The 115343-nt window shown below is 74.2% G+C and carries 92 protein-coding genes and 2 riboswitches (1 of these 94 running past the window's edge); of the genes, 47 read left to right on the forward strand and 45 right to left on the reverse strand.

Annotated elements, in window-relative coordinates; genetic code table 11:
• Nucleotides 1-472: 472 nt before the first annotated feature.
• The 6 genes from ACIQ87_RS19970 to ACIQ87_RS19995 all read left to right on the forward strand — a co-directional run bounded on the left by ACIQ87_RS19970 (nucleotide 473) and on the right by ACIQ87_RS19995 (nucleotide 7069).
• Nucleotides 473-1252, forward strand: a complete 780-nt coding sequence (locus ACIQ87_RS19970) for an IclR family transcriptional regulator (protein WP_402408290.1) — start codon at nucleotides 473-475, stop codon at nucleotides 1250-1252.
• A 208-nt stretch (nucleotides 1253-1460) separates the two neighbouring features.
• Nucleotides 1461-2378, forward strand: coding sequence for a metal-dependent hydrolase (locus tag ACIQ87_RS19975; RefSeq protein WP_402408292.1), 918 nt, complete (start codon nucleotides 1461-1463; stop codon nucleotides 2376-2378).
• Nucleotides 2379-2530: 152 nt separating this feature from the next.
• Complete coding sequence (locus ACIQ87_RS19980) at nucleotides 2531-3619, forward strand: PDR/VanB family oxidoreductase (RefSeq protein WP_402408295.1); 1089 nt, start codon at nucleotides 2531-2533, stop codon at nucleotides 3617-3619.
• Nucleotides 3620-3634: 15 nt separating this feature from the next.
• Nucleotides 3635-4603, forward strand: a complete 969-nt coding sequence (locus ACIQ87_RS19985) for a M24 family metallopeptidase (RefSeq protein ID WP_402408298.1) — start codon at nucleotides 3635-3637, stop codon at nucleotides 4601-4603.
• Complete coding sequence (locus tag ACIQ87_RS19990) at nucleotides 4600-6375, forward strand: SDR family oxidoreductase (RefSeq protein ID WP_402408301.1); 1776 nt, start codon at nucleotides 4600-4602, stop codon at nucleotides 6373-6375. The genes ACIQ87_RS19985 and ACIQ87_RS19990 overlap by 4 nt, the downstream gene beginning before the upstream one ends.
• A gap of 73 nt (nucleotides 6376-6448) precedes the next feature.
• Nucleotides 6449-7069, forward strand: coding sequence for a LysE family translocator (locus ACIQ87_RS19995; protein ID WP_392922023.1), 621 nt, complete (start codon nucleotides 6449-6451; stop codon nucleotides 7067-7069).
• 52 nt (nucleotides 7070-7121) lie between these two features.
• Here ACIQ87_RS19995 and ACIQ87_RS20000 read toward each other — a convergent pair whose 3' ends face one another.
• The 4 genes from ACIQ87_RS20000 to ACIQ87_RS20015 all read right to left on the reverse strand — a co-directional run bounded on the left by ACIQ87_RS20000 (nucleotide 7122) and on the right by ACIQ87_RS20015 (nucleotide 12497).
• Nucleotides 7122-8354, reverse strand: a complete 1233-nt coding sequence (locus ACIQ87_RS20000; RefSeq protein ID WP_402408303.1) for an XdhC family protein — start codon at nucleotides 8352-8354, stop codon at nucleotides 7122-7124.
• A 317-nt stretch (nucleotides 8355-8671) separates the two neighbouring features.
• A complete protein-coding gene (gene pucD / locus ACIQ87_RS20005; protein WP_402408306.1) occupies nucleotides 8672-11125 on the reverse strand; it encodes a xanthine dehydrogenase subunit D in 2454 nt (817 codons plus the stop codon).
• The gene (locus ACIQ87_RS20010) at nucleotides 11122-11613 is read right to left on the reverse strand and encodes a (2Fe-2S)-binding protein (RefSeq protein ID WP_402408308.1); all 492 of its coding nucleotides are present in this window, start codon (nucleotides 11611-11613) and stop codon (nucleotides 11122-11124) included. Before ACIQ87_RS20010 ends, pucD begins: the two co-directional genes overlap by 4 nt.
• Nucleotides 11610-12497, reverse strand: coding sequence for an FAD binding domain-containing protein (locus tag ACIQ87_RS20015; protein WP_402408310.1), 888 nt, complete (start codon nucleotides 12495-12497; stop codon nucleotides 11610-11612). The genes ACIQ87_RS20010 and ACIQ87_RS20015 overlap by 4 nt, the downstream gene beginning before the upstream one ends.
• 298 nt (nucleotides 12498-12795) lie before the next feature.
• Between ACIQ87_RS20015 and ACIQ87_RS20020 the strand changes: the two genes are divergently transcribed.
• On the forward strand, nucleotides 12796-14475 hold the full coding sequence (locus tag ACIQ87_RS20020) for a PucR family transcriptional regulator (RefSeq protein WP_402408313.1): 1680 nt from the start codon (nucleotides 12796-12798) through the stop codon (nucleotides 14473-14475).
• Nucleotides 14476-14562: 87 nt separating this feature from the next.
• On the opposite strand, the gene ACIQ87_RS20025 is transcribed toward ACIQ87_RS20020, so the two are convergent.
• Nucleotides 14563-15699, reverse strand: a complete 1137-nt coding sequence (locus tag ACIQ87_RS20025; RefSeq protein WP_402408316.1) for an alpha/beta hydrolase — start codon at nucleotides 15697-15699, stop codon at nucleotides 14563-14565.
• A 312-nt stretch (nucleotides 15700-16011) separates the two neighbouring features.
• On the opposite strand from ACIQ87_RS20025, the gene ACIQ87_RS20030 reads away from it, so the two are divergent.
• From ACIQ87_RS20030 to ACIQ87_RS20060, 7 genes are all read left to right on the forward strand, one after another.
• Nucleotides 16012-17031, forward strand: a complete 1020-nt coding sequence (locus ACIQ87_RS20030; RefSeq protein WP_402408318.1) for a substrate-binding domain-containing protein — start codon at nucleotides 16012-16014, stop codon at nucleotides 17029-17031.
• Entirely contained in the window at nucleotides 17028-18074 is a 1047-nt protein-coding gene (locus tag ACIQ87_RS20035) for an ABC transporter permease (protein WP_402408321.1), read from the forward strand. Before ACIQ87_RS20030 ends, ACIQ87_RS20035 begins: the two co-directional genes overlap by 4 nt.
• The gene (locus ACIQ87_RS20040; RefSeq protein WP_402408324.1) at nucleotides 18071-18997 is read left to right on the forward strand and encodes an ATP-binding cassette domain-containing protein; all 927 of its coding nucleotides are present in this window, start codon (nucleotides 18071-18073) and stop codon (nucleotides 18995-18997) included. Before ACIQ87_RS20035 ends, ACIQ87_RS20040 begins: the two co-directional genes overlap by 4 nt.
• Nucleotides 18994-20100 carry an ROK family glucokinase gene (locus ACIQ87_RS20045; protein ID WP_402408327.1) on the forward strand — a complete coding sequence of 369 codons (1107 nt, stop codon included), beginning with the start codon at nucleotides 18994-18996 and terminating at the stop codon, nucleotides 20098-20100. Before ACIQ87_RS20040 ends, ACIQ87_RS20045 begins: the two co-directional genes overlap by 4 nt.
• Nucleotides 20101-20374: 274 nt before the next feature.
• Nucleotides 20375-22165, forward strand: a complete 1791-nt coding sequence (gene ggt / locus ACIQ87_RS20050; protein ID WP_402408330.1) for a gamma-glutamyltransferase — start codon at nucleotides 20375-20377, stop codon at nucleotides 22163-22165.
• Nucleotides 22166-22314: 149 nt separating this feature from the next.
• Entirely contained in the window at nucleotides 22315-23118 is an 804-nt protein-coding gene (locus ACIQ87_RS20055) for an exodeoxyribonuclease III (RefSeq protein ID WP_402408332.1), read from the forward strand.
• 214 nt (nucleotides 23119-23332) lie between these two features.
• Nucleotides 23333-23920, forward strand: coding sequence for a hypothetical protein (locus tag ACIQ87_RS20060; RefSeq protein ID WP_402408335.1), 588 nt, complete (start codon nucleotides 23333-23335; stop codon nucleotides 23918-23920).
• Nucleotides 23921-24068: 148 nt separating this feature from the next.
• Here ACIQ87_RS20060 and ACIQ87_RS20065 read toward each other — a convergent pair whose 3' ends face one another.
• Nucleotides 24069-24806 (reverse strand): lysoplasmalogenase, encoded by a 738-nt coding sequence (locus ACIQ87_RS20065; RefSeq protein WP_402408338.1) that lies wholly within the window; start codon nucleotides 24804-24806, stop codon nucleotides 24069-24071.
• A gap of 225 nt (nucleotides 24807-25031) precedes the next feature.
• On the opposite strand from ACIQ87_RS20065, the gene ACIQ87_RS20070 reads away from it, so the two are divergent.
• Complete coding sequence (locus ACIQ87_RS20070; protein ID WP_402408339.1) at nucleotides 25032-26699, forward strand: DUF2398 family protein; 1668 nt, start codon at nucleotides 25032-25034, stop codon at nucleotides 26697-26699.
• A gap of 347 nt (nucleotides 26700-27046) precedes the next feature.
• Here the strand turns inward: ACIQ87_RS20070 and ACIQ87_RS20075 are convergent, their stop codons facing one another.
• The 3 genes from ACIQ87_RS20075 to ACIQ87_RS20085 form a co-directional block, all read right to left on the reverse strand.
• Complete coding sequence (locus ACIQ87_RS20075; RefSeq protein ID WP_392875385.1) at nucleotides 27047-27226, reverse strand: hypothetical protein; 180 nt, start codon at nucleotides 27224-27226, stop codon at nucleotides 27047-27049.
• 120 nt (nucleotides 27227-27346) lie between these two features.
• Nucleotides 27347-28978: a BCCT family transporter gene (locus tag ACIQ87_RS20080; protein WP_402408343.1), complete on the reverse strand. Its 1632-nt coding sequence runs from the start codon at nucleotides 28976-28978 to the stop codon at nucleotides 27347-27349.
• 133 nt (nucleotides 28979-29111) lie between these two features.
• Nucleotides 29112-29519: a MerR family transcriptional regulator gene (locus ACIQ87_RS20085; RefSeq protein ID WP_402408346.1), complete on the reverse strand. Its 408-nt coding sequence runs from the start codon at nucleotides 29517-29519 to the stop codon at nucleotides 29112-29114.
• 508 nt (nucleotides 29520-30027) lie between these two features.
• On the opposite strand from ACIQ87_RS20085, the gene ACIQ87_RS20090 reads away from it, so the two are divergent.
• Nucleotides 30028-31269, forward strand: coding sequence for a sulfite oxidase (locus ACIQ87_RS20090; protein WP_402408619.1), 1242 nt, complete (start codon nucleotides 30028-30030; stop codon nucleotides 31267-31269).
• A gap of 156 nt (nucleotides 31270-31425) precedes the next feature.
• Here the strand turns inward: ACIQ87_RS20090 and ACIQ87_RS20095 are convergent, their stop codons facing one another.
• Together ACIQ87_RS20095 and ACIQ87_RS20100 are read right to left on the reverse strand one after the other, a co-directional pair.
• Nucleotides 31426-32076, reverse strand: a complete 651-nt coding sequence (locus ACIQ87_RS20095) for a TetR/AcrR family transcriptional regulator (protein WP_402408349.1) — start codon at nucleotides 32074-32076, stop codon at nucleotides 31426-31428.
• 91 nt (nucleotides 32077-32167) lie between these two features.
• Nucleotides 32168-33076, reverse strand: a complete 909-nt coding sequence (locus tag ACIQ87_RS20100; protein ID WP_402408351.1) for an acyl-CoA thioesterase — start codon at nucleotides 33074-33076, stop codon at nucleotides 32168-32170.
• Between the two features lie 252 nt (nucleotides 33077-33328).
• Here ACIQ87_RS20100 and ACIQ87_RS20105 point away from each other — a divergent pair, with 252 nt between their 5' ends.
• From ACIQ87_RS20105 to ACIQ87_RS20115, 3 genes are all read left to right on the forward strand, one after another.
• Complete coding sequence (locus ACIQ87_RS20105; RefSeq protein WP_402408352.1) at nucleotides 33329-34795, forward strand: SWIM zinc finger family protein; 1467 nt, start codon at nucleotides 33329-33331, stop codon at nucleotides 34793-34795.
• Entirely contained in the window at nucleotides 34792-37551 is a 2760-nt protein-coding gene (locus tag ACIQ87_RS20110; RefSeq protein ID WP_402408355.1) for a DUF6493 family protein, read from the forward strand. Before ACIQ87_RS20105 ends, ACIQ87_RS20110 begins: the two co-directional genes overlap by 4 nt.
• A gap of 185 nt (nucleotides 37552-37736) precedes the next feature.
• The gene (locus ACIQ87_RS20115; RefSeq protein WP_402408357.1) at nucleotides 37737-38681 is read left to right on the forward strand and encodes a DUF389 domain-containing protein; all 945 of its coding nucleotides are present in this window, start codon (nucleotides 37737-37739) and stop codon (nucleotides 38679-38681) included.
• A 20-nt stretch (nucleotides 38682-38701) separates the two neighbouring features.
• Here ACIQ87_RS20115 and ACIQ87_RS20120 read toward each other — a convergent pair whose 3' ends face one another.
• From ACIQ87_RS20120 to ACIQ87_RS20130, 3 genes are all read right to left on the reverse strand, one after another.
• Nucleotides 38702-39907, reverse strand: a complete 1206-nt coding sequence (locus ACIQ87_RS20120; protein ID WP_402408622.1) for an MBL fold metallo-hydrolase — start codon at nucleotides 39905-39907, stop codon at nucleotides 38702-38704.
• Nucleotides 39908-40304: 397 nt separating this feature from the next.
• Nucleotides 40305-40757, reverse strand: coding sequence for a MaoC family dehydratase (locus ACIQ87_RS20125; RefSeq protein WP_402408360.1), 453 nt, complete (start codon nucleotides 40755-40757; stop codon nucleotides 40305-40307).
• Nucleotides 40758-40831: 74 nt separating this feature from the next.
• Nucleotides 40832-41407, reverse strand: coding sequence for a pyridoxamine 5'-phosphate oxidase family protein (locus ACIQ87_RS20130; protein ID WP_402408362.1), 576 nt, complete (start codon nucleotides 41405-41407; stop codon nucleotides 40832-40834).
• Nucleotides 41408-41527: 120 nt separating this feature from the next.
• On the opposite strand from ACIQ87_RS20130, the gene ACIQ87_RS20135 reads away from it, so the two are divergent.
• From ACIQ87_RS20135 to ACIQ87_RS20195, 13 genes are all read left to right on the forward strand, one after another.
• Nucleotides 41528-42415: a hypothetical protein gene (locus ACIQ87_RS20135; protein WP_402408365.1), complete on the forward strand. Its 888-nt coding sequence runs from the start codon at nucleotides 41528-41530 to the stop codon at nucleotides 42413-42415.
• 137 nt (nucleotides 42416-42552) lie between these two features.
• Nucleotides 42553-43176, forward strand: a complete 624-nt coding sequence (locus ACIQ87_RS20140) for a hypothetical protein (RefSeq protein ID WP_402408368.1) — start codon at nucleotides 42553-42555, stop codon at nucleotides 43174-43176.
• Entirely contained in the window at nucleotides 43170-44111 is a 942-nt protein-coding gene (locus ACIQ87_RS20145) for a hypothetical protein (protein ID WP_402408371.1), read from the forward strand. Before ACIQ87_RS20140 ends, ACIQ87_RS20145 begins: the two co-directional genes overlap by 7 nt.
• 161 nt (nucleotides 44112-44272) lie before the next feature.
• The gene (locus tag ACIQ87_RS20150) at nucleotides 44273-45166 is read left to right on the forward strand and encodes an SAF domain-containing protein (RefSeq protein WP_402408373.1); all 894 of its coding nucleotides are present in this window, start codon (nucleotides 44273-44275) and stop codon (nucleotides 45164-45166) included.
• Nucleotides 45166-46662: a hypothetical protein gene (locus tag ACIQ87_RS20155; RefSeq protein WP_402408376.1), complete on the forward strand. Its 1497-nt coding sequence runs from the start codon at nucleotides 45166-45168 to the stop codon at nucleotides 46660-46662. The genes ACIQ87_RS20150 and ACIQ87_RS20155 overlap by 1 nt, the downstream gene beginning before the upstream one ends.
• Complete coding sequence (locus ACIQ87_RS20160; protein WP_402408378.1) at nucleotides 46652-48289, forward strand: CpaF family protein; 1638 nt, start codon at nucleotides 46652-46654, stop codon at nucleotides 48287-48289. The genes ACIQ87_RS20155 and ACIQ87_RS20160 overlap by 11 nt, the downstream gene beginning before the upstream one ends.
• A complete protein-coding gene (locus ACIQ87_RS20165) occupies nucleotides 48289-49254 on the forward strand; it encodes a type II secretion system F family protein (protein WP_402408380.1) in 966 nt (321 codons plus the stop codon). The genes ACIQ87_RS20160 and ACIQ87_RS20165 overlap by 1 nt, the downstream gene beginning before the upstream one ends.
• On the forward strand, nucleotides 49251-50129 hold the full coding sequence (locus ACIQ87_RS20170; RefSeq protein WP_402408383.1) for a hypothetical protein: 879 nt from the start codon (nucleotides 49251-49253) through the stop codon (nucleotides 50127-50129). The genes ACIQ87_RS20165 and ACIQ87_RS20170 overlap by 4 nt, the downstream gene beginning before the upstream one ends.
• 107 nt (nucleotides 50130-50236) lie before the next feature.
• Nucleotides 50237-50536, forward strand: a complete 300-nt coding sequence (locus ACIQ87_RS20175; RefSeq protein WP_402408384.1) for a hypothetical protein — start codon at nucleotides 50237-50239, stop codon at nucleotides 50534-50536.
• 38 nt (nucleotides 50537-50574) lie between these two features.
• Nucleotides 50575-50949, forward strand: coding sequence for a TadE/TadG family type IV pilus assembly protein (locus ACIQ87_RS20180; RefSeq protein WP_402408387.1), 375 nt, complete (start codon nucleotides 50575-50577; stop codon nucleotides 50947-50949).
• 206 nt (nucleotides 50950-51155) lie between these two features.
• Nucleotides 51156-51524, forward strand: a complete 369-nt coding sequence (locus ACIQ87_RS20185) for a pilus assembly protein (protein ID WP_392875439.1) — start codon at nucleotides 51156-51158, stop codon at nucleotides 51522-51524.
• Nucleotides 51525-51687: 163 nt separating this feature from the next.
• Nucleotides 51688-52134, forward strand: coding sequence for a hypothetical protein (locus ACIQ87_RS20190; protein WP_392875442.1), 447 nt, complete (start codon nucleotides 51688-51690; stop codon nucleotides 52132-52134).
• Nucleotides 52134-56210: a LysM peptidoglycan-binding domain-containing protein gene (locus tag ACIQ87_RS20195; RefSeq protein ID WP_402408391.1), complete on the forward strand. Its 4077-nt coding sequence runs from the start codon at nucleotides 52134-52136 to the stop codon at nucleotides 56208-56210. The genes ACIQ87_RS20190 and ACIQ87_RS20195 overlap by 1 nt, the downstream gene beginning before the upstream one ends.
• A gap of 136 nt (nucleotides 56211-56346) precedes the next feature.
• On the opposite strand, the gene ACIQ87_RS20200 is transcribed toward ACIQ87_RS20195, so the two are convergent.
• Entirely contained in the window at nucleotides 56347-56877 is a 531-nt protein-coding gene (locus ACIQ87_RS20200) for an HAD domain-containing protein (RefSeq protein ID WP_402408394.1), read from the reverse strand.
• A 172-nt stretch (nucleotides 56878-57049) separates the two neighbouring features.
• Between ACIQ87_RS20200 and ACIQ87_RS20205 the strand changes: the two genes are divergently transcribed.
• Complete coding sequence (locus ACIQ87_RS20205) at nucleotides 57050-59536, forward strand: hypothetical protein (protein WP_402408397.1); 2487 nt, start codon at nucleotides 57050-57052, stop codon at nucleotides 59534-59536.
• 168 nt (nucleotides 59537-59704) lie between these two features.
• Here the strand turns inward: ACIQ87_RS20205 and ACIQ87_RS20210 are convergent, their stop codons facing one another.
• Both ACIQ87_RS20210 and ACIQ87_RS20215 read right to left on the reverse strand, forming a co-directional pair.
• Nucleotides 59705-61075, reverse strand: a complete 1371-nt coding sequence (locus ACIQ87_RS20210) for a S8 family serine peptidase (RefSeq protein WP_402408400.1) — start codon at nucleotides 61073-61075, stop codon at nucleotides 59705-59707.
• A 245-nt stretch (nucleotides 61076-61320) separates the two neighbouring features.
• Nucleotides 61321-62310 (reverse strand): helix-turn-helix transcriptional regulator, encoded by a 990-nt coding sequence (locus ACIQ87_RS20215; RefSeq protein WP_402408403.1) that lies wholly within the window; start codon nucleotides 62308-62310, stop codon nucleotides 61321-61323.
• Nucleotides 62311-62403: 93 nt separating this feature from the next.
• Between ACIQ87_RS20215 and ACIQ87_RS20220 the strand changes: the two genes are divergently transcribed.
• On the forward strand, nucleotides 62404-62802 hold the full coding sequence (locus tag ACIQ87_RS20220; RefSeq protein WP_402408406.1) for a VOC family protein: 399 nt from the start codon (nucleotides 62404-62406) through the stop codon (nucleotides 62800-62802).
• Nucleotides 62803-63000: 198 nt separating this feature from the next.
• Here ACIQ87_RS20220 and fabG read toward each other — a convergent pair whose 3' ends face one another.
• The 3 genes from fabG to ACIQ87_RS20235 form a co-directional block, all read right to left on the reverse strand.
• Nucleotides 63001-63759 (reverse strand): 3-oxoacyl-ACP reductase FabG, encoded by a 759-nt coding sequence (gene fabG, locus ACIQ87_RS20225; protein WP_402408409.1) that lies wholly within the window; start codon nucleotides 63757-63759, stop codon nucleotides 63001-63003.
• 194 nt (nucleotides 63760-63953) lie between these two features.
• Nucleotides 63954-65153 (reverse strand): thiolase family protein, encoded by a 1200-nt coding sequence (locus ACIQ87_RS20230; protein WP_402408411.1) that lies wholly within the window; start codon nucleotides 65151-65153, stop codon nucleotides 63954-63956.
• A gap of 59 nt (nucleotides 65154-65212) precedes the next feature.
• Nucleotides 65213-66376 carry an acyl-CoA dehydrogenase family protein gene (locus ACIQ87_RS20235; protein ID WP_402408412.1) on the reverse strand — a complete coding sequence of 388 codons (1164 nt, stop codon included), beginning with the start codon at nucleotides 66374-66376 and terminating at the stop codon, nucleotides 65213-65215.
• 172 nt (nucleotides 66377-66548) lie between these two features.
• On the opposite strand from ACIQ87_RS20235, the gene ACIQ87_RS20240 reads away from it, so the two are divergent.
• Nucleotides 66549-67292, forward strand: coding sequence for a TetR/AcrR family transcriptional regulator (locus tag ACIQ87_RS20240; RefSeq protein ID WP_402408415.1), 744 nt, complete (start codon nucleotides 66549-66551; stop codon nucleotides 67290-67292).
• A gap of 180 nt (nucleotides 67293-67472) precedes the next feature.
• Here the strand turns inward: ACIQ87_RS20240 and ACIQ87_RS20245 are convergent, their stop codons facing one another.
• The 7 genes from ACIQ87_RS20245 to ACIQ87_RS20275 form a co-directional block, all read right to left on the reverse strand.
• Nucleotides 67473-68900, reverse strand: a complete 1428-nt coding sequence (locus ACIQ87_RS20245) for a sugar porter family MFS transporter (protein WP_402408624.1) — start codon at nucleotides 68898-68900, stop codon at nucleotides 67473-67475.
• A gap of 151 nt (nucleotides 68901-69051) precedes the next feature.
• Nucleotides 69052-70023, reverse strand: coding sequence for an L-histidine N(alpha)-methyltransferase (gene egtD / locus ACIQ87_RS20250; RefSeq protein WP_402408418.1), 972 nt, complete (start codon nucleotides 70021-70023; stop codon nucleotides 69052-69054).
• A 51-nt stretch (nucleotides 70024-70074) separates the two neighbouring features.
• Nucleotides 70075-70824: an ergothioneine biosynthesis protein EgtC gene (gene egtC / locus ACIQ87_RS20255; RefSeq protein ID WP_402408420.1), complete on the reverse strand. Its 750-nt coding sequence runs from the start codon at nucleotides 70822-70824 to the stop codon at nucleotides 70075-70077.
• Nucleotides 70824-72194, reverse strand: coding sequence for an ergothioneine biosynthesis protein EgtB (gene egtB, locus ACIQ87_RS20260; protein WP_402408422.1), 1371 nt, complete (start codon nucleotides 72192-72194; stop codon nucleotides 70824-70826). Before egtB ends, egtC begins: the two co-directional genes overlap by 1 nt.
• Complete coding sequence (egtA, locus tag ACIQ87_RS20265; RefSeq protein WP_402408627.1) at nucleotides 72191-73489, reverse strand: ergothioneine biosynthesis glutamate--cysteine ligase EgtA; 1299 nt, start codon at nucleotides 73487-73489, stop codon at nucleotides 72191-72193. The genes egtB and egtA overlap by 4 nt, the downstream gene beginning before the upstream one ends.
• A gap of 264 nt (nucleotides 73490-73753) precedes the next feature.
• Complete coding sequence (locus ACIQ87_RS20270) at nucleotides 73754-74839, reverse strand: aminotransferase class I/II-fold pyridoxal phosphate-dependent enzyme (protein WP_402408425.1); 1086 nt, start codon at nucleotides 74837-74839, stop codon at nucleotides 73754-73756.
• 175 nt (nucleotides 74840-75014) lie between these two features.
• Nucleotides 75015-75533: an SRPBCC family protein gene (locus tag ACIQ87_RS20275; RefSeq protein ID WP_402408427.1), complete on the reverse strand. Its 519-nt coding sequence runs from the start codon at nucleotides 75531-75533 to the stop codon at nucleotides 75015-75017.
• A gap of 247 nt (nucleotides 75534-75780) precedes the next feature.
• Here ACIQ87_RS20275 and ACIQ87_RS20280 point away from each other — a divergent pair, with 247 nt between their 5' ends.
• Together ACIQ87_RS20280 and ACIQ87_RS20285 are read left to right on the forward strand one after the other, a co-directional pair.
• Nucleotides 75781-76587, forward strand: a complete 807-nt coding sequence (locus tag ACIQ87_RS20280; RefSeq protein WP_402408430.1) for an SAM-dependent methyltransferase — start codon at nucleotides 75781-75783, stop codon at nucleotides 76585-76587.
• A 136-nt stretch (nucleotides 76588-76723) separates the two neighbouring features.
• Nucleotides 76724-78841, forward strand: a complete 2118-nt coding sequence (locus tag ACIQ87_RS20285; RefSeq protein WP_402408433.1) for a putative bifunctional diguanylate cyclase/phosphodiesterase — start codon at nucleotides 76724-76726, stop codon at nucleotides 78839-78841.
• A 149-nt stretch (nucleotides 78842-78990) separates the two neighbouring features.
• Here the strand turns inward: ACIQ87_RS20285 and ribA are convergent, their stop codons facing one another.
• Nucleotides 78991-79629 carry a GTP cyclohydrolase II gene (gene ribA, locus ACIQ87_RS20290; protein ID WP_402408436.1) on the reverse strand — a complete coding sequence of 213 codons (639 nt, stop codon included), beginning with the start codon at nucleotides 79627-79629 and terminating at the stop codon, nucleotides 78991-78993.
• Between the two features lie 293 nt (nucleotides 79630-79922).
• Between ribA and gdhA the strand changes: the two genes are divergently transcribed.
• The 3 genes from gdhA to ACIQ87_RS20305 all read left to right on the forward strand — a co-directional run bounded on the left by gdhA (nucleotide 79923) and on the right by ACIQ87_RS20305 (nucleotide 83411).
• Nucleotides 79923-81317: an NADP-specific glutamate dehydrogenase gene (gene gdhA / locus ACIQ87_RS20295; protein WP_402408438.1), complete on the forward strand. Its 1395-nt coding sequence runs from the start codon at nucleotides 79923-79925 to the stop codon at nucleotides 81315-81317.
• Nucleotides 81318-81476: 159 nt separating this feature from the next.
• Nucleotides 81477-82352, forward strand: a complete 876-nt coding sequence (locus ACIQ87_RS20300) for a GyrI-like domain-containing protein (RefSeq protein ID WP_402408440.1) — start codon at nucleotides 81477-81479, stop codon at nucleotides 82350-82352.
• Between the two features lie 294 nt (nucleotides 82353-82646).
• Nucleotides 82647-83411 (forward strand): VOC family protein, encoded by a 765-nt coding sequence (locus ACIQ87_RS20305; protein ID WP_402408443.1) that lies wholly within the window; start codon nucleotides 82647-82649, stop codon nucleotides 83409-83411.
• Here the strand turns inward: ACIQ87_RS20305 and lnt are convergent.
• The 3 genes from lnt to ACIQ87_RS20320 form a co-directional block, all read right to left on the reverse strand.
• The gene (gene lnt / locus ACIQ87_RS20310) at nucleotides 83387-84985 is read right to left on the reverse strand and encodes an apolipoprotein N-acyltransferase (protein WP_402408445.1); all 1599 of its coding nucleotides are present in this window, start codon (nucleotides 84983-84985) and stop codon (nucleotides 83387-83389) included. The genes ACIQ87_RS20305 and lnt overlap by 25 nt on opposite strands.
• 339 nt (nucleotides 84986-85324) lie before the next feature.
• Entirely contained in the window at nucleotides 85325-88936 is a 3612-nt protein-coding gene (gene cobN, locus ACIQ87_RS20315; protein WP_402408447.1) for a cobaltochelatase subunit CobN, read from the reverse strand.
• Nucleotides 88933-89109, reverse strand: a complete 177-nt coding sequence (locus tag ACIQ87_RS20320; RefSeq protein ID WP_402408450.1) for a hypothetical protein — start codon at nucleotides 89107-89109, stop codon at nucleotides 88933-88935. The genes cobN and ACIQ87_RS20320 overlap by 4 nt, the downstream gene beginning before the upstream one ends.
• A 47-nt stretch (nucleotides 89110-89156) precedes the next feature.
• Nucleotides 89157-89241, reverse strand: a riboswitch (cobalamin riboswitch).
• 326 nt (nucleotides 89242-89567) lie between these two features.
• Here ACIQ87_RS20320 and ACIQ87_RS20325 point away from each other — a divergent pair.
• From ACIQ87_RS20325 to ACIQ87_RS20335, 3 genes are read left to right on the forward strand one after another with little or no spacing between them, the layout of a single operon-like run.
• Nucleotides 89568-90929, forward strand: a complete 1362-nt coding sequence (locus tag ACIQ87_RS20325; RefSeq protein WP_402408452.1) for a hypothetical protein — start codon at nucleotides 89568-89570, stop codon at nucleotides 90927-90929.
• Nucleotides 90926-91552: a precorrin-8X methylmutase gene (locus ACIQ87_RS20330; protein WP_380692893.1), complete on the forward strand. Its 627-nt coding sequence runs from the start codon at nucleotides 90926-90928 to the stop codon at nucleotides 91550-91552. The genes ACIQ87_RS20325 and ACIQ87_RS20330 overlap by 4 nt, the downstream gene beginning before the upstream one ends.
• The gene (locus tag ACIQ87_RS20335; protein WP_402408456.1) at nucleotides 91549-93066 is read left to right on the forward strand and encodes a precorrin-2 C(20)-methyltransferase; all 1518 of its coding nucleotides are present in this window, start codon (nucleotides 91549-91551) and stop codon (nucleotides 93064-93066) included. The genes ACIQ87_RS20330 and ACIQ87_RS20335 overlap by 4 nt, the downstream gene beginning before the upstream one ends.
• A gap of 177 nt (nucleotides 93067-93243) precedes the next feature.
• Here ACIQ87_RS20335 and ACIQ87_RS20340 read toward each other — a convergent pair whose 3' ends face one another.
• Nucleotides 93244-94983: a TIGR03767 family metallophosphoesterase gene (locus ACIQ87_RS20340; protein WP_402408459.1), complete on the reverse strand. Its 1740-nt coding sequence runs from the start codon at nucleotides 94981-94983 to the stop codon at nucleotides 93244-93246.
• Nucleotides 94984-95340: 357 nt separating this feature from the next.
• Here ACIQ87_RS20340 and ACIQ87_RS20345 point away from each other — a divergent pair, with 357 nt between their 5' ends.
• Both ACIQ87_RS20345 and ACIQ87_RS20350 read left to right on the forward strand, forming a co-directional pair.
• On the forward strand, nucleotides 95341-96633 hold the full coding sequence (locus ACIQ87_RS20345) for a cobalt-precorrin-5B (C(1))-methyltransferase (protein WP_402408462.1): 1293 nt from the start codon (nucleotides 95341-95343) through the stop codon (nucleotides 96631-96633).
• 249 nt (nucleotides 96634-96882) lie between these two features.
• On the forward strand, nucleotides 96883-98412 hold the full coding sequence (locus ACIQ87_RS20350; protein ID WP_402408465.1) for a UDP-N-acetylglucosamine 1-carboxyvinyltransferase: 1530 nt from the start codon (nucleotides 96883-96885) through the stop codon (nucleotides 98410-98412).
• A gap of 25 nt (nucleotides 98413-98437) precedes the next feature.
• Here the strand turns inward: ACIQ87_RS20350 and ACIQ87_RS20355 are convergent, their stop codons facing one another.
• From ACIQ87_RS20355 to ACIQ87_RS20380, 6 genes are all read right to left on the reverse strand, one after another.
• Nucleotides 98438-98944: a protein phosphatase gene (locus ACIQ87_RS20355; RefSeq protein WP_402408468.1), complete on the reverse strand. Its 507-nt coding sequence runs from the start codon at nucleotides 98942-98944 to the stop codon at nucleotides 98438-98440.
• A gap of 77 nt (nucleotides 98945-99021) precedes the next feature.
• Complete coding sequence (locus ACIQ87_RS20360) at nucleotides 99022-99525, reverse strand: DinB family protein (protein WP_402408471.1); 504 nt, start codon at nucleotides 99523-99525, stop codon at nucleotides 99022-99024.
• Between the two features lie 216 nt (nucleotides 99526-99741).
• On the reverse strand, nucleotides 99742-100488 hold the full coding sequence (locus tag ACIQ87_RS20365) for a cobalt-precorrin-6A reductase (RefSeq protein WP_402408473.1): 747 nt from the start codon (nucleotides 100486-100488) through the stop codon (nucleotides 99742-99744).
• Between the two features lie 8 nt (nucleotides 100489-100496).
• A complete protein-coding gene (cobM, locus tag ACIQ87_RS20370; RefSeq protein WP_402408476.1) occupies nucleotides 100497-101258 on the reverse strand; it encodes a precorrin-4 C(11)-methyltransferase in 762 nt (253 codons plus the stop codon).
• Nucleotides 101255-102568, reverse strand: a complete 1314-nt coding sequence (gene cbiE / locus ACIQ87_RS20375) for a precorrin-6y C5,15-methyltransferase (decarboxylating) subunit CbiE (protein WP_402408479.1) — start codon at nucleotides 102566-102568, stop codon at nucleotides 101255-101257. Before cbiE ends, cobM begins: the two co-directional genes overlap by 4 nt.
• Before the next feature lie 218 nt (nucleotides 102569-102786).
• A complete protein-coding gene (locus ACIQ87_RS20380) occupies nucleotides 102787-103218 on the reverse strand; it encodes a gamma-glutamylcyclotransferase family protein (protein WP_402408481.1) in 432 nt (143 codons plus the stop codon).
• Nucleotides 103219-103350: 132 nt separating this feature from the next.
• Here ACIQ87_RS20380 and ACIQ87_RS20385 point away from each other — a divergent pair, with 132 nt between their 5' ends.
• Nucleotides 103351-104490: an EamA family transporter gene (locus tag ACIQ87_RS20385; protein WP_402408484.1), complete on the forward strand. Its 1140-nt coding sequence runs from the start codon at nucleotides 103351-103353 to the stop codon at nucleotides 104488-104490.
• 105 nt (nucleotides 104491-104595) lie between these two features.
• On the opposite strand, the gene ACIQ87_RS20390 is transcribed toward ACIQ87_RS20385, so the two are convergent.
• The 6 genes from ACIQ87_RS20390 to ACIQ87_RS20415 all read right to left on the reverse strand — a co-directional run bounded on the left by ACIQ87_RS20390 (nucleotide 104596) and on the right by ACIQ87_RS20415 (nucleotide 111663).
• Nucleotides 104596-105159 carry an EF-hand domain-containing protein gene (locus tag ACIQ87_RS20390; protein WP_402408487.1) on the reverse strand — a complete coding sequence of 188 codons (564 nt, stop codon included), beginning with the start codon at nucleotides 105157-105159 and terminating at the stop codon, nucleotides 104596-104598.
• Nucleotides 105160-105272: 113 nt separating this feature from the next.
• Nucleotides 105273-105686 carry a cytidine deaminase family protein gene (locus tag ACIQ87_RS20395; protein WP_402408488.1) on the reverse strand — a complete coding sequence of 138 codons (414 nt, stop codon included), beginning with the start codon at nucleotides 105684-105686 and terminating at the stop codon, nucleotides 105273-105275.
• A 63-nt stretch (nucleotides 105687-105749) separates the two neighbouring features.
• Nucleotides 105750-107540 carry a dipeptide ABC transporter ATP-binding protein gene (locus ACIQ87_RS20400; protein WP_402408491.1) on the reverse strand — a complete coding sequence of 597 codons (1791 nt, stop codon included), beginning with the start codon at nucleotides 107538-107540 and terminating at the stop codon, nucleotides 105750-105752.
• A 14-nt stretch (nucleotides 107541-107554) separates the two neighbouring features.
• Nucleotides 107555-108547, reverse strand: a complete 993-nt coding sequence (locus ACIQ87_RS20405; RefSeq protein ID WP_402408493.1) for an ABC transporter permease — start codon at nucleotides 108545-108547, stop codon at nucleotides 107555-107557.
• Between the two features lie 189 nt (nucleotides 108548-108736).
• The gene (locus ACIQ87_RS20410; protein ID WP_402408496.1) at nucleotides 108737-110497 is read right to left on the reverse strand and encodes an ABC transporter substrate-binding protein; all 1761 of its coding nucleotides are present in this window, start codon (nucleotides 110495-110497) and stop codon (nucleotides 108737-108739) included.
• A 140-nt stretch (nucleotides 110498-110637) separates the two neighbouring features.
• Entirely contained in the window at nucleotides 110638-111663 is a 1026-nt protein-coding gene (locus ACIQ87_RS20415; protein ID WP_402408498.1) for an ABC transporter permease, read from the reverse strand.
• A 304-nt stretch (nucleotides 111664-111967) separates the two neighbouring features.
• A riboswitch (ZMP/ZTP riboswitch) is annotated at nucleotides 111968-112064 on the forward strand.
• A gap of 20 nt (nucleotides 112065-112084) precedes the next feature.
• Between ACIQ87_RS20415 and ACIQ87_RS20420 the strand changes: the two genes are divergently transcribed.
• The gene (locus ACIQ87_RS20420) at nucleotides 112085-113542 is read left to right on the forward strand and encodes a glycine hydroxymethyltransferase (protein WP_402408500.1); all 1458 of its coding nucleotides are present in this window, start codon (nucleotides 112085-112087) and stop codon (nucleotides 113540-113542) included.
• A gap of 116 nt (nucleotides 113543-113658) precedes the next feature.
• On the opposite strand, the gene ACIQ87_RS20425 is transcribed toward ACIQ87_RS20420, so the two are convergent.
• Nucleotides 113659-115343 carry the 3' portion of a hypothetical protein gene (locus ACIQ87_RS20425; protein ID WP_402408503.1) on the reverse strand. Its footprint extends 433 nt past the window's final position, so only the last 1685 of its 2118 coding nucleotides appear in the window; its start codon lies off the right edge, out of view — the gene reads right to left on this strand; its stop codon occupies nucleotides 113659-113661.

A 115343-nucleotide genomic window follows, 5' to 3' on the forward strand; every position in this document is an offset into this window, starting at 1 on the left:
ACCCGCACCAGCGGCGCCGGGGCGGACAGCCGGTTGGCGACCAGCACCTCGATCACCTGGCCGTGCGTGAGGTGCGCGACCTCGCGGATCGGGCACAGCTCGTCGACGATCCCGGCCACGTCCAGCCGGCGCAGAAACTCGGCAGAGGCGGGCAGAGCGCCCAGACGCCTCTCCACCACGGGCGTCAACTCCACAGCGAAGCGTGGACGGTGCACCCGGGAACGACGTGAACGAGATATCGGCACGCCAGGCTCAACGACCGGCACCCCACCGAGGTACCGGTCGCATCACCACATCATCCGAACTCGTTATGTGCGAAGGACGGGGCTAGCCTCGCGTCCGCCCAGGTCGGCAGGCGGGGCTACACGGATTGTTCACGGATATGTACGGACGGCAGCCGTCGGAGCCGCCGGGTCGATAGGCTGGTGCGTGCCCGCGGTCGCTCCGTGGGGGGACATCGGAAGGGGACGACATGTCGACACCAGCCCCGGGTCGTCACGCCGCGCTTGACCAGGGTCCGACGGGCCCGTTCACCTCCCTCCAGCACGCCCTCAGACTGCTGGAGGCGGTCGACCGCCTCCCCGACGGCGCCACCCTGGTGGCCCTCGCCCGGGAGACCTCGCTCGGGCTTCCCACCGTGCGGCGGCTCGCCGAGATCCTGGAGGTCGAGGGCTATCTCCAGTGCCAGGACGGGGGTTGGCTGCTGGGCGGCACCTTCGCCCTGCTCGGTCAGCACAACCGGGAGCAGCTGGTGAAGGCCAGGCTCAACCGCAAACTCGCGGAACTCCGGGACGAGTTGGGTGCCGCGGTGTACTTCAGCCGGTACCACGACGGCGAGTTGTCGGTGGAGGCGGTCTCGGCCGCCGACTACGCCCCGGCCGTGCAGGAGTGGGTGGACTTCAAGGCGACCGCGCACGCCAGCGCGATCGGCAAGTGCCTGCTCAGCCAGCTGGACGTGGACGCCCGGCGCGACCACCTCTCCCGGCACCCGGTCGCCCGGCTCACCTCCCGCACCGTCACCGACGCCGACCAGTTGATGCACCGACTGGAGCGGCAGCCGGCCACGGTGCCGGTGCTCGACATCCAGGAGTACGCGCTGGGCACGGTGTGCGCGGCGGTGCCGATCACGGCGGGCAGCACGGTCGGCTGCCTGGCCACCTCGATGCCGGCGGACAACATCCACAAGCTGAAGGCCGCCGCCGAGCTGCTGGCGGCCCGGGCGGCGCCGTTGATGCTGGCGATGGCGGTCTGACGGCGGGTCGGCGGTCGCGCACGCGGGCCAGGGGAAGCCCTGCCGGGAAACCGGTGGGGCTTCCCGCGTTTCCCGTGACGTCGGCCGGTGCACATCACTTATTAGACTCGATGTCGATAAGGGTCGGCGAAACCCTTGTCCCCACGGCTACCCGCGAGTACGTTTCCCTGGAGCCGAGCCGCCCGCCCCCAGGTCAGGAGGGCCTGCCATGCCCCGTTCCACCCCCGTCCCCGCCCTCGCCGCCCCCGCCGCGCGCGTGCACGACAGCCTCGTCCTGGAGCCCCGGGACGTCCGATTCGACTGGGCCCAGCTGCCGCTGCACTGGATCCCGGACGAGCCGATGGCCACCCACGTCATCAACGTGCTGCACCTGCTGCTGCCCGAGGGCGAGCGCTGGTTCGTCAAGGTGTTCAAGGAGGCGCTGCCGCTCATCCGGGACGAGCAACTGCGCGAGGAGGTCCTCGGATTCATCGGGCAGGAGGCCATCCACGCCGAGGCGCACCAGGAGGTCCTGGACCACCTGCTCGGCCAGGGGCTCGACCCGCGGCCGTACGTCCGGCAGATCTCCTGGCTGTTCCAGCGCGTCCTCGGCGACAAGCCGGGGCTGACGGCGGCCCAGCAGCGGGAGAACGTCATCGAGCGGGTCGCCTTCATCGCGGCGATCGAGCACTTCACCGCCTTCCTCGGCAACTGGGCCCTCAACTCCCCGGGCCTGGACCGGGCCAAGGCCGACCCGACGATGCTGGACCTGCTGCGCTGGCACGGCGCGGAGGAGGTCGAGCACCGCAGCGTCGCCTACGACCTGATGGTCCACCTGGACCCGGGCTACCTGCGCCGGGTGCGCGGAATGGTGATCTCGGGGCCGCTGCTGGTCCACCTCTGGGTGCGCGGCGCCCGCTTCCTGCTCGCCGCCGACCCCACCCTGGAGGGGCGACTCAAGCCCACCTGGCGGGAGGCGGGCCGGATCGCCAAGCGCGGACTGCTGCCGGACCCGTTCGGGTCGATCCGCTCCGGGCTGCGCTACCTGCGGCCGGGCTACCACCCGACCCAGGAGGGCTCGTCCAGCCAGGCGCTGGGCTACCTCGCCACCTCCCCGGCCGCCCGCGCGGCCGCCGGGCGCGGCTGACGGCCGACGGGTTTCAGCGAACAGATGACGTCATCTGTTCGCTGAAATCTGAACGCTGAACGCTGAACGCTGACATCTGAACCCTGTCAGTTGTCAGTTGTCAGTTGCCGCCCGCCGCCCGCCGCCCCGCTCCCACCCAAGGACCCCGCCGGATGGACCTGCTCACCCCGCCCCCCGACCTCTACGGCCGCCCCCGCGCCGACGGCTTCATGCGTTGGCTCACCGCCTTCGGCGACCGCTACTCCCCGGCCCTCGGCGGTCCGCTGCTGCGCCGCAACCCCCGCCGCCCGCACAGCCGCCCCACCCCGGCGCTCGGCCTGGTCGTCGCCGAGCGCCGCCAACTGGCCGCCGACGTCGTCGAGCTGACCCTCGCCGACCCCTCCGGAGGCCCGCTGCCCGGCTGGCAGCCCGGCGCCCACCTGCGCCTCGTCCTGCCCTCCGGCCGCGAGCGCCACTACTCCCTCAGCGGCGACCCGGCCGACCGCACCGCCTACCGCATCGCCGTCCGACGGCTGCCCGACGGCGGTGGCGGGTCCGTCGAGGTCCACGACGCCCTGCACCCCGGCACCCGGCTCACCGCCCGCCGCCCCCGCAACGGCTTCGCCTTCTGCGCCGAGCCCGCCGTCCTCCTGCTGGCCGGCGGCATCGGCATCACCCCGCTGCTCCCGATGGCCCGCGAGGCGCAGCGCCACGGCCTGGACTGGCGCCTGGTGCACGTCGGCCGCAGCGCCGACACCCTCCCGTACACGGACGAGCTGCGCGCCCTCGATCCGCGCCGGGTGGTGCTGCGCACCGACGACGAGCACGGCGGCGTCCCCAGCGGCGCCGAACTGCTCGCCCACGCCCCGCGCGGTGCCGCCGTCTACTGCTGCGGCCCGGCCCCGATGCTCACCGCCGTGCAGCGCGCCCTGGACGGCTCCCCGGCCGCCTCGCTGCACTTCGAGCGCTTCGGCGCCGCCCCGATCACCGACGGCGAGCCCTTCACCGTTCGCCTCGGCGCCGACGGCCCCGCCCTCGACGTCCCCGCCGACCGCTCTGCCCTGGACGTGTTGCGCGAGGCCCGCCCGGACCTCCCGTACTCCTGCCACCAGGGCTTCTGCGGCACCTGCGAGGTCCGCGTGCTGGCCGGCTCGCCCGACCACCGGGACCGCCGCCTCACCCCCGAGCAGCGTGCCGCCGGCGCCCTGCTGCCCTGCGTCTCCCGGGCCGCCGAGGGCGAGACCCTCGTGCTGGACCTCTAGAAGGAGCCCCTCACCATGGCGAAAGCGACCCCCGCCTTCCGCTACACCGAGCGCGACCTCACCCGCTTCCGCGAGACCCAGCAGCTCGCCTACCACTGCGCCGAACAGGTCGCCGCCTGGATCGAACCCGGCGTCACCGAGCGGCAGGCCACCGCCGAGCTGCGCCGCCGCCTGGTCGCGGCCGGGGTGCAGGACTTCTTCCACGTCCCCTTCGCCTGGTTCGGCGACCGGACGGCGTTCCGGCACTTCCACACCCCGCTGCAGTTCTTCGCCGGCAACCGCCGGCTGGAGGAGGGCATGCCGTACGTGCTGGACTGCGCGCCCGTGGTGGACGGCTACACCGCCGACATCGGCTACGGCGGCAAGGTCGGCGAGAACCGGGTCTGGGACCGCCTGGCCGCCGACCTCGAGGTCTACCGCGAGCTGATCCTCGAGGAGGTGCGGGCCCGCAAGCCGCTCTCCGAGGTGTACGCCGCGGTCGACGCCCAGATCGCCGCGCACGGCTACGACAACCGCCACCAGGTGTACCCGGGCCGGGTGATCGGCCACCAGGTCACCCGCAACACCGCGCGCGGCCCCGCGGGGGTGAACGTCTTCGGCTTCGGCGTGCGCACCCTCCAGACCCTCGGCCGTGAGCTGATCTCCGAGCGGCTGCACGGGCGTTCACCGCTCTGGGCGGACGGGCGCTCGTCCCGGCACGCGCCCACCCCGGGCCTGTGGGCGGTCGAACCGCACATCGGCTTCCGGGGCGTGGGCATCAAGTTCGAGGAACTGCTGGTGGTCACCGAGGACGACGCCTACTGGCTCGACGACGACCTGCCGCACGTCCGCCGCTGGACCACGACCACCAGGCAGACTGCCACCCAGAACACCGCCGCCCCCGAGAACGCCGCCGCCCCCGAGAACACCGCTGCCGCCGAGCAGGCCGCCGCCCCCGAGAGCACCGCCGCCACCGAGCCGACCACCCTGGAGGCCACCCGATGACGAGCCCGTCGCAGCGCCGCCCGTCGCAGCGCCCGTCGCAGACCCCGGCGGCGCCCCCCGTGCGCCGCCGGACCGTCCACTCCGGTGGCCTCCCCCTCGCCGTCTTCGAGCAGGGCGACCCGGACGCCCCCACCGTCCTCCTCGTGCACGGCTACCCCGACACCCACGCCGTCTGGGACGACGTCGCCGCCGACCTCGCCCGCGACCACCACGTGGTCCGCTACGACGTGCGCGGCGCCGGCGAGTCCGCCGCCCCCGCCGACCGGTCCGGCTACCGCCTGGAGCACCTCGCCGAGGACCTGTTCGCCGTCGCCGACGCCGTCAGCCCGGACCGCCCGGTGCACCTGGTCGCCCACGACTGGGGCTCGATCCAGTCCTGGGAGGCCGTCACCGCACCCGGCGCCGAGCGCCGGATCGCCTCGTACACCACCCTGTCCGGCCCCAGCCTGGACCACATGGGCTACTGGCTGCGCCACCGGCTGCGCCGCCCCACCCCCCGCCACCTCAAGCAGCTGCTGCACCAGGGCCTGCACTCCTGGTACATCACCGCCTTCCACCTGCCCTACCTCGCCCCCGGCGTCTGGCGCCTCGGCCTGGCCCGGGCCTGGCCGCGGGTGCTGCGCGACCTGGAGCACGTCACCCCGCGCGCCGACCACCCGCAGCCCAGCCTGCGCCGCGACGCGGTCCGCGGCATCGAGCTGTACCGCGCCAACTTCCGTCCCACCCTGGGCAGTCCGCGCGAGCGGCCGACCGAGGTGCCGGTCCAGCTGATCACCCTCACCCGGGACCGGTACGTCGGCACCTACCTCTCCGAGGGGCTGGAGCGCTGGGCACCCGAACTGACCCGCAGCACGCTGCACGCCGGCCACTGGTCGGCGCTGCTGGAGAAGGGAGCCACCGTGGCCGGGATGGTCCGCGAGTTCACCGCCCGCATCGACGCGGGGCAGGCCCGAGGGGCCGAGGGCGACGGCCGGCTGGTCGTGGTCACCGGCGGCGGCAGCGGCATCGGCCGGGCCACCGCGCTCGCCTTCGCCGAGGACGGTGCCCGGGTGGTGGTCTGCGACCTCGACCTCGCGGCCGCCGAGCGCACCGCCGAACTCGCCTCGCTGATCGGTGCGAAGGCGCACGCCTACCGGGTGGACGTCTCCGACGGCGCCGCGATGGACGCCTTCGCGCAGACCGTCGCCGCCGAGCACGGCGTGCCCGACGTCATGGTCAACAATGCGGGCATCGGGCACTCCGGGACGTTCCTGCAGACCACCGAGAAGGAGTGGCAGCGGGTCCTGGACGTCAACCTCTGGGGCGTGATCCACGGCTGCCGCGCCTTCGGAACCCTGATGGCCGACCGCGGCCAGGGCGGCCACATCGTCAACGTCTCCTCCGCCGCCGCCTACCTGCCCTCCAAGGCGCTCACCGCCTACGCCACCAGCAAGGCCGCGGTGTTCATGCTCTCCGACTGCCTGCGCGCCGAGTTCGTCGCCCACGGCATCGGCGTCTCCACCATCTGCCCCGGCATCGTCAACACCAACATCACCCGCACCTCCACCTTCTCGGCCACCACCTCCACCGAGCAGGCCGCCAAGCAGGCCCGCGCCGCCAAGCTCTACGCCCGCCGCGGCTTCCCCCCGGAGAAGGTCGCCACCGCCATCCTCACCGCCGTCCGCACCGGCCGCCCCGTCGTCCCCGTCACCCCCGAGGCCAAGGCCGCCCGCTTCCTCTCCCGCCTCAGCCCCGGCCTCCTGCGCCTCGCCGCCCGCCTCAACGTCACCTGACCCGGCTTCGCGGGTGGACCCCGCCCCGGGTGGGCCGCGGTGGCCGCCCGGGGCTGTGAGAGCATCGAGGCCCATGGAGATGACAACGGCCCTGTGGTCCTTCGCCCTCGTCGTGGGGCTGCTGACACTCACCCCCGGTCTCGACACCGCGCTGATCCTGCGGACCTCGGCGCTGGGGCGGCGCCGGCAGGCGTGGGGGGTCGTGCTGGGGATCCAGACCGGGACGCTGCTCTGGGGGACGCTGACCTCGGCCGGGGTGACGGCGCTGCTGACCGCCTCGCAGGTGGGGTACGAGATCCTGCGCTGGGCCGGTGCGGCGTACCTGGTGTGGATGGGCATCGGGATGCTGCGCAACCGGGGCGGCGAGGCGGCGGCCGAGGAGGAGCCGGAGGACGGCGGGTTCGCGCACGGCTGGCGGCGGGGCACGCTGACCAACCTGCTGAACCCCAAGGTCGGGGTCTTCTACGTGGCCGTGCTGCCGCAGTTCATCCCGGCCGGGGCCCCGCACTTCGCCGCCGGCGTGGCGCTGACCTGCGTGCACGTCGTGGAGGGCCTGCTCTGGTCGACGGTCCTGGTGGGCTTTGCCCAGGCGCTGCGCGGCTGGTTGCGCCGGCCGGCCGCCCGACGGCTGATGGACCGGGTGACCGGCGCGGTCGTGGTGGGCTTCGGTGTGAAGCTGGCACTGAGCGACTGACCCCGCTCGCCCCGCTCGGCCCCGCCCCCGCTCCGCCCCCGTTCGGCCCCGTTCAGGCCGCGTGAGTACGGCGCTCCGGGCCGCCCGCGGTGGCGCCCCCGAGGTCCCCGAGGTCCCCGAAGCCCCCGTCACTGTCCGCTTCCGGGCGGGGCAGGTCGTGGTGGATCGGCCCGTCCGAGGCGCTCAGCGGCAGGCAGCTGCCGCCGCGCCGGTGGGCGACGATCTCGGCGGCGACCGAGACCGCCGTCTCCTCCGGGGTGCGGGAGCCGAGGTCCAGGCCGATCGGGGAGCGCAGCCGGGCCAGCTCGGCCTCGGTGAGCCCCGCCTCGCGCAGCCGGGCCGTGCGTTCGCGGTCGGTGCGCCGCGAGCCCATCGCGCCGACGTAGCCGACCGGCAGCCGCAGGGCGCGCTCCAGCAGCGGGATGTCGAACTTGGCGTCGTGGGTGAGCACGCACAGCACGGTGCGCCCGTCGATCCGGTCGAGCTGGGAGTCCAGGTAGCGGTGCGGCCAGTCGACCACCACCTCGTCGGCCTCGGGGAAGCGACGGGTGGTGGCGAAGACCGGCCGGGCGTCGCAGACGGTCACGTGGTAGCCGAGGAACTTGCCGATCCGCACCACCGCGGCCGCGAAGTCGATCGCCCCGAAGACCAGCATCCGCGGCGCGGGCACGTACGACTCGACGAAGCAGGTGACGGTGTCCTGCCGGTGGTCGTCGCAGGGGCGTCCGTCCAGGCCGAGCACGAGCCGGCCGGTGCGTCCGGCCTCCAGCATCGCCCGGGCCTGCGCGACGACCGCCCGCTGCAGGCCGCCGACCGTCGACGGGGCCGGTGAGAGCGCGCCCGCGACGCCGTCGGCGGTGACCGCCAGGGTGGCCCCGACCAGCCCGTCCGGCCCGGCGATCACCCGCACCAGCGCCACCGGCGTGCCCGCCGCGACGTGGGCGATCCCGGCGTCCAGGCCCGCGTCGGCCCCCGGCGCCACCGGCTGGACGAAGATGTCCAGGACGCCGCCGCAGGTCAGTCCCACCGCGAAGGCGTCCTCGTCGCTGTACCCGAAGCGCTCCAGGGCCGGCCGGCCGCTCGCGATGGCGGCCTGGCACAGCTCGTACACGGCGCCCTCGACGCACCCGCCGGAGACGCTGCCCACCGCCTCGCCGTCGGCGTCCACGGCCAGCGCGGCTCCGGGGTCGCGCGGAGCGCTGCCGGAGACGCCGACCACGGTGGCCACGGCGAAGGAGCGCCCGGTCGCGTGCCAGGCCAGCAGCTGCTCGGCGATGTCCTGCATGGGGTGAGGCTCCTTACACGGTTTCGACAGTAGCGGGCGGCGCCGCCGTACGGGAAACGATCCCGTACGGCAGCGGTGCTGCCCAGAGCCGCTGCTCAGGGCGGTGCCGCCCTGGGTGCTACCGCCCGGGGCCGTGTCGCCCGGGACCGTGTTGCTCGCGGTGCTACGGCCAAGCCGTGTTGCTCGCGGTGCTACGGCCAGGCCGTGTTGCTCGCGGCGCTACGGCCAGGCCGTGTTGCTCGCGGCGCTACGGCCAGGCCGCGTTGCCCGAGGCGCTACCGCCAGGCCGTGCCGCCCGTGGCGCCCCGGCCCGGGGCTCAGCCCGGCCGCTCGGTGGTCAGGTGCTCCGGTCGCACCGGGATCCGGTTGAGGGCCAGCCCGGTGGCGTTTCGGATGGCGGCCACGATGGACGGCGTCGCCGAGACGGTCGGCGCCTCGCCGACCCCGCGCAGCCCGTACGGCGCGTTGGGGTCGGGCAGTTCGAGCAGTTCCACGGGGATCGGCGGGGTGTCCAGGATGGTGGGGATCAGGTAGTCGGTGAAGGAGGCGTTGCGCACCTTGCCGTCCCGCAGGACGATCTCCTCCATCACCGCGAGGCCCAGTGCCTGGGTGCAGCCGCCCTGGATCTGGCCGACCACGGAGAGCGGGTTGAGCGCCTTGCCGACGTCCTGGACGGCGGTGAGTTCGACCACCTTGACCAGGCCCAGCTCCACGTCCACGTCCACCACCGCGCGGTTGGCGCAGAAGGAGTACTGGACGTGGCCGAAGCCCTGGCCGGTCTCCTTGTCGAAGGGCTGCGTGGGCCGGTGGCGGTGCACGCGGGTCTCCTCGACGGCCTCGTCACCGAGCAGGTCGACGACGGGGACCAGCACGCCGGCGCTCCTCGACACCACCTTGCCGCCGGCCAGCACCAGGTCGTCGTGGGTCCAGCCGTAGCGCCGGCGGCCCCGGTCCAGCAGTTCCCGGCGCACCGCCTCGGCGGCGAGCTTCACCGCGCCGCCGGTCATGTACGTCTGGCGCGAGGCGGAGGTCGAGCCGGCCGACCCCACCGAGGTGTCGGCCGGGTGGATGGTGACGTGCTCGACGCCCAGCTCGGTGCGGGCGATCTGGGCGTGCACGGTGACGCCGCCCTGGCCGACCTCGGCCGCCGCGGTGTGCACCAGGGCGACCGGCTCGCCGCCGATCACCTCCAGCCGCACCCGGGCGGTGGAGTAGTCGTCGAACCCCTCGGAGAAGCCGACGTTCTTGATGCCGACCGAGTAGCCGATGCCGCGTACGATCCCCTCGCCGTGCGAGGTGTTGGACAGCCCGCCGGGCAGCCGGCGCAGGTCGGGGCGCTCGGTGTCCAGCGGCGGCGGAAGCGGCATCTCCTTGGCCCGGCGCAGCAGTTCGGCGACCGGGGCGGGCGCGTCGATCCGCTGCCCGGTGGGCATGGAGTCGCCCTGCGAGACGGCGTTGATCTGCCGCAACTCCACCGGGTCCATGCCCAGTTCGGCGGCCAGCCTGTCCATCTGCGACTCGTAGCCGAACGCCGCCTGCACCGCGCCGAAGCCGCGCATCGCCCCGCAGGACGGGTTGTTGCTGTACAGCGCGAGGGCGTGCATCCGTACGTTCGGGATCACGTACGGGCCGTGCCCGAGCGAGGCCGCGTTGCCGACCACGGCGGGGGAGGTGGACGCGTAGGCGCCGCCGTCCAGCACGATCCGGCAGTCGGCGAAGACCAACTTGCCGTCCCGGGTGGCGCCGTGTTCGTAGTGCATCCGCGCGGGGTGGCGGTGCACGTGGCCGAAGAAGGACTCGTCCCGGGAGTAGACGATCTTGACCGGCTTGCCGGTGCGCTGGGCCAGCAGGCAGGCGTGGATCTGCATCGACAGGTCCTCGCGGCCGCCGAACGCGCCGCCGACGCCGGCCAGGGTGAGCCGGACCTTCTCCTCCGGCAGGCCGAGCACCGGAGCCATCTGCCGGCGGTCCGCGTGCAGCCACTGGGTGGCGACGTAGAGGTCGATGCCGCCGTCCTCGGCGGGCACCGCGAGGCCGGACTCCGGGCCGAGGAAGGCCTGGTCCTGCATGCCGACCTCGTAGTCGCCGCTGACGATCACGTCCGCGAGTGCCCGCACCTCGTCGGTCACGCCGCGGCCGGAGACCAGCCGCTGCTCGTGGCAGATGTTGCCGTGCGCATGGGACTTGTACGCGTGCGGCTCGTGCACGTACCCGTACGTCTCCGGGTCGAGGCACTGCTCCTCGGTGACGATCGGGGTGAGCACCTCGTACTCGACCGCGATCTTCCGCACCGCGCGCCGGGCCGTCTCCGGGTGGTCGGCCGCGACCAGCGCGACGGGCTCGCCGTGGTAGCGGATCCGGTCGATCGCCAGGGCCGGCTGGTCCTGGACGTCCAGACCGTAGTACTTGGTGCCGGGGATGTCCTCGTGGGTCAGCACCGCGTACACCCCGGGCACCTTGAGCGCCTCGGAGAGGTCCACCGAGAGGATGTTCGCCCGGGGGTGCGGCGAGCGCAGCGCCGTGCCCCACAGCATGTCCTCGTGCCAGAGGTCGGAGGAGTAGGCGAACTCGCCCCGGACCTTCAGGTTGCCATCCGGGCGCAGCGGCGAGCCGCCGATGCCGTCCTTGGACGCCTGGTCGATGCCCCGGAGGTTCTTCTGCCCCTGGATCGTCCGCCCGCTTGTCACACCGCTCGTGGTGACACCGCCCGCCGTACCGCCCGAGCCACCGCTCGCCGCACCGCCCGAGCCACCGCTCGCCGCACCGCTCATCGCGCACCGGCCTTCCCCGCGCCGCCCATGCGGGCCGAGGCCAGCCGCACCGCGTCCATGATCTTCTCGTAGCCCGTGCAGCGGCACAGGTTGCCGGACAGCGCTTCGCGGATGTCGTCGTCGCTCGGCCGCGGGTCGTCCGCCAGCAGCGCGTCGGTCTGCACCAGCAGCCCGGGGGTGCAGAAGCCGCACTGGACGGCGCCGGCGTCGACGAACGCCTGCTGCACCAGGCCCAGTTCGCCGTCCTGCCCGCTCAGGCCCTCGACCGTGCGCACGTCGCGGTCCTGCACCTGTCCGGCCGCCACCAGGCAGGAGCAGACCGGGACGCCGTCGAGGTAGACGGTGCAGGAGCCGCACTCGCCCTGCTCGCAGGCGTTCTTCGAGCCCGGCAGGCCGACCCGCTCGCGCAGCACGTACAGCAGGCTCTCGCCCTCCCACACGTCGTCGGCCTCGACCGGCTTGCCGTTGGCGGTGAACGTGACCCTCATGCCGCGCTCCTGATCTGCTTGCCGTAGTCGTTCCAGGTCCAGGTGAGGGTGCGGCGGGCCATCACGGCGAGCGCGTGCCGGCGGTAGTCGGCGGTGCCCCGGACGTCGTCGATCGGCGAGGCCGCGGCCTTCACCAGCTCGCCGAAGCGCCGGACCACCTCGGCGCCCAGCGGCTCCCCCGACTCCCACAGGCCCCGCTCGGCCAGCACGCCCCGGAGGTACTCCTCGGCCTCGACGGCGCGGCGCGGCGTGGGGGCGGCCGAACCGATGCCGGTGCCGACGGTGCCGTCGCGCGGGTGCAGGGCCAAGCCGAACGCGCAGACCGCGATCACCATGGCGTTGCGGGTGCCGATCTTCGAGAACTGCTGCGGCCCGTCCGCCACCGGGACGTGCACGGCCCGGATCAGCTCGTCGGCCGCCAGGCAGTTGCGCTTCACCCCGGTGTAGAAGTCGTCGATCGGGATCATCCGGGTGCCGCGCACCGACGCCGCCTCGACGAACACGTCCCGCCCGGCCGCCAGCAGCGCCGGGTGCGAGTCGCCGGCCGGGGAGGCCGCGCCGAGGTTGCCGCCGACGCTGCCGCGGTTGCGGATCTGCGGCGAGCCGACGGTGCGGGCCGCCAGCGCCAGCCCGGGCAGCGGGCCGGACAGCTCCGCGATGACCCGGGCGTACGGGACGGCGGCGCCCAGCCGGACGACGCCGCCGTCCTCGGACCACGAGGTGAGTTCGGCGATGCGGTTCAGGTCGAGGATCGCGGACGGCCGGTGCATGTCGAAGTTCAGCTCGACCATGACGTCCGTGCCGCCCGACAGGGGCAGCGCGGTCGGCTGCTCGGCCTTCGCCGCGAGTGCCTCGTCCCAGGTGGCGGGCCGAAGGAACTCCATGCGGGTGTCTCCTCACGTCGTCGCCCGCCGGGTGTCCGGCGGCCTGTCGCCCAGTGAACCGCTGTGACGCGGCCCACTGGCAGTCACCGATGGCATGAAGCCCCGGCTGTGAGCCCGCCCGGCATCCTGTACGTTCCTCTAAGCAGGGGAATCCCGCAGCCCAGGTGTTCGCCGGGTGCTACCTACGACCGTAATCCCGGCCGTGACGCGAGGGCTACGGACCCGCACACGCCCGTACGGCCAGGCCCTATCGTTACCCCTTCGTTCCTCCCCCCAAGCCCCGTTAAGGAGTCCGCGGATGCGCGTCCGTGACCTGCTCGCCCCCGGCGCCCCGGGACTGCGCCTGCTCGCGGCCGAGGAAGAGCTGGACCGGCAGGTCAGCGGTGTGATGACGACGGACCTCCAGGACCCGGGCCGCTACCTGCACGGCGGCGAACTGGTGCTCACCGGCATGCTCTGGCGCACCGTCCCGGCCGACTCCGAGCGCTTCGTCCGCACCCTCGCGGCCGGCGGCGCGGTCGCCCTCGCGGCCGGCCAGGCCGAGGTCGGGCCGGTGCCCGAGGACCTGGTCGAGGCCTGCCGCCGGCACCGGATGCCGCTGCTCGTCGTCGCCGACGACGTCGCCTTCGGCACCGTCACCGAGTTCGTCGGCCGCCAGCTCTCCGCCGACCGCGCGGCCGACCTCGCCGCCCTGGTCGACCGGCACCGCCTGCTGGTCTCGGCGGCCGGCGGCGGCGGACTGGACGCGGTGCTGGACCTGCTCGGCGGCGACCTCGACCTGGACTGCTGGGTGCTCACCCCGACCGGCACGGTGATCGCCGGCCCCGCCGACCGGCTCCCCGCCCAGGACCGCGACCAGCTGGTCCGCACCCACCTCGCCGCCCAGCGCCAGCGCCGCCGCCCCCCGCACCGGGCCCGGCTGGCGGCCGGCTCCTACTCGCTGCTGCCCGCCCCGGCCCCGGTCCCCGGCTCGGAGCCCACCCCCGCTCCCACCCCCGCTCCCGCCCCGGCTACCGCCTCCGTTCCCGCCTCCGCCGAGCCCGACGCGCCGCCGGCCGACTGCCCGCTGGCCGACTGGGTGCTCGTGGTCGCCGGCGACGTCACCGAGTGGGCCACCAAGCGCCAGCAACTCGCCGAGAACCTCGCCCGCCTGGTCGCCGCCGAGCGCCACCGCCGCGACGAGGGCCGCCGGCTGCGCCGCCGCCTCGCCGACGAGGTGCTCGCCCTGCTGCGCCGCGACGCCGACCCGGCCGAGATCAGCCGCAGCCTGTACGCCTCCTCGGCGATGGCCGCCCGCTACGAGGCCCCCGGGCGCAAGTCCCCGGCGCGGGACGACTCCTGGCTGGTGCTCAGCGCCGAGGGCACCGGCCTGCCGGAGGGCACCGTACGGGCGGTGCTGGAGGAGGCCCTCGGCGGCACCGACGACCGCGCCCTGATCGCCGGAACGGGCACCGGCGCCGTGGTGGTGCTCCCCGCCCTGGACGGCCCGGTGCCCGCCGACACGCTGCGCGAACTGCTCGCCCCGCTGGAGGCCGGGCTCGGCCCGGACGACCGGATCACCCTCGGCGTCTCCGCCCCCGCCTCCGGGGCCGGCGGCCTGCGCGGCGCCCTGGAGGAGGCCCGGCACGCCCGCCGGATCGCCGCCTCCCGGACCGGCCGGGTCTGCGTCGCGGGCCCCGAGGAGCTCGCCTCGCACGTCCTGCTGCTGGCCGCCGTCCCGGACGAGGTGCGCCGCGCCTTCCGCGGCCGGCTGCTGGACAAGGTGATCGCGTACGACACGGAGCACCAGGCGGACCTGGTCCGCACCCTGGAGGCCTTCCTGCGCTCGGACGGCTCCTGGACCCGCTGCGCCGCGCAGCTGCACGTCCACGTGAACACCCTGCGGTACCGGATCGGCCGGATCGAGGAGCTGACCGGGCGTGATCTCTCCCGGCTGGAGGACCGGGTGGACTTCTACCTGGCCCTGGAGCTGGCCTGACGCCGCACCCGCCCGGACGTGCGACAGGGCCCGCCGCGACCACGGTCGCGGCGGGCCCTGCCCGTACGGTTCGCTACTGCCGGTCCGTCACTGCACCGGGATGACGGACGTCAGCCACTGGAAGGCGGACGGGACCATCTTCTTCCACTGCTCGGTGGTGTGCGGGCCGGAGCCCTCCTCGACCTGGACGGTGGTCGGGGCCTTGGCCGCGGCGCGGATCGCCTCGCCGTCCTCGAAGCCGTCCCCCTTGGAACCGCTGACCAGCAGGGCGACCTTCGGCGGCTGCGCGGCGGTCTTCAGGATGTTGACCGGGTTGTTGGCCTCGCGCAGCTTGGCGTCCTTGCCGACGAGGGAGTCCGGCTCCTGGGCCGGGTCGTTGTAGCCGGACATCGCGATGGCGGCCCGGTACCGGTTGGGGTGGGCCAGCGACAGCTTGGCCGCGCAGTGGGCGCCGGCCGAGTAGCCGGCGATCGCCCAGCGGTCCGCGGACGGGTCGGCGCGGAAGTTGTCCAGCACCATCTGCGGGACGTCGCGGGTGATCCAGGCGTCGGCGTTGATCTTGCCGGGGATGTCGGTGCAGCCCGCGTCCTGGTTGTTCAGCAGCTTCGTGCGGGGCGAGACCAGGATGAACGGGGCGACCTTGCCCTGCTGCATCAGCGGCTTGAGCTGGTCGGAGACCTTGAGGGTGCCGTACCAGGTGGAGGAGGAGCCGGGGTAGCCCGGGATCAGCTCGACCACGGGGAACTTCTTGTCCTTGAACGCCGGGTCGTTGTACTGCGGCGGCAGCCAGACCAGCACCTCGCCGTCGACGCCGGACACCTGCCCCTTGAGCTCGGTCTTCTGCACGTCATTGGGGACGAGCGGGTCGTTCACGCCGCCGAAGCTCTGCTTGACCTTCGGCGGCTCCTTGGCGGCGTCGGCGGCGCTCTGGCCGGGCGCGGCCGCGGCGGCCGGGTCGACCGGCGCCACCACGGGCACCGCGCGGACGTGGTCACCGGTGCCGAGCAGGTCGTCCCAGTTGCCGTAGATCAGGTTGGCGTTGTTGACCATCACGAAGACCATCAGGACGGCCGTGACCTGGCAGAACATGATCATGACGATCCGGGTCAGGTACCGCATCGGCTTGGGGCCGCCGACCTTCCCCCAGAACAGCAGCGCCACCGCGATGGAGACCGGCACCAGGATGACGGTGAGGAGGAAGAATGGCGTACCTGTCAGTTCCATCGATTCTCGTATCCGGGTCGCACGCCGCCCGGGCCCCACTCGCCCGGACGCACGTCAATGGCATCAGACGGCGATGGACCGATGATCGGTTGCCGTCCGAATCTGTGCGGAACCTGAGAGGAACATCACGTTCTCGTGATGAACCCCCTTCGGATCGGCGCCTAAGTCTGCCACCCGAACGGACGCCGTCCGGACCACGTGCTCAGCGAACTACCAGGAAAGGTCCCCCGGGGGCACCTTACCTCCCAGGCCGTTCGAGCTGCCGGGCGAGGCGGTGCGATCGCGCGTGGCCGGGGCAGGGAGACTATGGGGATGAGCATCACCCGCTTTCGCCCGTCCCGCCGCTTCTGGCCCGTGTGCGCCGTTCTGGCACTCGCGGTCACCGCGGCCGGTTGCAGCAGTACCGGAGGCAGACGCGCCGAGGAGGCCCGCGCCAAGGCCGCGGCCACCGGCGGCAGCGCCGTCACCACCCCGCGTTGGAAGGTCGCCATGGTGACCCACGCCGGAGCCGGCGACGCCTTCTGGGACACTGTGCGCAAGGGCGCCGAGCAGGCCGCCGCCAAGGACAACATCACCTTCCTGTACTCCAACGACGCGCAGACCCAGAACCAGGTCCAGCTCGTCCAGGCCGCCATCGACCAGAAGGTCGACGGCCTGCTGGTCACCCTCGCCAAGGGCGACGCCATGGCCGGCGTCCTCGGCAAGGCCAAGGCCGCCGGCATCCCCGTGATCACGATCAACTCCGGTCAGGAGTTCTCGCAGAAGTTCGGCGCGCTGACCCACGTCGGCCAGGACGAGTCCACCGCCGGCCAGGCGGCCGGCGCCGAGCTGGCCTCGCGCGGCCGCAAGAACACCCTCTGCGTGATCCACGAGCAGGGCAACGTCGGCCAGGAGCAGCGCTGCTCCGGCGCCCAGTCCAAGGCCGGCGGATCGTTCCAGGTGCTCTACGTCAACGGCGTCGACATGCCCGACGCCCGGGCCGCGATCTCCGCCAAGCTCCAGGCCGACCCGTCCATCGACACCGTGCTCACCCTCTCCGGCCCGATGGCCGCCACCGGCCTCCAGGCCATCCAGGACGCCCACCGCGGCGTCGAGCTGGACACCTTCGACCTGGGCACCCAGGTGGTGTCCGGGCTGAAGTCCGGCAGCGTCGGCTTCGCCGTCGACCAGCAGCCCTACCTCCAGGGCTACACGGGCGTCGACCTGATCTGGCTGTACAAGTACAACCTGAACATGCTCGGCGGCGGCAAGCCCGTCGAGACCGGCCCGCAGATCCTGACCAAGGACAACGCCGACGCGCTCGCCGAGTACGTCGCGAGGGGGACCAGGTGAGCACCCCCGACCTCCTCGCCCGGGACGGCCTGCTCGACGACCGCCCGGCGGCCCTGCGGCGGCTCCTCGCCCGCCCCGAGCTCGGCTCGCTGATCGCCGCCGTCGCGGTCTTCGCGGTCTTCGCCGCCGTCGCCGAACCCTTCCTGCGGGTCTCCTCGATGGGCACCGTGCTGTACGCGGCCTCCACCATCGGGATCATGGCCGTGCCGGTCTCGCTGCTGATGATCGGGGGCGAGTTCGACCTCTCGGCCGGCGTGCTGGTCACCACCGCCGCGCTGACCTCCTCGATGGTCTCGTACCAGCTCACCGCCGTGACCTGGGTCGGTGTGCTGGTCTCGCTGGCGACCACGCTCGCCATCGGCTGGTTCAACGGCTGGATGCTCGGCCGCACCAGGCTGCCCAGCTTCATCGTCACGCTCGGCACCTTCCTGATGCTGACCGGCGCCAACCTGGGCGTCACCAAGGCGATCTCCGGCACCGTCTCCACCAAGTCGATCGCCGACATGGAGGGCTTCGCCTCCTGCCGGTGGCTGTTCGCCTCCGAGGTCACCATCGGCGGACTGGCGATCAAGGCCACCGTCTGGTGGTGGCTCGGCCTGCTCGTGGTCGGCAGCTGGGTGCTGCTGCGCACCCGCTTCGGCAACTGGATCTTCGCGGTCGGCGGCGACGCGGACGCGGCCCGCGCGGTCGGCGTGCCGGTCGCCCGGACGAAGACCCTGCTCTACCTGGGCGTCGGCTTCGGCGCCTGGGTGCTCGGCCAGCACCTGCTGTTCTCCTTCGACACCGTGCAGTCCGGCGAGGGCGTCGGCAACGAGCTGATCTACATCGTCGCGGCCGTCATCGGCGGCTGCCTGATCACCGGCGGCTACGGCTCGGTGGTCGGCTCCGCGCTCGGCGCGCTGATCTTCGGCATGGCCAGCAAGGGGATCATCTACGCCCAGTGGAACCCGGACTGGTTCAAGTTCTTCCTCGGTGCGATGCTGCTGCTGGCCGCGCTGCTGAACGCCTACGTCAAGCGCCGGGCCGAGCGGGGGCCGCGATGAGCAAGGACGTTTCGGCGGCCTCCACGGCCTCCACGGCCTCCATCGGGGACGAGCTGCTCTCCCTGGCCGGCGTGGGCAAGAGCTACGGCACCGTCCGGGCGCTGCAGGACGTCTCGCTGACCCTGCGGTCCGGCGAGATCAGCTGCGTGCTCGGCGACAACGGGGCCGGCAAGTCCACCCTGATCAAGATCATCTCGGGGCTGCACCAGCACGACGAGGGCACCCTGACCGTCGGTGGCGAGGAGGTCCGCTTCGACTCCCCGCGCCAGGCCCTGGACCGCGGCATCGCCACGGTCTACCAGGACCTCGCGGTCGTCCCGCTGATGCCGGTCTGGCGCAACTTCTTCCTCGGCTCCGAGCAGGGCATGCGCCGCTGGGGCGGCCTGCGGCTGGACGCCGACGGGATGCGCGCCACCACCCGCGAGGCGCTCGCCAGGATGGGCATCGACCTCCACGACGTCGACCGGCCGATCGGCACCCTCTCCGGCGGACAGCGCCAGTGCGTGGCGATCGCCCGCGCGGTGCACTTCGGCGCCAGGGTGCTGATCCTGGACGAGCCCACCGCCGCGCTCGGCGTCAAGCAGTCCGGGGTGGTGCTCAAGTACGTCACCGCCGCCCGCGACGCCGGACTCGGGGTCGTGCTGATCACCCACAACCCGCACCACGCGTACCTGGTCGGCGACCACTTCACGCTGCTCAAGCGGGGCCGGATGGCGGGCAGCCACCCGCGGGCCGAGATCAGCCTCGAACAGCTCACCACCGAGATGGCCGGCGGCTCCGACCTCGCCGAGCTCTCGCACGAGCTGGCCAGGCCTTCCGTCGCCGGGCCTTCCGTCGCCGGGCCCTCCGACTCCGATCCTTCCGACTCCGGAGACTCCGACTCCGATCCGTCCGACCCCCGTGAGGAGCGTCCGCAGCTGTGACCAGCGCCCAAGGCAGCACCCGGCCGCCCGTCCTGCCCACCCTGCTCGGCCTCGGCCCGCGCGCCGAGCGCCGCCGCCGAGCCCTGCCCGCCGGGATACTGCGACTGCCCACCATCGGCGTCGACATCGGCGGCACCAAGGTGGTCGCCGGGGTGGTGGACGGCGAGGGCAAGGTGCTGGAGAAGCTGCGCACGGACACGCCGCACAAGAGCAAGAGTCCCAAGGTCGTCGAGGACGTCATCGTCGAGCTGGTGCTCCAGCTCGCCGACCGGCACGACGTCCACGCCGTCGGCATCGGCGCGGCCGGCTGGGTCGACGCCGACCGCTCCAAGGTGCTGTTCGCCCCGCACCTCAACTGGCGCAACGAGCCGCTCCAGGAGGCGCTCAGCGAGCGGCTGCGGTTCCCGGTGATCGTGGAGAACGACGCCAACGCGGCCGCCTGGGCCGAGTGGCGCTTCGGCGCCGGCCGCGGCGAGGACCACATGGTGATGCTGACCCTGGGCACCGGCATCGGCGGTGCGGTGGTCCGGGACGGCTACGTGGACCGCGGCAAGTACGGCCTGGCGGGCGAGTTCGGGCACATGCAGGTGCTGCCCGGCGGCCACCGCTGCCCGTGCGGCAACCGGGGCTGCTGGGAGCAGTACTCCTCCGGCAACGCGCTGGTGCGCGACGCGCGCGAACTGGTCGCCGAGGAGTCGCCGGTGGTGCAGCCGCTGCTGGCCCGGGCCGGCGGCACGGTCGAGGGCATCACCGGGCCGCTGGTCACCGAGGCCGCCCAGGACGGCGACCCGACCGCGACCGAGCTGCTCTACGAGGTCGGCACCTGGCTCGGCGTCGGCATCGCCAACCTGGCCGCCGCGTTGGACCCGGGCCGCTTCGTGATCGGCGGCGGGGTCTCCGAGGCGGGCGACCTGCTGCTCGGCCCGGCCCGGGACACCTTCCGCCGCACCCTCACCGGACGGGGCTTCCGCCCGGAGGCCGCCATCGTGCACGCCGCCCTCGGCAACGAGGCCGGCCTGGTCGGCGCGGCCGACCTGGCCCGGCAGGTGGCGCGGCGCTTCCGCACGATCAAGCGGCGGCGGGTGGAGCGCAGCGCGCTGTAGCGGGGGAGCCGCTGACGGCGGCCAGCTGACGGCGAACGGCTGACGACGGACAGCTGACGACGAACGGCCGACAGCCGACAACAGGCAGCCGACAGATTTCAGATGACAGATTTCGTTTTCCGTCATCTGAAACCTGTCGGCTGTTGCCGTTCCGCCTCCGCCGGACCCGCCCCGCCGATCCGTCAACTACCCATTGGTATCGGCGCGGTGTGGTTGTCGGATCATGCCTCCTGTGGAACAACTGATGAGTTGACGTCGACTCAGGAGGACTCGCATGAGAGCTCTGGCCCGTCTCGCGCCGTCTCTGTTACTCACCACCGCGCTGGTCTGGTCCGGCGTCGGACCGGCCGGCGCCGCGGCCCCGCCGTCGAAGGCACCGGAGGCGGTGGGCTGGGGCGGGGCGGTGGCCACCGTCGACGCCGACGCCACCGCCGCCGGCATCGAGGTGCTGCGCAACGGCGGCAACGCGGTGGACGCGGCCGTCGCCGCCGCCGCGGCCCTCGGGGTCACCGAGCCGTACTCCTCCGGCATCGGCGGCGGCGGGTACTTCGTCTACTACGACCACGCCACCGGCCGGGTGCACACCATCGACGGCCGCGAGACCGCCGGCCGCACCGCCGACAGCGGCCTCTTCCTGGAGGACGGCAAACCCCTGGCCTTCGCCGACGCCGTCACCAGCGGTCTGTCCGTCGGGGTCCCCGGCACCCCCGCCACCTGGGACGCCGCGCTGCGGCACTGGGGCACCCGCTCGCTCGCCCGGAACCTCGAACCGGCCGAGCGGATCGCCGACAACGGCTTCGTCGTGGACGACACCTTCCGCAACCAGACCGCCGACAACTACGCCCGGTTCAAGGACTTCCCGGCCACCGCCAAGCTCTACCTGCCGAACGGCAAGCCCCCCGAGACCGGCAGCGTGCTGCGCAACCCCGACCTCGCCGCCACCTACCGGCTGCTCGCCAAGGATGGCGTCAAGGCCTTCTACCAGGGCGAGTTGGCCCGGGACATCGCCGACACCGTGCAGCACCCGCCGGTCGACCCGGCCGCCGGCCGCAACGCCCGCCCCGGCAAGGTCGACACCACCGACCTCGCCGACTACCGGGTCCGCGACCAGGCGCCCACCCACGTCTCCCACGGCGCCTACGACGTCTACGCGATGGCCCCGTCCAGCTCCGGCGGCACCACCGTCGGCGAGGCGCTCAACATCCTCGAGGACGGCGGCGACGTCTCGGCGTACAGCAGCACCCAGTACTACCACCACTTCCTGGAGGCCTCCCGTATCTCCTTCGCCGACCGCAACCGCTGGGTCGGCGACCCGGCCTTCACCGACGTCCCCACCAGGCAGCTGCTCTCCGAGCGCCACGCCGCCGCCCGGGCCTGCCTGATCAGCCCGGACCACGCGCTCACCAGCCCGCTCGCCCCCGGCGACCCGCGCCACCCCGCGCCCTGCGCCGACACCGGCCAGGCCCTCCCCGAGCCGTACGAGGGCCCCAACACCACCCACCTGACGGTCGCCGACCGCTGGGGCAACATCGTCTCCTACACGCTCACCATCGAGCAGACCGGCGGCAGCGGCATCACCGTCCCCGGCCGGGGCTTCCTGCTCAACAACGAGCTGACCGACTTCGACTTCACCCCGCTCGCCCCGGGCGTCCCCGACCCCAACCTGCCGGGCCCGGGCAAGCGGCCGCGCTCCTCGATGTCCCCGACGATCGTGCTGCGCGACGGCGAGCCGCTGCTCGCCACCGGCAGCCCGGGCGGCGCGACCATCATCACCACCACCCTCCAGGTGCTGCTCGGGCGGCTCGACCGGGGCCTGAGCCTGGAACAGGCCATCGCCGCGCCGCGCGCCAGCCAGCGCAACAGCGCCGCGACCCAGGCCGAGCCCGGCTTCCTGGCCCTGCCCGAACGGGCTGCGCTGGAGGGCCTCGGGCACCGCTTCGTCAACGGCGGTGAGATCGGCGCCGCCACCGGTGTGGAACGGTTGCCGGACGGCCGCTGGGTGGCCGCCGCGGAACCGGTGCGGCGCGGCGGCGGCTCGGCCGCGGTGGTCCGGCCCGCACGCTGATCGGACCGGCCTGTCGGTGCCGGGCGGTATGTTCGGGGTGGGCCTCCCGTGAGGGGAGGCCCACCCCGTCCGTCATGCCCGTTCGTCATGCCCGTCCGCACACCCGTCGCACACCCGTCCGCACCGAACCACCGGGAAGGCCGCCCGCCGTGACCGTCCGCATCGCCACCTGGAACATCAACTCCGTCACCGCGCGGCTGCCCAAGCTCCTGGAGTGGCTGGAGAGCGCCAAGCCCGACGTGCTCTGCCTCCAGGAGCTCAAGTGCGCGGCCGACGCCTTCCCGTACGAGGCGGTCCGCGAGCTCGGCTACGAGACGGCCGCGCACGGCACCGGCCGCTGGAACGGCGTCGCGATCGTCTCCCGGCTCGGCCTGGAGGACGTCGTGCGCGGCCTGCCCGACCAGCCGGGCTACCTCGCCGACGGCGCCCTGCTGCCCGAGGTCGAGCCGCGCGCCATCGCCGCCACCTGCGGCCCGGTCCGGGTCTGGTCGGTCTACGTGCCCAACGGCCGCGAGGTCGGCCACGCGCACTACCGGTACAAGCTGGAGTGGCTGGAGGCGCTGCGCAAGGCCGCCGCTGAGGACGCCGCCGGCTCCCGCCCGTTCGCCGTCCTCGGGGACTTCAACATCGCCCCGGCCGACGAGGACGTCTTCGACATCGCCGCCTTCGAGGGCCTCACCCACGTCACCCCGGTCGAGCGCGCCGCGCTCGCGGCCCTCGGCGAGATCGGCCTCCAGGACGTGCTGCCCCGCCCGCTCAAGTACGACCGCCCCTACACCTACTGGGACTACCGCCAGCTGGCCTTCCCCAAGAACCGGGGCATGCGGATCGACCTCACCTACGCCAACAAGCCCTTCGCCGACGCCGTCACCGACAGCTACGTGGACCGCGAGGCCCGCAAGGGCAAGGGAACCTCGGACCACGCGCCGGTCGTGGTGGACCTCGACCTCTGATCCGGCCGGCGGCCGGCACGGCGGTGAGCACGACAGTGGGCACGGCGGTGCCATGACCGACGTCACAGTGGGTAACGGGCCGTAACCCGAACGGGTGTGAGCGCTGGCCGGGCGTGAGGCGGGTCCCTACCGTCGGTGAATGACCGGGTGCGGTTGTTCGACCACGTGGACATGGGAGTCCCCGGCCGCGCCCGAGAATCCCGGAGGTTCCGGCATGCGCCCCATGCGTACGGCCGCCGCCGCCCTGATCGGCGCGACGGCGCTGGCCGGTCTGACGGCCCCCCTCGCATCCGCCAGGGACGGCTCCGCCTCGGTCAGCCCGTCCCAGGCCGCACCGGGCCAGACCGTGACGGTCACGGTCTCCTGCGAGAAGTCGGACAAGCCCGACGCCAAGACCATCACCGCCCGCTCCGCCGCCTTCGAAGGCGGCCCGGCGACCCTCACCCTGGGCCCCGACGGCAAGCACAGCGGCTCCGCCCGGCTGGCCGGCCAGCACGCCGGGGACAGCAGGGTCGACGGCACCTGCCCGGACGGCGGGGCCTTCGCCACCACCGTCAAGGTCGCCACCGTGACCTCCACCACCCCCGACAGGAGCCTCGGCGAGTGGGGCGAGGCCGCGGGGGAGTGGGCCGGCTCGCTCGGGCAGTCCGGCGCCGACAGCCGGCAGGTCGCCCCGCACGGCTCCGTGCAGACCGGCCTCGGCGGCTCGGTCACGGCGAACCCGGCGGAACTGGCCGGCGGCCTCGCGCTGGTCGCGGGCGGCGTCGGCGGCTTCTGGCTGCTGCGGAGGCGCGGTGCCTGAGGCCTCGCCCCGCGCCCGAGGGCGCGTCCCCGTGTCGCGCCGCCGGAACCCCTGAGGACCGGCGGCGCGGCGGCATGTCGGGGCCGGGCGGTCAGGTGATCCGACGACCCGGCGGTCAGGCGATCCGGCAGTCAGGGGGGTCCGGCGGTCAGACGGTCTGCGGCCCGGCGCCTTCGCCGGCCTCACCGGCCTCGCGGTGGAGCCGCTCCTGGTGCCGGAGGGTGCCGTCCGCCAGCAGGTACTGGGCCAGCACATAGGTCGCCATGATCCAGAACTGATGGCCCGGCAGCTCCCGCCACTTCGCCAGCTGGGTGGCGATCAGCGTGTCGGAGAGCAGGAACAGCGCCCCGCCCAGCCCGGTCCGCCAGCCCAGCCCGGCCGAGGTGACGGCCGTCGAGGCGAGCAGCAGGCTGTAGCCGGCCACCGGCACGCGCAGGTCTCCGAGGTCCGGCCAGAGCTGCCCGACCAGGGTCACCCAGGCCGTCGCGTACGCGGCCGCGACCACCAGGGCCCGGCGGCGGTCACCGAGCGCGCCGCGCTGGACGAACATCGTCACGTAGCAGACGTGCGCCGCCGCGAACGAGCCCATGCCCGCGAGGAACGCGGGGTCGTTCTTCAGCTGGAGCAGCACGTCCCCGCCCGCGCTCAGCAGCAGCGCCGGCGCCAGCAGCTTCGGTGCCTCCCGGCCGGCCTTCGCGGCCGCCGTCACGCTGTGCGCGGCCAGCAGCGGCATCAGGGCCGGCTTGGTGGCGTTCTGGAGCACCGAGGCACCGGAGACGATCGCGCCCAGGTGCGCCGCCGAGGTGGCCGCGAAGCCGCCCAGCAGGCCGGTGGCCGAGCGCAGGCGTGCCCCGAGGCCGGCGCGGTCGGTGGTACGGACAGTCATGCGTGCGCCTCTCGGTGATCCGCTGCTTCGGACCGACCCTAGAGGAGCCGGACCGGCGGCGGAAGAGCCGGTTACCCGTGCGTAACCCCCGCCGGGCGCGGCGGATGACGGGGCGGTCGGATAGCGGAGCGCGGGCGCCCGCTTCGAGGGCTCTTGCGGAGAGTTCCTCAGGAGGGCGGTTGCTGCCCTCGGGTGACCCGGGCACCGTCTAGTCTGGACCCCGACATGGATCAGCAGGAGTACGCGGTCGGCGCCACCCGGGTGGCCGCCGGCAGGCCGGACGGGCGCACGGGCGGGGCAGGACGGGGAACCGCCGACGCCGTCCTCGCCGTACGCGAAGCCGGGCCCGCCGCCGACGTCACGCTCTCGCCCGACCCCGGACTGCTGCGCCTGGCCCACTGGTTCGCCGCCGCCACCCCCGGCACCGCCGACGACCTGTGCGCCGCCTCCTTCGGCCTCTACCCGGCGCGCCACCTCGGCGGCGCCGCCGAACCCGCCGCCGAGCCCGGCGTCAGCTGGTGGCACGGCCCCACCGCGCACGTCGCCATGCCCGTCCGCCCCCGCGAGGACCGCACCGACGGCGGCCTGCGCCGCGCCCGGCGCGACGACGCCGCGCTGCCCGTCGTCCGGTCAGGTGCCAAGCCGGGCAGGCCGGGTCGGCACCGCAGGCCCGAGGGCACGCCGGTGGCGCCGCCCACCGTGACGGCGCAGGATCGTTCCGGCGAGGAGCTCCCGGCGGCCGAACGCCGGATCGCCGCCCGGCTGTTGCTCGCCCATCCGCTGGTCACCGCCTCCGGCCCGCACGCCGACGGCTTCCCGCTGATCCGCCGTCACCGCGACTGGCTCACCGAGCGCTTCGACACCCTGCTCGGCTACCGTCTCGTGGTCGGCCCCTGGCATGCCCGGCTCTGCAAGGCCGGCCTCGGCGCCGACGCCGCCCGCCGCCTCGAACACCCCGTCACCGGCGCGCCGTTCACCCCGGCCGGGTACGCCCAACTCGCCCTCGCGCTGTCCCTGTTGGTCGACGCTCCGGAGGATCTGGGCTACCGGCGGCTGCTCGACGCGATGGGCGCCGCCGCACCCGAACTCGCCACCGAACCGGCCGACCTCGACATGGCGCTGGCCGCGCTGGCCGGCTGGCAGGTGCTCGGCGAGCTGCCGGCCGACCCGGCCGGCGACTCCTTCGTGCTGACCGTGGACCGCGAACTCGCCCGTGCCGTCCCGGCCGGCCCGCCCGCCCTCGCCGACGACGCCGACGACCTGATCCGCCGCGCCGCCGAGGCCGAACCCGCCACCGCCGTCCGCCGCCTGCTCGCCGAGACGCCCGCCGTCCTGGCCGCCGACCTCCCCGAGGACCACCGCGCCTGGCTGGCCGAGCACCGGCTCAGCGGCCCGGCGGCGCTCGCCGAGTTCCTCGGCCTCGAGGCCGAACTCCGGGCCGAGGGCGTCGCCCTGCTCGACCCGGCCGCCGAACTCACCGACCTCGCCCTCCCCGGCGCCGGAACCCTCTCCCAGGCCGCCCTGCTGCTGGTCGAGCGCCTGGTGGAGGAGGTCCGCCCGCTGCCCGGCGAGACGGTGGCCGGCGACGTCCCGATCCCGGACGCGCTGATAGACGGGGTCCTTGGCGACATCGCGGACGAGTACGGCCTCCCCGCCCGCTACCTCGCCGACCGCACCGCCCTGCGGCGCGACGCCCTCGACCTGCTCCGCCGCCTCGCCCTGATCGCCCCCACCCCCCACCCCACCCGGCCCCCGGCCTGGCGCCTGCGCCCCCCGGCCGCCCGCTACGCCCCGGCCCCCGATCTCCACCCCACTCCCGGCACCGGCCGCCACTCCCGCCCCGGCCCGTTCGTCCCACCCCCGGCCGGCCCCCGCACCGAACAGCGGGCGTAGCGGGGCATACGCCCCCCGGCCGCCCGCTACGCCCGGGCCCCGGCCCCCGGCCTCCACCCGGCCCCCGGCCTCCACCCGGTCCCCGGCCGCTGACCTCCACCCCACTGCCGGCACCGGCCGCCACTCCTGCCCGGTCCCCGGCCTCCACCCTGTCCCCGGTCCCCGGCCGTCACTGCCGCCCCGTCCCCGGCCACTGACCTCCACCCCACTCGCGGCACCGGCCACTTCCGCCCCGGCCCGTTCGTCGTGCCCCTCGGCGGCCGGCCGGGGGTAGCGCGCTCGGCGGGGGCGGAAAGCAAGAAGCACCGCGTCCGGTGTGGGACTGCGGTGCCGGGTGGGGCGGGCTGCTACTTGCTGGCGGAGGCGCTGGTGACGGGGCCGTGCTCGACGGTTTCCACGGTGGCGCCGACGCCCAGGGTGCCGAGGGCGATCGAGGCGAGGACGGCGGTGACGGCGAGCAGCCGGCGGTGCCGTTGGGGCAGGGGGAAGCGCGGTTCCTGGAAGGGCGCCTGAGGGCTGGCGTTCATGACAGGGAGGTTTCCAGGGCGGCGTGAACGGTCGGTACGCGCGGGTGAAGTCCGGACGGGGGTTGGGCGTCGGTTGGCCGCATATGCCCCACCCGTCGCCGGGCGGGGCATATGTGCTGGTCAGCGGCGTGTGCTCGACTCGCCGACGACCTCGCGGACGGCGTCCCGCAGGCCGTGCGGCGGGTGGAAGCGGGAGGGGCCGGCGGCCGGGTCCTCGCGGAGCTCCTTCACCAGCGAGACGCACAGCAGCAGCATCACCACCACGAACGGCAGCGCGACCAGGATCGTCGCGTTCTGGAGCGCGGTGAGCCCGCCGGCCAGCAGCAGGGCCGCCGCGACCCCGCCCATCAGCACGCCCCAGACCACCACCAGCCAGGTGCGCGGGTGCAGCGAGCCCCGGCTGGAGAGCGAGCCGAGCACCAGCGAGGCGGAGTCGGCGCTGGTGATGAAGAAGGTCATCACCAGCAGCACCGCGATCACGCTGGTCACCGAGCCGAGCGGCAGCGAGCGCAGCATCTCGAACAGCGAGGCCTCCGGGCCCTGCGGGATGGTCGCGACGAGGTCGGCCGCACCGGTGGTGACCAGCCGGATCGCGGTGCCGCCCATCACGCAGAACCAGATGACCGTCGCCCCGCTGGGTACCAGCAGCACACCGAGCAGGAACTGCCGGACGGTGCGGCCGCGCGAGATCCGCGCGATGAAGGTGCCGACGAAGGGCGCCCAGGAGAGCCACCAGGCCCAGTAGAAGATCGTCCAGGAGCCGAGCCAGCCCTCGTCGGTGAAGGCGCCGGTCTGGGTGGACATCACGAGCAGGTCGGAGAGGTAGCCGCCGACCGAGGAGGGGATCGTGTCGAGGGCGAACACCGTCGGGCCGAACACGAAGACGAAGAGCATGATCAGCGAGGCCATGACGACGTTCGCGGTGGAGAGCCACTTCACGCCCTTGTGCACCCCGGAGAACGCGGAGACCACGAACGCGGCGGTCAGCGAGCCGATGATGACCAACTGGGCGTTCTGGGTGTTGCGGACGGAGGAGATGTAGCCGAGCCCGTCGGCGACCTGGAGCGCGCCGAGTCCGAGGCTGGTCGCGGAGCCGAAGACGGTCGCGAACACGGCCAGCAGGTCGATCGTCCGCCCGGCCCAGCCGTCCGCGCCACGCTGTCCGATCAGCGGGACGAAGGCGGCGGAGATCCGGTTGCCCCGGCCCTTGCGGAAGGTGGTGTAGGCGAGGGCCAGGCCGCCGACCGCGTAGATCGCCCACGGGTGCAGGGTCCAGTGGAAGAGCGAGAACTCCAGGGCCTGCTGGGCGGCGGCCGCGCTCTGCGGTTCCAGGCCGGAGCCGGGCTGCGGGGTGGCGAAGAGCTGGAGCGGCTCGCCGACGCCGTAGAACATCAGGCCGATGCCCATCCCGGCGCTGAACATCATGGCGATCCAGGCGAGCGTGGAGAACTCGGGCTCGTCGTCGTCGCGGCCGAGCCGGATCCGGCCGAACCGACTGAACGCGAGCAGCACGCTGAGCACCAGGAAGACGTCGGCGGCCACCACGAACAGCCAGCCGAAGTTGTGCAGCACCCAGCCGAGCGCCGTGTCGGAGGTGCGGCCGAGCGAGTCCTCGGCGAAGATGCCCCAGGCGACCACCGCCAGGACCAGAACCGCGCCGATGCCGAACACCGCCCGGTCGGCCGGAAGGGTGGCGGCGGGTTCGTCGGGCTCCTTCACGGGCTGGTCGGGCGGGGGCGGCTGGCTGCTCATCGGATGGACCTCTCGACATACTCGGCGGGCTCGGCGCGCTCGGAATCAAGCTGTATGTCGCACTATGTCCAGTTCACTCCGCCGGTGGCGACCCGGCGCGCCGGGGACGCGCCGGGTCGGGACCCACGTCCCGTCAGGCCGCCCGGTCCTCGCCGTAGCCGTGCGCGGAGTCGTGCCCGTAGTCGCGTCCGGAGCCGTGTGCGGTGGCGATGTAGTGGGAGAGCACGCGGCGGTTGCGGGTGAGGTCGTCGATCCGGGAGTCCAGGTCGGCGAGTTCGTCGCGCAGGATGGCGAGCAGCTGCGGGCAGGCCTCCAGGACGGGGACGGGGCCGGTGGCGCACGGCAGCAGCTCGGCGATGACCCGGGTGCTCAGGCCGGCCGCGAGCAGGCTGCGGATCTGCCACACCCGGACGGTGTCCTCCTCGCCGTACTCGCGGTGGCCGGCCGTCGTCCGGCCGGGCCGGAGCAGGCCCTGCTCCTCGTAGTAGCGGAGCAGACGGGTGGACACCCCGGTCAGGCGGGCGAGTTCTCCGATGCGCATGACCGGGCGAACATCGCCGCCCGTCGGGGTGTTCCCGGACGGCCTCGGCTCACGGTGAACTCCGCTGCCACGCCCGGTGGTTAGGGAGCGGAATCGGCCATCGACGGGTGTTCGCAGGTGAGTTCGGGCGCGGGCCGGGGTTTCTCCGAGGGCCGGAACGGTAGGAGTCCTGACGGTGAGAAGGTCGGGCCGGGGAACGGGGGCCGGTCCAGGACGGCCTTCGCGCCCCGGACGTGGTCGCGCGTACAGCCGAACCTCCAACGCTGACACGGAAGGAACACCGTTCATGGACAACGAGGTCCGCATTCCGAACGACGCAACCCCGGCACAGGACACCCCGGCACAGGACACCCCGGCACAGGACACCCCGGCACAGGACACCCCGGCACGGGACACCCCGGCACGGGACGCCAGGGCACGGGACGCCCGGACACCCGATGCCCCGGCGCGTGCGGCCGGGGACGGTGCGCCGCCCGCCGACGGAGTGGAGCGCCGGACGCTGCTGCGGATGGCCACCGCCGCCGGGGTGCTCGCCGCGCCGGTTCCGGCCGTCCCGGCGCTCGCCGCGGGCCGGGCGGCGGCCGCCGAGGAGGGGGCCACGCCCGCCCCCGGCCCCGCTCCCGCCGCGTCCTCGTCCGTGCCCGGGATCGTCAAACCGTTGCCCGCCGAGTGGTTCGTGCCGCGCGGCACCAACGCCGAGACGCGCTGGGACGCCTTCCGCGACGCCGACGGCGACGCCCTCGTCGGCCGCCACGTCCCGGTGGAACGGTTCTTCGTCCGCAACCACACCAGCACCCCGCTGATCGACCCCGACACCTGGCGCCTCCGGCTCTTCGGCAGCGGCCTGCGCGGCGCCCCGACGGCCGAGCACCCGGTCGAGTTCGGCCTAGAGGAGCTGCGGGAGCTGCCCTCCACCCGGATCAGCGCGCTGATCGAGTGCGCCGGCAACGGCCGCAGCTACTACGCCGGCCAGCAGGGCCAGTCCGTCCCGGGCACGCCGTGGACGCTGGGCGGCGTCGGCTCGGCGAGCTGGCGGGGCGTCCGGCTGGCCGAGGTGCTGCGGGCCGCCGGGCTGACCGGCGCGGCGGTGGACGTGCTGCCCGTCGGACTGGACCCGGACTACGTCGTCGGTGGCACCAACTACGGCCCGGTGCGCCGCCCGCTGCCGATCGCCAAGGCGCTGGACGACGTGCTGCTCGCGTACGAGATGAACGGCGAGCCGCTGACCCCGGACCACGGCGCGCCGGCCCGGCTGGTGGTGCCCGGCTGGGTGGGCATCGCCTCGATCAAGTGGGTGGGCGGCATGGAGGTCGCCGACCGTCCGCTGTACTCGCCGTGGAACACCGACTTCTACCGGATGTTCGGCCCGGACTACCCGCCCGGCGGTGGCGAGCCGCTCACCACCCAGGTGGTCAAGAGCGCCTTCGAGCTGGCGGCGGGGGCGCGGCTGGCGGCGGGCCGCCGGCACCGGCTGCACGGGCGTTCGTGGTCCGGAGCGGCGGCGGTGCGCCGGGTCGAGGTGAGCGCCGACGGCGGCCGGACGTGGCGGCGCGCCGACCTGCGCGACGAGCCGCGGGCCGGCGGCTGGACGCGCTGGAGCATCGACTGGCGCCCCGAGCGGCCCGGCCGGTACGAGCTGCGCGCCCGCGCGACGGACCGCCGGGGCGACACCCAGCCCGAGCGGGCGGTGTTCAACCGGGAGGGCTACCTGTTCGGAGCGGTGGTGGCCCACCCGGTGACGGCGGTCTGAGCGCTGTCGGCGCCCTGACCCGCGTTCCCTGACCCGCCTTGCCTGAACCGCGTTCCCTGAACCGTGTGCCCTGGGCGGCGCCGGTGCCTTGGGCCGCGTCGGCGTGAGCCGCGCCGGCGCCCTGAGCCGCGCCGGCCGTCCGGGGCCGGTGGGCGCTCAGCCGGTGGACTGGACCTCGTACGGGGCCGGGTAGCGCGTCTCGTACGGGTTCAGCACCAGCCGCACCACGTCCTCCAGGCGCCGCCGGGCGTCCCCGAGGGTCGTGCGGCCGGTCACCCAGGCGGTCAGCTCGCCCTGCCAGGCGTGGGCGACGATGTGCCGCACCAGGTCGCTCGCGGCGGCCGGCACCTCGGCCGTCACGGCCTGCAGGGCGTTGCTGTCGGCCCGGGCCATGCCCTGCAGCGCCTCACTGGCGAACGGGTCGGTGGAGGCGGCCACGGCCACCCGTAGCCGGGCGAGTTCGGGCTGCCGCTGGTAGGCCCGCATCCCGCCCCGGACGAACCGCACCGCCCGGTCGGTGGCCCCCAGTCCGGCCCTCGGCCCGCGCAGCTCCGCCACCAGGTCGGCCAGCAGCAGGCGATGCCACTCGGCGATCGCCGCTGCCAGGAGGTGGTCCTTGGAGGAGAAGTAGCGGTACGCCGTCCCCAGAGCGACTCCGGACCGCTCGCAGACCTGCTTCATCTGCATCCGCTCGACGCCGATCTCGTTCACCAGGGCGAGCGCGGCCGCGATCAGGTTTTCGCGGCGTTCGAGCTGACGCGGAGACATCGCCTCCACCGGCCGTGGTGACAGGTCAACCTTGGTCACCCGCACCATGATACGGGCCGGGGCCGCTCAGGAGTATGACGCCGTCCGGCCCCCTTCCGTTCGCGGGGTGGTCACCGGGCCGCGAGGGGCGTCAGGAAGGGTCGCGGATCAGCGCCTCCTGGACGGCGGAGGCGACCAGCCGGCCGTCCAGGTCGTAGAACTCGCCGAGCGCCAGGCCCCGGCCGTCCGAGGAGGACGGGCTGCGCTGGGCGAACAGCAGCCACTCGTCGGCCCGGAACGGGCGGTGGAACCACATGGCGTGGTCCAGCGAGGCCATCACCAGCCGGGGCGGTTCGGTGCGCTGGAAGAAGTTGGGCTGGACGTTCAGCCCGGCGGTGGAGGCGAGGGTGAGGTCGGACAGGTAGGTGAGGGCGCCGGCGTGCAGCAGCGGGTCGCCGTCCGGCAGCGGGGAGGCGGTGCGCATCCAGACGAAGTGCTGGAGCAGCCCGGGAACGGCCGGCGGCAGGCCCGGGGCGTCCGCCGGGACGAACCGCACGTCGAGGTCGCGGAAGCCGCCGCTCGCGGCGAGCGCCCGGCGCACCTCCTCGGGCAGCCGGGCGACGGCGTTCGGCAGCGACTCGGGGTGGGGCAGCGGAGGGACCTCGCGCTGGCGGTCGGGGGCCGGTTCGGGGTGCTTGAAGGACGCGGAGAGGGTGAAGATCTCGTTGCGCCCCTGGAGCGCCGTCACCCGGCGGGTGGTGTACGACACGCCGTCGCGGACCCGCTCGACCAGGTAGTCGATGGGGTGCTCGGGGGAGCCCGGCAGCAGGAAGTAGCCGTGCAGCGAGTGCACCGGGCGCTGCTTGCGGGAGGTGCGCCCGGCGGCGACGAGCGCCTGCGCGGCCACATGGCCGCCGAAGGCCCGCATCGGGGCGCCGGCGTGGCAGTAGCCCCGGAACGTGTTCTCGTCCAGCTGCTCGATCTCCAGCAGCTCGGCGAACGGGGCGTCCGGCCGGGCGTGCCGTTCGGCCCGGACGTGGGGTTCGGTCAGGTCGGTCACGAGGCCATAGTGGCAGAAGCCAACCGTGCCGCGGTGTGACCTGGGTAACGTCGCCGCGATGGTCGGCGGATGACATAGAACACGTTCCAGTTCGATTCTCGGGTCGAGGGCGCGGGATGCCCGTCCGGGGTCGGGTCGAGGCCCACCCGAGGTCGGGGCCGAGGTCGGGGCCGAGGCCGGGTCCAGGCCGGGGCCAGGCCGGGTCGGTGCCGCCCCGACGGATTGTCAGTGCCCTCACCTAGCGTGCTCGGCATGACGCAATCCGCACACGCGTACGCCTATCTGCGCCCGTCGGCCGTCCTGGACGGCGCCGACGGCCGGTGCCTCGACCTGGCCACCTCCGGCGGCGCCACCCCGCTCGGCGCCGCCGCCAACCCGCGCTTCTTCGCGGGCTTCCTGGCCGATCCGGGGCCGGCCGCCGCGGCCCTGCTCGCGGTCGCGGACGTCGCCGCCGCGCGCTACTACCAGCCGCAGCTGCGCGCCTCGCTCGACCCGGTGGTCACCGCCAACGGGGACAGGCTGCGCTTCGAGTCCTTCTCGGGCTGCTGCGGCGTCTACGCCAGGCTCGACGTGCTCCAGGCCGGGCTCGACGGGGACGAGATCGGCCACGGCACCACCAACGTGGACGTCAACAACCCGCTGCGCGAGGCGCTGACCAGGATCGGCCCCGCCGACCCGCTGCACCTCGCGGTCGGGCCGGACGCGCTGGAGGTCACCACCTTCGACGGCCCGCTGGTCGAGAAGAAGGTCCCGCTGCCGGAGCGCTGGCTGCGCGGCTTCGCCGAGACCCAGGTGGTGGCCGCGGGCTTCGAGCTGCGCGCCGAGCTGCCCGCCGCCGAGGCGGTCCGCTTCCTGCGCTCGCTGCCGCGGGCCGGGCGCGGCGGACGGGCCGGCGTCGGCTGGGTCGTCCCGGCGGGGAAGTCACTGCGGCCGACCACCCGTCCGGTCCCCGGCGCGGTCTGCCTGCCCGGGCCCGAGCGCCTGGTCGCGCTCCAGCGGGTGCTGCGGCACGCGCTCGCCCTGCGGGTGTACGGGCCGGTGGCGGCCGGGGAGCCGACCGCCTCCGCCTGGGAGGCGGTGCTGCCCGGCATGCGGCTGACCCTGACGCTGTCGCCGGACGCGTCCCGGGGCTTCTCCGGGGAGGGCGGGGTGCTCGACTCGCTCGCCACCGCGGCGGCTGAGCGGGACGCCGAGCTGATCGCGGTGCTGCTCGCCTGGGAGCCCCGGATCGAGGTCGGGGACCTCGCCGCCCAGTCCGGGCTGAGCCCCGAGCGGGTCCGCGCCGCGCTCACCCGGCTGGGCACCGCCGGGCAGATCGGCTACGACGCCGCCGAGGCCGCGTACTTCCACCGGCAGCTCCCGTACGACGCCGGGCGGGCCGAGACGGCCAACCCCCGGCTGCGGGCCGCCCGGGCACTGGTCGCGGCGGGCGCGGTGCGGCTCGAGGAGGGCGGGGCTACGGCCGTCGTCACCGTGGACGACCACATCCAGCGGGTGCGCACGGACGCGTCGGGGCGGCTGAGCTGCACCTGCCTGTGGTGGGGCAAGTACCGGGGCGGGCGCGGGCCGTGCAAGCACGCGCTGGCGGTCGGGATGGTGCGGGACGCGGCCGCCGGGGCTGCGTCGGCCGTCGGGGCCGGGGAAACGGTCGGGGCTGGGGAGACGGTCGGGACCGTGGTGGCCACCGGGGCTGCGGAGACGAAGGGGGCCGGAGCGTGAGCACGACCTCGGGCACCGACCGGCGGGGGCCGGTCGACGAACTGCTCGCCGCCGTCCGGTCCGGTCGGCTGGCGCGGATACCGGAGCTGCTGGCCGCCCTGGACGCGGCCCAGCGGCGGGCCTGTCTGCCCGCCCTCAAGGAGCTGCGCAAGGAACTGCGCCAGGACTGGTCGCGGGAGTCGGCCGAGGTCAAGGGCAGGCTGCTGGTGGCCGGGGTCGGCTGCCACGCGGGCCCGGCCGGCGCCGCCACCTGGCTGGCCGGCAGCGACTTCGGCGTCCGGGACTGGGCCCGCAACTCCGTGCTGCACCAGGTCATCGAGGCGCAGCCGGTGGAGTGGCAGGTCGAGGTGGTCACCCGGCTCGCCGCCCGGCCGGTGCGGACCTGGGGCTGGTCGATGTACCCGGTGATCGAGGCCGTGATCCGGCGCACCGGCTGCGAGGTGCCGCGCGGCGAGTCCTTCGTCCGGAGCTGGATGGACCACATCGACGAAACGGGCGGCCCGCGCCCGACGCTGGCCGACGCGCTGCGCGGGGACACCTTCACCCCGGTGCTGCTGCCCGAGCTGTTCGAACTCGCCGATGTCGGCTACACGTTGACCTTCCGGCTCAGCCCGCGCCCCGGCGACATCTGGACGGAGGCGATCGGCGAACTGGCCGCGGCCGGAGTGGTGGACCGCGTCCAGCTGCTCGACCGCTGCCTGGCCCGGCTGCTGCGCGGCGGCAAGGCGACCGACCAGCGGGCCTTCCTGGAGGTGCTGCGGGCGCTCGCCCCGACGCCCGAGGAGTACGCGGCCAGGGTGCGCGACGTGGTGGCGCTGCTGGACGGCCTGTCGGTGATCGCCGGGCACGCCCAGGACGTCCTCGCCGGGCTGGACGAGGCCGGCCTGATCGAGCCCGAGGTGCTCACCGAGGCCTCGGCGGTGGTGCTGTTCCGGAGCGAGAAGAAACTGGTCCGTGCCCAGCTGGCCTGGCTGGAGAAGGCCGCCCGGCGCGCGCCCGAGCGGTCGGGACCGGTGGTGCTGGCCGCGGCCGAGGCCTTCGGACATCCGGACACGGCCCTCCAGGAGCGGGCGCTGAACGTGGTGGCCCGTCACCTGAAGGCTGCCGGGGAGGCGGTGCTGGCGGACCTGCGCTCCGCCGCCGAGACGCTCAACCCGGCCCACCACCGGCGCGCGGGCGAGCTGTTCGGGGCGCCGGTAGGCGGCGACGGGGACGACCCGGACACCGGGTGGAACGAACTCCTGCCGCCTGCCCCCGAGCCGCGCCCGCTCGGCGCGCCGATCGGCTCGGCGGCCGAACTCGCGGAGGAACTGTCCGCCCTGCTCGCGGCGCGCGAGCCCGGCATGGCGGCCTTCGAACGGGTGCTGGACGGGCTGGTCCGGCTGGCCCACCGGGACCGGGCGGCGTTGGTCGAGGCGCTGGAGCCGGTCCGCCGGGTGCACCCGTGGCGCGGCACCGGCAGCTGGGGGGACTGCACGCCCCGGGAGATCCTCTTCGTGGTGGCCGCGGTGGCCGGTGAGCTCCCGCCACGCCGGTTCTGGGACTCCCTCCGCGGAAAGGACGGCTCAGCGCTGCGCGGCCCGGGCACCACCGTGCCCGGGGCCGTTCTCGCCGCCCGGCTGGAGGAGGCGGCCTGGCAGGTGACGGCCACCCGGCCGCCGTACCTGCTCGCCACCCCGACCGACGCCACCGGCGCGCTGGACCCGGCCGTGCTGGTCGAGCGGATCGCCGGGTACGAGGCGGCGGGTGTCACACCGGGGAAGGCCGACCTGTCCCAGGCCCTGCTGCGGGTCGGACCGGTGGCGGTCGGGTCGGTGGCGGCCGGGCCGGTGGCGGACGGGGCGGCGCTGAAGGCCGCCGAGGCGCTCACCTCCCCGGCCGGGCGCCGGCTGGCGCACTGGCTGCGCACCGGCGGACTGCACGGCCAGCCGTCCCAGCGGGTGCTGTTCGCGCCCGGCAAGGGGCTGCGGCGGACCAACGTGTACGGGAACCGCTGGTGGGAGGAGATCGAGCGGATCGCCGTCGCCCAGCCGGGCATCGGCGCCGGGCCGGTGGGGCCGGGCCGCGAGCACCTCCCCAGCGAGTTCCTGGCCCTGCTGGACGGCACCGAGCCCAGCGTGGCCCGCGCCCGCAAGGTGTACGACTGGAGCCGGCGGCCCGTCGCGCACTGGTTCGCGATGCTCCCCTGGCACCGGGAGGAGCTGGCCGCGCGCTGGCTCGACCCCTTCGCCGAGGGCGCCGACCGGGACGAGCGCGGGGCCGCCGGCCACCTCCCGCTGCTCGCCGAGGCCGGCGGCCCGGCCGGGCTCGCGCTGCACCTGGCGCTGGCGTACGGCCTGGGCGCCCGGCACGCCGAGGACCGGACGGCGGCGGTGGACGCCCTGCTGGTGCTCGCCGCGCGCGGCGACCTGGACGGCGCGCTGCTCGGCCGCGAACTCGGGGCCTTGGTGGCCTGCGGCACGGTGACGGCCGGCCGGCTGGGAGCGGCGCTCACCCTGGCGGCGGAGAGCGGTGCCCGGGCGACGGTCTGGTCGGTGCTCGGGGCGGCCCTGCCGGCGCTGCTGGGGGAGGCCGACCCGTCGACGCGCGGGCTGGGCGACCTGATCGCGCTGGCCACCGACTGCGCCCTGCGCACCGGCGCCCGCGGGCCGGTCGCCGAGGTGACGGCGGCGGCCGGGCGCGGCGGCTCGGGCCGGGTGGTCAAGGAGGCCCGGGCGCTGCGGGACGTCCTCGGGGCTGAGGGCCTGAAGGCCTGAGGGGGTGAGGGCCTGAAGGGCTGAGGGAGCGCGGGGCCGACGGGCCGCGGTGCAGGGGCGGGGCGGTGTGCGGCCGGTGTGGCACGGGCCCGGAGAGGTGCGGGATCCGGTGTGGTGCCGGATCCGGTGTGGCGCGGGCCTAGGGTGGGCGGGACCTTCCGCCTACCCTGCCCACCGGAGCGCCCGTGCTGCACCTTCGCCTGATCGTCCCGCCCGACCTCCGGAACCGCGTGCTGGACTGCCTGGACGAGGTCGTCGGGGTGACACACGTCGTCCTGCTCCCGGACGCGGCCGTCCGGCCCGCCGGGGACGTGGTGCTCTGCGACGTGGCCCGCGAGGCGGCGGACGAGGCCCTGGGTGCGCTGCGCGCCACGGGGCTGGCCGAGCGCGGCGCGATCGACGTCTCGGCGATCGAGCTGACCCTCTCGGCGGCGGCCGAGGAGGCCGAGCGGCTGGCCCCCGGGGAGGGGGCGGACGCCCTGGTATGGGAGTCGGTCTCCGAGGTCACCCACGAGGAGTCCACTCTCACGTGGGTGTTCCTGGCCTTCCTCACCACCGCCACCATGCTCGCGGCCTGTGGTGCGGTGCTGGACAGTGCGATCCTGATCGTCGGCGCGATGGCCGTCGGACCGGAGTTCGGGCCGTTGGCCGGGCTCTGCGTGGCGGTCGTCCAGCGACGGCTGCGCCCGGCACTGCGATCGTTGAACGCGCTGGTGACGGGTTTCGTGGTGGCGATGGGGCTGACCGTCTGCTTCGGGATGCTGATGGAAGGCCTCGGGCTGTTCAGCGAGGCGAAGTTCGACGCCCTGCGGCCGAACACCTCGTTCATCTGGCAGCCGGACGCGACGTCCTTCGTGGTCGCCTTCCTGGCGGGCGTCGCGGGGCTGCTCTCGCTCACCTCCTCGAAGGCCGGGGCCCTGGTCGGCGTGGCGATCTCGGTCACGACCGTGCCCGCCGCGGCCAATGCGGCCGTCGCGCTCGGCTACGGCGACGTCAAGCAGTTCTGGGGCTCCAGCGTGCAGCTGTTGCTGAACCTGTCGGGGATCGTGCTGGCCGGGGTGCTGACCCTGTTGGTCCAGCAGGCGGCTTGGGCTTTGATCCGGCGTCGGCGGGTGACGGCGAAGAAGTGACGGGTTTCAGCTGACGACTTTCAGCGAACAGATTTTGAAATCTGTTCGCTGAAAGTCGTCGCCTGTTCGTGCGCCCCGCCCCCGCCTCCGCCCGCCGCCACCCCTGCGCCCGGCCGCCGCTCGTCGACCAGCGGCGGGACGTCGCGCGGGGCGGCGGCGACGGCGCGCCACCACAGGCGCAGGGCGGGCGCGCGCGCGGGTTCGAAGGGCTTGCCGGGGCGGGGCACCGCGAGCCGGGCACCGAGTGCCTGGGCCGCGGTGACCACCCGCTCCGCGGGCTCCTCCCAGGGGTGCAGCGCGAGGTTGAAGGTGCACCAGTGGATCGGCAGCAGCAGCTCGCCGCCCAGGTCCAGGTGCGCCCGGACACCCTCCTCGGGGGTCATGTGCACCTCGGGCCAGAAGTCGCTGTACGCGCCGACCTGCATCATCGTCGCGTCGAACGGGCCGAGCCGGCGGCCGATCTCGGCGAAGCCGGGGAAGTAGCCGGTGTCCCCGCTGTGGAAGATCCGCCGTCCGCCGCCGGCCACCACCCAGGACGCCCACAGGAACAGCGAGCTGGTGCGCGGCCCGCGGCTGCAGTAGTGCCGGGCCGGTGTGGCGGTCAGGGTCAGCCCGGCGACCTCGGCCGACTCCCACCAGTCCAGTTCGACGATCCGCTCGGCCGGTACGCCCCAGTGCTCCAGGTGCGCCCCGACCCCGAGCGGCACGGCGAACACCGCGTCCGTCCCGACCAGCGCCCGGACGGTGTCCATGTCGAGGTGGTCGTAGTGGTCGTGGGAGATCACGACCACGTCCACCGGACCGAGTTCGGACAGCGGCAGTGGCACCGGGTGCAGTCGCTTGGGCCCGGTCCAGGAGAAGGGGGAGCAGCGCTCGCCCCAGACCGGGTCGAGCAGCACCCGCCGCCCGCCGATCTCGGCCAGCACGGAGGCGTGCCCCAGCCAGGTCAGCCGCAGCCCGGACTCCGGCGGCGCGGCCAGGTCGACCGGGAGCAGCCGGTGCACCGGAATGGCGGCGGTCGGCCTCCTGCGGGCCTTGTCCCCGGTCAGCTGGGCGTGGGTGATCTCCAGCGGGCTGCGCTCGTACACCAGGCGGCGGGTGGGCACCGGGTTGCGGAAGGCACCGTCGGCGAACTGCGGGGAGCGGCGGATGCGGGCCAGCCGCTCGCCCCTGGGCTCGGCGCCGAAGGCGTCGGTCCGGACCCGGTGCCAGGCAGCCCGGGGCATTCCGGCCAGACCGGGGACGGCGCGCTCGGCGGCGGGGCCGGTGGCCGGCGGGGCGAACTGCGAGGACAGACCGGCGAGGCGGGAGAACCACGGGGCGGGGCGGGGCACGGTTCCTCCAGGGACGGTCACGGCTACCGGGCGGGCCGGGGCGCGCAGCGCAGCGGCAGATGGGGCTGCTGCGATACGACAACCATCTCGTCGGAGGTTACTCGTCGTGGGCCGTCCGGACCTGGTGGAGAGCCCGGCGCGGTCCAATCGGGGGACCCGGGAGGGCCGGGCCGCACACCGTCGGCCCGGCCCCGCCCGCTCCGCTCGGCCCGGCCCCGTCCGCCCGTCGGCCCGGGCCCGTACGCCCTGCCCCGCACGCCGTCGCCCGGGCCCGCGTGGGCGCTGCCCGTCAGGCGTAGAAGCGGGTGATCGTCTCCGCGACGCAGTGCGGCTTGGCGCTGCCTTCGCTGACCACGGTGAACCGCACCACCGCCTGGACCCCGCCCGGCACCTCGGTGGCGGAGAGCAGCTCGGCGGTGGCCCGGATCGCGGTGCCCACTGGCACCGGGGCCGGGAAGCGCACCTTGTCGGAGCCGTAGTTCAGCGCCATCCGCACGCCCTCGACGGCGTAGCACTCCTTCGCCAGCACCGGGATCATCGACTGGGTCAGGTAGCCGTGCGCGATGGTCGAGCCGAACTGGCTCTCCTTGGCCCGCTCCGGGTCCACGTGGATCCACTGGTGGTCGCCGGTCGCCTCGGCGAACAGGTCGATCTGCCGCTGCTCGATGGTGTGCCACTGGCTGGTGCCCAGCTCGGTGCCGACGGCGGCGGTCAGCTCGGCGAGGGAGGCGAAGGTCGTCACGGTGCGCTCCTGGTGGGGACGGGCCCGGGGAGGGATCAGGACGCCGGAAGCGTATGCCTACCCACCGGTATCTGTCAGGAGCCGAACGGAAAACCGGTGTTCACGGGCCCCGCGTCCATGCTCCCCAGGCCCACCTGTCCGGCACCCGTTCGCCCGGCGTCCATCCGCCCGGCACCCACCTGCCCGGCGTCCATCCGCCCGGCGTCCGAAGGCCGCCGCGTCTGGTGGCCCAGGGCGCCCGGCCCGGTCGGGAACAGCCTGCGGCCGCTCACCAGCTCCGGCACCAGCCCGACGAACAGCGGCTCCGGATCGCCCACCCAGGGCCGCAGTCCGGAGCGCAGCACCCGCCGGATCTGCTCGGGGTCGGTCAGCATGTCGGCCCGTCCGTGCACCAGGACACTCCACCCGGTGCGGGTGACCGGGTCCAGCAGATCCGCCTGGAAGGCCACCACCGTGCCGTCAAGCCCGCGCGCGGTGGCACTTCCACGGCGCACGGCGAGCACCAGCCGCCCGTCCAGGACCTCGAAGGAGACCGGCAGGACGGCCGGCAGCGCGTGCTCGGTGTACACCACGCGCCCGACGGGCACGGTGCTGAGCAGCCGCAGGCACTCGGCCTCGCTCAGGGTCTCCACACGGTCCTCACGCTCCATGCGTCCGATCGTCCTCGGTCGGCACGCGTACCGATAGGGCCCATGGTCCCTGAGCGGACGGGTCGGGAGCCCCGCCGGAGGCCGTCGGGGGCGGTAGCCTGCCCGGCGGGTGGAGAAACGGTGCAGGAGGGGGACGGCCGGATGGCGGGCGGGGTCGATCTGGTGGTGATCGGGGCGGACGGCGGCCCCGACCGGGCCTTCGGGGGTGCGGCGCTCGCACCGGACGGCGCCCGGCTGCTCGCCGAGGTGCTGCCCGGGATGTGCTTCGACACCGGAGCGGCCGGCTGCAGGGTCACCACGGTGCCGCCCGACGCGGACGCCAACGCCATGCTCACCGCCGTCCGGGACGCCGCCCAGCACCCCGGCCGCTGGCTGCTGGTCTGCCTGGTCGGCCAGTTGGTGGCCGACCCGCGCGGGCGCCGGCTCGCCCTGGTCACCGCCGGCAGCACCGCCGACAACGCCTACCGCCGGGGCCTGGCCTGGGACTGGGTGGTCAGCGCGATGGTGCACGGCGACCAGGAGGAGGCCCTGCTGCTGGTCGACGCGGTGGCCGACCGGGACACCTGGGCGGCGGTGGAGAACGGCGAGGACGGCGCCGGCGAACTGCTGAGCTACTCCAGGGTCCCGCTGTGGGGCCGGATCGGCCGCTACGCCCCGGGGAACCGTTACGCCCCGGGCAGACGCGGCCGGGACGCCGTACTGCCGGGCGGGGAGGGCTCGTTCAGCCGGGCTCTGACCACCGTCCTGCGCCGGGGCGTCCCGGGTGCCCCCGCGGCCGTCGCCCCACTCGATCTCCAGCCGGCCGTGGCCGCGCTGACGGGTGGTGGAGAACCGGTCGGTAGTTCGGGTGCGCCTGGCGCGCGCCTGCTCGTTCCGCCGCACGCCGGGCGGCTTCTGATGCGCAATCGGGCCGCCGTTCGGGGCGCATTGGCCGGATTGTCGCTTTCCGAGGAACTGTTGGCCGTTCTGTGGCGGGAAAGTGCCCCGACGGAACCGCCTTCCGCGTAAGGTCAGGGGGCCTGAGGTGTTGCCGTGATGGGGTGGGTTGGCGAAGAATCGATCCCCAGCGGAAACACCGGCGGGACGGCGGAATTCTCCTGGCGGCCGTGGATCACGGATCAGGTCGGTCGCAATGAGGTGGGGCCATGCGGCAGCGCGGAAATGTGTTGCGCCCTGGGGCGGTTGGGGTCGGTGGGGCGGTTCTGGTGTTGCTGCTCGGCGCCTGTGCGAGCGGTGGTGCCGGTGGTTCCGTCGATCGCCTCGGGTCGGCTGCGCCCACCGTCGCGGGAGTGGATCCGCTGACTCCTTCGAGTGGTTCGGTAAACGGCTCGATCGCGCCGACCAGCGGTCCGGAAGGGGCCATGGGGCGGCTGGCCCTGAAGGCGTATCAGGATTGGTGGCAGGCCCAGTCGGACGTCTTCGGGCGTGCGGATTCGGACGGCTACGGACTGGAGCAGTACTCCTCCGGTCGGGCGCTGTCCGACAGTCTGGTAAGCCTCCGTCAACTGCGTGACGCCAAAGCGGTGATGACCGGAACGCCGCGCAATTCCGCGGTGGTCAAGGTCATCGACCTGAAAGCCGATCCGCAGACCGCCGTGATCGAGGACTGCGTCGACCTGTCGGACTGGCACCGCGTCGATGCCGTGACCGGGGCCGGCAAGGATCCCGGATCCCGCCTGAACCGGTACGTCGCGACCGCGTCCCTGCGCTGGTTCCAAGCACATTGGTTGGTCAACGACTTCAAGCGGGAGGTGGACCGGACATGCTGAACGCGCGGAAACCGGCCCGGCGGATCGCGATCGCCGTGTCGATGTCGGCCGGACTGCTGCTGTCCTCGGCGGTGAACGCGTCCGCGGACGAACCACCGGGCGGCGGGGCCGAACAGTGCTACCCGACCGTGATCTGCGTGGACGTCCACTCCGGTGGAACGGCCCCCGGGCCCGGCGGATCCCAGCCGGGCGGCGGCGGTTCGGGCACCGGGCCGCAGCTGTGCGACTACCACCAGGTCACCTGGGCGTGCCACGACCCCGAGCTGGGCTGGTTCAGCAGCAGCAAGGGCTGCTACTTCCGCCCGCTGGACAACCCGCCGGCCGCGGGCGACCCGGCGTGGGGCGGCCACGACCCGAAGGACGGCGCGCTCTACACGAAGGTCTGCCCGCAGACCGACGGGGGCATGGGCGGCGCCGAGATCGTCTTCGAGGCCACCACACCGGGGCAGGACGTCACCACGGAGGCCAGGGTCATCGAGCGGGCCACCGACCAGGTCCACTTCACGCCGCCGGTGGGCCGGGCCGCACCCCAGAACACCGCGGTGGTCAACGCCCCGGTCTGGCTCTGGGCGGACGGCGCCGCGCTGCCGGGCGTCGGCCACGCGGAGCTCGCGGGCATCGCGGTCACCGTCACGCCCCGGCTGGTGAAGGCGGACTGGAGCTTCGGCGGCAACCTCCAGACCTCCTGCGCCACGACCGGCACGCCGTACGACCCCAAGTACGGCGACGCGAAGTCCCCGGACTGCGGCTACGAGTTCAGGGCCAGCTCGGCCGGCGAGAAGAACGGCGTCTTCAACGCCACGGTGACGATGCAGTGGGAGGCCACCGTCGTGGTCACCGGAGGGCCGAACCCGCGGACGTTCAAGCTCAGGGGCATCAGGCGGAGCAGCGTCCCCTTCCAGCTCAAGGTCGCCGAGATGCAGGTGCTCAACTGAGCGCGCCCGACCGGGAGCGGCCGGCCGGCCGCCCCCGGGTGGTGGCGCCGGTAGGGCGATTCACCCACTGACCGGTTCAGAGCAGCCACACCAGCCAGACGAGCCAGACGAGCCAGACGAGCCACACCAGCCAGAGACGAATGAGGGAAGGGCGGAACCCGGTGGAGAACCGTACGTTCGCGACGCCGGGATCCGGCACCCCCGCGGGCGCGGCGGCGTCCGTGCCGCTCCCGGAGCAGCCGGAGCAGGGCGGCCGGGGCAAGGGCCGGGGGCGGGCGGTGCCGCACGCGCCCGGGCGGACCATGCGGGCGCGGCGCCGGCGCCCGGCGGTGCTGGCGATGGCGGTCGCGCTGATCGCGGCCGGCGGGCTGGGCGGGGCCGTCCTGTACAACAGCACCGGCCAGCGGGTCGCGGTGCTGGCGCTGGCCAGGGACGTGCCGTGGGGGCAGGTGATCACCGAGGACGACCTGGTGGTCGCCCGGATCGCGGGGGACCCGGCGCTGCACCCGGTGTCGGCCCAGGACCGGGCGAAGGCGGTCGGCATGCGGGCCGCCACCGACCTCAAGCGCGGCGCGATGCTCACCGGTTCCGACCTCGCCCAGGGCCTGTCGCTGCAGCCCGGGCAGATCGTCGTCGGCGTGTCGGCCAAGCGCAGCCAGCTGCCCGCCAGCCGGCTCCAGCCCGGCGTCCAGCTGGTCGTCGTCTTCACCCCCGACAACGGCCGGGCCGATTCACTGCCCGCCACGGTGATCACCGTCGGCCGGGTCGACACCGACGGCAGCCAGGTGATCGACGTGGCGGTCGGCACCGCGGACGGGCCCCGGCTGGCGCAGTGGGTGGCGAGCGGGCGGATCCAGGTACTGCTCGCGCCCCGCGGCGCGGCGGCCGGAGCCCCCGCGGCCGGTGCCCCCGCCAGCGGTGCCGCGCCGGCCCCGGCACCGAGCGGCGCGCCCTCGGCCACCGCCGGCACCCCGGGCACGGGGGCGCCCGCGCCCGGCGCCGCCACCTCCGGCGGTGCCTCGCCCGGAGCGCCGGCCGCGACGGGCGGTGCCTGATGGCCGTGATCGCGGTGGTCGGCGGCCCGGGCGCACCGGGAGCGACCACCACCGCCCTGGCGCTGCTGCTGTCCTGGCCGCTGCAGCCCGGCCGGCGGATCCTGCTGGTCGAGGCCGACCCGGACGGCGGCGCGGTGCTCGCCGGCGCCCTGGAGGGCCGGGTCGAGGCGGTGTACGGGCTGCGCAACCTGGCCGTCGCCGACCGCCGCGGGCTGCTCGCGCAGACCATCTGGGAGCAGCTGATCGACCTCTCGCCCGAGGGCGGCGCCGAGCGGCTGCTGCTGCCCGGGCTGACCGACCCCGTCCAGGCGCCCGGCCTCGCCTACACCTGGGAGCCGCTCGCCGAACTGCTGCGCGGCGTGGAACAGCAGGGCTACGACGTCATCGTGGACCTCGGCCGCTCCGGCGCCACCGGCCACAGCGCGGTGCTGGCCCGCCGCGCCGACGTGGTGGTGGCGACCGTGCGCACCACGCTGCGCGGGCTGAGCTCGGTCCGGCCCCGGCTCGCCGCCTTGGCCGAGGACCTGGCCGCGGCCGGCACCGGGGCGGACGCGCTCGGGCTGCTGCTGGTCGCCGAGGGGCCGTACACGCGGGCGGAGGTGTCCCGCGAGCTCGGACTGCCGGTGCTCGGGGTGCTGCCGCACGCCGCCCGGACGGCGAAGGTGCTCTCCGACGGCGGGGACACCACCGACCGGCGGTTCATCCGCTCGGAGCTGATGCGGACGGCGCGGTCGGCGGCGGACGAGGTGCAGCTGCTGGTCCGCCGTCGACGTCAGCGGCTCGCTCCGGGCGCCGCGCAGGACGCGGCACCGGCCCAGCTGACGGCCGGCGGTGCGGCGGGTGGTCCGGCGGCCCCGGTCGCGGCGGCGGTGCCGACGCCCCCTGTCCCAACGCCCCCTGTCCCGACGGCTCCGATGCCGGCCCCGCCGATACCGACCCCGCCCGTGCCGATGGCGCCGCAGCCGTCGATGCCCTCACAACCGTCGCACCCCTCGCAGCCGTCGATGCCCGAACCCTCGGCCGGGCCCGTGTCCTCGCCCGCGCCGGGCCCGTACGGGCAGTCGGCGTACGGGCAGGGCGGCCACGGCCAGGCCCCGTACGCCTCGGGCGGGTACGGCGCGGCGGCCCACGGGCAGTACGCACAGGGCCACTACGCGCAGGGCCAGTTCGCGCAAGGCCAGTCCACGCAAGGCCAGTACGTGCAGGGCCAGTTCACGCAAGGCCGGTCCGGCTACGGGACGGCCGAGGGCGAGCAGCCCTCGTACAGCCCGCCGCAGCCCGTCCCGCCGGTGATCACCACTGGCCCGGTGGCGCCGCTGGCGGGGCTCGCCCCGCAGCCGGCCGCGCCGGCACCGTTCCCGGCCCACGTCCAGTCCGCCCCGTACGGCGAGCCGGACGACCAGTACCCGCTCCAGCAGCCGGGTGTGACGGACCGTCGGAACGATCCCGACGGGCCGCACCCGCAGAACCCCGGGGAGGTGCTCCGTGCGCGGTAGCCCCCTGCACCAGCGTCCCGCCTCCGATCCGGCCGCGCTGCCCTGGACCACACCGGTGCCCGCACCGGTGCCGGCGCCCGGCCCGGTGGCCCCGCCGCACGGGTACCAGCCCGGCCCGGTCGCGCCCCAGCCGGCCACCGCCCAGCCCGTCGCGCCGCAGCCCGTCCCGCCCGGCGCGGCCGGGCCCACCGCCGTGCCCTCCCAGCTGCCCTCGCTGGACCTGCGCGGCGCCGCCACCCGGCCCGCCGTCGACCCGCAGGTCGCCCGCGAGCTCAAGCGCCAGGTCGCGGCCGAACTGCACCAGCAGATCACCCGGTTGACCGCCGCCTCAGGCTCCGATCCGGACCGCGCCACCCGCCGCCAGCGCGGCCGGGCGCTGATCGAGGAGGCCGTCGCCCGGTGGTCCGACGCGTACGCCCAGACCCACGGCATCCCGCCCACCCGGGAGCAGGACCGCGCCCTCGCCGAGGCCGTCTTCGACCTGCTGTTCCGGGCCGGCCGGCTCCAGCCCTACCTGGACGACCCGGAGATCGAGAACATCCTGATCAACGGCTGTGACGACGTCTGGGTCTCCAAGGTGCACCAACCCCTGCGCCAGGTACCGCCGGTGGCCGACAGCGACGCCGAACTCGTCGAGCTGCTCCAGGACCTGGCCCGCCAGCACGGCGGCGGCGAGCGCAGCCTGTCCACCGCCAGCCCGACCCTCGCCCTGCGCCTGGAGGGCGGCATGCGCCTCCAGGCGCTCACCGAGGTGACGCCCCGCCCGTACGTGGCGATCCGACGCCACCGGGTGGCCTCCGCGACCCTGCCCGAGATGGTCGAACTCGGCACCCTGGACGCCACCTTGGCGGCCTTCCTGGCCGCCGCGATCCGAGCCAGGAAGAACGTCATGATCACCGGCACCCAGGGCGTCGGCAAGACCAGCCTGCTGCGCGCGATGGCCGCCGAGATCCCGCCGGACGAGCGGATCGGCACCCTGGAGTCGGAGTTCGAACTCTGGCTGCACACCCTCGGCCACCTGCGCCAGGTCGTCCCGATGGAGGCCAGGGAGGGCAACGGCGAACGCGTCGAAGGGCGCCTGGCCGGGGAGTTGAGCATCGGCGACCTCATCCCGGCCGCGCTGCGCATGACGCTCTCCCGGATCATCGTCGGGGAGGTCCGCTCCGGCGAGGTCGTCCCGATGCTGCGGGTGATGACCAACGGCGAGGGCGGCTCGATGTGCACCCTGCACGCCCGCGGCCCGCACATGGTCGTCGACCGCATCGCCGAACTCTGCCTGGAATACGGCTCGCACATGACCGACTCACTCGCCTACCGGCTCACCGCCAACGCCCTGGACCTCATCGTGCACGTCACCATGGTCGACGAGACCGCCGTCGGCGGCCGCCGGCACCGCTTCGTGTCCCACGTCCTGGAGGTCACCGGCCTCGGGGAGAGCGGCCGGCCCGCGCTGAACACCGTCTTCGGCCCCCGGCCGGACCTCGGCGAGCCGCGGGCCGTCCCGCACACCCCGCCGCAGTGCCTGGACGACCTGCGCCGGGCCGGCTTCGACGCCTCGCTGCTCGGCTCCCGGTACGGGAGTTGGGCCACCCCGCTGCAGCTGCGGATCGGCGGTGGCGCGCGGTGATGCTGCTCTTCGCCCTGTGCGGGCTGGCGCTCGCGGGCGGCCTGGTCGCCCTGGTGGTCTGGGCCCGCGGCAGCGAGCCCGGCGACGAGGACGGGGCCGAACCGGAGGTCAACCCGCTGGCCGGCCGCCTCCACATGTTCTGGTACGGCGCCCCCGGGACGGCCGCGAGCCGGATGGTGCGGCTGCGCCGCGTCCAGCTGCCGCTCGCGCTCGCCGGGGCGCCGCTGGCCTGGCTGTTCACCGGCATCCCGCTGACCGCGCTGCTGGTGCCGCTGGCCGTCTTCGGCCTGCCCTGGCTGTTCGACACCACCCGCCCGGACACCCACCGGATCGAACGGCTGGAGGCGCTCTCCGAGTGGACCCAGCGGATCGCCGACGTGCTGCTGCTCGGCGTCGGCCTCAACCAGGCCATCGTCACCAGCCGCCGCACCGCCCCGGCCGCCCTGGAGGACGAGATCGGCGAACTGGCCGCCCGGCTGCAGGCCCGCTGGCGGCCCGAGGAGGCGCTGCGCGCCTTCGCCGACAGCCTCGCCGACGCCACCGCCGACAAGGTGCTCGCCGCGCTCGTGCTGCGGGCCGGGGACAGCGGTCCAGGACTCGCCCGCACCCTCTCCGACATGGCCGACTCGGTGCGCGAGGAGGTCCGCCAGCGCCGCGCCATCGAGGCCGACCGGGCCAAGCACCGGACCACCATCCGCTGGCTGGTCGGCATCATCGTGCTGGTCGTCATGGTCGGCTCCTTCAACACCGAGTACACCCGGCCGTACGGGACCTTCCTCGGCCAGGTGGTGCTCGCCGTCGTCGCCGCCCTGTTCGTGGCGATCATCGCCTGGATGCGGGCGCTGGCCTCCCACCCGCCGGTGCCCCGGCTGCTGACACCGGACCGGCGCAGCCGGAGCGGGCGGCGGTCCGCCGCACCGGCGACCGAGCCGGAACCGGCCGAGCTGCTCGGGGAGGTCCGGTGATCTCCCCCTGGTCCGTGCTGGCCGGCGCCGCCGCGGCCGGCGGCCTCGCCCTCCTGGTCGCCGAACTGCGCCCGGCGCCACCGGACCTGCGCCAGGCGCTGGACCGGCTGCACGCCACCCCCGCCGACCGCGAACAGCACCCGGACGAGCGGCCCCGCTGGTACGACCGGATCGGCGAACGGTCCGTCCACCTGCGCGGAGTCTCCGTCCCGCGCCGCGAACTCGCCCTGATCGGCCGCGCCCCGGCCCGGTTCATGGTGCACAAGCTGCTGTTCGCCGCGCTCGGCCTGATGCTGCCCGCCTACCTGGGCGCGATGGCCGTACTGATGGACGTCGGCCTGCCGTTCGCCCTTCCGCTGGTCGTCGGCCCGCTGCTGGCCGGACTGCTCTGGTTCGTCCCGGACGCCATCGTGCGCGGCGAGGCCAAGGAGGCGCGCACCGAGTACCTGCACGGCATCGCCGCCTACCTGGAGCTCGTCGCGATGGAGCGGGCCGCCGACTGCGGCCCCGCCGAGGCACTGCGCCGGGCCGCCTCGGTCGGGCAGGGCGCGGTGTTCCGGCGGATCCGCGACGCCCTGGAGCGCGCGGCCACCGACCGGCTCCCGCCGTGGGCCGGACTCGACGGACTGGCCGAGGAGTTGGGGCTGAGCCCGCTCCAGGACGTGGCCGACATCATGCGACTGTCCGGCAACGACGGCGCCGCCGTGTACGACACCCTGCGGGCCCGCGCCAAGGGCCTGCGCGGGGAACTGCTCGCCGAGGACCTCGCCCGCGCGAACGCCGACAGCGAACGGATGGTCGCGCCCGGGGCCGCGCTGACCCTGCTGATGACCGTCCTGATCGTCTTCCCCGCCCTGCACCAGATGCTCAACTGACCATGCCCACAGCCTCGTTCCCGTCCTTCTGGGCCCTACCGGCCCGTTCGGAGCAGCCGGCACCACCCGCCACACCACACCACACCGCCACACCCCCGGAGATCCCGATGACCGTACGACTCGTCCAGCTGGCAGATCGGGTGCTGCGCCCCGTCCTGCTGCCGGTCCAGTTCGCGCTGTTGCTGTTCACCTTCCGGCTCGGCCGGCTGCGGGCCGCCCGCGCGCGCGGCGACCGCGGTGCGATCAGCATCGAACTCGCCCTGGCCATCATCGCGTTGGTGTTCGTCGCGGGCGCCGTGGCGACCGCGCTCTACCTGCTGAAGGACAAGGTCGTCAAGAAGGTCGAGCAGGACCCGAACATGCCGGGCGGCGGCGCTGGCGCGGGCGCGGGCGGCGCCACCCAGTGATGCGTCCTGCTCTCCGCCGCAGAGGCGACCGGGGGGCGATGAGCCTGAGCCTGGCCATCGTCTTCCCGGTCGTCCTGCTGCTCCTGCTGCTCGTCGTCCAGGCCGCGCTGATCTGGTACGACCGGCAGGTCGCGCTCACCGCCGCCCGCGAGGGCGTGGACGCCGGCCGGGTGCAGGGCAGTGCGACGGACGGCGAGAAGAACGAGGCGGCCCAGCGGCAGGCCCGCGACTTCCTCGACCGGCAGGGCGTGCGCGGGTACACGGTGCGCACCGACGGCAGCACGGCGCAGACCGTCAGGGTCACCGTGCAGCTGACCCCGCCGCTGCTGATACCGGGGCTCAGGGCGCCCGCCGTCACCCAGTTCGCCGAGGCGCCGCGTGAGCGCTTCGTGGCGCCGGTGGTGACGCCGTGACGGGCGTGGCGGGAGCACCGGGAGCACCGGGGGCGCCGGGCGGACCGGGAACACCAGGGGTGCCGGGCGGACCGGGAACACCGGGGGTGCCGGGAGGCGGCCGCGGGCCGCGGTCCCGTCTCCGTCTGCGGTCACGTCCGCGTTCTGGTCCGCGCCGGCGGGACCGGGGCGGGATCGCGATCGAGGCGGCGATCGTCGTGCCGGGCGTGGTCGGACTCGTCCTGGTGGCCATCGCCGCCGGGCGGGTGCAGTCCACGGCCGGCACCGTGGAGGCCGCCGCCAGGGCCGCGGCCAGGACCGCCTCCCTGCAGCGCAGCGTGGACGGCATGGACCAGCCGGCCAGGGACTCCGCCCTCGCGACGCTGCGCCAGCAGGGCGTGTCCTGCCGCAACGGTGACGTGCGGGTCGGCCGGGGGGAACTGAACCTGCCGGGCGGACCGGTCACGACCGTCACCGTCACGGTGGTCTGCGACGTGGAACTGGCCGACCTGCTCGGCGGACCGTCCGGGGTACCCGTGACGAAGCACCTCGTCGGCGAGTTCACCTCGGTGGTGGACCGTTACCGGGGCACATGACGGCGCGCGGCGCCGTCACCCGGAAGACGGGGGATTGGAGAAGGCCCGTGCGGGGGAGACGCAAGCGGAGAGCGCTCGGGGGATGACACAACGGTACCGAGCGGCGCCCGGTGGGGGCCGGTGGGGAGAGCATCGTGCGAAGTGGGGGGAGGGGACGGGAGTGGTGAGCCGTCTGCGGCGACGGCTGTCGGCGCGCCGGTCCGACCGGGGCGCGGTGGCCCTCTTCGTGGCGATCTGCGCGGCGTACGTCGTGCTCGTCATCGCCCTGGTGATCGACGCCGGCGGCCGGCTGCGGGTCGCCGAGCGGACCGACGCCTACGCCCTGGAGGCCGCGCGGGTCGGCGGCCAGCAGCTCGACCGGGCGGCCGTCCTCCAGGGCAAGGGCTTCAAGGTCCAGGAGAAGTACGTCCGGGACGCCGCCGACGCCTACCTCGCCCTGTACGGCCTGCGGGCGGGCGAGGTCGAGTTCTCCGGCGACGGCAAGGTCGTCACCGTCACCGTGCGGGCCGACTACCGCCCGGTCCTGCTGGGCGCCCTCGGGGAACGGAAGGTAACGGGCAAGGGCAGTGCGACCCTCGTCCACGGAGTCGAGAAAGCGGAGACCGACTGATGGCCGCGCCACGTGCCAAGGACCAGGCCCGTACCGCCCAGGCCCGTACCGGCCGGGCCGGGACGTCCCATCGCGCCGGCGGCGCCCGAGGGCCCGCCGCCCCGGCGCCCCGACCACCCCGCGGGCGCGGCCGTGCCGTGATCACCGCGCTCGGCGCGCTGGTCACCCTGCTCGCCCTGCTGTTCGGCGTCCCCGCGCTGCTGCTGTACGGCACGGAGGCGGTCGCCGGGATGGGCGAGGTCGCCTCGGGCGGGGTGGGCGAGGCGCTCACCAGTCCGGACGACGGAAGCCTGTTCCTGTGGGCGCTGGTGGTGGTCGGCTGGATCGCCTGGGCCTGCTTCGCGCTCTCCGTCCTGCTGGAGATCCCCGCCCAGCTGCGCGGCCGGATCGCCCGCCGCATCCCCGCCTTCGGCTGGAGCCAGCGGATCGCGGCCGGGCTGGTCGGCTCGGTGCTCGCACTGGTGCCGGTGGCCGGCTCGGCCTTCGCGGCCGTTCCCGATGCGGCCCACGGGTCCGTCGCCCAGGCCCAGTTGGCGCCGGGCGGGGTGCAGCGTGCCGCACTGCCCGCCGCGCAGGCCGCGCCGGCCCCGACGCCGGCCGCCGAGCAGCAGGCCACCTACACGGTGCGGGACGCCCGCCCGGCCGACAGCCTGTGGTCCATCGCCGAGCGCCAACTGGGCTCGGGGGAACGCTGGGTGGAGATCGCCAAGCTCAACGACGGGCGGGTGATGGGCGATTCGGGCATCCGCTTCGACGCCGAGCGGCCGATCCAGCCCGGCTGGGAGCTGCTGATGCCGGCGGACGCCAAGCCGGACGAGGCGAGGACACCGGCGCCGGCTCCCGCCCCGGCTCCCTCGGGGGACGCCGCGCAGGGCACGCCGCAGAGCGCGCCGCAGGGGGCCCCGCAGGCCGGGACGGACGCCGGCGGCCCCGCCGGTGCGGGCGGTTCCGGTGGGCAGCACACCATCACCGTCCAGGCCGGGGAGAGCCTGTCGACCATCGCCCAGCGGGAGCTGGGGGACGGGGAACAGTGGCCGAAGCTGTTCGAGGCGAACAAGGGGACGCAGGCCCCGGACGGGGAGCAGCTGACGGATCCGGACGTGGTGGTGCCGGGGATGGTGCTCACGGTGCCGGGGGCGGGGGCCGCCACTCCCGCGCCCGCTCCCGCTCCTGCCCCCGTGGACCAGGCGCCCGCTCCGGCGCCCGCCCCGGCTCCGGCTCCCGGGGACCAGACCGCGCCGCAGACCCCGGCGCCGGGCGCTCCCGCGCAGGGCGCGCCGCAGTCGGCCCCGGTGCCCGCGCCCACGCACGCTCCGGCGCAGGCGCCCGCCGCGCACGCCGACCCGGCCGCCGGCGACGACTACAGCGTCGCCCTCTCGGCCTCCACCGTCGGAGTCCTGCTCGCCGCCATCATGGTCGGCGCCGTCGCCCACAAGCGCGGCACCCAGCAGCGCGCCCGCCGCCCCCGGCACCGCATCGCGATGCCCGAGGCCGAGGCCGCCGCCTTCGAGAACGAGCTGATGGCCCGCCAGGACCAGGCCGGACTGGAACTGCTGGACCGCGCCCTGCGCACCCTGGCCCGCAACACCGTGCGCGGCGGCAAGCGGCTGCCCGCCATCGTCGCCGCCCGGATCACCCAGGGCCAGACCGTCGAGCTGCACCTGTCCGGCCCGGCCACCCCGATCGCGCCGTTCCGCGCCGCCCACGCCGCCAACGTGTGGTGGTGCAGCGCCGACTCGGGCGACCTGCTCAGCCCCGGCCAGGCCCGGAAGACCCCCGCGCCGTACCCCGCGCTCGTCACCCTCGGCACCTCGCCGGACGGCTCGGTCGTCCTCGCCGACCTGGAGGCCGTCCGGCTGCTCCACCTGTCCGGCCACCCGGACGACGCCCGGGACGTGCTGCGCACCCTCGCCATCGAACTGGCCCACAGCCCGCTCGCCGACCGGCTCCACCTGCACCTGGTGGACCTCGCCGAGGAGGTGCCGATCAGCGGCCCGGCCGCCGAACGTGTGCACCGCCACCCCACCCTGGAGGCCGCGCTCGCCGCCCTCGGCCCGCGCACCGCCAAGGCCCGCGCCACCCTGGTCGCCGCCGAGGCCACCAGCCCGCGCGAGGCCCGCAGCCGGGGCCAGGCCGACGAGTCCTGGACGCCCGAGATCGTGCTCTGCGCCCACCAGCCCGGCGGGGACGTCCCCGCCGAGCTCGGACGCCTGCTCGACGCCCGCCCGCGCACCTGCGTCGCCGTCATCACCCGCGCCCCCGAGCGCGGCACCGGCCCGGTCGCCCGCTGGACCCTGCCGACCTCCGGCCAGGCCGCGATCCCCGGCCTGCACCTCACGGTCGAGCTGCAGCGGCTCGACGTGCGGCAGTACGACCAGGTCGCCGAGCTGCTCCGGGTCGCCGACGACACCACCCAGCACCCGGCCCCGGCCTGGACCCTGGACGGGCCGGAGGACGACACCGACACCACCGAACTGCCGGCTGCCGTACCGGTGCTGGCCGCCGTCGGGGCCTCGGTCGCCTCGGGGGTCTCGGGCGTCTCGGCGGTCGGCGGGGCGTCGGTAGGTGGAGCCCCGGGCGGAGGCGCCTCGGGCGGTACGGACGAGGGCACGGACGCGGCTGCCGGTCCCCGGCTGCTCGCCCGGGTCATCGGCACCGGGGCCAGCCCGTTCGCGGGCACCGATCCGGTGGCGCCGGCCCCGGCGCCCGCCGCCCTGCCGCCCGCGGCTCCGGCCCCGACTCCGGCTCCCGCACCGGCTCCGGTGCCGGCCGGACCGGCGCGGTTCGTCGTCAACGGGCAGGGACGGCAGGCGGCCACCGACGAGACCACCCGCGACCTGCGGCGGCCCGATCTGTCGGAGGGCGACGGGGCGGACGAGCCGGGGGACTCCGCTTCGGAGTCCACGGCGACGGTCGTGCTCGCCGTCCAGCCCGTCGTGCCGCAGCCGGTCGTGCCGCGGCAGGCGGCGGTGGATCCGGTCGTGGCGGAGCCGACCGGCTCGAAGACCGTCGAGGAGTCGGCGCCGCGGGCCGAGCGCGCTCCGGAGTCCGCTCCGCAGGCCGCTCCGGAGTCCGCTGTCGAGTCCGCCGCCGAGTCCGGTGCCGGGACCGGGCCCGCCGGGGCCGCCGGGATCGCGGGGACCGTCGAAACCGCGGACGCGGTCGGTGCGGTCGATGCGGTCGGTACGGAGGACCCGGCGCCCGCCGTCGAGCCCGGCCCCGCCGCCGTCGCCCAGGTCGCCCGGACGACGCCCGGTCGCAGCGACAGTGACGACCTGCTCGCCATCCTCCGCTCCCCGGAGGCGCACGCCCCGCGCAACGCCCCCCGGATCCGGTTGCTCGGCCCGGTGGACGTCGCGGGCGTCCTCGGCGCCGCCGCACCCGGCGCGCTGCCCCGGCTCACCGAGCTCGCCGTCTACCTGGCGCTGCGCCCGGGTTCCGAACTCCACGTGCTCGACCGCGACCTGCACCCCGGGGCGGCGCACCTCGACCCGCACCCCACCGCGGCCGACGCCAGGAGCCCGCTGCCGACCAAACTCTCCGACCTGGCCGACTGGTTCGGCACCTCGCCGGAGGGCCGCGCCTTCCTGCCCACCGAGGGCACCGAGGGCTACGCCTTCGCCCCGGCGGTCACCTGCGACTGGGACGAGTTCCGCAGCCTCTACCGGCGCGGCATGCGCAGCACCAGCGCCACCGCCGACGCGGCCCTCGCCCACGCCCTGGCCCTGGTCCGCGGCGCACCGTTCGCCGAGGCCCCGCCGGCCTCGTACGGCTGGGCGGAGGCCGAGCGACAGGACATGATCGCGGCGATCGTCGACACGGCCCACGAACTGGCCGCCCGCCGCCTGCAGTACGGCGACCACCGCAGCGCCGAGGCCGCCGTCTTCCGCGGCCTCGCCGTCGCCCCGGACGTCGAACTGCTGCACCGGGACCTCTTCTACGCCTATGCCTCGGCCGGCGCCCGGGACCAACTCCTGCGCGCCGTCAACCGGTTGGACGCGCTCAGCCGCCGCACCGGCCGGGACCTGGACGCCGACACCGTCGCCCTGCTGCGGGACCTGCTCGCGGGTTCCTGACGCGGACCGCCGACTGCCCGGTCACTCCCCACGGGGGTGGCCGGGCAGTCGAGTTGACGGGCCGGCCGCTGATGTGATGGTCGCGTGGACGTCTCGCACGGATGTGGTCGGCGGACGGGGAGGGTGCGGCGGCCGGTCAGACCGTGCGCAGCCAGGTGTCCAGGGTGGTGAAGTCCGCTTCGGTGAGCCCTCGTCGGGGGTCCACCCGGTGGAGCAGGGTGCGGGCGGGGGAGTGCGCGGTGACCCAGCGGTCGTCGGCCTCGGTGATCTCGTCGTCCACCCAGGCGAACGGCCGTCCGTCCGCCCATTCGACCAGCGCACGGGTCTTCCAGTGCAGACCGTCCGGCCCGTCGGGCCAGTCCGGGGTGTCCGTGTCGTCCACCGGCCAGTCCACGACGGGCAGTCGGGGCAGACCGAGCCAGGGCGCGAGGCACTCGTTGGCGTCCTCCAGCCAGGTCGTGGCCCAGACCGGCTCGGCCGGCAGGCGCAGCAGCCGAGGCCCCAACTCCGGGTCCACGCGGGCGATCAGCGGGTTCCCGGCCGGAGTCGCGCCGGACGGGGCGTACGGGCTGCGGTAGGTGGGGTAGCCGCCCGGGGGCGGGTCACCGAAGGGGATCAGCGGGCCGTCCACGTCGAGGAACAGCAGGGGGCGATCGGGATCGATCATGACGGCACCATAGCGGGACGGGGCGGGCGGTGGGCGCGCCGATCGGCCACCCGGCCTGGAAGGGGTGAGCCGGGATCTCGTAGGGTGGCGCGCACGGAGTGTGGTGGCAGGCGCCACACAGGCGAGGGCATCAGACGCCGCGGGAGCGGCGGGGCGGGGCGGTGACCAGGAGATGGCGGAGACGACAGCGGTTTCCGGAGGTCCCGACCCGGCAGCGGACTCGGGTCCCTGGGACGCCGTACCGCCGCCCCCGCGCCTCCCGGCCGAGGACCACCCGCCCGGTCCCGCCGCGCTGTACGAGCCGCCGCCGGCGCCTCCGGCCGCCCCCGCTCCCGTCCCGGCGCCCGTCCCGGCGCCCGCTCCGGTCACCGCCTCCGTGTCGGGTGCCGCGCAACCGGTCGGGCAGGCGCCCGCGCCGCCGCCCGCGCGCCCGGCGGCACCGCCCGTTCCGCCCACCGGATGGACCCTCACCGGGCTGCCCGCCGCCGGGGTCCTGTCCTCGGCGACCCCGCCGCCGTTCCCGGTCCAGAGCGCGGCGCCGGTCGCCGCCGCCGTCGGTGCGGGCGGTGTCGCCGCTGCCGGTGGCACCGGTGGGCTCGGTGCCGCGCCGCGCGGGCGGATCCTGGTGATCGAGGGCGGGTACGGCACCTCCGGCCGCCGCACCTGGGGCCGTGGCGGGCCGACCCAGGCGCCGGTGCTGTCGGCGATGCTCGCCGCCGTCTCGCCGCAGGTGCTCCTCGCCGCGGACGCGGTGGACGCCGTCCACCTCCCCGGTGCCGGCGACCCGCACACCGTCCTCGCCCACCTGCGCGCCGCCTCCCGCCACCCCGGACCGCTGCTGATCCACCTGGGCGGCCACGTCGTCGCCGACAAGCGCGGCGGACAGCTCCAACTGACCCTGCGCGACGCCAAGCAGGACGGCCTCCCCTGGGCGGCCATCGCCGCCGAGCTGAGCCACCGTCCGGCCGAGTGGCAGACCCTCGTCATCGCCGACCTGAGTGCCGACCAGAACGCCTGGCCGTACCTCCAGGGCACCGTCTCGCCGCTCAGCGAGGGCATCCCGCTGTGGGCGGTGGTCAGTCCGGACCCGGAGCAGATCGGCACCTTCACCCGCGCCCTGATCGAGGCGCTGCACGGCGGTCGGCCCGGTGCGGGCGAGGTGCTCGCGCCGGAGCAGCTGCGGCAGCAGGTGTACTCGGTGCTGCGTCCGGACGTGGTCATCCTGGCCACGCACGCACCGGACCGGCCGTTCTTCCGCAACACGGCCCGTCGCGGCGACGGCCTGCCGGCCGAGGTTCCGCCCGTGCCGGCATCGTTGGCGTCGTCGGTGCCGGTGTCGTCGGTGTCGTCGGTTCAGGCGGCCGGTGCGGTGCCCTCCGACATGTCGTCGCCCCCCGCGCCGCCGCTACCGCGTCCGGGGGAGCCGCGGGACGCGGTCCCCGAGTGGCCGGTGCCGGCACCGGCCACGGTGCCCGCGCCGCCGGCCGGGGCCCCGGTGGCCGCGGGCGGTCCGGTCAGCCTGGTCAAGCCGGGCGTTCCGCCCACCCCGCCGCGGCCGACCCGTCCGGTCAGTCTGCTGAAGGCGGGCGGGACCGTGGCGGCCCCGGGCGTGACCCTGCTCAAGCCCGTCCCGGCCGACGCCGTGCCCGAGGACAGCACGCCCACGGCGGGTGTCACGCTGCTCAAGTCCCGGCCGGAACCGGCGGACGAGGCCGTCGCCGAGCCCGAATTCCCGCAGGAGGAGGCCGTGGTGGCCTCCGAGGCTGCGGAGGAGCCCGAGGCCGAGGCCGAGGCCGAGGCCGAGACGGCGTACGAGTTCGAGCCCGAGCCCGAGCCCGAGCCCGAGGTTGAGGTCGAGCCCGAGCCCGAGCCCGAGCCCGAGGTTGAGGTCGAGGTCGAGGCGGCGTCCGAGGCCGCGGAGGAGCCCGGAACCGCGGAGGAGCCCGGGGAGGCTGTCCCGGTGGAGCCCGCGCCGACGGACGAGGCGCCCGTCGAGGAGGAGCCCGTCGACGTCGTTCCGGCCGAGGAGGCAGCTGCTGACGAGCTGCCGGCCGACGCCGCGCCGCAGGACGAGGTGCCGACGGACGAGGTGCCGGTCGACGCCACCACCGACGCGCCGTCGGCCGACGAGGCTCCGGCTCCGGCTCCGGACGACACTCCGGTCGAAGCGACTGCCGAAGCCACTGCCGAAGCCCCGGCCGACGAGGACGGCGCGGCCGGTCCGCCCCGCGCCGACTACCGCGAGGTGATCGGACGGATCGTCCGTAGCGCCGACGCCGGGGACCACGCCGCCGCCACCGACCTGGCCTTCGCCCTCGAACTGGAGGCGATCGCCGAGCACGGCGCCGTCTCCGAGCCGGTCCTGCAGGTCCGGCAGGTCCGGGCGCACGTCTGCCGGCTCGCGGGCCGGACGGCGGAGGCCGCGGACATCTACCGCGAGGTGGCCCTGACGCTGCTCCGCTCGCAGGGCCCGGACCACCCGGAGACCCAGCGGGCGGCCACCAACGCCGAGGCGTGCTGGCGGGCCATCACCGATCGGGCGGAGGCCATCCGGATCGCCCCGGAGATCATCGAACTGCGCGCCTACCTCCCGGGCGCCGACGGCCGCAAGCTCCGCGCCGCCGAGCGCTACCTCGCCCAGCTCGCCGCCACCGGCTGACACACCACCGGCTGACCGTCCGCCGACGAACAGCAGCGGACGGAAATCAGCGGACGGAAAACAGCGAACAGCTGACAGATTTCAAAATCTGTCAGCTGTTCGCTGTCGTCTGTTATCTGTTACCCGTCACCCGTCGCCCGCGTCACCTGCCACGGGCGACCCGTCCGCTCACCGACCGGCGATCGCGTGGACGAACTGCGTTCCGTCGATGGTGCCCAGGCCGCTGGCGAGGTCGTAGCCCTCGGTGGCGTTGTAGCCGGTGACGCCGTCCCAGCCGTTGTCGCCCTGCTTCACGTCCACGATGCCGCTCCACTTGCTCGGCAGCAGGTTCATGCCGTACAGGCGCCAGTTGAGCTGGCCGAGGCGGTGCCCGGCGAGCTGGTCGGCGAGCGCGACGACGCCCGAGAACAGCGGGGTGGCCTCGCTGGTGCCGCCGGTGAGGTGCCAGCCGACCGAGGTCGGGTCGTAGGACTCGTAGGTCCAGGCGGCGCCGTCCACGGCCGCGCTCATGCTGATGTCCGGGGTACCGCGGTGGTTGCCGGTGACACCGGCGACACCCGCCTGGTACCACGGGCGCTCGAAGATGCCCGAGACGCCACCGCCGCCGGCGCCGGACTTGTCGTGCCACACCTTGTCGGGCGCGGTGCGGTTGCCGGAGTCGTCCAGGGTGAGCTGGGTGCCGCCGATGGAGGTGACCAGCGGGTCCGAGGACGGCCAGGAGTTGACCTTGTACGGGTACAGGTCGGTGCCGTTCTCCTTGGCGTCGGTGGCACCGTTGTCGCCGGAGGCGGCCAGCACGGTCACGTTGTGGTCGGCGGCGGCCTGGAAGGCGTAGCGCAGGTCGGTGAGCGACTTGAAGTCGCCCTTGTCGTACCCGGGGAAGGTGTTCTCGGTGGCGCCGAAGCTCTGCGAGATGACGTCGGCGCGGCCGGCCTTGATGAGGGCCTTCTCGGCGTCCATCATCTCGGGCAGGCCGGTGGTGCCCTCGGTCTCGGCGACGCCGGTCTCGACCAGGATGATGTGCGCGTCGGGGGCGATCGCGTGGGCGTACTCGACGTCCAGGGTGGTCTCGCCCGCCCAGCCGGTGTGGTCGGGGTTCTTCGGGTCCCAGGTGGGGACGTTGCCCCACTTGACCACCTCGACGTTGGTGTCCGGGATGCCCCACTGCTTGTCGAAGACCTCCAGGTCGTGCTGGATGGTCGGGGAGCCGAAGGAGTCGACGATGACGATCGTGCGGCCCTTGCCGGTGATGCCCTCCTGGTACAGCGGGTTCAGGTTGTAGGCGGTCCGGTACTGCAGCGGCGAGTAGCAGTGGATGCCGACCTGGCTGACGCACTGGGTGGTGCTCAGCGGGGCGGGGCGGCCCTGGGCGCTGTGCTGCCCGAAGGAGGCGGGGCGCACGTGGACGCCGGTGAGGTCGTGGGCAGGGGCGGCGATCGCGGTGCCGGCGGCCGGTACGGCGACGGTGCCGGCCGTGAGGGCGGTGGCCCCCACGGCGAGCAGGGCCAGGGCGCGGCGGAGGGTGGCGGGGCTGCCCATGGGGCTCCTTGGGACGCAGGGCCCGACCTGGTTCGGTCGGGTCGGTCCGGCCATCCCATCGAGAGCCGCATGATCATGCCATAGTCATTTGGTGGGGTCGTACGATCAAGACCATGGTCATGCTCGGCCACGCGGAAAGGTAAAGGCCGTCCCAGGGGAAAGTAACCTCCCACCTGGGACGACTCGATGACGGCGCGTCAGGTGATCGCCCGACGGTGCCGTCCCATGGCATCGGTGCCCCGCTGTCAGACTCGGCGGGCGCAGGACGTGAGGCGATCGGCGAGCGCGATGACGAGGTCGCGCAGCGCGTCGGGACGCTCGATGACGAACGGCCGGTCGAGCGAGGCGAGGACCCGGGGCAACCAGTCGAGCCGCTGCGCCCGTAGCTCGACGCGCAGCCACTGCCCGGCTGCCGGGTCCCGGCCGGCCGGGGGCTCGCACTCCTCCAGGCTCGCGACGCTCGCGGGCAGGTGGGCGCGGATCTGCTCGACCGTCCCGTGGACCCGCAAGGTCACCTCGTGCCGGTACTCGGCCGTGGCGAACCCCGACAGCACGCGCTCGGCCGGAGCGGGACCCAGGGGCGCTTCGAACGAGCCGGGCAGGGCCCTCGCGGCCGCGATGCGATCGAGCCGGAAGGTCCGGTCCTCGCCGATGCGGGCGTCCACGCCCGTCACGTACCACTGGCCCGCGTGGGCGACGATCCCGTACGCGTGCAGTGTGCGTTCGCTGCGCCGTCCGTCGCGGTCGGTGTAGCGGATCGAGACCGGCCTGCGGTGGCGCACCGCGTCGGCGACGGTGAGCAGGAGCCCGGCGTCCGGCTGGTCCGACTCGCCGGGCTGATCGGTGAAGGCGAGGGCTTCCAGGAGGGCGTCGAGCCGGCGGGCGATGTGTTTGGGCAGCACCCGCCGGATCTTCGCTGACGCCGTCTCGTTCGCCGTGCGCTCCGCCGTCGTCAGCCCTGCCCGGCGGCCGGCCACCAGTCCGAGCAGCACGGCCAGCGCCTCGTCGTCGCTGAGCATGAGCGGAGGCAGGCGGTACCCGGGGGCCAGCCGGTACCCGCCGTAGCGGCCGCGCACCGACTCCACGGGCACGTCCAGGTCGATCAGCTGGTCCACGTACCGCCGCACGGTGCGCCCTTCGACGCCGAGACGGTCGGCGAGTTCGGCCACGGTCCGGGTGCCGCCCGACTGCAGCAGCTCCAGGAGCGTCAGCACGCGGCCGGTGGGTCGGGACATGTTCGCAGCCTAACGCGAATAGAGGACCGATTCTGTCCACTATTCCTCCTAGCCTGCGACGTGCACGCCTCCAGCACAGCCAAGGAGATTCCCATGGACTTCGTCTCGATCCGCATCATCACCAGCGACGTCGCGCGCCTCGTCGAGTTCTACGAGCGAGCGACGGGGATGCGGGCGATACGGGTGACCGAGGACTTCGCCGAACTCAGGACCGCGGGCGCGACCCTCGCGATCGCCGGCACCCGCACCGTCCCGCTGTTCGCCCCGGGTTCCGCCCGCCCGGCGGACAACCACAGTGTGATCACCGAGTTCCTCGTCGACGACGTGGACCGCGTTCACCGGAACCTGACCGGCTTCGTCACCGACTTCGTCAACGAGCCCACCACGATGCCCTGGGGCAACCGGTCGCTGCTGTTCCGCGACCCCGACGGCAACCTCGTCAACTTCTTCACCCCCGTCACCCCGGAGGCCATCGAGAAGTTCGCGCGCTGACGCCACGCACGGCCGCTCACCGGGAGCCCCGGGATGCCGGGGCTCCCGGGGCTCCCGGTGAACGCGGCCGCAGAGTCCAGGAGCCGCCACCGGCGGGGCAGCGGAACGCGCCGCTGACCCCCCCCCGAAGGACGTCCGCGCTCCCGCGGCGGCTCACCGTCGAGGACGCCGTGGAACCGACGTCCTGGGGCAACACACCTAGCGCGCACCGCCGTTGACGTACAGCGTCTGCCCGCTGACGTAGGAGGCCTCCTCGCTGGCCAGGAAGGCGACGACCGAGGCGATCTCCTCCGGCTGGCCGACCCGGCGCAGCGGCGTCCGGGCGGCGACCTCGGCCTGGTGGTCCTCGGCGCTGGCGCCGACCCGCTCGGCGGTGGCGGCGGTCATCGCGGTGGCGATGTACCCGGGCGCGACCGCGTTGACGTTGATGTTGAACGGCCCGAGCTCGATCGCCAGGGTCGCGGTGAGGCCCTGGATGCCGGCCTTGGCGGCCGCGTAGTTGGCCTGGCCCCGGTTGCCGAGGGCGGAGCGCGAGCTGAGCGAGACGATCTTCCCGTACTTCTGCGCCACCATGTACTTCTGCGCGACGTGGCTGCAGTTGTACGCGCTGGTCAGGTTGACCGTCAGCACCGCGTCCCAGTCGGACTTCGGCATCTTGAAGAACAGGTTGTCCCGGGTGATCCCGGCGTTGTTGACGAGGATGTGCACCCCGCCGAGGTCCGCCGCGACCTGCGCGAACACCGCCTCCACGGCGTCGTAGTCGGCCACGTCGCAGCCGTACGCCCGGGCGGTGCCGCCCTTGGCGGTGATCTCGGCGACCGTCCCGGCCGCCCGCTCGGCGGTGAGATCGACGACGGCGACGGTCGCGCCCTCCTCCGCCAGTCGGCGGGCGGTGGCCGCCCCGATGCCCTGCGCCGCTCCGGTCACCACGGCGACCTTCCCCGCGAACCGCGTCATGTGAACTCCTTGGAAGTTGGATCAACAGGCGACGAGCGACGAGTGGCGGGCGACGGCTGACATCCGACGGCGGACCGATGGCCGATGACCGGTGACAGATAACAGATTTCGTCATCTGTCATCCGTCATCCGTCATCCGTCATCCGTCATCCGTTCGCCGCCACCCGTCAGCCGGCTCCCCGCACCGCCGGTCGTCAGACGTTCTCGACCAGCACGGCCGTACCCTGCCCGACACCCACGCACATGGTGGCCAGGCCGCGCCGGGCGCCGGTACGGCGCATCCGGTGCAGCAGGGTGGTGAGGATGCGGGCGCCGGAGCCGCCCAGGGGGTGGCCGAGCGCGATCGCGCCGCCGCTGGGGTTGACCGCCTCCTCGGCCTGCTCCGGGCTGAACCCGATGCCGTCGGCGGAGGCGAGCGCCTGGGCGGCGAAGGCCTCGTTCAGCTCGGCGGTGTCCAGGTCCGCGAGCGACCAGCCGGCCCGCGCGAGCACCTTCGCCGTGGCCGGCACCGGCCCGATGCCCATGACGTCCGGGTGCACCCCGGCCGAGGCCCCGGCCACGTACCGGCCGAGCGGCTGGAGCCCGAGGTCGCGCAGCGCCTCCTCGCCGACCAGGAGCAGCCCGGCCGCACCGTCGTTCATCGGCGAGGCGTTCCCGGCGGTGACGGTGCCCCCCGGCCGGAACACCGGCTTGAGCCCGGAGAGCTTCGCCAGGCTGGTGTCCTCGCGGATGCTCTCGTCCCGGCTCACCGTCACCCCGTCCGGCCGCTCGACCGGGACGAGTTCGGCGTCGAAGTGCCCGTCCTTGCGGGCGGCTCCGGCCCGCTGGTGGCTGCGCAGCGCGAAGGCGTCCTGACGCTCCCGGCCGATGCCGTACCGGGTGGCCACCTCCTCGGCGGTCTCGCCCATGCTGAGCACGCCGTGCAGTTCGGCCATCCGCGGGTTGGTGAGCCGCCAGCCGAGCCGGGTGTCGAAGGTCTCCATCCGGTGGGGCAGCGCCTCGTCCGGGCGGGGGAGGACGAAGGGGGCGCGGGTCATCGACTCGCAGCCGCCGGCCAGCACCACGTCCGCCTCGCCGGAGCCGATGGCCCGGGCGGCGAGGGTGACGGCCTCCAGCCCGGAGGCGCAGAGCCGGTTGACGGTGGCGCCGGGGACGGTCTCCGGCAGGCCGGCCAGCAGGACGGCCATCCGGGCGGCGTTGCGGTTGTCCTCGCCGGCCTGGTTGGCGGCGCCCCAGTAGACGTCGTCGATCCGGGCCGGGTCGAGCGCGGGCACGTCGGCGAGCAGGGCGCGCAGCACGGTGGCCGAGAGGTCGTCCGGGCGGACCGTGGCGAGCGCACCGCGCAGCCGGCCGATGGGTGTGCGGCGGGCGGCGGCGAAGTAGACGGGACGCACGTCGTCGGGCTCCTTGTCGGGTGGCGGGGCGGAACGGGTCAGGGGCGGGGCGGAACGGGTCAGAAGGCGTTGACGCCGGTGAGGGCGCGTCCGATGAGCAGCTGGTGGATCTGGCTGGTGCCCTCGTAGAGGGTCATCACCCGCGCGTCGCGCAGGTACTTGCCGACCGGGTACTCGTCGATGAACCCGTACCCGCCGAAGACCTGGAGCGCGTTGTTGGCGGCCCGGACGGCGGCCTCGCTGGCGTACAGCTTGGCGACGGAGGACTCGGTGGCGAACGGCAGGCCGCGCTCGATGTGGTCGGCGACCTTCCAGGTGAGCAGCCGGGCGGCCTCGACGTCCACGGCGATGCCGGCCAGCAGCTCCTGGACGAGCTGGTGGGAGGCGATCGTCTTGCCGAACTGCTCGCGCTCGCCCGCGTATCGGACGGCGGCCTCCAGGCAGGCCCGGGCGATGCCGACGCAGCCGGCCGCCACCGACATCCGCCCCTTGGCCAGCGCGGCCATGGCCACCGTGAACCCCTTGCCGACCTCGCCGAGCCGGGCGCTGTCCGGCACCCGGACGTCCTCGAAGGTGAGCCCGGCGGTGGCCTGGCCGCGCAGACCGAGCTTGCCGTGGATCTCGGTGCGGGTGAAGCCGGGCAGGTCGGTGGGGACCAGGAAGGCCGTGATGCCCCGGTGGCCCCGCTGTGCGGGCTCGTCGCCGCCGGTGCGGGCGAAGACCAGGGCGACGTCGGCCCAGGTGCCGTTGGTGATGAACGTCTTGGCGCCGCTGATCAGCCAGTCCTCGCCGTCCCGGACGGCCCGGGTGGTGAGGTTGGCGGCGTCCGATCCGGTGCCCGGCTCGGTGAGCGCGAAGCAGGCGAGCGCCTCGCCCGAGGTGAGCCGGGGCAGCCAGTACCGCTTCTGCTCCTCGGTTCCGAAGGCGTTGACGGACTTGCCGACGAGGCCGAGCGAGACCGAGACGATCCCGCGCACGGCGGAGTCGCCGCGCCCGAGCTCCTCCAGCACGAGGCAGTACGCGAGGTGGTCGCCGCCGCTGCCGCCGTACTCCTCCGGGATGGTCAGCCCCAGGAAGCCCACCTTCGCCAGCTTGCCGACGATCGCGCGGTCGACGGACTCGGCGCGGTCCCACTCGGCGGCGTACGGCACGATCTCGCGGTCGGTGAAGGAGGCGGCGAGGTCCCGGACGGCGGCCTGCTCCTCGGACAACTCCAGGTTCACGGAGGCTCCCGAATGCGGTGTCCAGGGCCCGGCGCGGGGCCCGGGCCCATTAAACTAGCGCTGCAAGTTTTATGAGGGCGACTGTAGCCCCGCCCGGCCCGCGCTGGGAAGGGGCACCTGCCAGAATCGGTCCCCACGCACCCGACCGGACGAACCGGAGGAACCCGTCGCGATGGCCCGTCCACGCACCCCGCTGCTCAGCCGAGAGCGCATCGTCGTCGCCGCGCTGCGGCTGATCGACGACGAGGGGCTGGGCGCCCTCTCCACCCGCCGACTCGCCACCGAGCTGTCGGTCAGCGGGCCGTCGCTCTACAACCACTTCGCCACCAAGGACGACCTGTTGGACGCGGTGGTGGACAGCGTCATCGGCGAGGTCGACCTGTCGATGTTCGGGACCGCGGAAACCACGGAAACCGCCGGGACCGCCGCCGCTGACGGAACCGCAGGGACGGCCCGAACCGACGGAACCCCCGCCACCCCCGCCACCCCCGCCGCCCTCGCCACCCCCTGGGCCGAGGCGCTGCGCGACTGGGCCCGCTCCTACCGCGCCGCGCTGGCCGCCCACCCCAACATCGTCCCGGTGCTGGCCCAGGGCCCCGGGCGGCGGCCGAACGCGCTGCGGCTGGCCGACGCGGTCTTCGGCCACCTGGTCGAGTCCGGATGGCCGCGCGGCCAGGCGACCAGGATCGGCGCGCTGATGCGCTACTTCGTCACCGGCTCGGCCCTCGCCTCCTTCGCGGCCGGCTTCCCGGCGGACGCCGAGGTCTACGACGCGGCCGACTACCCGCACCTCGGCGAGGCGCACCGGCTGGCCGGACACCGGGGGACGGTGGACGAGGGTGCCTTCGAGACCGGGCTGGAGGCGCTGCTCGACGGCCTCGCCCTGCGCTACGCCCGACTCGCCGAGCGGTCCTGACCCGCCGGACCCCCGCATGGCCCGCGCCTCGCGACCCCGCCTCGCGACCCCGTGCCCCCGTCTCGTGCCCCCGCCTCGCGACCCTCCGTAGGGCGGTCCCGGCCCCGCGGAAACGATTCGGCCCCCGCACCCCCGCGCTGATCGCGCCGGGGTGCGGGGGCCGAGAGTCCGACGGGCGGATCAGCCCATGTCCTCCAGTCGGACGCCCTTGGTCTCCTTCATGAACTTCGCCACGAAGAGGATGGACAGCGCCGCGAAGGCGGCGTAGATCAGGTAGGTCGACGACAGGCTCCAGCGCGACATGGACGGGAACGAGACGGTGATCGCCCAGTTCGCGATCCACTGCGCGGAGGCGGCGACGGAGAGCGCGGCGGCGCGGATCCGGTTCGGGAACATCTCGCCGAGCATCACCCAGACGACCACGCCCCAGGACATCGCGAAGAACAGCACGAAGGCGTTGGCGGCGACCAGTGCGACGGTGCCCTGGAGGTCGGGCAGGGTGAGGTTGTCCCCGCTGCCGGTGGCCGAGGAGAAGGCCCAGCCGGCCGTGCCGAGCGCGACCGCCATGCCGGCCGAGCCGATCAGGGCGAGCGGCTTGCGGCCGATCCGGTCGACCAGCACGATCGCGATCACGGTGCCGAGGATGTTGATCACCGAGCCGACGAAGCTGATCAGCAGCGAGTTGCTCTGGTCGATGCCGACCGACTGCCACAGGATCGACGAGTAGTAGAAGATCACGTTGATGCCGACCAGCTGCTGGAAGACCGACAGGCCGATGCCGACCCAGACGATCGGGAGCAGGCCGAACCGGCCGCCGAGCAGGTCGCGGAAGCGCGGGCGGTGGTCGGAGGCGATCAGCGTCCGGATCTCGGTGATCCGGGCGTCGGGGTCCACGCCCTCGCCCTCGACGTCGGCGAGCACCTTGCGGGCCTCGTCCAGGCGCTCGGCCTGGATCAGGTAGCGCGGGGACTCGGGGATGACCGAGGCGAGTACGAAGTAGACCGCGGCCGGGACGACGCAGATGCCGAGCATCCACTGCCAGGCCTCCAGACCGAGCAGGTGGCCGCGGGTGTCGCCGCCGGCGGCCTGCGCGAGCACCCAGTTGACCAGCTGGGATATCGCGATGCCGAGCACGATCGCGGCCTGCTGGAAGGAGGCCAGCCGGCCGCGGTACCTGGTCGGCGCGACCTCGGCGATGTACGTCGGGGCGATCACCGAGGCGATGCCGATGGCCGCGCCGCCGAGGACGCGCCACAGGGCGAGGTCCCAGGCGGAGAACGGCAGCATCGAACCGACCGCGCTGACCGCGAACAGCAGCGCGCCCGCCTTCATGACCTTGATGCGGCCGTACCGGTCGGCGAACCGTCCGGCGAGCGCCGCGCCGACCGCCGAGCCCAGCAGCGCCGAGGAGACGATCAGTCCGGTCACGCCGCTGCCGACGCCGAACTTCTCCTGGATGCCGGAGACGGCGCCGTTGATCACGGAGCTGTCGTAGCCGAACAGGAAGCCGCCGAGGGCCGCTGCCGCGGTGATGAAGACGACGAAGCCGAGGCGGCCGGGCGCGGGGGCCTCGACCGCCCCGGAGGGCTTCTGGGTGACGCTCACGATCTGACTCCTGGTACTCAACGCTGAGCTCGGTAGCCGAGATCGTAACCCCTATTCGTTTAAGTCTTGTACACCAGGACCCTCAAGTTTTGCTCTGAGAATTCGTAAGGTGAACAAGCAAATTGAGCCGCCACGGGAGCCGGGGGCGCGCCGGTCAGACCGGCGAGGCGAGCGAGAGTCCGAACCGGCCCTGCGGGTCGGTCCACCAGTGGGTCAGCCGCAGCCCCGCCGCCGCCAGCTCCCCGGCCACCCGCTCCCGGCGGAACTTGGCCGACACCTCCGTGCGCAGCTCCTCGCCCCGGGCGAAGTGCACCGGCAGGTCCAGGGTCGGGATCTTCACGGTCTGCGCGCGCAGCGAGCGCAGTCGCATCTCGATCCACTCCTGCTCGGCGTCCCAGAGCGCGACGTGCTCGAAGGCGTCCGGGTCGAAGTCGGCGCCCAGCTCGCGGTTGAGCACGTTGAGCACGTTCCGGTTGAACTCGGCCGTCACCCCGGCGGAGTCGTCGTAGGCGGCGACCAGCACCGCCGGGTCCTTGACCAGGTCGGTGCCGAGCAGCAGGAAGTCGCCCGGCTCCAGGGCCGCGCGCAGGCCGTGCAGGAAGGCCGCGCGCTCCAGGGGCAGCAGGTTGCCGAGGGTGCCGCCGAGGAAGGCGACCAGGCGCGGGCCGCCCTCCGGGGGCAGGCCGAGCCGGGCGGTGAAGTCGGCGAGCACGCCGTGCACCGCGAGCCCGGGGTACTCGGCGGCGAGCGCGGCGCCGGCCGAGGTCAGCGCGCTCTCGCTGACGTCCACCGGGACGTACGTCCCGAGGGTGTCGAGCGCGCGCAGGGCGTCCAGCAGCAGCCGGGTCTTCTCGGAGGAGCCGGAGCCCAGCTCGACCAGGGTGCGGGCCCCGGTGGCGGCGGCGATCTCGCCGGCCCGGGCGGCCAGGATGGCCCGCTCCGCGCGGGTCGGGTAGTACTCGGGCAGTCGGGTGATCTCCTCGAACAGCTCGCTGCCCCGGGCGTCGTAGAACCACTTCGGCGGCAGCCACTTGGGCTGGGAGGTCAGCCCGTGCTGCACGTCGTGGCGCAGCGCGGTGCTGAAGTGGTCGGCGGGCAGCAGTCGGGTGAGATCGAAGGTGTCCATGACAGGGTGGTTCCTCTGTTCAGAAAGTGAAGGGAGAGTGTGGAGTGTGGGTCAGTCGCGGCCGGGGAGGCGGCTCACGGTGACGCCGCGCGGGCCGGCCAGCAGCAGCGAGCCGTCCGGGACGGGCGTCCAGCCCGGCGCGTCGTCGTACGGTTCGGAGGCCACCACCGTGCCGAGGCCCGGCAGTGTGCGGTGGTACAGGGTGTCGCCCCAGGTGGTCGCGGCGATCGCGGTGCCGTCGGTGAGCAGCAGGTTGAGCCGCCCGGTGGTGTGCGCGGCGACGTCGGCGACGGTGCCCGCCAGCGCCTCGCCCGGCCCGGCGCCGGCCCGCAGCCGGTGCAGCGTCAGTGCCCACAGCAGCGCCGAGTCGGTGCGCGCCTCGAGGTCCAGCAGCTCGGCCGGGGGCAGCAGGGCGGCCAGTGCGTCCAGCTTGCCGGGCCAGCCGGCCACCGCGCCGTTGTGGCTGAACAGCCAGCGCTCGGCGGCGAACGGCGCGGCCGCGCCCTCGCCCGGCGCGCAGCCCTCGGTGGCGGAGCGGACGGCGGCCAGCAGTGCCCGGGTGCGGACCACCCGGGCGAGGTCGGCGAAGGTCTCGTCCGCCCAGATCGGCCCGGTCCGGCGGTAGCGGGCGGGCACCTCGTCCCCGTCCGCGTACCAGCCGAGGCCGAAGCCGTCCGCGTTGACCGTGCCGTACTGCTGGACCCGGGGCGCCCAGGACTGGCGGTACAGCCCGAACGGCGGGTGCACCAACAGCTCCCGTGGCGCCACCGGCTCGCCGACATAAGCGATGTGACGACACATCAGGCCGCCTCCAGGTCGCGCGCGGTGCGGAATCCGGCGAAGATCTGCCGACGGATCGGGTAGTCCCAGTTGCGGAACGTGCCCCGGCAGGCGACCGGCGCCACCGCGAAGCAGCCGCCGCGCAGCACCTTGTACTCGGGGCCGAAGAAGACCTCCGAGTACTCCTGGTACGGCCAGGCCCGGAAGCCGGGGTAGGGGTGGAAGTCGCTGGCCGTCCACTCCCACACGTCACCGATCAACTGCCGGACACCGTAAGGAGACTGGCCCTGCGGGTAGCTGCCCGCCCCGGCCGGGCGCAGATGGCGCTGACCGAGGTTGGCGTGCTCGGGGCCGGGCGGGCCGTCGCCCCAGGGGTAGCGGCGGGAGCGACCGGTGGCCGGGTCGTGGCGGGCCGCCTTCTCCCACTCCGCCTCGGTCGGCAGCCGCCGTCCGGCCCACCGGGCGTACGCGTCCGCCTCGTACCAACTGACGTGCAGAACCGGCTCGTTCGGCTCGACCGGCGCCACCGTGCCGAAGCGCCGGCGGAGCCACTGGCCGTCCTGGTGGCGCCAGAAGAGCGGGGCGGTCAGGTCGGCGCGCCGACGGTGCTCCCAGCCCTCCGGCGTCCACCAGCGCGGGTCGTCGTAGCCACCGTCCGCGATGAAGCGCTGGTAGGCGGCGTTGGTGACCGGGGTGGTGTCCAGCAGGAAGGCCGGCAGGTCGACGGTGTGCGCCGGGCGCTCGTTGTCCAGGGCCCACGGCTCGGTGTCCGTGCCCATGGCGAACGGGCCCGCGGGGATGAGGACTTCGGCGGGCAGGGTGGCCGCGTCGGCGGGTACGGGCGGCGGCGGGGGAGCGGCCAGGGCCGGCTCCCCCCGGCGGAGCTGGTGGGTGATCAGCATCGTCTCGTCGTGCTGCTGCTCGTGCTGGGCGATCATCCCGAACGCGAACCCGGCCTCCAGCAGCGGAGCGCCCTCCAGCGGGCTGGCGGCCAACAGGTCCAGCACCCGGCCGCGCACCTCGTGGGCATAGGCGCGGGCCTCGGCGGGCGGCAGCAGCGGCAGGCTGGGGCGCTCGGCGCGGGGGTGCTGGAAGGCGTCGTACAGCGGATCGATCTCGGGGTGCATCGGGTCGCGGCCGCCGACGTTGCGCAGCAGCCAGAGCTCCTCCTGGTTGCCGATGTGCGCGAGGTCCCAGACCAGTGGCGACATCAGCGGGGAGTGCTGGGCGGTGAGATCGCGGTCCTCGACGCAGTCGGTCAGCGCGGCGGTGCGGGCGCGGGCGGCCAGCAGCTCGGTGGCGATGCTCTCGCGCAGCGCCTCGGTGCCGATGCTGTCGGTGCGGTCCGTGCGGTGCGCCTCGGTGCCCCCGTGGGGTCGGACGTCGGTCATGGTGCGGCCTCCTCCGGGGGAGTGCGTAGGGCGCCGGAGCGCAGGGCGTCCAGCTGGTCGTCGGCCGGGCAGCGGCCGCGCGCGGGGTAGCGCTCGGCGAACTCGGCGACGGCGGCGCGCAGCCGTCCGGCACCGGGCAGGCGGCCCAGTGCGGCGTCGGCGGCGGCGAAGCAGGCGAGGGCGGCCCGGCGGAGTCCGGGGTCGGCCATGGCCAGGGTGGCGGCGCGGCGCCAGACCTCGCTGCGCGGCGCGCGCGGACCGTCCGCCCCCGTCGGCGGCTCCAGCGGCTCCACCGCGGCCAGCGCGGCGTCGGCGGCCACCGGGTCGTCCAGCAGCGCGGTGACCAGCGCGGTGACCACCACCCAGCCGTCCCCGGGCTGGGCGTCGACCATCCGCAGCTCGAGGTGGCCGCGCGGGCGAACCGGCGGGAAGAGGGTGGTGCGGTGGTATTCCAAGTCGTCGAGCGTGGGCGGGCGTTCGCCCGCGCCGCGGATCCAGTCGCGGAAGGTCAGTCCGGCCGGGGCCGTCCACGGCAGGCCCTCGGGGCGTCGCACGCACAGCACCCGGGCATCCAGCACGTACTGCGCCCAGGCTTCGCGAGGATCCCCGTGGTCCGGCTCGGGCGCGAGCGTGCGGGTCGGGTCCATCCGCGACCAGACGGTCTGTCGGGTGGACCGGTGGCCCGTCGGACTGCCGTCCAGGACAGGGGAGTTGGCGAAGGCGGCGACCAGTACCGGGCCCAGCCGGTGGGCCAGGCCCCAGCGGCGCTCGACCGCGTGCGGGCCGTCCGCCTCGCCGGCGTCCAGGCACACCTGCACCGACGCGGTATCCGTCATCATGATCCGGCCCCAGGGCCCGGCGGAGTCGAAGAAGCGCTCCATCGCGAGGTAGCGGGGGTGGTCCAGCACCATCCGTCGGGGGCGGGCCAGGGGGTCCGTCCCGGTGCCGGTGAGTCGCAGGCCCTGCGCCGCGAAGGCGGCCCGCAGGGCGGTCAGATCGCGTCGGGTGTCCTCGACGCAGGCCAGGAGGCCGGTGGCGGGCGGGGAGCTGAGCTCGACCTGTCCGCCGGGTTCGAGCGTGAGGCGCGAACCGGAGGGGAGCGAGGTGCCGTCCGGGCCGCCGAGAGGCAGCGACTCCAGGGCGGCGTGGAGCAGTTCGGGCCGTACGGGGCGGGAGGGACATCGTTCGTCATGGACGAACCACTCGACCTCCACCCCCACCAGCCGGGGCGGTCCGATCTTGAAGCAGACGCCCGACACGTGGCTGCGCGCCCCCGATTCGGTCAACGGGGTCACCCCGGGCGGGGGCGGGGGCGTGCTCTGCCGGTCGGGCGGAGTGGTGCGGGATACCGGTATCACCGGACTCACCATCCTCGGGATCACGATTGCGGCCCGGTCTACCCTGCCCAGTCTGCTACGGAGCATGCGGGGGCGCCCCGCAAAATTCGCATGAACATCCGTTTCCGCAGGTCAGAAGTGCGGCGAACGGGTGATACCGGGGTTCTCCGACGAGCCGGCGGGCCGCGTTCCGAGGGCGGACGAGCGAGGCATGTGCCGGGGTCACAGGCGCTCCAACCGCTCCAGGACGGTCGCCAGCACCGGGCCTGGCAGGGCGTAGTTCAGACGCAGCGAACCCCGGCCGCCGGGGCCGAACTCGGCGCCGTCGGAGGCCTCCAGGCCGCAGCGCTCCAACAGTGCCCGGCGGGCGTCCGCGGGCGGCAGGCCGAGCGTGGCCGCGTCCAGCCAGAGCAGGTAGGAGGCCCGCGGGGTGGCGCGGACGGCGGGCCCGAGGCGGTCGGTCAGCAGGGTGCGGGCGGCGGCCAGGTGGGCGAGCAGCGCGTCCAGCCAGGGACCGCCCTCGCGCAGCGCCGCCTGCTGCACGGTCTGCTCCAGCAGGCCGCCCTCCCAGAGGCCGTAGCCGGCGAGTGTCTCGGCGAACCGGGTGCGCAGGGCGGGGTCGGGTACGAGGGCGAAACTGCTGGGAATCCCGGAGCAGTTGAAGGTCTTGCCCACGGAGTTGAGGGTGACGACGAGGTGCCGGTGCGCCGGGTCGGCGACGGTGACGGCGACGGGGTGGGCGGTGCCGGGCTGGGGAGCTCCGGGCGGGGTGGCGTCGGGGTGGGTGGCGTCGGGGTGGGTGAGGTCGCCGTGCACCTCGTCCGAGACCAGCAGCGCGCCGCCTTCGGCCGCGGAGGCGGCGAGACCGCGCACCGCGTCGGCGGGCCAGACCGTGCCGGACGGGTTGTGCGGATTGCTCAGGAGTACCGCTCCGGCGGGGTGGGGGAGCGGGCCGGGTGGCAGTCGGTAGCCGCCCGGGCCCCGGAGCAGCGGCAGCTCGCGGTACGGGAGGCCGGCGGCGCGGCAGAGCTGGGCGAAGCCGCCCCACTCGGGGGTGGGGAAGAGCACGGGGGCCTGCGGCCGTACGGTCTCCAGCAGGACGCGCAGGGCGGTACGCGGGCCGCAGGGCGGCAGCAGCACCCAGTCCGGGTCGACCTCGACGCCGTGCCGGGCGCGGTACCAGTCGGCCACCAGTGTGCGGCCGGCCGGGTCGCACACCGTGTAGCCGTACGCGCGGTGGCGGGCGCGCCGCTCCAGCGCCTCGGCGACCGCGGGCGGGCCGGGCAGGTCCATGTCCGCGAGGCCCATCGGGATCACCCCGGGGGCGTCGGCGCGAGCCCACTTGCTGCTGCCGGTCCCGGCGCGGTCGAAGGGGGTGTCGAACCCGAAGTCGGGGCCAGGGGCGGGGGCGCCGCGGACAGATGACAGATTTCGAAATCTGTCATCTGTCTGCTGAAAGCCGTCGTCTGTCATCTGTTCGCCGTCACCCGCCCTCCGTCACCGTCCTCCGGCGACCGCGCTGCGCCGCGACCGCCGTCCGACGCCCGTCGTCGGCCACCCGCCCCGCCAGGTGCGCCGCCAGCCCTCGGCGCCCCCGGCGCATCATCACCGCGTGGTTGGCCCGGAACAGCGGGTGCAGCGGCAGGGCGAGCCGTCGCAGCAGGGCCTTGCCGGGCCGGGTGTCCTCCTCGAACAGCACCCGGCTGCCCGTGCCGTCGGCCGTCACCGTGAACCGCGACCACCCGGTCAGGTCGCCGCGCATCGCCACCTCCAGCACCCCGGCGACCGGGTCGCGCCGACTCGCCACCAGGCCGATCACCAGCCGGTACGGCAGCAGCGCCCGTACCACCACGTCCCCGGAGTCCTCCCCGGTCGGCCGGACCTCGCGGATCTCCGGCCACCACAGCGGGTAGCCGCGCACGTCCTCCAGTGCCGCGTACACGAGGGGTGCCGGGGCCGCGAGCCGCCAGACGCCCCGGAATCGGTAGTGGTTGGGGTCCACGGCCCCACCCTAGATCCGGCCCGGCCGGCCCGGAGGGCGAATGCCGTCGGAGCGTTGCCGAGCCGGCCCGCGGCACGGGTCGAACCGGAGGTTGACGCTTCGGAAACGCCCGCCCGTAGGGAGGGACGCACTCCGCTTGCACCCGTTCGGGGTGCGGGGGAGGATCTTCTGTGCTTGTAGTCTCATCAGTCACGGCAGCATCTCCAGGGCGCTGCATCCCCAGAACCGGAGTGAAGGAGTCACAGGCATGCGGCGACCGAGCTGGGTACCGGAGGGCACGGACCTGGACAAACCGAACGCCGCGCGGGTCTACGACTACTACCTGGGGGGCTCCCACAACTTCGAGGCCGACCGGGAGATGGCCCGCAAGGCGATCGCCCTGTGGCCGGAGCTGCCGCAGATCATGCGCTCCAACCGCGCCTTCCTGCGCCGCGCCGTGACCTTCCTCGCCGAGCAGGGCATCGGCCGCTTCCTGGACATCGGCTCCGGCATCCCGACCTTCGGCGCGGTGCACGACATCGCCCGGGCGATCCGCCCCGAGGCCGAGGTCGTCTACGTGGACCGCGACCCGGTCGCCGTCGCGCACAGCCGCCTGCTGCTCGAGGACGACCACGGCAGCGACGTCGTCCAGGCCGACCTGCGCGACGCGGCCGACCTGCTGGCCCGCCCCGAGGTCACCGAGCTGCTCGCGGCCGGCGAGCCGGTGGCCGTGCTGCTGGTCGCCGTCGCCCACTTCGTCAGCGACGAAGAGGACCCGTGGAAGCAGATCGGCGTGATCCGCGACGCCCTCCCGCCCGGCAGCGCGCTGGTGCTCTCGCACGCCTCCCTGGAGGCCCGACCCGACCAGGCCGAGGACCACCAGAAGCTCTACCAGCGGACGCCGACCCCGCTGACCATGCGCACCCACGAGCAGATCACCGCGATGTTCTCCGGCTTCGAGCTGGTCGAGCCGGGCGTGGTCCACCTGCCGCTGTGGCGCCCGGACCAGCCCGGCACGGTCGGCGAGCACCCCGAGCGGATAGCCGGGATGGCGGGCGTGGGGATCCGCCCTTGACCGGACGCGACGGACGACGCACCGACGGCCGCACGCCCCGCGCGGCGGCCGCCGGGAGCGCTGCGCCGGGCAAGCGCGGCAGCGGGACGCGCACCGCCCGAACCGGCGTGCACCCCAGAGGAACCAGGTTCAGCAGATGAGTACCACCCCGGTGCGCGGCGACGCGGAGCGGTTCCACGAGGACTGGGCCCGGCTGCTCTCCGCCGACCACGGCATCGCCGTCCACCCCGGCCTGCTCGGCCGGCTGGTCGCGCGCACCGCCGCGCTGCTGCACCGCGCCCAGGAAGACGACCCGTTCGAGCCGGGACTGGCCGCGCTGGCCGGCGCCGAACTGGTCGACGCGCACTTCACCGACCCGGTGCTGCTGGCCAGGGCGGTCGAACTGCTCCAGGCCCAGCCCGTCCCCGACGACCGCGGCCCGGCCCTGACCGGCGCCTTCGCGGCCGGCTGGGCGGGGGCCCTGCGCGAGCGCACGCTGACCGAGCAGGAGGCGATCCGTACCGCCGCCGACTCCGCCCGCAAGGAGGCCGAGCGGGCGCTGCGCGCCTCCGAGGCGCGGTTCCGGGCGCTGTTCGAGAGCGCCGCGATCGGCATCGGCATCGGCGACACGGACGGCAACATCATGGCGGTCAACAAGGCCCTCCAGGAGCTGTTCGGCGCCGGCCCGGAGGACATGATCGGCCGCCGGGTCGGCGACCTCGTCCACCCCGAGGACACCCCGGGCGTGTGGGAGGCGTACGAGGAGCTGATCAGCGGCAAGCGGGACTACTTCCAGTTCGACAAGCCGTACTACCGCCAGGACGGCGAGATCATCTGGACCCACCTCACCGTCTCGCTGATCCGCGACGACGACGGCACGCCGCAGTACCAGGTCGCGATGCTGGAGGACGTCACCGACCGCTACCGGCTCCAGGAACGGCTGCGCCACCAGGCCACCCACGACCCGCTGACCGGCCTGCCCAACCGCGCGGCCTTCTTCGAGCGGCTGGAGAAGCTGTTCGAGGAGCCCGAGCCCGGCGCCCGCTTCGGCCTCTGCTACGTCGACCTCGACGGCTTCAAGGTGGTCAACGACAGCCTCGGTCACGACATGGGCGACCAGCTGCTGGCCGCCGTCGCCGCCCGGCTGAAGGCCGCCCTCAGCCCGCTCGGCCACCTGGTGGCCCGGCTCGGCGGCGACGAGTTCGTCGTCCTGCTGGAGAAGTGCCGGGGCGAGCAGGAGGCGGTGGCCGCCGCGAAGACCGTGCTCAAGGCGCTGGCCGGACCGGTGCTGATCGGCGACCACAAGCTCGCCGTCGGCGCCAGCGTCGGCGTGCTGGAGCGGCGGGTGTCCACCACCACCCCCGGCGCCGCCGTCCGGGCCGCCGACCTCACGCTGTACCGCGCCAAGGAGGCCGGCCGCGGCCGCTGGACGCTGTTCGACCCCAAGGAGAACGCCCGGGCGGTCAGCCGCTACGCGGTGTCGGTGCGGATGCCCGCAGCCCTCGACCGCGGCGAGTTCTTCATCGACTACCAGCCGCTCTACCGCCTCGCGGACGGCCGGCTGGCCGCCGTGGAGGCACTGGTGCGCTGGCGCCACCCCCAGCTCGGCGTGCTCGGCCCGGACGAGTTCGTCACCACCGCCGAGGAGACCGGGCTGATCATGCCGCTCGGCCGCTGGGTGCTGGAGCAGGCCTGCGGCCAGGCCGCGGACTGGATCAAGCGGTACGGCGACGCCGCCCCGCAGCTCAACGTCAACCTGGCGGTCCGGCAGGCCCGCAGCGCCGCCCTGGTCACCGACCTCGGCCGGATCCTCGACAGCACCGGACTGGACCCGGCCCGGCTGCAGCTGGAGATCACCGAGTCGACCGTGGTCGGCCCCGAGGACGAGGCGCTGCGCACCCTGCACGGGCTGGTCGACCTCGGGGTGTCGCTGGCCGTGGACGACTTCGGCACCGGCTGGTCCAACCTCGCCTACCTGCGCGACCTGCCGGTCTCCGGGCTGAAGATCGCCGGCTCCTTCGTCGGCGACCTGCACGAACCGGGGAAGGACGAGTCCACCGGGTGGCGGATCGTCAGCGGACTGGTCTCGATGGCGCACGCGCTCGGGCTGAACGTCACCGCCGAGGGCGTGGAGACCCACCGGGACGCCGAGCGGCTGCGGACCATGGGCTGCGACTGGGCGCAGGGCTGGCACTTCGGGCGCCCGGTGCGGCCGGACGAGATCGCCCGGCGGATCGAGGAGGAGCCGTTGGGGCGCCCGGTCGGGGAGCCCTGAGGCAGGCCTTGCGCTCGGGCCCCGGCCGGGGCCGGCTCGGGTTCCGCGGCGGACAGCGGACAACTGACCGCCTACAGATGACAGCTGACAGATTCTGAAATCTGTCAGCTGTCATCCTGTTGGCCGTCGCTCCACCCCCACGCGCCCGCTCAGCCGACCAGCCGGGAGAGCTCGATCGAGTGGCCCGTCCGCTCCGCCTTCGCCCGCAGGTAGCGGACGTTGCTCGCCGACAGGTGCACCCCGGTCGGCACCCGGTGCCGTACGGCGATCCCCAGCCCGGCCAGCTGCGCCGCCTTGTCCGGGTTGTTGCTCAACAGGTCGATGCCGGTCGCGCCGGTGGTGCCGAGCGCGCCGAGCATCTGGGCGGCCGCGGTGTAGTCCCGGTCGTCCTCGGGCAGGCCGAGCGCGGTGTTGGCGTCGTACGTGTCCAGGCCGGAGTCCTGGAGGGCGTAGGCGTCCAGCTTGTTGTAGAGCCCGATGCCCCGGCCCTCCTGTCGCAGGTAGAGCAGGTACCCGCCGGCCTCGCTGATCAGCTCCACCGACTCGCGCAACTGCGGACCGCAGTCGCAGCGGTCCGAGCCGAAGACGTCGCCGGTCAGGCACTCGGAGTGCAGGCGGACCAGCGGCGTCCCGCCCTCGGGGACCGTGCCGAGCGCGAGCGCCAGGTGCTCGGCGCCGTCGGCGAGGCCGTGGAAGGTGAAGACCTCCGCCTCGGTGCGGTAGCCGTCGGGAAAGGTCAGCGGGATGCGCACGCGCGAGCGCACCGTGGCGGAGCCGGGCTGCGGCATGGGCGGGCCTCCGTGGATCAGGGGCGGATCGGGGGGTGGAACGAGGGTGGATCGGAGGTCGACCGTACTAGGTAGTTCCAATTTGAACAACTGCGGACGATGCCGGGCCCGACCCGGGAGACGCACCGCGCCCCGTCGGTCCCGACCGTCCCCACCACGGCTTCCAGCATGTGGATGGTGCGGGACCCGCGGTGTGGACACTGCGAGACTGGCCGCGTTTCCTGGGCACGTCCCTCAGGCCCGCCGGGACAACCGCGCCATGCCCATCGACGACACGGAAGGGTCCTGACCGGATGCCGACGACCCCCGCCACCCCCCGTTCCTCCTCCTCTTCCTCCTTCGACGCCGAGGAGCGCGCGATCGAGGCGCTCTACGCGGACGTGGTCCGCCGCAACCGCGGCGAGGACGAGTTCCACCAGGCCGTCCACGAGGTGCTGGAGACCCTGGCGCCGGTGCTCGCCCACCGCCCCGAACTCCTCGACGCCCGCATCATCGAGCGGATCTGCGAGCCCGAGCGGCAGCTCATGTTCCGGGTGCCGTGGACGGACGACTCCGGCGACATCCACGTCAACCGCGGCTTCCGGGTGGAGTTCAGCAGCGCCCTCGGCCCGTACAAGGGCGGACTGCGCTTCCACCCCTCGGTGAACCTCGGCATCGTCAAGTTCCTCGGCTTCGAGCAGATCTTCAAGAACGCGCTCACCGGCCTGCCCATCGGCGGCGGCAAGGGCGGCTCCGACTTCGACCCCAAGGGCCGCTCGAACGCCGAGATCATGCGGTTCTGCCAGTCCTTCATGACCGAGCTGTACCGCCACCTCGGCGAGTACACCGACGTGCCGGCCGGGGACATCGGCGTCGGCGGCCGGGAGATCGGCTACCTCTTCGGCCAGTACAAGCGGATCACCAACCGGTACGAGAGCGGCGTGCTCACCGGGAAGGGCCTCGGCTGGGGCGGCGCGCAGGTCCGCACCGAGGCCACCGGCTACGGCTGCGTCATGTTCACCTCCGAGATGCTGCACAGCCGCGGCGAGAGCCTGGACGGGCGCCGGGTGGTCGTCTCCGGATCCGGCAACGTCGCCGTCTACGCGATCGAGAAGGCGCAGCAGCTCGGCGCGACCGTGCTCACCTGCTCCGACTCCTCCGGCTACGTGGTGGATGAGAAGGGCATCGACCTCGACCTGCTCAAGGAGGTCAAGGAGGTCCGGCGGGGCCGGGTGTCCGACTACGCCCGACTGCGCGGCGGCCACGTCCGGTTCGTCGAGGGCCCCGGCGTGTGGAGCGTGCCCTGCGACGTCGCGCTGCCCTGCGCCACCCAGAACGAGCTGTCCGAGGCCGACGCGCTGGCCCTGGTGCGCAACGGGGTGCTCGCCGTCGCCGAGGGCGCGAACATGCCCACCACCCCGGCGGCGGTGCGGGTGTTCCAGGAGGCCGGGGTGGCCTTCGGCCCGGGCAAGGCGGCGAACGCGGGCGGCGTCGCGACCAGCGCGCTGGAGATGCAGCAGAACGCCTCGCGGGACTCCTGGACCTTCGAGCACACCGAGGAGCGGCTGGCCGGGATCATGAAGCACATCCACGACTCCTGCTTCACCACCGCCGAGCGCTACGGCCACCCGGGCAACTACGTGGTCGGCGCGAACATCGCCGGCTTCGAGCTGGTCGCGGACGCGATGCTGGCCCAGGGCCTGATCTGACCCGTCGCGTCACGGCGGCCGGCCCCGAGCCGCCGACGGCCGTCGCCCGCAGGCCGTCGCCCGGCGATCGGTACCCGACCCGAGCGGGCACCGATTGTCGGGTGCGGCAGGGTGGGTCCTTCCTACGGTGGACGCAGTAAGGGAAGGACGGGGGTCGGCGTGCTGGAGCACCTGAACCGGGCGATGGACCGGATCGAACGGGACCTGGACCGCGAGGTCGACGTGGCCGAGCTGGCGCGGATCGCGATGACGTCGGAGTACCACTTCCGGCGGCTGTTCTCGATGCTCGCCGGAATGCCGCTGTCGGAGTACGTCAGGCGTCGGCGGCTCACCGTCGCCGGGGCCGAAGTACTGGACGGCGAACGGACGTTGCTCGACGTCGCGGTCCGGTACGGGTACTCCTCGGGGGAGGCGTTCGCCCGGGCGTTCCGGGCCATGCACGGAGTCGGGCCGGGCGAGGCCCGGCGCGGCGGTGCGGTGCTCGTCTCCCAGCCCCGGATGTCCTTCCGACTCGTCGTGGAAGGAAGCAGCAGCATGGAGTACCGGATCGTCGAGAGGCCGGACTTCCGGATCGTCGGCCGCAAGGCCCGGGTCACCCTGATCTACGTGGGGATCAACCCGGGGATCGCCGAGTTCGTCAAGGGGCTCGGCAAGGAGACGGTCGAACGGATCGCCGCCCTGTCCGGGGACGACCCGGCCGGGATCGTCTCGGTGAGCGACGACTTCTCGCCGAACCGCGAGGAGGGGTCCGAACTCGACTACTGGCACGCGGTGGTGGCGCGCGAGGGGGTCGCCGTCCCGGCGGACCTGGACGTGCTGGACGTACCGGCGGGCACCTGGGCGGTGTTCACCAACACCGGGCCGTTCCCGCAGGCCTTGCAGGAGATGTGGGGGGACGTGGCCTCCCAGTGGTTCCCGTCCAACCCGTACGAGGCGCGGCCGGGCCCGGAGATCCTCCGGATCCGCTTCGTCCCGGGGGCGGCCGACGCCGAGGCGGAGCTGTGGATCCCGGTGGCGCGGGCCGTGCGCGGCTGACAGGTGACAGTCGACGCTGACAGGTGACAGCCGACGGATAACCGACAACGGATGACAGATGACAGCTGACAGATTTCGAAATCTGTCAGCTGTCATCTGTTCGTCCGCCCCTGCTCGCCCCCTGCCCGCGCCCCGCCCGCTCCGACCGGCCCGGCCAGCCCGTCCACCCCGTTCGGCCCACCACCGCCCGCCAAGCTCCGCCCCCGCCCCGCATGCTGGGGCAGGAGGTGCGGGGGCCGAGGCGCCGAAGACCCGGGGGGCCCGAGCAACGAGCAAGCTGCGAGGACAGACGTCATGAAGCAGACCTCCGTGACCACCAACGCCCCCTGCTGGACGGAGCTGGGCACCTCAGACCCGGCCGCCGCCCGGGCCTTCTACACCGAGCTCTTCGGCTGGCAGGAGGACCACGGGGCCCGCCCAGGGGAGGGCGACTACACCCAGATGCTGGTCGGGGGCGCCCCGGCCGCCGCCATCAGCCCGCGCTACGCGCCGCAGCAGCCGATCGCCTGGACGGTCTGCATCGCGGTCGCCGACGCCGACGCGACCGCCGCCAGGATCAAGGAGTCCGGCGGCCGGATCCTGAAGGACCCCACCGACGCGTTCGACTTCGGCCGCTTCTCGGTGGCCGCCGACCCGTCCGGCGCGGTGTTCATCCTCTGGCAGGGCCGCTCCTTCAAGGGCGCCGACGTGTTCAACGAGCCGGGTTCGCTCGGTTGGGCGGAACTGCTCACCCGCGACCCGTCCGGCTCGCTCGCCTTCTACCCCGCGGTCTTCGGCTGGGACGTCGCCCCGTCCGAGAGCTACCCCCAGTGGCGGCTGGACGGCCGGGACTTCGGCGGCATGCTGACGATGGACGACCGCTTCCCGCCGCAGGTGGCCCCGCACTGGCTGCCGTACTTCGCGGCCGCCGACGTCGACAACACCGTCAGCCGTGCGACGGCGCTCGGCGGGGACGTGCTGATGCCCGCCACCGGCACGCCGGGCGGCCGGCGGATCGCCGTGCTGCGCGACCCCCAGGGCGCCGCGTTCGGCGTCTACACCGCCGGCGCCGAGGGCTGACCGGCGTGCCGCGGGGCGCGCGAGCGACGCCACCCGGCCACCGTCACCCCGGCGGCCCCCGTCGTGACGGCCAGCGCGCCCAGCGGCACCACGTCGCCGATCCGGTCGTACCAGGTCAGCGTCCCGGGCGCGGTGAGCGGAAGCCGGACGGTCAGCGCTCCGGTGCCGTCGGTGCCGAGCCGGGCGAGCTCCCGGCCCTGGGCGTCGAAGGCGGCCGAGACCCCGGTCAGCGAGGCCTGCACGGCCGGCCGGCCGGTCTCGGCGGCCCGGATCGCCGCCAGTGAGACGTGCTGCTCGGGCGCCCAGGTGTGCTGGAAGGTCGAGGTCGAGGACTGGTAGACCAGCACCCGGGCGCCGTCCCGGGCGGCGGTGCGGGCCATGTCGGGGAAGGCCGACTCGAAGCAGATCAGCGCCCCGACGGGCAGCGGCGCACCCGCCCGGTCGGTGGCGGCCAGGACGTGGAAGGACGTGCCGGGTGCCCGGTTCTCGCCCGCGGCCCGGCTGACCCCGGCGATCCAGCCGAGCACCGGCCGCAGCGGGATGTACTCGCCGAACGGCACCAGCCGGATCTTGCGGTAGCGGTCCACCACGCCGGTGGGGGAGACCAGCACCGCGTCCTTGGAGATCGGCCCGTCGGCCTTGCGGGCGTCCTCCCCGGCGACGACCTCGGCGCCGGTGGCCGCGGCGAGTCGGCGCAGCGCGTCCAGCGCGGCCGGGTCGCGGTCCAGGTCGGCGGCGGTGCTGCTCTCGCCCCACACGACCAGGTCCACCGGCTGCCCGACCAGTCCGGCGGTGATCCGCGTGCTCGCCTCGAACCGGGCCTGCGGGTCCTCCACGATGCCGGGCTGGACCAGTGCCACGGTCACCGCCCCGTCGCCGGCCGGCGCCGCACGCAGCGCGAACAGCAGCGGGCCGCAGGCCAGCACCAGCACCACGGACCCGGCGGCGAGGGCCCGCGGCCGCCAGTGCACCGCGGTCAGCGCGATCAGCGCCCCGGTGTTCACCGCCGCCACCGCCGCGCTGACCAGCCAGATCCCGCCGGCCGAGGCCAGCCCGAGGATCGCCGGGTGCTGCCACTGGGTGGCGCCGAGCAGTGCCCACGGCCCGCCGAGCGCGGGCCAGGACCGCGCGTACTCGGTGGTCACCCAGACCGCCGGCACGACCAGCAGCGCCAGCGCCGCCCGACGGGCGGTCAGCCGCGGGTGTAGCAGCCGGTGCGCGGTGTACCCGACGGCGCTCTGGAGCGCCCCGAACAGCACCGCGAGCACGGGCAGTCCCGGCCCGATGGACGGGACCAGCCAGTACATCGCGGTCAGGATGAACCCCGCGCCGAACCACCAGCCGCGCACCGCCGCCTCCCGGCCCGACGGCGCCCGCTGCATCAGCAGCAGTCCGGGGACGAGCGCGACCCAGGCCAGCCAGGCCTGCCCGGGCGTGGGGAAGGCGAGCACCGGTACCGCTCCGGCCGCCAGCGCACCGATCCGCGCGCGGTACCGGTGCGGCGCGTGCGGCTCCTGTTCCTCGGCGGCAGGCGTGCTCAGGGTCGGGCTGGCGGGAGCGGAGCGACGCGACATGACCCGTATTGTCCGCTGGAAGGGCGTACACCACCAGTACGTTGATCAGCCGAACGGGTGACGGAAACATGACGTTCGGAACCAGTGGCCCCGGCCGTACCAATGGACGCGATCGAACTGACGAGCCGGTCCGCCGACGCACCGCCACACCGGTCGACGCACCGCCACGCCGGCCGGCGAACCCGGGGCAGGCCGGCGAACCCGGGGCAGGCCGGCGAACCCGGGGCAGGCCGGCGAACCCGGGGCAGGCCGGCGAACCCGGGGCAGACCGGTGACCCCGGGCGGGGCCGGGGTTCCGAGAACCCCGGCCCCCACCCGGCCCCGCCCGCGCGTGCGGGCTCAGCCCTCGCCGCCCTCCAGGTCCCCCTCGGTCTCCAGGAACGCGGCCTGCAGCTGCTGGATCAGCTCCGGGTCCGGCTGCTCCCACAGCCCGCGGCTCGCCGCCTCCAGCAGCCGCTCGCTGATCCCGTGCAGCGCCCACGGGTTGGCGCCCGCCAGGAACTCCCGGTTGACCGGGTCCAGGACGTACTCCTGGGTCAGCTTCTCGTACATCCAGTCCGCGACCACGCCCGTGGTGGCGTCGTAGCCGAACAGGTAGTCGACCGTCGCGGCCATCTCGAAGGCGCCCTTGTAGCCGTGGCGGCGCATCGCCTCGATCCAGCGCGGGTTGACGACCCGGGCGCGGAAGACCCGGGCGGCCTCCTCGGTCAGGGTGCGGGTGCGGACCGTCTCCGGGCGGGTCGAGTCGCCGATGTAGGCGGTCGGCGCCTTGCCGGTGAGGGCGCGCACGGTGGCCACCATGCCGCCGTGGTACTGGAAGTAGTCGTCCGAGTCGGCGATGTCGTGCTCGCGGGTGTCGGTGTTCTTCGCGGCGACGGTGATCCGCTTGTACGCGGTCTCCATCTCCTCGCGCGCCGGGCGCCCGTCCAGCCCGCGGCCGTACGCGTAGCCGCCCCAGACCGTGTACACCTCGGCCAGGTCGGCGTCGGTGCGCCAGTCCCGGCTGTCGATCAGCTGGAGCAGGCCCGCGCCGTACGTGCCCGGGCGGGAGCCGAAGACGCGGACGGTGGCCTTGCGCTCGTCGCCGTGCACCGCGAGGTCGGCCTGGACGTGGGCGCGGACGAAGTTCTGCTCCTCGGGCTCCTCCTGGGCGGCGGCCAGGCGCACCGCGTCGTCCAGCAGCGCGACCACGTGCGGGAAGGCGTCCCGGAAGAAGCCGGAGATGCGCAGCGTGACGTCGATGCGCGGGCGGCCCAGCTCGGCCGGCGGGATCGGCTCCAGGCCGGTGACCCGGCGCGACGCGTCGTCCCAGACCGGGCGGACGCCGAGCAGGGCGAAGGCCTCGGCGATGTCGTCCCCGGCGGTGCGCATCGCGCTGGTGCCCCAGAGCGAGAGCCCGACCGAGGGCGGGTAGGCGCCGTCGTTGTCCGCGCGGTAGCGCTCGACCAGCGAGGAGGCGAGGGCCTGGCCGGTCTCCCAGGCGAGCTTGCTGGGGACGGCCTTCGGGTCGACGGAGTAGAAGTTACGGCCGGTCGGCAGCACGTTGACCAGGCCGCGCAGCGGCGAGCCGGAGGGCCCGGCCGGGACGAAGCCGCCCTGCAGCGCGTGCAGCACGGCGTCCAGCTCGTCGGTGGTGGCGGCCAGGCGCGGCACCACCTGGGTGGCGGCGAACGTGAGGACCCGGTGTACGGCCTCGGGCAGCCCGGCGGCGACCTTCTCCACCGCCTCGGGCGCCCAGTCCTGTGCCTCCATCGCCTCGACCAGGGCGCGGGCCCGGGCCTCGGCCGCGTCGGTGGCGCCCAGGGTCAGCGCCGCCTCGTCCAGCCCGAGCGCCTCGCGCAGGCCGGGCAGGGCGCTGACGCCGCCCCAGATCTGCCGGGCACGCAGGATGGCGAGCACGATGTTGACCCGGTCGGTGCCGGCAGGGGCCTGGCCGAGGACGTGCAGGCCGTCGCGGATCTGGGCGTCCTTGACCTCGCACAGCCAGCCGTCGACGTGCAGCAGGAAGTCGTCGAAGCCGTCGTCCTCGGGGCGCTCGTCCAGGCCGAGGTCGTGGTCGAGCCTGGCGGCCTGGATCAGGGTCCAGATCTGGGCGCGGATCGCCGGCAGCTTGGCCGGGTCCATCGCGGCGATGTTGGAGTGCTCGTCCAGCAGCTGCTCCAGGCGGGCGATGTCGCCGTAGGAGTCGGCGCGGGCCATCGGCGGGACGAGGTGGTCGACGAGCGTGGCGTGGGCGCGGCGCTTGGCCTGGGTGCCCTCGCCCGGGTCGTTGACCAGGAAGGGGTAGACCAGCGGCAGGTCGCCGAGGACGGCGTCCGGGCCGCACTCGGCGGACAGCGCGGCGGTCTTGCCGGGCAGCCACTCCAGGTTGCCGTGCTTGCCGAGGTGGATCACCGCGTGGGCGCCGAAGCCGCCGTCCTCCCGGGCGGCCTCGATCCAGCGGTAGGCGGCCAGGTAGTGGTGGCTCGGCGGCAGGTCGGGGTCGTGGTAGATGGCGACCGGGTTCTCGCCGAAGCCGCGCGGCGGCTGGATCAGCACGAGCAGGTTCCCGGAGCGGATCGCGGCCAGCACGATGTCGCCGTCCGGGTTCTGCGAGCGGTCGACGTACAGCTCGCCGGGGGCCGGGCCCCAGTGCTCCTCGACCTGGTCGCGCAGGCCCTGCGGGAGGGTGGCGTACCAGCGGCGGTAGTCGGCGGCGGGGATGCGCACCGGGTTGCGGGCCAACTGGTCCTCGGTGAGCCAGTCCTGGTCGTATCCGCCGGCCGCGATCAGGGCGTGGATCAGCGCGTCGCCCTCGTGGCCGCCGTCGTTGTCGTCGAACGAGGGGAGGTCGTCCCCGAGGTCCATGCCCTCCGCGCGCAGCCGCTCCAGCAGCCGCACCGCGCTGGCCGGGGTGTCCAGGCCGACGGCGTTGCCGACCCGGGCGTGCTTCGTCGGGTACGCGGACAGCACCAGCGCGAGGCGGCGCTCGGCGGCCGGGACGTGCCGCAGCCGGGCGTGCTTGACGGCGGTGCCGGCCACGCGGGCGGCGCGCTCCGGGTCGGCCGCGTAGACGGTGAGACCGTCCTCGTCCAGCTCCTTGAAGGAGAACGGGACGGTGATCAGGCGGCCGTCGAACTCCGGCACCGCGATCTGGGTGGCGGTGTCGAGCGGGGACAGCCCGTCGTCGCTGCCCTCCCACTGGGCCCGCGACCAGGTGAGGCAGAGCGCCTGGAGGATCGGGCGGTCGAGCGCGGCCAGCGCGCCCGCGTCCCAGGCCTCCTCGTCCCCGCCGGCCTGGGCGTCGGCCGGGCGGGTGCCGCCGGCGGCGAGCACGGTGGTGACGATCGCGTCCGCCTCGCCGAGCGCGGCCAGCAGCTCCGGCTCGGCGCCGCGCAGCGAGGCGCAGTAGTAGGCCCGGGCCTGGGCGCCCTGGTCCTCGACGGCCCGGCAGAGGGTCTCCACGAAGGCGATGTTGCCGCTCATGTGGTGGGCCCGGTAGTAGAGCACCGCCACCGTCGGGCCCTCGGACGTACGGGCTTCGCGCTCCAGCGGGCCCCAGGCCGGGGCGGAGGCGGGCGGGGCGAAGCCGTGGCCGGTCAGCAGCACGGTGTCGGAGAGGAAGGCGCCCAGCTCGGCCAGGTTGGCCGCGCCGCCGTGGGCCAGGTAGGCGTGCGCCTCGGCGGCGATGCCGGCCGGGACGGTGGACAGCTCCATCAGCTGGGCGTCGGGGGCCTGTTCGCCCGTCAGCACGACCACCGGGCGGGGGCCGGCCAGCAGCGAGTCCAGGCCCTCCTGCCAGGCGCGGCGTCCGCCGAGCAGGCGGACGACGACGAGGTCGGTGCCCTCCAGCAGCGCGGGCAGGTCCTCGGGGGTCAGGCGGGCCGGGTTGCCGAGCCGGTAGCGGACCGGGCCCTCGGAGGCACGGGCACTGAGCAGGTCGGTGTCGGACGTCGACAGCAGCAGGATCATGTGAAGGCCCTCCCGGCCTCGTCGGTGGCCGGGGTGGCCGGGATCTGGGCCGGGTCGGCCGCGCGGCCGACCGGGGTGGTCGTGGCGGCGGCCTGGCCGGCCGCGGAGACGGCCGGAACGACCGTGGTGGCGGCCGAGGACGCGGGCGCGGGCATGCGACAGCGCTGGAACATTTCTGCCTTCCTCGGGGTCCGCGCCCCGGGCCGGTGGAGGACGGCAGGAGTTCCTGGCTCCCGCGGCCACCGGTCTACCGGTGAGCCGCGGTCACAGTGGCGGGACCGCACCGGGTTCGCACCGGTTTCCTCCCCTGCGCCGTCGCTGGCGTTCGGACGGCCCGCGGGGGACCGTCCGCCAGCATCGTACGGGGTGCGGCTGACCTGGGGGAGAGTGAGCTTTCGGACGTCCGGTTCGCGGGGCCGGTGGCGAGGCGGGCCCTGGGACCGGTGGCGGGGCCCGGGCGGGCGGGCGCGGGCCGGGGTGCGGGCGGGCCCTGGGACCGGTGGCGGGGCCCGGGCGGGCGGGCACGGAGCCGGGGTGTGGGCGGGCACGGAGCCGGGGTGTGGGCGGGCGCGGGCCGGGGTGCGGGCCCGGTGTGATGCGGCGGACGGAGGCAAGCGATCGGATCATCTGTATGCTCGCCGCCATGCCACCGACACCCGACGCCACCGCGCCGGGCGCCGCAGGACCCGACCGGGAGGTGCCCGACCGGGGGCGTGCGGACGCCTGCCCCGGAGCGCTTCGTCTGCATGCGGCCGACGACGGCGCCCTCGCCCGGATCCGCCTGCCCGGCGGGCTCCTGACGAGTCGTCAGGCACTCGCGCTGGCCGAGGCGGCCGAGGCCCTCGGCGACGGCGAACTGGAGACCACCTCGCGCGGCAACGTCCAGTTGCGCGGCCTGGCCCCGCACTGCGCGTCCGAGCTCGCCGACCGGCTGCGCGCCGTCGGGCTGCTGCCCTCGGACACCCATGAGCGGGTCCGCAACATCGTCGCCTCCCCGACGGCCGGGCTGGACGCCGCCGACGGCACCCCCGGCAGTCGCGGCAACGCCGATGTGCAGGCCTGGGTACGGGAGTTGGACGCGCGCCTGTGCGCGAGCGACTGGGCGGCCGGGCTCTCCGGCAAGTTCCTGTTCGCGCTGGACGACGGGCACGGCGACGTCGCCGCACTCGACGCCGATGTGACATTGATCGCAGGTCCGGACGGCACCCGGCTGCTGCGCCTCGGGCGCGACGACCACGGGCACCCGGTCGAGGCCGGGCGGGAGGTCACCGCCGTCCTGGACGCGGCCCGCTCCTTCCTGGCGGCGCTGCGGGCGAACGGACGCAAGGCCTGGCACCTGCGCGAGGTCCCCGAACTGCTGCCGGCCGGCTCGGTGCCGCTGCCCGCCTTCGCCGGTGCCGCGCCCGCCGTCGGCGCGCTGCCCGGCGGGCTCTCGGTGGGACTGCGCTTCGGCCGGGCGAGCGCCGGACAGTGGCGGACGCTGGTCGCCGCCTCGGCCGGTGAACTGCGGCTGACCCCCTGGCGCGGGGCGGTCCTGCCCGGCGCGACGGCCGACCGGCTGCCCGCGCTCGCCGCTGCCGGTCTGCGCACCGAGCCCGGTTCGGCCTGGGAGCGGGCCACCGCCTGTACCGGACTGCCGGGCTGCGCCAAGTCGCTGGCCGACGTCCGTACCGACGCGGCCCGGGCGTTGGACGCCGGTGCCGGTGCCGGTGCCGGTGCCGGGCCGGTCGGTGCGGTGTCCGCCCGGCCGCCCGTCCGGCTGCCCGTCCACTGGTCGGGCTGTGAGCGGCGCTGCGGCCATCCGGCCGGGCGGTGGGTGGACGTGCTGGCGACGGGGCGCGGCTACCGGGTGACGGTGAACGGCACCGTCGCCGACGCGACGGATCCCCGGGCGACGAGCGCCGGCGCGACGAGCATCGATGTGACGAGCATCGACGTGACGAACGAGGAGATGGCCGAGGCGGTCGCCGAGGCCAGGAGGACCACGAAGTGATCGAGTACGAGAAGGACGGCGCGTCCATCTACCGCCAGTCCTTTGCCACCATCCGTGCGGAGGCCGACCTGGCCGCCCTCCCGGCGGACGTCTCCCAGGTCGCGGTGCGGATGATCCACGCCTGCGGGATGGTCGACCTGGTCGAGGACCTGGTGTACTCGCCCGGCGTGGTCGCCTCCGCGCGCGCCGCGCTGCGCGCCGGTGCGCCCATCCTCTGTGACGTCAACATGGTCGCGAGCGGTGTCACCCGCAAGCGGCTGCCCGCCGACAACGAGGTGATCTGCACCCTCACCGACCCGTCGGTGCCCGAACTCGCCCGGGCGATGGGCAACACCCGCAGTGCCGCGGCCATGGAGCTGTGGCTGCCCCGGCTGGAGGGCGCGGTGGTCGCCGTCGGCAACGCGCCGACCTCGCTGTTCCGGCTGCTGGAGATGATCGAGGCGGGCGCGCCCCGACCCGCCGCGGTGATCGGCGTCCCGGTCGGCTTCATCGGCGCCGCCGAGTCCAAGCAGGCCCTGGCCGAGCACCCGTCCGGCCTGGAGCACCTGGTGGTCCGCGGCCGTCGCGGCGGCAGCGCGATCGCCGCCGCCGCCATCAACGCGATTGCGAGCGAAGTAGAGTGACGGAACCTCAGAACACCACGGGTCGGCTGTACGGCGTCGGGCTCGGCCCGGGCGACCCGTCGCTGGTGACCGTCCGCGCCGCCGAACTCATCGGCAAGGCCGACGTGGTGGCCTACCACAGCGCCCGGCACGGCCGGTCGATCGCGCGGTCGATCGCCGAACGGTACCTGGCAGGTGGGCAGATCGAGGAGAAGCTCGTCTACCCGCTCACCGTCGAGACCACCGACCACCCGGGCGGCTACCGGGGCGCGCTGGACGAGTTCTACGAGGAGGCCGCCGCCCGGCTGGCCGCCCACCTGGACGCCGGGCGCGACGTGGTGGTCCTCGCCGAGGGCGACCCGCTCTTCTACGGTTCCTACCAGCACATGCACAAGCGGCTCGCGCACCGCTACCCGACCGAGGTGGTGCCGGGCGTGACCTCGATCAGCGCGGCCGCCGCCCGGCTCGGACAGCCGCTGACCGAGGCCGAGGAGACGCTCACCGTCATCCCCGGCACGCTGCCCGAGGAGGAGCTGACGGCGCGGATCGCGGCCGCCGACTCGGCCGTGGTCATGAAGCTGGGGCGTACCTTCCCGACCGTCCGCCGCGCCCTGGAGCGGGCGGGACGGCTGGCGGACGCGCAGTACGTCGAGCGGGCCTTCATGGCGGGTGAGCGGATCGCCCCGCTCGCCGAGGTCGACGACGAGACGGTGCCGTACTTCTCGGTCGCGGTGCTGCCGAGCAAGGTCGCGCCGCTGGAGCCGAAGGTCCGGCTGTCGGACGGCGTCGGCAGCGTGACCGTGGTCGGCACCGGGCCGGCCGGACCGCTCTGGCTGACCGCCGAGGCGCGCGGAGCGCTGTCCGAGGCCACCGACCTGGTCGGCTACACCACCTACCTGGACCGGGTGCCGGAGCGCCCGGGGCAGCGGCGGCACGGCTCGGACAACAAGGTGGAGTCGGAGCGCGCCGAGTTCGCCCTGGACCTCGCCCGGCGCGGGCACCGCGTCGCGGTGGTCTCCTCGGGCGACCCGGGGGTGTTCGCGATGGCCACCGCCGTCCTGGAGGTCGCCTGCGAGGAGGCGTACAGGGACATCCCGGTACGGGTGCTCCCGGGGATGACCGCGGCCCACGCCGCCGCCTCCCGGGCCGGTGCCCCCCTGGGGCACGACTACGCGACGGTGTCGCTCTCGGACCGGCTCAAGCCCTGGGACGTGGTGGCGAAGCGGCTGCGGGCCGCGGCCGAGGCGGACCTGGTGCTCGCGCTGTACAACCCGGGCTCGAAGTCCCGGACCACCCAGGTCGGCCTCGCCCGGGACCTCCTGCTGGAATACCGGGCGCCGGAGACCCCGGTGGTGATGGCCCGCGACGTCGGCGGCCCGACCGAGCGGGTGCGGATCGTCCGGCTGGGCGAACTCGACCCGGCGCTGGTCGACATGCGGACCATCCTGCTGATCGGCTCCTCGCAGACCCGGGCGGTCGAGCGGGGCGGCGGCGTGGAGGTCGTCTGGACGCCGCGGCGGTACCCGGAGGAGTAGCGGGCGCCGGATGACAGATGTCAGCCGACAGCCGACAGCCGACAGCTGACAGATGACGGACGACGGACGACGGACGACAGATGACAGATGACAGCGAACAGATTTCATCATCTGTTCGCTGTCATCTGTCATTCGTTCGCCGCCCCCCGGCCGCTGCTCGCGGCCCCGCGGCCCCCGCTACCGGGTCGGCTTGGTGATCAGCAGCTCGGTGTTGTGGTCCGTGCCCGTGCCCAGCAGCGCCGTCGGGCGGCCGTTCGGGTCGTTGTACGACAGCTCGCGGTAGAGCGCCGCGAGGTTGGCGTCCGAGGTGCCGCCGAAGTCCGTCCCGTACGGTGCGGAGGACTCGATCAGCGTGGTGAACAGCGAGAGCGTGCCGTCCCCGTTGTCCGCGATCTCGATGATCCGCCCGTGCTGCGGGTAGTCGATGTGCGAGGCGGTGTTGATCTCCCAGAACGCCCGCTCCGGCACCGCGTGCCCGTGCGGCGTGATCTTGTTCATGTGGGTGTGCCCGTTCACCCACGCGACCACGTTCGGGTAGCGCTGGAGCAGCGCCACCAGCTCGTTGCCGTCGTGCCGTCCCTCGAAGATGTTGCGCGGGTCCGGCAGCAGGTTGCCCATCGTGCCGCTGGTGTGGTGGCTGAAGACGAGGACCAGCTCGTCCGTGCTCCCGCCCGTCACCTTGCGCCCGTCGGCGTCGTACCAGTGCCCGCTGTGCGCCTGCAGCTGCTGCTCCAGCCAGCGCAGCTGCGCGGTGCCCAGCGAACCGTCGGCGAACCCGGCCTGGTTGGTGGTGTCCAGGCTGATGCCGACCACCTTCTCCGAGATGCGGAAGGTGTAGTAGAGCTTGCCGCTGTTCGCCATGTCCGAGGTGAAGCCGTGCCCGTACGGCCCGGCGCCGGTGACCGCCGGGTTCAGGTGGGCCTTGGCGAACTCCTTGAGCGTGAACGGCCGGCGGCGCTCGTCCGGGGTGACCTTGCGCACCAGGTCGCCGCTCGCGATCAGCTTCGCCAGCAGCAGCACGGCGCCCGCCGGGTCGCGGCGCAGTGAGTCCATCAGCTGGGCGGCCGTGGCGTCGTCGCAGCCCTCCAGCTTGTACTGGCCGGCGTACAGGTCGTTCAGCAGCCCGAGGTCCGGCAGCGAGCCCTCGATGCTGTCGTCGTGGTTGCCGACCGTGGTGTACCAGGGCGTGCGCAGGCCCGGCGCGTCGAAGGGGCGTCCGGCGGCCGACAGGAAGCCGGGTATCTGCGGGAAGCCCTTCGCCTTGTAGCCGTCGCTGTAGGCGAGTTCGGGGTTCCAGTAGGCGGCGTTGCCGGAGTTCTGGACACCTTCGTAGCGGCCGAGGTCGCCGGTGCTCTGGGCGAGCCTGCCGCCGCCCATGACCTTGAGGTACCAGTCGAGTTCGGCGAGCTCGTGGTTGTCGGTGTTGTCGCCGGTGGCCATCACCATGCTGAACGGCATCCCGGTGTAGGGGCCGCCGGCGAGCGAGTTGACGCGCTCGACGAGGGCCGACACACCGCGGGCGTTCAGCGCCTCCTGCGGCCGGTACGCGCTGCCGTTGAACTTTGCCAGGTACTCGAAGCGCACCGGGGACTCGGTGTCCACCAGGTGCAGGTCGCTGAACTGGACGAAGCTGGCCAGGCCGGTCCTGCGGTCGTCCCGCCCGGTGGTCGCCGGCGCCAGCTCGCCGCGCACCACCAGCGGCCAGCCGGGACCGGCCGTCAGCCGCTTGTAGCCGCCGGTGCCGACCGGCGTGGCCACCTGCTCCAGCGTGGTCCCGGCGACCCTGACCGCCCGCGCGGCCGTCGTCGCCAGCGCCCGGTCGCGCGCCGCGGCCGAGGCGAACTGCGCGCCGCCCAGCGACAAGGCCGACCAGGCGGCAGCCACCGACGTACCGGTGAGGAACGTACGCCGACTCATCCCTGCCACAAAAACCCCCACATGCTGATGGCCCGGCGAGGCAGTCGACCCCGGCCGGGCCCACGTCTGTCATGAACCCGCTTCTGGCGGACCGCCAGATTACTCACTGGTAGCCGCGGCGGGCGAGGCCCGTGCGGAGAACTCTTCGGGAACGCGGGGCGGCGCCCCTGCGCGGCTCGTGCACGGGCCGCCTCCGCGCCGCGCACGACGGTGCCGCCGCCACCCCCGGTCGGTCCCCGCCCGGCCCGGTGGGGGAAAATCGGCGACGGCGTCCGAGGTGGCCGCCGAGCGGAGCGGGACGGCGCGGGCGCTGTCGGAAACGGGGCGCAGGTGGCCGCAGCAGGAGCCGAGCCGGGAGTGGGAGCCGTGGCCGGAGCGGGAGGCCGGGCCGGCCAGCTGAAGAGCAGTGGCCTGCGGCCCGGCTGGACGACGGGCGCCTGCGCCACCGCCGCCACCAAGGCCGCGTACACCGCGCTGCTCACCGGGGAGTTCCCGGACTCGGTGGTCGTCACCCTCCCCAAGGGCCAGCAGCCCGCCTTCGCCCTCGCGGTCGAGGAGCTGACGAGGGCCGAAGAGCCGACGCGGGCCGAGGAGCCGGCGAGGGCCGAGGAGCCGGCGAGGGTCGAGGAGCTGACGAGGGTCGAGGAGCTGACGAGGGTCGAGGAGCCGGACGGGTCGACCCGTGCCGACGGGTCGACCGCCGCGCTGCGGGCGGCCGCCGGAGGCGAGTGCCTCACCGCCATGGCCGGGGTGGTCAAGGACGCGGGCGACGACCCCGACGTCACCCACGGCGCGCTGATCCGCTCGACGGTGCGGTCCGGCGAGCCCGGCGCCGGCGTGGTGTTCCGGGCCGGCCCCGGGGTGGGGACGGTCACCAAGGCCGGCCTGCCACTGCCCGTCGGCGAGCCCGCGATCAACCCGGTGCCCCGGCAGATGATCCGGGACGCCGTCGCCGAGGTGGCCGCCGCGCACGGCGGCAGCGGCGACGTGGTGGTCGAGATCTCCGTCGACCACGGCGAGGAGATCGCCAGGTCCACCTGGAACCCCCGGCTCGGCATCCTCGGCGGCCTCTCCATCCTCGGTACGACCGGGGTGGTCGTCCCGTACTCCTGCTCGGCCTGGATCGACTCGATCCGCCGCGGGGTGGACGTGGCCCGGGCGGCGGGGCGCACCCACGTGGCCGGCTGCACCGGCTCGACCTCGGAGAAGGTCGCGGTCGCCGAACACGGGCTGCCCGAGGACGCGCTGCTGGACATGGGCGACTTCGCCGGTGCCGTGCTCAAGTACCTCAAGCGCCACCCGGTGCCCAGGCTGACCATCGCGGGCGGCTTCGCCAAGCTGTCCAAGCTCGCGGCCGGCCACCTCGACCTGCACTCGGCGCGCTCCCAGGTGGACAAGGGGTACCTGGCCGAACTGGCCCGCCGCGGCGGGGCGGACGAGGCGCTGGCCGAGGCGGTCGCGGGTGCCAACACCGGCCTGGAGGCGGTGCAGTTGTGCCGCGCCGCCGGGGTGCCGCTCGGGGACCTCGTCGCCGAGGCGGCCCGGGCGACGGCGCTCGGGGTGCTGCTGGGCTCGCCGGTCGCGGTGGACGTCATCTGCATCGACCGCGCGGGCACCGTCGTCGGCCGCGCGGAGCCGCTGGGGCCGTGACGCCGCCGGGGCCCTGACGCCGCCGGGGCCGTGACGCCGCAGGAGGGCGACAGTCGCCGGGGTCGTGACACCGCCGGGACGGCGACCGCCGCCGGGGCCGTGACATTGTCACGAGTGTCACGACGATGCGACAACATCACCTGGTGATGTGAAGAACTGACACTCATACGGGGCGAGAAGCGGACAAATGGAGTGCTGCATCGACCCCCGATTCTGTCGCCATCTCAGCCATGAGATATCGTCTGGCGAGTGACAGGCGACTATCTCACCCGTATCGGCACCCTCATCCGTACCGCGCGCCAGCACCGGGGCTGGTCCCAGGCGCAGCTCGGAGAGGCTCTCGGAACCAGCCAGAGCGCGGTCAACCGCATCGAACAGGGCAAGCAGAACGTCAGCCTTGAGATGATCGCCCGCATCGGGGAAGCCCTCGACAGCGAGATCGTCTCCCTCGGCTACTCCGGCCCGATGCACCTGCGCGTCGCCGGCGGCACCCAGCTCTCCGGCGCGATCGACGTCCGCAGCAGCAAGAACGCCTGCGTGGCGATCCTCTGCGCCTCGCTGCTGACCACCGGCCGCACCACGATCCGCAGCGTCGCCCGGATCGAGGAGGTCTACCGCATCCTCGAGGTGCTCACCAGCATCGGCGTCAAGAGCCGCTGGATCAACGAGGGCCGTGACCTCGAACTGACCCCGCCCGCCGAGCTGGACCTCGCGGCGATGGACGTCGAGGCCGCCCGCCGCACCCGCAGCGTGCTGATGTTCCTCGGCCCGCTGATGCACCGCGCCCAGCGCTTCGCCATCCCGTACGCGGGCGGCTGCGACCTCGGCACCCGCACCGTGCAGCCGCACCTGACCGCGCTGCGCCGCTTCGGCCTGGAGGTCGCCACCACCGGCGGCGCCTACCACGCCTCGGTCGAGCCGGGCGCCCCGCAGGACCGCCCGATCGTGCTGACCGAGCGCGGGGACACCGTCACCGAGAACGCCCTGCTGGCCGCCGCCCGGCACGACGGGGTCAGCGTCATCCGCAACGCCTCGCCCAACTACATGGTCCAGGACCTCTGCTTCTTCCTGGAGAAGCTGGGCGTGAGGATCGAGGGCATCGGCACCACCACCCTCACCGTGCACGGCGTCCCGGAGATCACCTGTGACGTCGACTACACCCCGGCCGAGGACCCGGTGGAGGCGATGAGCCTGCTGGCCGCCGCCGTCGTCACCTCCTCCGAGCTGACCATCCGCCGGGTGCCGATCGAGTTCCTGGAGATCGAGCTCGCGGTCCTGGAGGGCATGGGCCTCGACTACGACCGCACCGCCGAGTACCGCGCCCACAACGGCCGCACCCGGCTGGTCGACCTCACCGTGCGCCCCTCCAAGCTGACCGCGCCGATCGACACCATCCACCCGATGCCGTTCCCCGGCATCAACATCGACAACGTGCCGTTCTTCGCCGCCATCGCCGCGGCCGCGCACGGCACCACGATGATCCACGACTGGGTGTACGACAACCGCGCGATCTACCTGACCGAGCTGACCCGCCTCGGCGCCGACGTCAAGCTCCTCGACCCGCACCGCGTGCTGGTCCAGGGCCCCACCCGCTGGCGCGCCGCCGAGATGGTGTGCCCGCCGGCCCTGCGCCCCGCCGTGGTCATCCTGCTCGCCATGCTCGCCGCCCAGGGCACCTCCGTGCTGCGCAACGTCTACGTCATCAACCGCGGCTACGAGGACCTCGCCGAGCGCCTCAACTCCATCGGCGCCCGGATCGAGACCTTCCGCGACATCTGACAGGCCGCCGCGCCACTGACCGGCCTCACCCGTCGAGGCCGGTCAGCAGCACGGCGACCTCCAACCCGGTGTTCAGGTAGTCCACGAACACCGGGTTGTTCAGCGCCCAGCGCGAGCGCCGCTCCCGGACCAGCCGGACCGCCTCGCCGCACTCGTACCCGAGGCCGACCAGGGCCTGCGCCACCACCAGGCCCGAGCGGTTGTACCCGGAGTGGCAGCGCACCAGGGTCCGCCGGCCCCGACGGACAGCGGACGCGGTGAGCTCGGCCGCCTCCTGGACGGCGAGCAGCTGACCGGGGGAGAGCGGGCCGTCGGGCACCTCCCGGACGACGTGCTCCACCCCCGGCGCCGGGCCGTGCCCGGGGAGCGCGAAAAGGCTGACCACCAGGTCGAACTCCGCCCGCACGACAGCGAGTTCCAGCTCGCCGTCGGGTGGGGTGTAGTAGTGCCCGCCCATCCAGAGCCCGGGGACGATCTCGTCCCAGGGCTCGGACGGCCCGGGAGTCTCGCGTTCCTTCTGGCGGGTACGCACTGCCTGCTCGCTCCTCGCTCTCAGGTGCCGTTCGACGCTCCTCGGCGCCGTTCGACGCTCTCCGGCGCCCTCCGGTGCTACTCGCCGGTGGTGCCGTCGAGGTGCTCGCGGAGGAGGTCGGCGTGGCCGTTGTGGCGGGCGTACTCCTCGATCATGTGGGTGAGGATCCAGCGGAGCGAGAAGGCCTCGTCGCCGTAGCGGCCCAGAACCTCCAACGACTCCGCGGCGGCGACGAGTTCCCTGGCGTGGTCGCACTCACGGCGCCAGATCGCGAAGGCCTCGTCGGGGTCGGCGGTGTCGGTGTCGAAGTCGGCGAAGGATCCGTCCGGGTGCTTCCAGAAACCGGGCACGCCTTCGTCGTCGAGGACGTTGCGGAACCAGCTGCGCTCCACCTCGGCGAGATGGCGGACCAGCCCGAGCAGGGAGAGCCCGGAGGGCTCCAGCACGCGGGCGCGGAGCTGCTCCGCGGTGAGGCCCTCGCACTTCATCGCGAGAGTGGCGCGCTGGTAGTCCAGGAAGCCTGCCAGAGTGGTGCGTTCGTCGGCGGTGCGGGGAGTCTGGGTGCGCTGATCATCGGTCATCGTGCGATCCTGCCCGCCATCCGACGGGCCCGCCCCGCATTATCCGCGGCCCGGCCCGCCCCGCATTATCCGCGGCCCGGCCCGCCCCGCATTATCCGCGGCCCGGCCCGCCCCGCATTATCCGCGGCCCGGCCCGCCCCGCATTATCCGCGGCCCGGCCCGGCCCGGCCCGGCCCGGCCCAGGCGGCCTGGTGGGAGCGTCAACGGCCGGACCCCCTACCGCAGTCGCTCCAGCCAGCGCAGCGCGCCCGGGACGTCGGGTGTGACCGGGACGCCGTCCGGCACCGGAGGACGCTCCACGATGATGACGGGCAGGCCGAGTCCGCGGGCGGCGGTCAGCTTGGGGGCGGTCGCGGCGCCGCCGCTGTCCTTGGTGACCAGGACGTCGATGCCGCGCCCCCGCAGCAGTGCCTCCTCGCCCTCGATCGTGAACGGCCCGCGGTCCAGCAGGACTTCACACGAGGGCGGCAGCGGAGGCTCGGGCGGGTCCACCGACCGGGCGAGGAAGTGGACCCCGTCCAGGTGGGCGAAGGCGGCGACGCCCTGCCGGCCGATGGTGAGGAAGACCCGTTCCCCGCGCCGGGGCAGCAGTTCGGCCGCCGCGGCGAGGGAGGGAGCGGGGAGCCAGCGGTCGCCGTCGACCCGGGTGAAGCCGGGGCGGCGCAGCACCAGCAGGGGGACGCCGGTGGCGGCGGCCGCGAGGGCGGCGTTCCGCGAGATGCCGGCGGCGAACGGGTGGGTGGCGTCCACCACCGCGTCCACGCGTTCCGTGCGCAGCCAGTCCGCCAGTCCTTCCGGCCCGCCGAAGCCGCCGATCCGCACCTCCCCGGCGGGCAGCCGGGGCTGGGCGACCCGGCCGGCCAGCGAGCTGGTGACCCGGAGCGGGCTCGGGGCGAGTTCGGCGGCCAGCGTCCGCCCTTCGGTGGTCCCGCCGAGGATCAGGATGTGCCGCATCAGGTGCATCAGGCGCATCAGGCGCCGCAGGGCTCGTGCGGGCGCTCGCGGTCCGCCGAGTAGAGGTGGCTGTCGCGGAACTGCTCGGCGGCCAGCGTACGGCCGACGATGATGACGGCGGTGCGGACCACGCCCGCCGCCTTGACCTGCTCGGCGATGTCCCCGACGGTGCCGCGCAGCACCAGCTCGTCGGGGCGGCTGGCCATCGCGACCACGGCGGCCGGGCAGTCGGCGCCGTAGTGCGGGAGCAGTTGCTCGACCACGTCGTCCACGTACGAGGCGGCCAGGTGCAGCACCAGCAGGGCGCCGCTGCGGCCGAGGGTGGCGAGGTCCTCGCCCTCGGGCATCGGGGTGGCGCGCTTGGCGATCCGGGTGAGGATGACGGTCTGGCCGACGGTCGGGACGGTCAACTCCCGCTTCAGCGCCGCCGCGGCGGCGGCGAAGGCGGGCACGCCGGGGACCACCTCGTACGGCACGCCGGCCGCGTCCAGGCGGCGCATCTGCTCGGCGACGGCGGAGAAGACGGACGGGTCGCCGGAGTGCAGCCGGGCCACGTCCTGGCCGGCCTCGTGGGCGGCGACCAGCTCGGCGGTGATCTGGTCCAGATTGAGCTGCGCGGTGTCGATCAGACGGGCGCCGGGCGGGCACTCGTCCAGCAGCTCGCGCGGGACCAGGCTGCCCGCGTACAGGCAGACCTCGGCGCGGGCCAGGATGCGCTGGCCGCGCAGGGTGATCAGGTCGGCCGCGCCCGGGCCTGCTCCGATGAAGTGGACGGTCACGAGGCGTTCTCCTGAGGGGTGTTGAACACGGCGGCGTCGGGCTTGACGGTGTCGGGCTTGACGGTGTCGGGTTCGGCGGTGTCGAGCTTGACGGTGTCGGGCTTGACGGCCGACCACTGGGTGACCGGCATGGCCTGGCGCCAGCCGGTGAAGCCGCCCACGGGGACGGCGTGGGCGACGGCGAGTTTGACCAGCTCCCCGCCGTGGCGCCGGTACCACTCGGTCAGCAGCGCCTCGGACTCCAGCGTCACGGTGTTGGCGACGATCCGGCCGCCGGGGCGCAACGCGGACCAGCAGGCGTCCAGCAGGCCGGGCGCGGTGAGGCCGCCGCCGATGAACACGGCGTCGGGGGTGGGGAGTTCGGCGAGCGCGGCGGGAGCGGGGCCGGTCACCACACGGAGCCGGGGCACCCCCAGCGCGGCGGCGTTGCGGGCGATCCGCTCGGCCCGCACCGGGGCGCGCTCGACGCTGACGGCCTGGCAGTCGCGGTGGGCGCGCAGCCACTCGATCGCGATCGAGCCCGAGCCGCCGCCGACGTCCCAGAGCAGTTCGCCGGGGGACGGGGCCAGCGTGGCGAGGGTCGCGGCGCGGACGTGGCGCTTGGTGAGCTGGCCGTCGCTCTCGTACGCGGTGTCGGGCAGGCCGGGGACGACGGAGGTGCGGGGGCCGTCGCCGAGGTCGATGGCGATGACGTTCAGCGGGTCGCCGGGCGGGTGCGGCCAGCCGTCGGCGGGGCCGTTCAGGTGGCGTTCGGCGGGGGCGCCGAGCTGTTCGAGCACCCGCAGGCGGGCGGTGCCGTAGCCGCGGGTGGTGAGCAGTCCGGCGACGGCGGCCGGGGTGGCGGCGTCGGCGCTGAGGACCAGCAGGCGGCGGCCGGGGTGGAGGGCGAGGGCGAGGGTGTCCAGCGGTCGGCCGACCAGGCTGACGACCTCGGTGGCCTCCAGCGGCCAGCCGAGCCGGGCGCAGGCGTAGGAGACGGAGGAGGGGTGCGGCAGGACGCGCAGGCGCTCGGCGCCGACGGTCTCGGCGAGGGTGCGGCCGATGCCGTAGAACATCGGGTCGCCGCTGGCCAGCACGGCGATACGGCGGCCGGCGTGGGTGGCGACCAGCCCGGGGACGGCGGGTCGCAGCGGGGACGGCCAGGGGACGCGTTCGGCGGTGACCTCGTCGCGGGGGAGCAGGTCCAGTTGGCGGGGGCCGCCGACGACGACCTCGGCCTCCCGGAGCGCGGCCCTGGAGCCGACGGCGAGGCCGGGCCAGCCGTCGGCCCCGATCCCGACGACGGTGATCGGGGGTGGCAGCTCGGGCACCGGGTGGCTCCTCGTCGTTCGATGGGCCGATGAGCAGGAAAACTCACTGGCCGGGGCAGCCTACCTGGCGGTCTGTGGGAGGTCCGGTGGCGGATGACGGCCGACAAGTGACAACCGACGGTCGACGACTGACAAGTGACAGGCGACAGATTTCAGAAGACAGGTGACAGATGACAGCGAACAGATGACAGCGAACAGATTTCAAACTTTGTTCGCCGTCACCTGCCACCCGCCTCCCACTCCCCCGACTCGATCAGTGCCGGTTGCTCCCGCAGCCGCGCCTCGGCCCTCGGCCCGGCGAGGTAGACCCAGGCCTCGCGCAGCTCGCCCGTCGCCGTCCGTACGGTCAGCCGCCGCCGCACGTACAGCCCGGTCCCGTCCGCCCGGCAGTCCTCCAGCCGGTCCAGCGCCTCCAGGGCTCCGGCGTACGCGCCCGGGCGTACGGTGACGAGCTCGCCCAGGATCCGGCGCCCGGGCGCCGGATCCGCAACCGCGTACGGGAAGCCGGGGCCCTCGTGCAGCGCGGCGCCCTCCAGCACCGCCGGCCGGATCTCGGCGTACCGTCCGGCCAGGTGGGCGGCATGATTGCGGCCGCCGCTGCGCAGGGTGCCGTACACGAAGAACGGCAGGGCCTCCTCGGATGCGGACACGGGTTCGACCTCCTCGTCGGGGAGCGCCCACGGTACGTCCTGCGGTCCGACTTCTGATACCGACTGGCGCGCCGGGCCGTCCATGCGCTGTCATGTCGGTTGTTCGGCCAGCACCGTCCAAGGGGGACACGCATGACATCGCCCGCTTCACCCTCCCAACCGGCCGCTACCCCCGGCTCAACGCCCGACACCCCGGACACCCCCGGCATCCCTGCCGCCACCGCCACCGAAGGGAAGAGCAAGGCCACGACCACGGCAGCGCCGGCCCCCATCCCGCCCCCGCCCACCGACGCCGGCCCCGCCGCCCGTCTCGGCGGCGCGGTCTGGCTCGCCCTCCTCGTGGTCTACGTCGTCTGGGGCTCGACCTACCTGGCGATCCGGGTCGCCGTGGAGACGATGCCCTCCTTCCTCTCCGCCAGCGCCCGCTTCCTCACCGCGGGCCTGCTGCTGGCCGGCTACCTCCTGGTGCGCCAGGGCCCGGCCGGCCTGAAGGTGACCCGGCGACAGCTGGCCTCCTCCGCCCTGGTGGGCCTGCTGCTGCTGACCGGCGGCAACGGCATGGTCGTCCTGGGCGAGACCTCCGTCCCCTCCGGCCTGGCCGCCCTGCTGGTGGCCGCGGTCCCGCTGTGGATGGTGGTGCTGACGGCGTTCGGCGGAGAGCGCCCGAGGCCCGCCGAGCTGGCCGGGGTGCTGCTCGGACTGGTCGGCCTCGGCGTCCTGTCGGCCCCCGCGATCGGCGGGTCGATCGAGCCGGGCGGCGTGATCCTGATCATCGGCGCCACCCTGCTCTGGGCGACCGGCTCCTTCGTGAGCAAGAAGATCCCGATGCCCGGCAACGTGCTCGCCGCGAGCGCCTTCCAGATGCTGGCCGGCGGCCTCGGCAACCTGCTGGTCGGACTGGGCCGAGGCGAGCAGCATGGGCTGGACCTCGGGGCGATCTCCGGCCGGTCCTGGCTGGCCCTCGTCTACCTGGTGCTGTTCGGCTCGCTGCTCGCCTTCACCGCGTACGCCTGGCTGCTGCGCGCCGCGCCGCTGACCCTGGTGGCCACCTACGCGTACGTGAACCCGGTGGTCGCGGTGCTGCTGGGCTGGCTGATCCTGGCCGAGCCGCTGACCGGCCCGACCCTCGCGGGCGGCGCGATCGTGGTGGCGGGTGTCTGCCTGGTGGTGAGCGTCAGCCGGCGGCGTCCGGGCCGCTCGTCGAGCGCCGGGAGTCCGGCCCGCCGGGAACGTCAGCCCCGCCGGGAACGTCAGGCCGATCGAACCGGCTGAACGGGCCGAACCGGCTGAACCGATTGGACCGGCCGAACCGGCTGAAGCGGTCGTCCCGGCCTCCCGACCGGGACGATCCCGCTGGCCTCCCGCCCGACGTTCGGCTCAGAAGGACTGCGGCGCCCTGCCCGTCCACCAGTTGCCGGGCGCGTTCGGGTCGCGGCTGGTCCAGAACTCGATGATCGCGTTGGTGAACTCGGCCGCGGAGAGCACGCCGTCGCCGTCGGTGTCGAGGTGCCGGAAGGCCTCGTCGGCGTCGTCGCGGGAGAGACCGGCGAAGTGGCCGCGCTGGAAGACGAAGAACTCGCCGGCGTCCACCGTCCCGCTGCGGTCGGCGTCGGCGACGGCGAGGAAGGCGCGGGCGAGTGCGCCGAGGATGTCCTGCGCGGCCTCCGGGTCGTCGGCGAGCGAGCCGGTCGAGGCGACGAACTGCTGGCGGGTGATCGCCTCGGTGCCGGCGGGCAGCCGGGCGAGGTGCAGGTCGTGCCAGGTCGTCAGGTAGGCGCGCACTATCACGGCCTCCGCCTCGGAACCCTCCTGGTGGCCGAGCGAGCGGGCCACCGAGAGGCCCATCAGGACGTGGTCCCGCTCGGTGAGCAGGCCGTCGCCGTCGGCGTCGAGGTGATCGAAGCCGTGGTTGATCTTTGCGATGAGCAGGTCGTCCGACAAATGTGCCCCCTCGGTTGGTGATTCCTTGCCCGGGTCTCCTACGTCACACCGCCTGCACGCTAGCGCCTCGAGCCGGAGCGGCGCAGCCGAACGAAGGGTGCACGACCTTCCGTTCACTCCTCCTGGTGGTCGGCCCAGACGTACGCCCCCGGCAGCAGGGCCGACACCGGCACGGTGCGCAGCTCCGGCCCCCGCCCGACGATGACCCCCACCTCGGGGAAGTAGTCCAGCAGCACCTGCCGGCACCGCCCGCAGGGCGGGATCACCCCGCGTTCCCGGTCGCCCACCGCCACCACGGTGGTGAGCTCGTACGCCCCCTGGCCGGCCGCCGCGCCGATGAGCACCAGCTCGGCACACGGCCCGCCGGTGAAGTGGTAGGCGTTCAGCGCGGTGACGATCCGCCCGTCGGCATTGCGGCCCGCGGCCGCCACGGTGTGGTTGTCGCCCCGCGCGTACCGCCGTGCGACCTCCAGGGCCGCCTCCACGAGTTCCTCGTCCACGGTCGTCCGGTCGCTGGTGGTGGACATCGTCGCTGCACCTCTCCGTTCGCGTCCGACGGGTCCGATCCCGTCCGACGGGCTTTGATCATCTCAGTGCACCGCCGCCAGCAACTCCCGCGTGTACTCGGTGTGCGGCGCCTCGAACAGCCGGTCCCGGTCGGTGGACTCGACCAGCCGGCCCCGGTGCATCACCGCCACCCGGTCGCAGAAGTGCCGTACCACCGCGAGGTCGTGGGAGACGAACAGGAAGGCGACGCCGAGCCGTTCGCGCAGCTCCATCAGCAGGTTGAGCACCTGGGCCTGCACCGACACGTCGAGCGCGGAGACCGGCTCGTCGGCGATGATCAGGCGCGGCTGCGGGGCGAGCGCCCGGGCGATGCCGATCCGCTGACGCTGTCCGCCGGAGAACTCGTGCGGGTAGCGGTCCAAGTGCCGAGCCTCCAGCCCGACCTGCTCCAGCAACTCGGCGGAGCGCTCCCGTCGTTCGGCCGGACTCAGCGAGGTGTGCAGGCGCAGCGGGGTGTCCAGGGTCCGGGCGATGGTCCGGCGCGGGTTGAGCGAGGCGTACGGGTCCTGGAAGACCAGCTGGATCTCCCGGCTGAGCCGCTTGCGCAGCTCCCGGTCCGGCCGGGTGACGTCCTGTCCGTCGTACGACACCCGGCCGCCGGTGGGCCGTTGCAGTCCGGCCAGGACCCGTGAGGTGGTGGACTTGCCGGAGCCGGACTCGCCGACCAGCCCGAGCGTCTCGCCGGGTGCGATCCGCAGGCCGACCCCCTCGACCGCCCGGACCGGTTCGGCCCGCAGGCCGGAGAAGCGCCGGCGCCCGGGGAAGTGCACGGACAGGTCCTCCACCTCGACCAGCCAGCGCTCGGGACGCCGGACGGTCCGCGGCCGGAACGTCCGGGACGGCGCCGGCTCGTCGACCGTCGGCAGGGCGGTGCCCGGCACCGAGTCCAGCCGGAGTGCCGCGCCCACCAGCGCCCGGGTGTACGGCTCGCGCGGTGCGGACAGCAGCTCGGCGGTCGGCGCGGACTCGATCCCACCCCCGCCGCGCAGCACCAGCGTGCGGTCCGTCGTCCCGGCGACCACGCCCAGGTCGTGGCTGACCAGCAGCACCGCCGTCCCGTGCTCGCGCTGCAACTCGCCGAGCAGGTCCAGGACCTGCCGCTGGACGCGGGCGTCCAGGGCGGTGGTCGGCTCGTCCGCGATGATCAGCCCGGGGTCGTTCATCAGGGCCATCGCGATCATCACGCGTTGGCGCATGCCACCGGAGAACTGGTGCGGGTAGTCGCGGGACCTGGTCGCCGGGATGCCCACCCGGTCGAGCATCTCGGCCGCCCGCCGGCCGGCCTCGGCCCGGCCCGCGCCCGGGTGGTGCAGCCGGTACATCTCGGCGAGCTGGGCGCCCACGCCGTGGAAGGGGCTGAGCGAGGTGAGCGCGTCCTGGAAGACCAGCGCGGCCGTCCCGCCCCGCACCCCGCGCAGCGCGGACTCCTCGGCGCCGACCACCTCCTGCCCGCCCAGCCGGATCGAGCCGGTGACGGTGGTGGTGCGCGGGTCGTGCAGGCCGAGGACGGCGAGCCCGACGGTCGACTTGCCGGAGCCCGACTCGCCGACCAGGCCCAGGACTTCACCCGGGGCGAGGTCGAACGACAGGCCCCGGACGGCGGTCACCGGCTCGCCGCCGCGCGGGTCGGCGAAGGTGACGGTCAGGTCGCGGACGCTCAGCACGGGCTCGACGCCCGTCGCCACGGCGGCCGTCGCCTCAACGGCCCTCGTCGAGGCGGCCCGCCCTTCAGCGGCCTTCGTCGAGGCGTCCCGCCCCTCAACGGCCTTCGCCGAGGCGGTCTTCACGCCGTCTCCCGGAACAGTGGATCTCATCGACGGACTCCCCATCAGCTCAGCCGGACACGCGGGTCGAGCCAGGCGACCGCGAGGTCGGCCAGCGCGACGAACAGCACCATGAAGCAGGCGGCCAGCAGCACCGCGCCGACCACGGCGGGCAGGTCCTGCCCGCCGACGGCCTCCGCGGCGAACCGCCCGACCCCGTTCAGCCCGAACACCGTCTCGGTGATCACGGCCCCGCCGAGCAGCGCCCCGGCCTCCAGCCCGATCAGCTGAACCAGCGGTCCCGCGGCGCCGCGCGAGGTGTACTTGAAGTGGGCGCGCAGCCGTCCCAGGCCCTTGCCGCGGGCCGTGCGGACGTACTCCTCGTTCATCGTCTCCAGCAGCTGGGAGCGCGAGAGCCGGGCGAACACGGCCGAGTTGACGAAGCCGAGGACGAGCCAGGGGAGCAGCATCCCGCCCGCCCAGGCGGCCGGGTCGTCGGCCGGTGCGGTGTAGGAGGGCAGTGGCAGCAGCCCGGTCGAGTACACCAGCAGCCACTGCGCGACGTACCCGAGGAAGTAGATCTGCACGCTCGCGCCGACCAGGGTGAAGCCCGACAGCAGCCGGTCGGTCCGCCGCCCGTGCCGCAGCGCGGAGACGAACCCGGTGCCGAGGCCGAACACCAGCAGGACGGCGAGCGCCCCGGCGGTCAGCGAGAGGGTGACGGGCAGGTGGTCGGCCAGCGCCTCGGTGACCGGCTGGTGCAGCCGGTAGGAGTAGCCGAGGCACGGGGCGTCGCAGTGGATGGTCGAGCCGTCCACGTCGCCGATGTCCCGCCCGGCGACGACCCCGACCAGGTAGTCGGTGTACTGGGTGAGCAGCGGCTGGTCCAGGCCCATGCTCTGGCGGACCGCCGCGACCTGCCCGCTGTCGCAGCGCGGGCCGCAGGCGGCGCGGGCCGGGTCGGCGGGCGCGGCGTAGAAGAGGGCGAAGGCGGCGGCGGAGACCGCGACCAGGACCGCGAGGGCCTGGGCGGTCCGCCGCAGGACGAAGGAGAGCATGGCCGATCCGGGGTCGACGTGACGGGGGGAGGCGGAGAACGTGACGGGGAGGCGGAGAAGGGGACGGGCGCGAGGAGGCGGAAGTGGCGAGGCAGGGCGAAGAAGGGCGAAGAAGGGCGAAGAGGCGAGGACGGAGGGGCCCGCCCCCGTTCCACGGAGGAACCCGGGGGCGGGGGCGGGCCCCGGCCGTCAGGACTTCAGGTACAGCCAGGCCAGCGAGACCGTCCCGTAGATCGGGTGGATGAACGCCCCGCCGACGTTGCTGCCGCGCAGCTGGTTGACGGTCGGGTAGGCGAACGGCAGCACCGGCACGTCCTTCATCACGGTCTGCTCCAGCGCGTACAGCTCCTTGGCCTTGGCGCGCGGCTCGCCGATCTGGTTGATCCGGTCGATCTCCTTGTCGACCTCCGGGTTGCGGTAGCGCGCGGAGTTGATGTCGCTGCCGGCCCGGCCGTCGAAGGAGAACGGGACGAGGGTGGACGGGGTCGGCCAGTCGACCGAGCTGGTCTCCTCGAACAGGTCGTACGGGGAGTCAGTGCGGTGCACCTCGTCCAGGAAGGCCTTGGGGTCGACCGGCTTGGGCACGATGGTGATCCCGGCCTTGCCGAAGCCCTCGACCAGCACCTGCGCGACGCGCTGCCCGGTCGGGGTGTTCCGGTACGCGTAGGTCAGGCTGCCGGGCGCCTGCTTGGCCTTGGCGAGCGCGGCCTTCGCGGCCTCGGGGTCGCCCTCGGGCCTGGCCGGGTAGAGGTCGTACTTCTGGTAGTCGATCAGCGCGGGCGAGCTGAGCGTGGTGGCCAGTTCGCCGGTGCGGGCGCCGCCCTGGACCTGGCGGGCCTGCTGGCGCGGGTAGGCCAGGTGCAGCGCCTTGCGGACCTCGACGTCCGGCACCCGCTCGTTGTTGATCATCAGCTGGGTGACGAAGGCGCCCTGCCGGCCGGAGACGACCAGGTCCTTGGCCTTCGGGTCGGTGTCGGTGGTCTGGTACAGCTCGGCGGAGAGGGTGTCGGACGCGGTGGTGGCGTTGGCGCCGCCGTCCCGGCCGGAGAGGATCTCCTGGTTGAGGTTGAGCGCCTCCTTGCCGTACGTGAAGACGAACTTCTCCGGGTACTGGCTGCGGATCGGGTCGGTCTCGGGCTTCCAGGCGGGGTTGCGTTCCAGCACCATGCGGGTGTTCTGGACATGCTCGACGATCCGGTACGGGCCGGTCGCGAACGGCAGGCGGTCGTAGTCCGTCCCGGTGTCCTTGTCCCGGCGCACCGGCGAGGAGGAGGACTGCGCGGCCATGTACGGCACGTCGGCCTGCGGCTGCGGGAAGTGGAAGACGACGGTGCGCTCGTCCGGCGTCTCGATCGCGTCCAGGTCACCGGCCTGCGGGCCCGCGTACTTGGCGCGCGCCGCCTCGTAGCTCGCCTCGCCGGTGAGCCACTGCGGCCAGTACGGCGGGCCGACCTCGTAGCCCTTGCCGAAGGTGCGCTCGATGCCGTACTTGACGTCCCCGGCGGTGATCGGCCGACCGTCCTCCCAGGCGACACCCGCCTTGAGCCGGTACGTCCAGGTGCGCCCGCCGTCGGTCGGGGTGCCGGTGTCGGTGGCCAGGTCGCCGACCAGCTTGGCCTTGCCGTCCACGACCTGGTACTGGGTCAGCTGGCGGCCCCAGAGCAGCGAGGCGTTGTAGGTGGCGCCCGCGTAGACCTTCTGCGGGTCGAGGTGGCGGAACTCGACGCTGTTGTACACGTTCACCGTGCCGCCGGCGCGGGCGCCGGGGACGGCGGGGGCCGGGCCGGCGCTCTCCTGCTCGCTGCCGAGCACGGCGGTCAGTGGCGAGGTCTCCTTGGCGGAGGCGCCGGCGGCACCGCCGGATCCCGCGGTGCTGCCCGCGCCGGCCGAGCAGGAGGTCGCCAGCAGGACGGTGGCGACGACGGCGAGGGACGGTCTGGTCCAGCGCATGGCGAATCTCTCCTTGTCCCGGCGGATCGTGCCGGGACGGGCTCGGGTTGACGAAAAGGGGGGATCGAAAGGGGGAACGAAGGGGGAACGGAAGGGGGCAGTCGAGGGGGCTTCGGCGGGCGGGTGCCCGGTGAGAGCCTTCAGCGGGCGCCGCCGACGCGCGGGTCCAGCGCGTCCCGGACGGCGTCGCCGAGCAGGTTGAAGGCGATGACGAACAGCAGCAGCGCCACCCCGGGGAACACCATGTAGGTGGGGTCGGCCCGGAAGACCTCGGAGCCGCGCGCGATCATCCGCCCCCAGTCCGGGACCGGCTCGGTGACGCCGACGCCGAGGAAGGACAGCGCGGCCTCGGACGCGACGAACGTCGGGACCGCCATGGTGGCGTGCACCAGCAGCTGCGAGCGGACATTCGGCAGCAGTTCGTGGACGACGACGTGGAATCGGCTTGCTCCCTGGGCCCGTGCGGACTGCACGAAATCCCTTTCCCGGAGCGATCGGACGGTGGCCCGCAGGGAAAGCGCGAGCGGAATCCAGCCGAACGCCGAGAAAACCAGGACCAGCACCAGGAACTGCATCCACTCCGGTTCCGCGGTGCCCGGGTCGACCAGCCGGGACTGGATCACCGGGCTGAGCGCGAGCAGCAGGAGCAGCGTGGGAAAGGCCAGCAGCACATTGGCGACGAATCCGAACAGCCGGTCCGTGACCCCGCCGAGGTAGCCCACCGCGACACCGGCGAGCACCCCCAGCGTGGTGGTCACCGTGGCGGCCGCGAAGGCGATCAGCAGCGAGGTGCGGATGCCGTACAGCAGCTGGGTGAACACGTCCCGGCCGAGACCGGGCTCCAGGCCGAACCAGAAGTCCCCGGAGATGCCGCCGTTCGGCAGCATCGGCAGGCCACCGTCGCTGAGCAGGCCGGGAACGTTCTGGCCGTAGTGGTCGACCGGGTTCTTCCCGTACAGCGCGGCGATCAGCGGGGCGCCGAGGGCGAGCAGCAGGAACAGCACCACCACCGCCAGGGCGGCGGCGCCGACCCGGTCCCGCAGGATCCGGCGGAGCGGCCCGGGGGAGGCGGGCGCGGGCCCTGCCGCCGTACCCGGGGCGGTGCCCGGGCCGGTGCCGGGGTCCGTACCCGCGCCGGTGCTTGGGCCGGTGTCGACCACTGCCATGAGGCGTAACCCCCGAATTCTCCGCCGCCCCATGGGTGAGGGTGCGCTGGTGTGCATTTCCGGTGCGGCCTCCGGGGGTTTCCCGAAAGCCGTTCGGGCGACATTTGACCGGATGCTTCCGAGGTTCCGCAAATCACCTCCGGGGCTCGTTCGAGCCATTCCTGCGGAACTGTTTCGGGAAATGTGGCGGCTTCATTTCGCCGAAACACCGGCGTTGCAATAGAACGGACATAGTGGGATGAAACGGACCGTCCGTTCCGCATTCTGAGACCTCCGCCACAGTCCCTCGGGGGTTGGTACGATCCCGGTGGGCCGCAACTGGCGCGTAGGGATGGAATCAACCATCGGGAAGCGGCCCCGTGAACCCTCACGTGAAGTTGCCGAGCGCCTGGGCCCCCGCAATCCCCACCAGGAGACCGCCATGGCCCAGCATCCCCACACCGCCGCCTCCGCCGCGGCCGACACCGCCTTCCGCAGCGCCCTCGACGTGGTCGCCGGCGTCGAACCGCGGATCGCCGCCGCCATCGGACAGGAACTCGCGGACCAGCGCGCCTCGCTCAAGCTGATCGCCAGCGAGAACTACGCCTCCCCGGCCGTCCTGCTCACCATGGGCAACTGGCTCAGCGACAAGTACGCCGAGGGGACCGTCGGCCGCCGCTTCTACGCGGGCTGCCGCAACGTCGACACCGTCGAGAGCATCGCCGCCGAGCACGCCCGCGAGCTGTTCGGCGCCGACCACGCCTACGTCCAGCCGCACTCCGGCATCGACGCCAACCTCACCGCCTTCTGGGCCGTCCTCTCCCAGCGGGTCGAGAGCCCGGCCCTGGAGCGCGCCGCGGTGCGCAACGTCAACGACCTCACCGAGGAGGACTGGGCGCGGCTGCGCCAGGAACTCGGCAACCAGCGGATGCTCGGCATGTCCCTGGACACCGGCGGCCACCTCACCCACGGCTTCCGGCCCAACATCTCGGGCAAGATGTTCGAGCAGCGCAGCTACGGCACCGACCCGGCCACCGGCCTGATCGACTACGACGCGCTGCGCGAGACCGCCCGCGAGTTCCGCCCGCTGATCATCGTGGCCGGCTACTCCGCCTACCCGCGGCTGGTGGACTTCCGCAGGATGCGCGAGATCGCGGACGAGGTCGGCGCGACCCTCATGGTCGACATGGCGCACTTCGCCGGCCTGGTCGCGGGCAAGGTGCTGACCGGCGACCACGACCCGGTCCCGTTCGCCCACATCGTCACCACCACCACCCACAAGTCCCTGCGCGGACCGCGCGGCGGCATGGTGCTGTGCCAGTCCGAACTGGCCGAGCACGTCGACCGCGGCTGCCCGCTGGTGCTCGGCGGCCCGCTCTCGCACGTCATGGCCGCCAAGGCGGTCGCCCTCGCGGAGGCCCGCCGCCCCGAGTTCCAGACGTACGCCCGCGCCGTCGTCGCCAACGCCCAGGCGCTGGCCGAGGGCCTGCTGCGCCGCGGCGGCAAGCTGGTCACCGGGGGCACCGACAACCACCTGGTCCTCGCCGACGTCTCCGGCTACGGCCTGACCGGCCGCCAGGCCGAGGCGGCCCTGCTCGACTCGGGCATCGTCACCAACCGCAACTCCGTCCCGCAGGACCCGAACGGCGCCTGGTACACCTCGGGCGTGCGCCTCGGCACCCCGGCCCTCACCACCCGCGGCCTCGGCACCGCCGAGATGGACGAGATCGCCGACCTGATCCACACCGTCCTGACCGCCACCACCCCCGCCACCACCGCCAAGGGCTCCCCGTCCAAGGCCGCCTACACGCTGGACGCCGCCCTCCGCGACGCCACCGCCAAGCGCGCCGCCGACCTGCTCACCCCGTACCCGCTCTACCCGGGCGTCGACCTGGCCTGACGGCGGGCGGAAGGCGGCGGACGGCGAACAGATGACAGATTTCGAAATCTGTCATCTGTTCGCCGTCGTCCGTGCGCTGAAACTCGTCAGCTGTCGGCCGTGAACGGGCCTCAGGGTCACCGCAGTCGGACCAACGAGGCCCACAGGTCGTCGCCGACCTGGGTGCCATCGGGCAGTACCAGTCGGCCGACCTGATGGAACAGGTCGATGCCGGCGTCCCGTGACGACTGCCCGCCCAGCGCGGGCACGACCCGGTTCCGGACGACGGCGTACGCCTCGGTGTCGGTTGCCGCGGCCTTGAACCACGCGCAGATGGCGGGCACCGCCTGGGGCTCGAACTGTGGGTCCGCCAGGAGGTCCCGCAGGCCTTCGTCGATCTCGGTGCGGGCCTTCTCGTTGGCCGCACCGAGCAGCCAGGGCCGAGGGCCGTCGAACTGCGCCATCAACGCCAGCATGGCGATCTTCCCGGAGTGGTGGGCCTTCTTCGCCCGCCAGCGCAGCACCTCGGAGAGCAGCAGCGTCCGTCCTTCCTGCCGGTGACCGAGACGACGGAAGACGGCCAGGATGCTGCCGAGGAGGGACCGGTCCTTCGAAGTCGAGGCAACCCGGCGCAGCCGCGTCATCGCCTTGCGGTGCTCCCTGCCCCCGGGGTCTTCGGCATCCAGGACGTCCTTGGCCACGTCGACCACCACGGACTGCGTCCCGTGGCGGCGGTCGTCCGCCCAGTCGTAGAGCCGGGCCCACGCGGCCCGCTCCATCCCCGCGTCCTCGAGCACACGGGTCATGACGGCCGCGCACATGTCCGACCGCCCGGACTCGTGGGCGGTGTCGCGGATCTCGGTCAGAACCGTCGGCGCCCGGTGCCGGGCCGCCAGGGTGGTCAGGGCGGAGACGCTCTTGTCCGCCTCACCCCGCTCGGTCGGGGCGGTCGCGATCAGCCACTCCAGCAGGACGGACCGCATGTCCTCGTAGTTGTCCCAGACATAGGTGAGGACGGCCTGGCCGTAGCCCGGACGGCTGAGCGAGGCGATGTCCTGGGAGCTCACCGTCGCGTGCAGCGCGGTGAGCCGCTGCCGAAGTCCGCGCCCGGCGAAGACCTGACCGAGGTTCGTCGGAGCGTGCGTCCGGTCCTTCTTGGCGATCAACTCCTCAAGGGCGCGGGCGTCCCGGGAGATCCTGGCGGCCGGTGCGACCCGGTGGAGGGCGAGGGAGAGCAGCAGACAGCGGTCGGGCAGGGACAGCGCACCGCCACTGTCGCCGCCGTGCGCGAAGACGCCGTCCAACTCGGTGCGCCAGTCGCCGAGGGCGTTCTCGACGCTCGTGCGGAGTTCGGGATGGCACGCTTCGTCGCCCGCCTCACCGGGCCGACCGAGCCCCTCCTCGATCCAGCCGGCCTCCTCCGGGTGGTCACGCTTGAACTCCAGCCACTGCTCGGCCACGGCGCCGGCCGCGCGCACCGCCTCCACCGCGTTGCGCAGGGACGACAGATGGACCCGGGCGGTGTCCGACCGGAGGTACGGTACGAGCCAGGACATGCCGGCCGCCGTCAGATGGCGCGCCGCGACGGCGTACGGCTCCGGCGGGGAGCGGAGCTCGACCACCCGGACCCCGGGCGCGACGGGCCAGGTCCGCTGCTCGGTCCACAGATCCGCCGCGATGTTGAGGACCCAGAGCGAGCGGGCCTGCCGCAGCATCGGGACGCTTGCGGCGACGTCGTCGAGGAACGTCGTCGACGGGCGGTCGGTCTGCGGATCCTTGAGGTCCAACTGGTAGGCCCGTCCGGGATTCCGGCGGATCCTCG

Origin of the sequence: Kitasatospora sp. NPDC096204 (assembly GCF_044763205.1) — a bacterium.
Taxonomy (GTDB): Bacteria; Actinomycetota; Actinomycetes; order Streptomycetales; family Streptomycetaceae; genus Kitasatospora.

Bases quoted from the DNA above. Each gene is read 5' to 3' on its own strand.
- ACIQ87_RS19970 (WP_402408290.1), top strand. From the start codon at position 473: ATGTCGACACCAGCCCCGGGTCGTCACGCCGCGCTTGACCAGGGTCCG.
- ACIQ87_RS19975 (WP_402408292.1), top strand. From the start codon at position 1,461: ATGCCCCGTTCCACCCCCGTCCCCGCCCTCGCCGCCCCCGCCGCGCGC.
- ACIQ87_RS19980 (WP_402408295.1), top strand. From the start codon at position 2,531: ATGGACCTGCTCACCCCGCCCCCCGACCTCTACGGCCGCCCCCGCGCC.
- ACIQ87_RS19985 (WP_402408298.1), top strand. From the start codon at position 3,635: ATGGCGAAAGCGACCCCCGCCTTCCGCTACACCGAGCGCGACCTCACC.
- ACIQ87_RS19990 (WP_402408301.1), top strand. From the start codon at position 4,600: ATGACGAGCCCGTCGCAGCGCCGCCCGTCGCAGCGCCCGTCGCAGACC.
- ACIQ87_RS19995 (WP_392922023.1), top strand. From the start codon at position 6,449: ATGGAGATGACAACGGCCCTGTGGTCCTTCGCCCTCGTCGTGGGGCTG.
- ACIQ87_RS20000 (WP_402408303.1), bottom strand. From the start codon at position 8,354: ATGCAGGACATCGCCGAGCAGCTGCTGGCCTGGCACGCGACCGGGCGC.
- pucD (WP_402408306.1), bottom strand. From the start codon at position 11,125: ATGAGCGGTGCGGCGAGCGGTGGCTCGGGCGGTGCGGCGAGCGGTGGC.
- ACIQ87_RS20010 (WP_402408308.1), bottom strand. From the start codon at position 11,613: ATGAGGGTCACGTTCACCGCCAACGGCAAGCCGGTCGAGGCCGACGAC.
- ACIQ87_RS20015 (WP_402408310.1), bottom strand. From the start codon at position 12,497: ATGGAGTTCCTTCGGCCCGCCACCTGGGACGAGGCACTCGCGGCGAAG.
- ACIQ87_RS20020 (WP_402408313.1), top strand. From the start codon at position 12,796: ATGCGCGTCCGTGACCTGCTCGCCCCCGGCGCCCCGGGACTGCGCCTG.
- ACIQ87_RS20025 (WP_402408316.1), bottom strand. From the start codon at position 15,699: ATGGAACTGACAGGTACGCCATTCTTCCTCCTCACCGTCATCCTGGTG.
- ACIQ87_RS20030 (WP_402408318.1), top strand. From the start codon at position 16,012: ATGAGCATCACCCGCTTTCGCCCGTCCCGCCGCTTCTGGCCCGTGTGC.
- ACIQ87_RS20040 (WP_402408324.1), top strand. From the start codon at position 18,071: ATGAGCAAGGACGTTTCGGCGGCCTCCACGGCCTCCACGGCCTCCATC.
- ggt (WP_402408330.1), top strand. From the start codon at position 20,375: ATGAGAGCTCTGGCCCGTCTCGCGCCGTCTCTGTTACTCACCACCGCG.
- ACIQ87_RS20060 (WP_402408335.1), top strand. From the start codon at position 23,333: ATGCGCCCCATGCGTACGGCCGCCGCCGCCCTGATCGGCGCGACGGCG.
- ACIQ87_RS20065 (WP_402408338.1), bottom strand. From the start codon at position 24,806: ATGACTGTCCGTACCACCGACCGCGCCGGCCTCGGGGCACGCCTGCGC.
- ACIQ87_RS20070 (WP_402408339.1), top strand. From the start codon at position 25,032: ATGGATCAGCAGGAGTACGCGGTCGGCGCCACCCGGGTGGCCGCCGGC.
- ACIQ87_RS20075 (WP_392875385.1), bottom strand. From the start codon at position 27,226: ATGAACGCCAGCCCTCAGGCGCCCTTCCAGGAACCGCGCTTCCCCCTG.
- ACIQ87_RS20080 (WP_402408343.1), bottom strand. From the start codon at position 28,978: ATGAGCAGCCAGCCGCCCCCGCCCGACCAGCCCGTGAAGGAGCCCGAC.
- ACIQ87_RS20085 (WP_402408346.1), bottom strand. From the start codon at position 29,519: ATGCGCATCGGAGAACTCGCCCGCCTGACCGGGGTGTCCACCCGTCTG.
- ACIQ87_RS20090 (WP_402408619.1), top strand. From the start codon at position 30,028: ATGGCCACCGCCGCCGGGGTGCTCGCCGCGCCGGTTCCGGCCGTCCCG.
- ACIQ87_RS20105 (WP_402408352.1), top strand. From the start codon at position 33,329: ATGACGCAATCCGCACACGCGTACGCCTATCTGCGCCCGTCGGCCGTC.
- ACIQ87_RS20120 (WP_402408622.1), bottom strand. From the start codon at position 39,907: ATGCCCCGGGCTGCCTGGCACCGGGTCCGGACCGACGCCTTCGGCGCC.
- ACIQ87_RS20130 (WP_402408362.1), bottom strand. From the start codon at position 41,407: ATGGAGCGTGAGGACCGTGTGGAGACCCTGAGCGAGGCCGAGTGCCTG.
- ACIQ87_RS20140 (WP_402408368.1), top strand. From the start codon at position 42,553: ATGCGGCAGCGCGGAAATGTGTTGCGCCCTGGGGCGGTTGGGGTCGGT.
- ACIQ87_RS20145 (WP_402408371.1), top strand. From the start codon at position 43,170: ATGCTGAACGCGCGGAAACCGGCCCGGCGGATCGCGATCGCCGTGTCG.
- ACIQ87_RS20155 (WP_402408376.1), top strand. From the start codon at position 45,166: ATGGCCGTGATCGCGGTGGTCGGCGGCCCGGGCGCACCGGGAGCGACC.
- ACIQ87_RS20165 (WP_402408380.1), top strand. From the start codon at position 48,289: ATGCTGCTCTTCGCCCTGTGCGGGCTGGCGCTCGCGGGCGGCCTGGTC.
- ACIQ87_RS20175 (WP_402408384.1), top strand. From the start codon at position 50,237: ATGACCGTACGACTCGTCCAGCTGGCAGATCGGGTGCTGCGCCCCGTC.
- ACIQ87_RS20180 (WP_402408387.1), top strand. From the start codon at position 50,575: ATGAGCCTGAGCCTGGCCATCGTCTTCCCGGTCGTCCTGCTGCTCCTG.
- ACIQ87_RS20195 (WP_402408391.1), top strand. From the start codon at position 52,134: ATGGCCGCGCCACGTGCCAAGGACCAGGCCCGTACCGCCCAGGCCCGT.
- ACIQ87_RS20200 (WP_402408394.1), bottom strand. From the start codon at position 56,877: ATGATCGATCCCGATCGCCCCCTGCTGTTCCTCGACGTGGACGGCCCG.
- ACIQ87_RS20205 (WP_402408397.1), top strand. From the start codon at position 57,050: ATGGCGGAGACGACAGCGGTTTCCGGAGGTCCCGACCCGGCAGCGGAC.
- ACIQ87_RS20210 (WP_402408400.1), bottom strand. From the start codon at position 61,075: ATGGGCAGCCCCGCCACCCTCCGCCGCGCCCTGGCCCTGCTCGCCGTG.
- ACIQ87_RS20215 (WP_402408403.1), bottom strand. From the start codon at position 62,310: ATGTCCCGACCCACCGGCCGCGTGCTGACGCTCCTGGAGCTGCTGCAG.
- ACIQ87_RS20220 (WP_402408406.1), top strand. From the start codon at position 62,404: ATGGACTTCGTCTCGATCCGCATCATCACCAGCGACGTCGCGCGCCTC.
- fabG (WP_402408409.1), bottom strand. From the start codon at position 63,759: ATGACGCGGTTCGCGGGGAAGGTCGCCGTGGTGACCGGAGCGGCGCAG.
- ACIQ87_RS20240 (WP_402408415.1), top strand. From the start codon at position 66,549: ATGGCCCGTCCACGCACCCCGCTGCTCAGCCGAGAGCGCATCGTCGTC.
- egtD (WP_402408418.1), bottom strand. From the start codon at position 70,023: ATGGACACCTTCGATCTCACCCGACTGCTGCCCGCCGACCACTTCAGC.
- egtC (WP_402408420.1), bottom strand. From the start codon at position 70,824: ATGTGTCGTCACATCGCTTATGTCGGCGAGCCGGTGGCGCCACGGGAG.
- egtB (WP_402408422.1), bottom strand. From the start codon at position 72,194: ATGACCGACGTCCGACCCCACGGGGGCACCGAGGCGCACCGCACGGAC.
- ACIQ87_RS20270 (WP_402408425.1), bottom strand. From the start codon at position 74,839: ATGGGCCTCGCGGACATGGACCTGCCCGGCCCGCCCGCGGTCGCCGAG.
- ACIQ87_RS20280 (WP_402408430.1), top strand. From the start codon at position 75,781: ATGCGGCGACCGAGCTGGGTACCGGAGGGCACGGACCTGGACAAACCG.
- ACIQ87_RS20285 (WP_402408433.1), top strand. From the start codon at position 76,724: ATGAGTACCACCCCGGTGCGCGGCGACGCGGAGCGGTTCCACGAGGAC.
- ribA (WP_402408436.1), bottom strand. From the start codon at position 79,629: ATGCCGCAGCCCGGCTCCGCCACGGTGCGCTCGCGCGTGCGCATCCCG.
- gdhA (WP_402408438.1), top strand. From the start codon at position 79,923: ATGCCGACGACCCCCGCCACCCCCCGTTCCTCCTCCTCTTCCTCCTTC.
- ACIQ87_RS20305 (WP_402408443.1), top strand. From the start codon at position 82,647: ATGAAGCAGACCTCCGTGACCACCAACGCCCCCTGCTGGACGGAGCTG.
- lnt (WP_402408445.1), bottom strand. From the start codon at position 84,985: ATGTCGCGTCGCTCCGCTCCCGCCAGCCCGACCCTGAGCACGCCTGCC.
- cobN (WP_402408447.1), bottom strand. From the start codon at position 88,936: ATGATCCTGCTGCTGTCGACGTCCGACACCGACCTGCTCAGTGCCCGT.
- ACIQ87_RS20320 (WP_402408450.1), bottom strand. From the start codon at position 89,109: ATGTTCCAGCGCTGTCGCATGCCCGCGCCCGCGTCCTCGGCCGCCACC.
- ACIQ87_RS20325 (WP_402408452.1), top strand. From the start codon at position 89,568: ATGCTCGCCGCCATGCCACCGACACCCGACGCCACCGCGCCGGGCGCC.
- ACIQ87_RS20340 (WP_402408459.1), bottom strand. From the start codon at position 94,983: ATGAGTCGGCGTACGTTCCTCACCGGTACGTCGGTGGCTGCCGCCTGG.
- ACIQ87_RS20360 (WP_402408471.1), bottom strand. From the start codon at position 99,525: ATGACCGATGATCAGCGCACCCAGACTCCCCGCACCGCCGACGAACGC.
- ACIQ87_RS20365 (WP_402408473.1), bottom strand. From the start codon at position 100,488: ATGCACCTGATGCGGCACATCCTGATCCTCGGCGGGACCACCGAAGGG.
- ACIQ87_RS20385 (WP_402408484.1), top strand. From the start codon at position 103,351: ATGACATCGCCCGCTTCACCCTCCCAACCGGCCGCTACCCCCGGCTCA.
- ACIQ87_RS20395 (WP_402408488.1), bottom strand. From the start codon at position 105,686: ATGTCCACCACCAGCGACCGGACGACCGTGGACGAGGAACTCGTGGAG.
- ACIQ87_RS20400 (WP_402408491.1), bottom strand. From the start codon at position 107,540: ATGAGATCCACTGTTCCGGGAGACGGCGTGAAGACCGCCTCGGCGAAG.
- ACIQ87_RS20405 (WP_402408493.1), bottom strand. From the start codon at position 108,547: ATGCTCTCCTTCGTCCTGCGGCGGACCGCCCAGGCCCTCGCGGTCCTG.
- ACIQ87_RS20410 (WP_402408496.1), bottom strand. From the start codon at position 110,497: ATGCGCTGGACCAGACCGTCCCTCGCCGTCGTCGCCACCGTCCTGCTG.
- ACIQ87_RS20415 (WP_402408498.1), bottom strand. From the start codon at position 111,663: ATGGCAGTGGTCGACACCGGCCCAAGCACCGGCGCGGGTACGGACCCC.
- ACIQ87_RS20420 (WP_402408500.1), top strand. From the start codon at position 112,085: ATGGCCCAGCATCCCCACACCGCCGCCTCCGCCGCGGCCGACACCGCC.